The organism is Mycolicibacter terrae (genome assembly GCF_010727125.1).
Taxonomy (GTDB): Bacteria; Actinomycetota; Actinomycetes; order Mycobacteriales; family Mycobacteriaceae; genus Mycobacterium; species Mycobacterium terrae.
Genome location: NZ_AP022564.1, coordinates 1,023,474 through 1,138,816, shown reverse-complemented (window position 1 = coordinate 1,138,816; position 115,343 = coordinate 1,023,474). Strand labels below are relative to the sequence as shown.

Here is a 115,343-nt window from a genome sequence, read left to right as displayed (position 1 = left end):
CGCTCATCCCGGCCAGCTCGAATTTCGTGTTCTGGAAACTGGCAACAGTTGTCCCGAAGACCTCGCGGCCGCGCACGTAGTCCAAGGTCAGCTCAACCGCGGCGCCGGCCTGCGCCATGGCACCGACCGCGATGGCCAGCCGCTCTTGAGCAAGGTTGTGCCCCAGGTAGCCGAATGCCCTGCCTTCCTCGCCGAGTAGGTTGGCCACCGGCACGCGGGTGTCGTGGAACGACAACTCGACGGTGTCCTGCACGTGCAAACCAAGTTTCGGCAGCCGGCGTCCCTTGGCGAATCCGGGCGTGTCCGCCTCGACGACGATCAGGCTGAGCCCGGCCCGGCGGTCGGCGTCGTCGACGGAGGTACGGGCCAGCACGATCACCAGGTCGGCCAGCCCGCCACCGGTGATGAAGGTCTTGGCGCCGTTGATGATGTAGTGGTCCCCGTCGCGGACCGCACGGGCGCTCACCCCGGCCAGGTCCGAACCCGTGCCCGGCTCGGTCATGGCGATGGCGGTGAGCAGCCGACCGGACGCGATGCCCGGAAACCATCTGTCGCGCTGTTCATCGTTGCTGTAGGTGAGGAAATACGGTGCGATCACGTCGGTCTGGGTGCGCAGCGTGCCCAGCGTCACGTGGGCGCGCGCGGCCTCCTCCTGCACCACCATGTTGTAGCGGTAGTCCGCGATCCCGGCTCCACCGTAGGCAGGGTCGAAAGCCATTCCCTGCACTCCGATCCCGGCGATCTCAGCGAAGAATTCGCGCGGCACCGACTCCTCGGCCAGCCAGCGGGGGTACTCCGGAACCACCTTGCGCGCCAGGAATTCCCGCACCACGGCCCGGAACTGGTCATGCTCGGACTCGAACAATGTCCGCCGCATCGCCTAGCCGATCAACTCGACGACGGTCGCGTTGGCGGTACCCCCGCCTTCGCACATGGTCTGCAGGCCGTAACGCAGGCCCCGGTCGCGCATGTGATGGATCAAACGGGTCATCAGGATTGCACCGGACGCCCCCAGCGGGTGGCCCACTGCGATCGCCCCGCCCAGGGGGTTGATACGCTCCGGCTCCACGCCAAGCTCCATCGCCCATGCCAGCGGCACCGACGCGAACGCCTCGTTGACCTCGAACACACCGATCTCATCGAGCCGGATCCCCGTGCGGCGCAACACGGCTTGGGTCGCCGGAATGGGCGCGGTGAGCATCAGCACGGGATCAGCCCCGGCGACGGCGCCACCGCGGTATCGCACCAACGGGACCAGGCCCAGTTCGTGGGCCTTCTGCGGAGTGGTCACCAATAACGCCGCGGCACCATCGGAGATCTGCGACGAGTTGCCGGCGTGGATCACCCCGTCGTCGGTGAACGACGGTTTGAGTTTGGCCAAGGATGCCGGGGTGGTACCGCGGCGCAGGCCTTCGTCGACGGAGAACACTCCCGCCGGCGTGGTGATCGCGACGGTCTGGCTGTCGAACGCCGCGGTATCGATGGCACGGGCGGCGTGCTCATGGGACTGCGAAGCAAAGCGATCCAGGTCTGTGCGGGTCAGGCCCCACTTGGCCGCCACGGCTTCGGCGCTGAGTCCTTGATTGAACGAGAAGTCGTCGAACCGTTTCATCACCCGCGGACCGTAGGGAAATCCGCTTTGTCGGGTCACGCCCAACGGCAGCCGGCTCATCGACTCCACCCCGCCGGCCACCACGACGTCGCAGGCACCGGCGGCGACGGAATGCGCGGCGAAGTCGAGAGCCTGCTGACTCGATCCGCAGGCCCGATTGACCGTAGTGCCGGGAATGCCGACGGGCCAGCCCGCCGCCAGTACGGCGAAGCGGGCGATATTGCTCGACTGGTCCCCGACCTGCGAAACGCAGCCCCAGATGACGTCGTCGACGAGTGCGGGATCGAGGCCGGTGCGGGTGGCCAACGCGGTCAGCACATCGGCGGAAAGATCCACCGGATGCACCTCGGCCAGTGCGCCGCCCCGCTTACCGATCGCGGTCCGCACCGCGTCGACGATCACTACTTCACGCATGACACCCTGTCTTAATCATTTAGTACTTGACTCCGCTTGCACCGCACTGACCATGTGGTTGACCGGGCGCAGCTTGCCATGTTCCTGACCATGCTATCTAATCGTACAAAACAGTATACGATTTGGAGCATCAGGTGATGGACTCAACAGCAGCCCGGGACGCGGTCATCGTCGGCGCGGTGCGGTCACCGATCGGCCGCCGCAACGGGGCGCTGGCGGCCATAGCCGCTGGTGAACTGTCCGCCCATGTACTGCGCGCGTTGGCCGACCGCACCGGCCTCGATCCCGCACTCGTCGACGACGTCATCTGGGGCTGCGTCGGCCAGGTCGGCGAACAGACCGGCAACATCGGCCGGCACGCCGTGCTGGCGGCCGGCTGGCCCGAGGCGGTTCCGGCCACCACGGTCGACCGCCAGTGCGGGTCGTCCCAACAGGCCGTGCACTTCGCCGCGGCCGGGCTCATATCAGGCCAGTACGACATGGCGGTGGCCGGCGGCGTAGAGATGATGAGCCGGGTGCCGATGGGGGCGTCGCGCGGCGTCGATGTCGGTGACCCGATGACCGAGTCGGAGCGCAAACGCTATCGCGTCGATCAGTTCCACCAGGGTCTCGGCGCCGAGATGATCGCGCAGCGGTGGTCGTTGGCCCGAGGCCGCCTCGATGAATTCGGGGCCGAGAGTCACCGCCGGGCCGCCCAGGCCATCGACGACGGGGCCTTCACCGACGAGATCGTTCCGGTCGTGCTGCCGGACGGGAGCCGGGCCGACACCGACGGTGGGGTGCGCCGCGACACCAGCGTGGCCAAACTCGGCACCCTGAAACCGGCGTTTCGCCCCGACGGCGTCATCACCGCGGGAACGTCGTCTCAGATCAGCGACGGCGCGGCAGCGCTGCTGCTGACCACCTCCGAGAAGGCCCGGCAGCTGGGCCTGCGACCCTGGGCGCGCATCCACACCGCGGTGGTCGCCGGTGACGATCCGGTGTCGATGCTCACGGCCCCGATCCCGGCAACCGCCAAAGCGCTGGCGCGTAGCGGCCTTTCACTTTCCGACATCGGCACCTTCGAGGTCAACGAGGCTTTCGCGTCGGTGGTGCTGGCATGGTTGACCGAGACCGGCGCGGCCGAGAAGCTGACCAACCCCGACGGCGGCGCGATCGCGCTGGGGCACCCGCTGGGCTGCTCCGGGGCCCGGCTGATGACCACGATGGTGCACCGGATGCGCCGCGACGGAACCAGATTCGGGCTGCAGACGATGTGTGAGGGCGGCGGAATGGCCAACGCGACGATACTCGAACTGCTGTGAGTCTCCAATCACGCGAGGTATTCGACGCCAGCCAAACCATGCCCACCACCGTCAATGAGGTGCTGCAGCTGAAACCCCTTCCGCACGACCGCTTTTCCGCGGAACCGGTCAGCAGCACCGGACGCCGCACCATCTACGGCGGGCAAGTCGCCGCCCAAGCGCTGCGGGCGGCAAGCCTCACCGTGGCAGACGGCCGGGTTGCTCACTCGATGCACGCCTACTTCCTGCGGGCCGGCGACGCCAGCCGGCCGATCGAACTGCGGGTCGAACGCGACCGCGACGGAGGCCGATACTCCGGTCGCCGGGTATCGGCGCTACAGGACGATGCGGTGATCCTGTCGCTGGCGTGTTCGTTCGCCCGTCCGAAGCAGGGCGCCGAATTCCAAGCGGTACAGCTGCCGAAGGTTCAGCCCCCCGGTGAGCTCACGACGTATCAGTTGAACGCCTCGCGCACCTTCGACCTGGAAGCCCGGGTCCCGCAGGATCCCGATCCGTGGTACCGCTGGCCGGCCCGGCTGTGGCTGCGGATCCGCAACACGTTGCCGGAGGACCCCAACGTGCGCGCCTGCGGCGTGGTGTTCCTGTCGGATCTGTGCACCGGGCTGTCCCGGGCCCCACAGGTGGAAAAGGCCGGACTGATGCCCAGCCTCGACCATGCGGTGTGGCTGCACCGCGCCGGAAATCCGAATGACTGGTTATTGGTGGACCTCAACCCGCTCGGCACCTCCGGGGGCCGTGGCATCTATTCCGGGCATATCTTCGACGAAGGTGGTGCGCTGCTGGCCAGCCTGACCCAGGAGTCGTTGTTCGACGTCCCCCACGACGCCTCCGATCAGCGTTGAATCATGGAAGCGCCACTGAAAGGCATTCGCACCGTGGAACTCTCGGGTATCGGCCCCAGCCGGTACTGCGGGATGCTACTGGCCGAGCTGGGCGCCGACGTCGTCCTGGTCACCCGGCCCGGTGAGGCCCCGCGCCGCGCCGATTCGGTCGTCGGGCGCGGCCGGCGGTCGGTCGTGGCCGATCTCAAGACCACCGAGGGACGCGAGGCCGTACTGGCTCTGATCGACGACGCCGATCTGCTCATCGAGCCATACCGGCCCGGTGTCGCCGAACGGCTCGGGATCGGACCGGACGTGTGCCTGGGGCGCAATCCCGGTCTCATCTACGGACGGATCACCGGGTGGGGCCAGGACGGGCCCCTGGCGGCCACCGCCGGCCACGACATCAACTACATCGCCATCACCGGGGTGCTGCACTCCATCGGACGCGCCGGCGGCCCGCCACAACCGCCGCTGAACCTGGTGGGCGATTTCGGCGCCGGCACCATGTTCCTGCTCACAGGGATGCTGGCCGCGCTGCACCAGCGGGATCGGACCGGCGCCGGCTCGGTGATCGACGCCTCGATCACCGACGGCACGCTGTCCCTGGCGGGATTCATCCTGGGGCTGCGCAACGAAGGCAAATGGTCCGACGACCGCGGGTCCAACCTGCTCGACACCGGTGCGCCGTACTACGACGTGTATCAGACGGCCGACGAGCTGTGGATGGCCGTCGGGGCGATCGAACCGCAGTTCTTCTCGGAACTCTTGCGGCTGCTGGCAATCGACGACGCGCCACCCCAGGATGATCGAGCACAGTGGCCTCGGCTGCGCACTCTGATCGCGGACAGGTTCCGGCAACGCACCCGCGACCAGTGGACCCTGGTCTTCGCCGGTACCAACGCCTGCGTCGCCCCGGTCCTCACGTTCGCCGAGGCCGCCGGGCACCCGCACATCCGCGCGCGGGGCTCGCTCATCGAATCGGACGGCCGGCTGTTTCCCGCGCCGACGCCACGCATCACCGGATGACCGCGCCCGTCCTGTTCCGACAACTCCCCAATTGAATCCCTAAATCAGTATCCTTTAGGATACGATCATGCGATGGGACGTAGCCCGAGCGCTCCGGCCATGACAGCGGATGTCACCGTGGACAGTCCGTTTCTGCCGGCTGATGACAACTTCCACGACCCGCCCGACGCCGACCCGTATTGGGCCGAGACGACCTGGTGGTCCTTCAACATCCCCGAGCGCGCACTCGGGGGCTGGCTGCACGCGACGTTCAACACCAACCGCGGCACCGTGACCTGGCGGGTGTACGTGTGGGATCCCACCGGTGCGCGCCCCGAGGACCTGCGTTACTTCCGGATGGCCACCGAGGTACCGATGAGCGATCCGGCTCCCGACCTCCGCGACATCACCATTCCCGACGGCGGTTTCAGCGTCCGGGTGCTGCGCCCGATGCGCGACTACCGGATCGAATACGCCGATCCGACGGCTGATTTCGCGGTCACCCTGACCTTCGAAGGCATCCACGATCCGCGGCGTTGCACTCCGGGCGAGCCACCGTTCATGGAACACACCCACTTCGACCAGGTCGGCCACGTCACCGGCGAGCTTGTCCTGGGCGGCGAGCCAGTGGCAATCGACTGTTACTCGGTCCGCGACCGCTCGTGGGCGCCGCGCGGCGGGCCACCACGGGCCAGACCGGCCAATGCTTCCGGCGACACCAGCCGGGTGCGTGATCCCGGAGGGCCGATGTGGCGTCAGATCGAGCGGGAAAAAGGGCGGGGCCGTATCCAATACATCTTCGGCCATGCCGATGACCAGACCGGCTTCCTGGCGTTCGTCCGGGTCCCGGACGGCGACGCCGCCGGCTGGTCACCGCTCAACCACGGGTGGTTGCTGCGGGATGGACGGTTCGAATTGCTCGACAAGACCGCCAGCCGGATGAGGAACTACCGGGATCCGGTCACCGGCTGGAGCGCGCAGATGGACGTACAGCTCACCGATACGGCAGGTCGCACCATGACCGCCGAGGGTTTCTCGGTCAGTCACATCTGTGAGCGCGGCGGCGGCAGCACAGCGCTGATGCGCTGGGAGTTCGACGGCCGGATCGGCTGGGGGGAAGACCAGGACATCTGGAACCCCAAACATTTCGCCCGAATGCTCGCAGCGCTGCACGCTGTGCGCTGAGGGTCTGAGATCCCCAGGAGAGGCACGTGACTGGACCATTCGACGGTGTTCGCGTCATCGAGGTCGCCTCGTGGACATTCGTGCCGGGCGCGGGTGCCATCATGGCCGACCTGGGTGCCGACGTGATCAAGGTCGAGCCGCCCACCGGCGATCCACAACGTGGACTGCGCAACGGACTCAACGCCGACGAGTCCGCCCCGAACCCATTCCTGCAGGTGCCCAATCGCGGCAAGCGCAGCATCACACTCGACCTCAGCGCCCCGGCGGGGCTGGCCATACTGCGGCGGCTGACCAAATCCTCCGACGTGCTGCTCACCAGCTATCTGCCCAAGGTTCGCGCCAAACTCGGTATCGACATCGCGGATCTGCGTCCGCTCAACCCCCGGCTGATCTATGTCTGCGGATCCGGTTGGGGCAGCGGCGGTCCGCTGGCTGACACCGGTGGATTCGATTCCGCCGCAGCGTGGTCGGCCGCCGGGATCCAGTACAAGCTCACCCCGCCCGGCGCCGACGAGCCGGTCCCGCAACCGGCCGCGTTCTTCGATCTGCAGGGATCCAGCGCGATCGCCGGGGCGGTCGCGATGGCCCTGTTCCGCCGCGAACGCACCGGAACAGGCGGAACCGTCGACGTCTCGTTGCTTGCCACCGGAATGTGGACCATGAGCCCCGATCTGACAGCTAGCGCCGCCGGGTCGGGCGAGCTGCCCCGGCCGAACCGGCGTGACGCACCCAACCCGATAGTGAACACCTATCGCACTCAAGACGACCGGTGGATCAACCTGGTGTGCCTGCAGGCGGACCGGTTCTGGCCCGAGCTGTGCGAACTGCTGAACCGGCCGGAACTGGCTGTCGATCCCCGATTCCGTGACACCCCTGCCCGGTTCGCCAATCGGGTGGCATGCATCGCCGAGCTGGATCGCGCCTTTTTCGCCCGACCGCTCGCCGAATGGCGAGGCGTGCTCGCCGGCTTCTCCGGGGTATGGTCAGCGGCAGCGACCTTCGAGGAGGTCTGCCAGAGCGAGCAAGTCGCCGACAACGGGTACCTGCCGGAGATCACCGGCGCCGACGGTCGCCCCTTCCGCGTGGTAGCCCCGCCCTATCAATTCGACGGTGTGCCGACGGCGCCGGCCGGCCCGGCACCCGAAATCGGCCAGCACACTGAGGAAGTGCTGCTCGAATTCGGCATGGACTGGGATGAGATCAGCGACCTCCGCGACGGCGGAGCGCTGGGTTGACGGCCATGTCAGACAAAGAGGTCGATCACCGTCTCCCGGGCGAGGTCGCCCCACAGCATCTTGCGGCCGGCGCGGTCCATATGAGCGCTCCAGAACGTCCGCGCCTGGGCGGCCTCGCCGGCCTCGATCAGATTGGTCAACTTGGTGAACACCCGAATCGTCTGCTTGAACTGCTTTTCGATCTCAGCGGCGTCGGTCGACGTCGTCACCGCACGCGCCATGTGGCGGGTGATCACCTCGCGCAGCACCGCACCGAACAACGCCAGCGTGGTGTTTCCGGACCGCTCCAGGATGAGGTCGTGAAACCGGAATGCGGCCGCCGACCACTCATTGAAGTCGGCCTGTTCCACCCCGTCGTTGACCAGCACCGCCAGCGCTCCGGCGGCTGTCCGCAGATCGTTCACGTCAGCCGGGGTCGCACGGGCGGCGAGCATTTCCACCGCCGCCGGTTCGAGCACTTTCCGCGCGTCGTACACATCGGCCAGCGTGGTGCCTGACATCTGCAGCAGCAGACCGAAATCGCGCGCCGCCACCGAGATGTCCGGCGAGGACACCAGGACGCCGCCGCGCGATCCGCGCCGCACCACGATCAACGATTCGCTCTCCAGGATGCGGAACGCTTCGCGCAGGGTCGGCCGAGAAACCCCGAACTGCTTGACCAATTCGACCTCGGTAGGCAGCGCGTCGCCTTTTTTCAGGACACCACGAACGATCCGGCTGCGCAGTTCGTCGGCGATGAGCTCGGCGGTTTTGGGAACCCGCACCAGCTTCTTCGCCTCGCCGTTCGCACCGATACCTGCAACCATTGCGCCACCGCCCACCCATCAGCCGTTATATCTAAATGATTTTACTCAATCGCTGAACAAGGAGCACCGATGACATCGACACCACTGGCAACCCGCGGGCTCTACATCGACGGCGGGTGGACCGACGGCACCGGCGACGACCCCATCACGGTGCTCAACCCGGCGACCGAAGAAGCCATCGCCGAAGTCCCCCAGGCGACCGTCGAGGACATCGACGCCGCGGTGGGTGCCGCCCGCCGAGCGTTTGACGAAGGTCCCTGGCCGGCAATGACGCCCACCGAACGCGCCCGCATCCTTGCCAAGATGGCCGACGAGCTGCAGCGCCGGCGAGCCGAACTCGTCGAGCTGAACATCACCGAAGCCGGGTGCACCCGTCTCATCTCGGAGTACCTTCAGGTCGGCACGCCGATCGACCACTTCAGCGACCTGGCCACCCGGGTGCTGCCGCAGTTCACCTTCGAAGAGCCGGTGCGCCCCATCATCGGGCATGGCATCGGTCAGGGCGTGGTGGTCCGCGAACCCTACGGAGTGGCCGGTCTCATCACCGCGTTCAACTTCCCCTTCCTGCTGAACCTCGCCAAGCTGGGCCCGGCCCTGGCCGCCGGCTGCACGGCGGTGCTGAAGTGCTCGCCCTACACCCCGTTGGAGGCGCTGATTCTCGGTGAGATCGCCGATGCCGCCGGGTTACCCCCGGGCACAGTGAATATCGTCACCGGTGATGTGGCCGCAGGCGAGGCGCTGACGCGGCATCCGGGGGTCGACATCCTCAGCTTCACCGGTTCGGACACGGTGGGGCGCAAGGTCTACGCGCAGGGGGCGGAGACCGTCAAGAAGGTGGTACTGGAGCTGGGCGGCAAGTCGGCCAACATCATTCTCGACGACACCGACCTGGACAAGGTGATGGAGAGCGTCCTCGGCGGGTTCATCACCCACGCGGGACAGGGCTGCGCGCTGCAGACCCGGATCCTGGTGCACCAGTCACTGCACGACGAGCTGGTCGCACGCATCGTGGGCGGGCTCGGCTTCATCAGCGTCGGCGATCCCGCCGATCCGGCCAATTTGATGGGCCCGCTGATCCGTGACGTTCAGCGCCGCCGTGTCGAGGAACTGATCGCCACCGGGGTTCAGGAGGGTGCCCAGATCGCCTACGGCGGCGGCCGTCCCGCGCACCTGGACCGCGGATACTTTCTCGAGCCGACCTTGTTCGTCGGCGTCGACAACGGCATGCGGATCGCCCAGGAGGAATTTTTCGGCCCGGTCGGTGTGGTGATCCCGTTCCGCGACGACGACGAGGCGGTACGGATCGCCAACGACAGTCGGTTCGGCCTGTCGGGCGGGGTGTGGTCCGCCGACCCGGTCCGCGCCGTCGGCGTTGCACGCCGGCTGCGGACCGGGATGGTCGTCATCAACGGCGGCGGCGGCGGCCTCAACCCGAACTCGCCTTTCGGCGGTTACAAGTACAGCGGCATCGGCCGCGAGTTCGGTGGACACGGCCTCTCGGAGTACCTGCAGCACAAGGCTCTTCAATGGCCGATCGGTTAGCGGTTCGACTGCGCGCGGTCGTGGTCCACCGGCGCGCCGCTGGGCACGGCCGGTGCCTAGCGACGGCACTGTCGACGGTGCCGCTCGCCATCGGGATGCTCGCTGCGGCCCCGGTTCACGCCAGGCCTCCCGATGCCCCGCAGTACATCGACCACACCGTGTGGGAGTATCACGGCGACCGGGCGACACTTCGTATCTATCCGACCCCGTGGGGGTGGTGGGCCGCCGGCATGTTCACCAATGGCGCCCAGAGTTACGACGCCTGGGCCGAATTGTTGGAGAACGCGCCCGACGCCAACACCTTGACCATGCAGAATCAGTTCTTCTGCTACTGGCAGTCGGCCACGTTCACCAATCCCGGCAAGGTCGGCACCTGGAACCTCGAGCCGTGGCGACCGGTGGTCTCCAACTCGATCATGCTGAACTCCGGGTGCAACCCGGGCGGCCCGGACGACGTGTTCAACTGGTGATCGCGGCGAACGCGGGGGCGATCAGATCGCTCACCGCCGACCACGGGATGGTGATGACGCGCAGCCCGCGACCGAATTGCCGGTCGGTGAAGTGCAATTCGATGCCGCCGTCGGTGGGGATCCAGAACTTGTAGTTGCGCTCCAGCGGTGCCAGCGACGCCCCGTACTCCGCCCACCCGCCCAGCGGCGGTGTCGGATAGGTCGCCGGGAGAATCTTCGCGGTCAGGTCCGACAACCTGGCCAGACCCGCCTGCTTGTCGACGAACAGGTTGTCCCAGACGATCTGAATGCCGCTGCGGGAATCGAACACCCGGGTGGCCACCGCGTCGACCGGCATGTTGGGAAGGTCGACGGCGTTGTACTGCCCGGTGAACAGCGCAGAGACGGTCATCGGCCGAAACAACAGCGTCCCGCGCGTGTGAAACGTCCACGGTGAGGTCTTGCTGGCACTGGCCGCATACAGCCACACCTGGCCGTTGGCCTCGTCATCGAGAATCCGATTGACCGCATCGGCGACCGCCGGATCGCCCCCGGCCAGCTTCTGGTAATCCACTGTCCATTCACCCAGCCCGTTCGGACTGCTGCCGCCCACCAGATCGGGCACGACGGCATAGGCCACTCCATTGGACACGGTGTCGGCGGTGGATACCGGCGCCATGCAGGTCGCTCCCAGTACCAGAGCGGCGCAGGCCGCAGCCAGCCACCCGAGAAATCCGTCCTTCACCGCGGGTCCTCCCCTCGTGGCCGTTCGACCTTGCCGGTGTCGGCGGCCTCCGATGTCACCCCTGCGACAGCGGTCGCAAACATCTAAGGACCGCTCGGCGGTGGCGGCAGCGGCAGATCCGGACCCCCATAGGGCAGCAAAATGCTCAGCGGCCCCCGCGGAGTCGGATCGGCGCGGCGCAGTGGATCCGCACCGGGCGGCGGCCCCGCGGTGTCGTCGTCGGGGGGACGTGGCGCATTGCGGGCGCCTCGCACCAGGTACTTCGGGTCGGGATTGGAACAGTAGGTGTACAAGTACGGTTCGGGATGGTCAGCCAGCGCCGGCGGAGTGTGCGGCACGTTGTTATCACACGAATACCGTTGGTAGAGACTGACCGCGCCCCACACACCGCCGTCACGAAAGGTGCTCGCGGCGGCGTCGAGTGCGGATCCGGCGCGATACTCGGGGAAGAAGAACTCCTCCAGGGCCGGAACTCTCAAGTAGGTCAGCTGGGAGATGGTGGCCAGGTTGCCGAGCAACTGGACCATGGTCGGCGAGTTGTCGTCGATCAGTGTGTCGATCCCCCCCATGGCAGCGGGTCCTCGATCCAGCAGCGTGCGGTAACCGGCGTCCATTCTCTGCACGCCGCTCAGGATCGACGACATGTCGGACGACGTCACTTCCATACCGGGGCTCACGTCGCGCACGGTCGAGAGCACCACCTTGCTGGTGTTGAGCAGGCTGACCGTGTGCGGCAGCACGGAATCCAGTGTCGAGACCAGGAAGGCACCGCCGTCGAGGATGGCCGCAAGTTTCTGTGGCCCCTGCGGCCCTACCCGCAGCTCGCCGAGAACGGCGCTGAGCTTGTCCGGGTCCACCTGGCGCAGCGTGCCATCCATGTCGCCTAGCATCGTCGCCAACGTGACCGGCGTTCGCGTTCTGCTGGAATCGATTTCGGCGCCATCGGTCAGGTAGGGTCCGTCGTTGCGACCGGCCCGGAAGTCTAGATACTGCTCGCCGGCCGGCGACAGGGCCGACACCCGTACCTCACTGTCGGCGGGGATCTGCGCATCGGGACGGATCGCGGCGACGGCCACCGTGCCGTCGGCAGACAAGTCGATCGAACGGACTCTTCCGACCGGCACGCCACGCAGGGTGACATCCTGCCCCGCCAGTAGGCCGCCCGTTTCGGCGAGGTGCACCCGTACGAGTTTGTCGGAGGTGGTCGGGTCGAACCGCAGCGTACCGAAAATCAGGTAGGTGACCCCCGCGACGAGCATCACCGCAAGTCCGCAGGCAGACAAGCCCAGGCGCCTGTCCCGCAGATACTCGAACTGGCGGGTGAGCCAACCGAACACGCTGGTCACGGTGTACCCCCTCCCGGGGGCGGCGGCACCGGTGTCAGCGAACCCGGCGCCGGGCCCACCAGGTTCGGCGGGGGTACCGTGCCCGGCGGCGGGGTCGGTGGGCCCCAGAACTTGTTGCGCACCTGGAGCAGCTGATAAGTGATGCTGCCCACCATGTTACGGAAGTCCTCCCTGGTGGGTCCATGGCTGCCGAGGTCACCGGGATGGTGCAGGTCTGCGAATGCTCCGACGGCCATGTCCGCCAGATCGATGTCGACGTGGGCCGAGCTTCCGTTGGTCAGCTTCAACACCGGCCCGAACAGCTGGTTGAACGAAGCCAAGGACGCGTCCGGCGCCGTCGAGGCGGCATTGAGCCCGTCCGACAATCGATTGAGGTCGGCCATCATACTGCGCGACTTCTCTCCCCGGACCGAGGGAAACTTGATCAGTTGCAGCATTATTCGATCGACGTCACCGACCAGCCCCACCACGCTGTCGGTTTGGCCGGCCAGCGTCCCCAGGGCCGGGCCGGCAGCGACGATCGCCTCGTCGATGGACTGCTGACGGGCGGACAGGATGGCGGCCACATCACCGGTCTGGGTCAACGCCTGTTTGATCGCCAGCGACCGGTCGGACAGGCTGCGAACCAGGTCGGTGGACTCATCGAGGAACCGGCCCAGATCCTCCCCCTTGCCGCCGACCGCACGACCCATTCCGTTGAGCACCTTGGTCAGGTTGCGGACCGCACCCCCGTTGACGAGCAGGGACGCCGCACTGAGCACCTCCTCGACCGAGGCCGCCGATGCGGTGGCATCCAACGGAATCACGTCGCCCGGGTTGAGCATCGGCGAGCCGCTGGCCGCCCCCGGCGGCGGCGCCAGTGCGACAAACACATCGCCCAGCGGCGTAGCCGAACGCAATTCGGCCGTGGTGCCGTGCGGGATCGCAACATCGGAGGCGATCTGCATGGTCACCACGGCCGTATAGTCGCGGACGGCCATGGTCTCCACCTCGCCGACGTCGGCGCCGGACAGCCGCACCTTGGCCTTGCCCGGAAGGTTCAGTGCATCGACGAATTCCGCGCTGATCGGGTAGGTCCGCTTCCCCTGTGACGGCGCCGGCAGCGGAAGCTCGGCCAGCCCCACCGAGCAGGAACTCAGCAATGCCACCGAGATTGCCTGCGCCAGCACCGTGACAAGCACCGAGCGGGTTCTCCTCGTCGTCATCGCTTCCCCAACTCGGCCAGATCCTCCAGCATGCTGGTCAATCCGAAATCGGGTCCGTAGTCCTCGATGGTCCCGGTCGCACAGCCCAGTTGGCGCATCCCCAGCAAGTTGCACAGCTCCTTAGTGGCCTGTCCGTTGACTTCGACCTTGTCCAGCAGCGGATGGGCCCGGATGGCCTGCTTTACCGGATCGATCATGTTGTAGACGTTGTCCGCCAGCAGCGGAATCAAGTCCAGTACCTCGGCCATTTCGCGCCGGTAGTCGGCGATCGCCCGGGTGACGGTCTGGGTTTGGCCCGCGGTGGACTTCAGCGTGTCGCGGTGGGCTTCCAGCAGATCGGCCGTGCCGGAGAGGACCTGGTTCATGCGGGTGCCGGTGGACCCGCTGCCGAGGCGCTCATTGGCCACCACCGAACTCAGTTGTCGCACCGCCGAACCGAATCCACGGATGGTCTGATCGTTGTCCGCGGCGGCCTTCGTCAAACTGTCGAGGCTGGTCACGATGGTCGTGATGGCGTCAGCGGTGGGCGCGCCACGTTCCTGGCTCATCTTCAAAGCGGTGGACAGCTCACCGAGAGCCGACCGGATCTTGCCGCCGTTCCCGTCGGTCATCGCCGCACCGATGCTGAGCAGGTCTGCGATGGGTCCGGATCCCTCGCCGTTGCCCTGCAGCTGCACGGACAGCTTGTCGACCATTGCCAATACCCGGTCGAATTCGACCGGGGTTCTGGTACGCAACAGACCGAGGGTGTCGTGGTCGGCCAGGGTCGGCCCGGATCTGTACACCGGGGTGAACTCGATATGGCGGTCGGTGAGAATCGATTTCGACACCGTCACCGCCTGGGCGTCGGCGGGAATCTTGACGCCCGCGTCGATGTGCATGATGACTTCGACGTACTGCCCCTTGGGGCTGATCTTCTCGACCTTGCCGACCGGCATCCCCAGCACGGCCACCGCGTTGCCAACGTATAGTCCGCTGGCATTGTCGAACAGCGCGGTGACGGTCATGCTCCGCCCCGCTCCGGGCAGCGGGCCTCCCGAGCAGCTGCACGCCGCCAGCACCAGGGCCACGATGCTGATCATCTTGGCGATCGCCCGGGCGGTCATTTACAGTCCTCGAAGTACTCGGGCAGGTTGAACTGCCGCGCTCGCCCACTGATTGCGCACATCCAGCTGTCGATCATGGTGCCGCCGGTCGAGGTGAAATCGAACTCGTTGCCGTTGCCGGTGGCATTGGTGAAATTCCGTAGCGGAATCGGCATGATCTGCAAGGTATTGCGCAACAGCGCATCATTGTTGCCGACCGCGGACAACAACCCGTTGAGATTGGCCAGCAGCTCGTCGATCTGAGGCCGACTGCCGATCAGAACGGGCTGCAACTGACTGACGAGCTTGGTAGTGGCGTCGATGAGCCGGATGACCAGTTCCTTGCGCGCCGCCAGGTCTCCCAAGACTTCGCGCCCCTGAGTCATCAACAGGCCCAGGCTGTGTTGCTGGTCGCCCAGCAATGCGGCTATCCGTTGAGTGCTGCGCAGTAGGGCACCGATCTCATCGCGCCGTGACGCGATCACGCCGGACAGCTGCGAGATGTTGTCCAGCGCCTGCGGCAGAATTTCCGGGCTCCCTTTCAGCTGCTGCGACAGCGTTGTCATAGACTGCGCCACTTTCTCGGCGTCGACCGCCTCGAATGTGGTGGTGGCGTCCTGCAACGCGTCCTGCAGGTCGTAGGGGACTTCGGTGTTGGACAGCGGGATTCGCCGGTTGGTCAGCGCTTGGGATCCGCCGGGTCGCAAGTCGATGTAGCGGGCGCCGAGCAGAGTGGTCAGTTTCACCGCCGCACGGGTGGCCGATCCGAGATGCAGCCCTTTCTCGATCTCCATCGTCACGACGACCCGGTCGCCGTCGAGTCGCATGCCCCTGACCGCTCCGACCCGGACTCCGGCGACGGTGACCTGATCGCCGGCGCTGAGGCCGGCCGCCTGGGCGAATTCGGCGGCGTAGGTGATCCTGCCCACCCCGAGCCGGCCCAGTCCGATCGCCCCGCCCAGCACCACCCCGATGACCAGCACGGTGATCACTCCCAGGCGCAGCTTGGCATGGGATTCGATCGGCCGTCTCAGCAGGCCTTTCAGCTTGGTCATCGCGCTCACCGGCATTTCGCACTGCGCTGGATAGCGTTGCCCGGCATAGCATTCCGGACTATCGCGTCGATCAGGCTGTCGATGCGCGGAAGCTGACTGACCGTGAGATTGCACGCATAGATGTCGAGATAGGAGCCGCTCTGGCTGAGCCGGGCCATGCCCTTGAGCAACAGCGGAACATTGAATGCCATGTAGGCGAACCCCTGCTTGTCCTCCATGAAGTGCTTGGCGAATCCCGGCTCTCGCGCCAGCCATTCCTGCAGATCGGGTTGGACGTCGGCGATCACGTTGGCCACCCGCTGCCCCACGATCGAGGCCTGGTCCAGGGAGTCGACGAACTCCGCTCGGCGCGCGGCCAGCCCACCGAACATGGTCTTGGCCGAGGCAATGGTGGAATCCAAATCGTCGCGGCGCTGTGCCAGCGAATCCATCACGGCATTGAGGTTGTCCAGCACCCCGTCGAGGATCCGGTCGGTGCCCGAATAGGCGTCCGCCAACGTGGTGGTGTCGGAGATCAAGGTGGTGATGGCGCCGGAGTCGCCCTGCATGGCCCGAACGATCGCGGTGGTGATGTTGTTCACCTGGTCGGGATCCAGCAACGCGAACAGCGGCTCGAATCCATTGAGCAGCCTGGAGATATCGAAGGAGGGTTCGGTGCGCTCCACGGGTATCACCGCGCCGGCCGGCAGTTTCTTCGGATCACCGAACTCGACCAGCGACAGGCCCAGATAGCGCTGACCGATGATGTTCTGGTAGTCGATCGACGCCTTGGTGTTCCCGTACACCTTCTGATCGGACTGGACTCGGAACCCGACCCGGGCGTGGTCGCCGTTCAGCGCGATGCTGTCGACCCGGCCGACCAGCACCCCGGCCATCCGTACCTCGTCGCCGACTTTGAGTCCCGACACGTCGGTGAATTCCGCCGAGTACGGGGTGGTCGGCCCGCTGACGTTGCGTTGCAGGGTGACGAAGACGGTCCAGGTCAGCGCGAAGCAGACCATCAAGAACGCCCCCAGCCAGACCAGCCTGCGGCGGTAGCCGATCACGGCCCGACCCCCGGGGGCAGCGTAAGGTTCCGGTCCGCACTGCCGGGCGCCGGCGGCGGATCCGGCGGGAGGGGCACCACCTGCACGGTGTTGCCCCGGGCCACGGGCCCGAGCAGCAACTCGAAGGCCGGGTTGCCCTCGGGCCCCAGGATCTCGGACAGCTGCTCGCGTTCCTGGGGGCTGGCCAGCGGGCCCGCGTGGCCTCCCGCCGCGGGGAGCGGGTAGTTGCGGGGATCCAGCATCGGCGATAGCGCCGGCGGGTCGGCGGTCAACGGCGCGGTCTGGCAGCTGGGACCCGCCATGTGGCGGTAGCGCGGGCAGTCCTGCCGGGTGTACATCCGGTTCGGTGTGATCACCAACAGGAACTTGCCCACCGCGGTGTTGCGCTCCGGCTTCCACACTTCGGTCAGGAATCGGTTTCCGACATTGTTGATTCGAGTGACCATCGGCGCGAATTCCCCTCCCCCGTCGGCTATCACGCCGAGCACCGGCGACAGTTGGGTGGTGATCACGGTCAGCTGGTCGGTGTTGTTCTCGAATGCCTCTGCCATGCTGCCGAACGTGGTTTGACCCGCGGAGAGGAAGGTCGCCAATTCCCGGCGCTTTTCGGCCACGGTGCGCATCGGCACCACCGCCCGATGTACCGCCTCGAGCAGCTCCGGCGACGAGGACTGTAGTCCCTGCAGCGCATCGGAGAGCACCCCGATCGTCGATTGGTTGTCGCCGGGGGCCATTATCGCGTTGAGTTCCTTGACGATACGGTTGGCTCCTCCCCCGGCGCGGGCCAGGGTGTCGCCGCGTCCGCTGGTCGCCTCGGCCACCGCGGCGAGAACTCCCAGCGCGTTGCCGGACCCGGGTCGGCCTGCTGCCCGCATCACATCGCGCAGCTTGGTCAACGCGGTCTGGAACTGGACGGTGGCCAGGCTCTGGTCCTGGACGATCCGGGAACCCGGCCGCAGCCCCGGTGCCGGTCCGTTGTCCACCAGCTGAATGGACGAGACCGCGAACACATTGCTGGGCACCACCCGCGCGGTCACTGTTGACGGAATGGCATGCGCGAAGTGGTGGTCCATGCGCAGCGCGATCTGGTTCGGACGACCGTCCAGTGCGGGGGTCACGCCAACGACCGTTCCCACCAGAGCACCGCGGAATTTGACGTCGGAACCGGTGGGCAGACCGTCGCCGACATCGTCGAGCACGGCCAGCACCTGGACGTGGCCGGAGAAGACGCCCTCGGATCTGGCGACCGCTACGCCCGCCAGCAGCACGGTACCGATCAGCAACGCCAGCCCACGCAACAGCAGCTGCGTCGATGACACCGCCTTGGACGCCGATTCGATTCTCTGCACGGTGATCAACCACCCAGCCTTGCAACCGATCCCATTCCCCACAGACCGATGGTGAGCAATAGGTTCGCGATGATCATCACCGAGATGGCGGCCCGCATGGCCCGGCCCGCCGCGATCCCGACGCCTTGGGGGCCGCCGCTGGCGAAATACCCGTAATAGCACTGGATGGTCGAGGTGAGGATGATGAAGACGATGACCTTGCCGACCGAGTACACGATGTCCGAACCGGTCAGTACCAGCCGGAAGTAGTGCTCGAAGGATCCCCCGGACAAGCCGCCGGCGACGGTGACGATGGTCTGCACGGCGGCGTAGTTGATCACCAGACACAAGATGTAGAGCGGGATGATCGCCACCACCGATGCCAGCAGCCGGGTGGTGACCAGATACGGAATCGGCCGGATCGCAAGAGATTCCATGGCGTCGATCTCCTCGGAGATCCGCATCGAACCCAGCTGTGCGGTGAACCGGCACCCCGCCTGGGCGGCGAAGGCCAAGGCCGCCATGATCGGCGCCAGCTCCCGGGTGGACACCGTTGAGGACAGCAGGCCCGCAGCGGGCTCCATGCCGAGCAGGTGCAGTGCTTGATACCCCTCGATGCCGACGATCGCCCCAGCGGTGGCGCCCAGCACGATGATCACCCATGCCGTGCCGCCGCCCACCACGATGGAGCCGTTGCCCCAGGTGACGTCGGACAAGACGGTGAGAAACGCTGTTCGGTAGCGAGTCAACGTCACGGGTATTCCGGCCGCCGCGTGGGCGAAGAAGGTCAGCATGTGCCCCAAGGTCATACCGGCCCGGCCTATCGAGGTCAGGGCCCGCACAATGGGCAGTACGCCCCTGGGGTAGTACGGTGTCGCCGCCATTACAGCGACGCCCTTGGGAACAGCAGCACATACATCTCGGTGAAAACCACATTGGTCACCATGAGCAACAGGATGGAGGCGACCACGGTGGCGTTGACCGAGTTGGCCACACCGGCCGGCCCACCCTTGGTGGTCAAACCCTTGTCACAGGCAACGATGACGACGATGGCGGCGAACACCACCGCCTTGATCAAGGTCAAGATCATGTCCCCGACCGTCGCAAATGACGCGAAAGTGGTGACGAAGCTGCCCGGAGCACCGTTTTGCACGAATGTGTTGAACAGATAGCCGGCCAGAAAGCCGATGAAGCACACCAGCCCGGTCAGCGCGAGACCGACCACGATCGCCGCCGCCAGCCGTGGTACCACCAGCCGGCGCACCGGCGAGATCCCCAGCACCTCAAGGGCATCCACCTCCTCGCGGATGGTCCGTGAACCCAGGTCGGCGCAGACCGCCGAACCCACCGCAGAGGCCATCAACAGTGCCGCCACCAGCGGGGCGCCTTGCCTGATGACCGCGAGACCGCTGGCGGCACCCGCCAGCGACGTAGCCCCCACCTGTCCGGCGAGCAGGGCGAACTGGATCTGCAGGGTCACCCCGATCGGGATCGCCACGCACATCGTCGGCAGCACCGCGGTGGATGCCATGAACGCGGCCTGATCGACGAATTCGCCGACCGGAAACCGCCGCTTCGCGATATCGATGACCAGGTACTGCAGCGCCCGCACCCCCAAGATGCACTGACTACCGACCGTTCGCAGCGCAGCGCCCGGGTGGCGCCGGGCGTAACCCTGACTCCATTGCGCCATGCTGCCGAGCGGGGAAATTGCTACCGCAGGCGGCGTTGTCATAGTGTCCACCGGTGCTCCGCGGCCGAGATCGATCAGGTCCACCGGGGCCGGGGATCGGCCGAGGGTCGGAGCAGGGAACCGAACCTGCGCGTGAAGGTTTCGTTGCTCCGTTCCTCGCGCCGGTAGCGGTCTTTGCTGGTCTGCAGAAGCTGGATCCGTTCCTCCAGGGCCCGGATCCGGTCCGGGTCCGCGGAGTCGCCGTTGCGGGCTCGCTCCAGCTCGGCGGCCGCACTCACCAACTCCTCGGAGAGCCGGGCCGCGACCTCGCCGAACGTCAACAGGTCATAGTCGTCGGAGTCGGGCCGCTGATCGGCCGTCTGGGCGCCGGTGGCGGCGGGCTCGGCGGCCGTCATCGTGTATCCCCGAAGTGCAGCAGTTCGCGAGCGTTGAGTTCCACGATGCGGTGCGCATCGGCGTCGCTGACCTCGACCAAGTTCTCGGCGATCCGCTTGCGGCTGTTGGGCCAGTTGGAATCGGAGTGCGGGTAGTCGACCTCGATGAGGATCCGGTCGATGCCGATCAGATCTCGCGAGTTCACGCCGTGGACGTCGTCGATAAAGCAGCCCCAGATGTGGCGCCGGAACAGGTCCGACGGACGGTCGTCGCGGCTGATCTTCTGGTACCAGCGGTGCCGCTCCCAGGTGTAGTCCAGACGCTCCAGCAGGTAGGGGATCCATCCGATGCCGCCCTCGGACAGCATGAATTTCAGCTTGGGGTGGCGTTGCAGCATGCCGGAGAACACCAGATCCGCGGTGGTCCACATCAGGTTCGTCGAAAAGGTGGCGATGGCCACCGCGAACGGCGCGGTGTCCTCCGCACTGGGGGGTGCGCCCACCGAGAAGCCGGGCACGTAGCCGCCGGAGCCGAAATGCAGGCACAGCGGCATGTCGGCCGCCTCGAGCGCATCCCAGAGCACTTCCCAGTGCGTCTTGTGGTGAAAAGACGGCAGCCCCAGCGGCACCGGACTGTCCGGGAAGGACACCGCCCGGGTTCCCCGCTCGGCGATCCGCTCGACTTCGGCGGCGGCCAGGTGCGGATCCCAGGTCGGCAGAATTCCCAACGGGATCAACCGGTCCGGCGCGGTGGCGCACCACTCGTCGATCTGAAAGTCGTTCCACGCCCGCACGCATGCCAGCGCCAGATCCTTGTCCTGGGCGCGTTGGAACACGCCACCGCCGAAGCCGGGAAACGACGGGAACGACAACGCGGCCTCGACGCCGTCGATGTCCATATCCTTGACCCGCTCAACCGGGTCGTAGCAGCCCGGGATCATCTGGTCGTAGCGCACCGGCTCCATGCCGTACTCCGACGGTGGCTTGCCTGCGACCGCGTTGAGCCCGATCTGCGGGTACAGCTGACCTTCGTAACGCCAGACGTGCTGACCCGTGTCGGTCTCGATGATCTGCGGTCCCTGCTCCCGGTGGCGCTCGGGCAACCGGTCGCACCATACCCGCGGGTGCTCGATCACGTGGTCGTCGACCGAGATGATCTTCATCCAGTCCTGTAGCGGCATCACTTTCCTCCGATTGGCGGGCGTGTCATCCCCGGGGGCAGGCCCAGGGCACGTTCGGCGATCAGGTTGCGCAGCACTTCATTGGTGCCGCCGGCGATGGTGAACGCCCGTCCGTAGAGGAATGCGTCCTGCCACCAACCCTGGTCGAATACGCGGTCGTCGCCCTCGACGCGCACCCCGTCGTGGCCTTGCAACTGCATGCCGAAGTCGTGCAGCGCGAGGTTGACCTCGCTGAACAGGATTTTGGATACCGGTGCGTCGCCGACGTCCCCCGAGCGGTGCAGAGCCCGGCTTTCACCGAACGCCGAAACCAGGGCATTGACGTGCACATCGGCGACGAAGCCGCCGATCTTCTGGCGGAGGTCGTCGTGCTCGATCGCCGGCCGGCCGTCACGGACGACGTCGCCGGCCAGGCGCGCCACTCGGTCCAGCGCGCCGAACAGTGCCGCGCCGCTGCCCGCACTGGACCGCTCGTGGGCCAGGCTGGCAGTGGTCACCGCCCAGCCGCGGTCGACCTCGCCGATCACATTTGCTGCGGGGATGCGGACACCGTCGAGAAAGACCTCGTTGAAGTCGGCCGTACCCGTGATCTCCCGCAGCGGCCGCACCGATACGCCCGCCGTGGTCATGTCGAGGGCGAACGCCGTGATACCGGCATGCTTGGGTGCATCCGGATCGGTTCGTGCCAGTAGATATCCCCAGTCGGCGTGCTGGCCGTTGGTCGTCCAGACCTTCTGGCCGTCGACCACGAACTCGTCGCCGTCGCGGCGCGCACGAGTCCGCAGGCCGGCCAGGTCGCTGCCGGCCTCCGGCTCGCTGAACAGCTGGCACCAGATGTGTTCGCCGGATCGGATCCGGGGAAGGAAGAAGTCCTGCTGCGCGGCGGTGCCCGAGGCGATGATCGCCGCAGCGGCCAGCAATCCGCCGCCGACCGGTCCGGAGGCGCCGACTCGTACCAACTCGTCGGCGACCACCGATTCATGCAGAGGATGCGGATCGGGCAGTCCACCGTAGGCGACCGGCCAGTTCACCCCCAACAACTGCTCGGAGAACAGCCGTGCCGTCCAGGCGCGCAGTGCGGGGACCTCGTGGTCTTCGGGTGCCCGAACCCCGGCCCGGCCATGTCGCGCCGGCGCCTCGCGGGCTGCCAGCTCCCGGACACGGCCGCGTAACGCCTCGAGTTCAGTGTCTTGCCCGAGATGCACGCCACCCCTCCCTCTGCCATCCGCTGGCGTCTGACACTCCCGCGATTTAGCTTAATCAGTATCCTGTACCTTGAGGTGGGATTTCGCAACTCTTCCGACCCGCGCATCCGCTCAGCTAAGGAGCAGCCGATGGACTTCGAACTGACCGAGGAGCAAGCAGGGCTCGTCGACTCGACCCGGTCGCTGCTGACCGGCAAGGCGACATCGGAAGCGACCCGCCGCCTCATCGACAGCTCCGACGGGTTCGACGGCGACCTGTGGCGTCGCGGCGCCGAACTGGGCTGGCCGGCGCTGGCCATCCCCGAGAGCGACGGCGGGCTGGGCCAGCAGTCGATCGACCTGGCCCTGGTGGCCGTCGAACTGGGGCGGAGCCTGGCCGCCACGCCGTTCGTCCCGACCGTGGTGGTGGCCGACGCCGTGGCCCGGTCGGACACCGCCGAGAAGTCCAAGCTGCTGCGCGCGATGGCCGAGGGCACCCTGGTCGCGGGATGGGCCTTCGCCGAGTACGGGCAGCCCTGGTCGACGGCGGGCATCACCACCACCGCCCGCCGCCACGGCGGCGACTACGTGCTGAACGGCGCGAAAGTGTCGGTACAGGACGCCGATTCGGCGCACCTGCTGCTGGTGGACGCCGTGCTCGACGGTGCCGTCGCACGGTTTCTGGTGCCGACGGACACCGCCGGCGTGCAGATCAGGCGGCAACACACCATCGATGTCGCCCGCAGCTACTGCGACGTGATGTTGCAGGAGGTGGTGGTTCCGGCCACCGCCGTGTGTTCCGGCGCCGGACCCGCAACCGATTCCGTCGCCCGGTCGGCGCAGCTGAGCACGGTGCTGATCTGCGCTGAGATGGTCGGCATCGGGATGCGCCTACAGGACATGACCGTCGACTACGTCAAACAGCGGGTCCAGTTCGGGCGCCCGGTGGGCAGTTTCCAGGCCGTCAAACACAAATGCGCCGATATGCGCATCCGGGTGCAGGCCAGCACGGCCGCAACGTATTTCGCAGCCCTGGCGATCGACAGCCCGCACCACGACGGCTCGCACGCCGCCAGCGTCGCCAAGGCCTACGTCTCCACTGCCATCGACGAGGTGGCCGGCGAGGCCCTGCAGCTGCACGGCGGTATCGGGTTCACCTGGGAGCACGATCTGCACCTGTACCTGCGGCGCGCCCGGGCCGACGCCCTGCTGCACGGCGACGCGGTCTTTCACCGCGAGCAGCTGTGCCGGGCGCTGCAGGCGGCGAACGCCTAGCGGGCCTCGCGAAACCGCGGGCGGATCAGGCCTTGCGCGGTGTCTTGGGCTGCCGGGGCCCGCGGCCTTCGCGGCGAGCCGCCTCGCGGCGCTCACGCCGTGATGTAGAACCCGCCGGCTGCAGGTCGCGGGTGCGGCGCACCTGCGCGGAGCCGTCCTCGTCTGGACCGGTGTAGGTCAGCCCGGACGCACCGTCGGCACCGTTGGCGCCGTCGATCCCCTTGGCGCGCAATCCCATTTCCGCCAGTCCCTCGGGCGCGTCCATCGGTGCCACCGACGGCGCCGGGGCGGCCTCGACCGCGACGTTGAACAGGAAGCCCACCGATTCCTCTTTGAGCCCCTCGAGCATGCCGCTGAACATGTCGAAGCCCTCGCGCTGGTACTCCACCAGTGGGTCGCGCTGAGCCATCGCCCGCAGACCGATGCCCTCCTTGAGGTAGTCCATCTCGTAGAGGTGTTCGCGCCACTTGCGGTCCAGGACCGACAACAGCACGCCGCGTTCCAGCTCCCGCATGGCCCCGGCACCCGCCTTGCCGTCGACCTCAGCCTCGCGTGCGGCGTAGGCGTTCTCGGCGTCGGCGATCAGCGCCTCCAGCAGTTCCTCGCGGGTCAGGTCGTCGGCCTCGCCGACGTCGGCGGCGTGCAGCAGCTCGTGATAGTCGATGCCCACCGGGTACAGCGTCTTCAGCGCGGTCCACAACTGCTCCAGGTCCCAGTCCTCGGCGTAGCCCTCACCGGTGGCGCCGTTGACGTAGGCGGTGATCACGTCGACGAGCATGTCGTGGGCTTGCTCGGCCAGGTTCTCGCCGTCGAGGATGCGCCGGCGCTCTGCGTAGATCACCTTGCGCTGCTGGTTCATCACCTCGTCGTACTTCAGCACGTTCTTGCGGATCTCGAAGTTCTGCTGCTCGACTTGGGTCTGGGCGCTCTTGATCGCCCGGTTGACCATCTTGGCCTCGATCGGCACATCGTCGGGCAGGTTCAACCGGGTCAACAGTGACTCCAGCGCGGCACCGTTGAACCGTCGCATCAGCTCGTCGCCCAGCGACAGGTAGAACCGCGACTCCCCCGGGTCGCCCTGCCGGCCGGATCGGCCGCGCAGCTGGTTGTCGATGCGCCGCGACTCGTGCCGCTCGGTGCCCAGCACGTAGAGACCACCGGCCTCGATCACTTCCTTGGCCTCGGCGGCCGCCTCCGCCTTGATCGCGGTCAGCGTCTCGTCCCAGGCGGCTTCGTACTCCTCGGGGGTTTCCACCGGGTCCAGGCCCTGGCTGCGCAGCTTCTGGTCGGCCAGGAAGTCGACGTTGCCGCCGAGCACGATGTCGGTGCCGCGACCGGCCATGTTGGTCGCCACGGTGATCGCGCCGCGCCGGCCGGCCTCGGCGATGATGTGCGCCTCGCGCTCGTGCTGCTTGGCGTTGAGGACGTTGTGCGGAATGCGCCGCTTGATCAGCTGCTTGGACAGGTACTCCGAGCGCTCCACGCTGGTGGTGCCGATCAGCACCGGCTGGCCCTTCTCGTAGCGTTCGGTGATGTCGTCGACGACCGCGGCGAACTTGGCCTCCTCGGTCTTGTAGATGAGGTCGATCTGGTCGGTGCGGGCCATCGGCATGTTGGTGGGGATCGCCACCACGCCCAGCTTGTAGATCTCGTGCAGTTCGGCGGCTTCGGTCTCGGCGGTGCCGGTCATCCCGGCGAGCTTGTCGTAGAGCCGGAAGTAGTTCTGCAGGGTGATGGTGGCCAGCGTCTGGTTCTCGGCCTTGATCTCCACCTGCTCCTTGGCCTCGATGGCCTGGTGCATGCCCTCGTTGTAGCGCCGCCCGACCAGCACCCGGCCGGTGAACTCGTCGACGATGAAGACTTCGCCGTTGCGGACGATGTAGTCCTTGTCGCGGTTGAACAGCTCCTTGGCCTTCAGGGCGTTGTTGAGGTAGCTGACCAGCGGCGAGTTGGCCGCCTCGTAGAGGTTGTCGATGCCGAGCTGGTCCTCGACGAACTCGACCCCGGCCTCGTGCACCCCGATGGTGCGCTTGCGCAGGTCGACTTCGTAGTGGACGTCCTTCTCCATCATCGGCACGATCCGGGCGAACTCGGTGTACCAGTTCGAGCTGCCGTCGGCCGGCCCGGAGATGATCAGCGGGGTGCGCGCCTCGTCGATCAGGATGGAGTCCACCTCATCGACGATGGCGTAGTGGTGTGGGCGCTGCACCAGCTGTTCCAGCGAATGCGCCATGTTGTCACGCAGGTAGTCGAAGCCGAACTCGTTGTTGGTGCCGTAGGTGACGTCGGCGTTGTAGGCGACCCGCCGCTCGTCGGGGGTCATCTGGGACAGGATCACCCCGACCTCCAGGCCCAGGAAGCGGTGCACGCGCCCCATCCACTCGCTGTCGCGCTTGGCCAGGTAGTCGTTGACGGTGACGACGTGCACGCCCTTGCCGGCGATCGCGTTGAGATAGGCCGGCAGCACACAGGTCAGGGTCTTGCCCTCACCGGTCTTCATCTCGGCGACGTTGCCGTAGTGCAGCGCCGCGCCACCCATCAGCTGCACGTGGAAGGGCCGTTGGGTCAGCACCCGCCAGGCCGCCTCGCGGGCCACCGCGAACGCCTCGGGCAGCAGGTCGTCGAGGGATTCGCCGTCGGCGTGGCGGGAGCGGAACTCGTCGGTCTTGGCGCGCAGTTCGGCGTCGGTCAGACTTTCCGTGTCCCCGGCGAGGGTGTCGACGTAGTCGGCGACCTTCCTGAGCCGTTTGACCATGCGGCCTTCACCAAAACGCAGCAACTTGGACAGCACGGCTATGTCCCCTACTCAGTCTTCGGCATCACGGTCTTCGGCATTACGAGCGTCACCCATGGTAGGCGACACCGCCGAGCAGCCCGGCTTTGCCGCGGCCGAACAGCATCGGGGCGGCCCTCGGCCGCCCGGCTCAGACCAACCGGATCAGGCCGTAGTCATAGGCGTGCCGGCGATAGACCACCGACGGCTGGTCGGTCTCCTTGTCATGGAACAAGAAGAAGTCGTGGCCGACGAGCTCCATCTCATACAGCGCGTCGTCGACGGATGTCGGCGTGGCGGGATGCTCCTTGATGCGTACGATGCGACCCGGCTCGTGGTCGTGGTCGCCGGATAGCCCGCCTTCGCCGGGTCCGGCCCCGGCGCGGCGGTCCGGCTCGGCGGTGCCGTCCCGCTCGAACGCGTCGGCGAGGAACGCTGGGTCCGGCGCGGTGGCCCCGGTCGCCTCGGCCACCGAAACCGGGGTCTTGTCGCCGTAGGAGACGTTGCGGCGGCCTTTGTCGCGACGCAACCGGCTCTCCAGACGGTCGATCGCGGCCTCGAACGCGGCGTAGAAACTGTCGGCGCGGGCCTCGCCGCGGACCACCGGCCCGCGGCCGTGCGCGGTGATGTCGATCTGCTGGCAGGACTTTCGCTGCCGGCGGTTGTTGGCGTGCTTGAGCTCGACGTCGAACAGTCGAATGGAGCGGTCCAGTCGCTCCAGGCGGGCCAGTTTCTGCGCGACATAAACGCGGAAATGGTCCGGGATCTCGACGTTGCGGCCCTTGACCACGATCTCGGCGCCCCCCGGCTGATCGGGGCTCTCGTCGGCGTCGACCTGCGTACGGCTGGTTTCCACGAATTGACTTACCATGCTCGACACTCTTCTTCCGTCGTCTCGACCACGTACTCCCACGGTTCCCGTCCTTGATGACGACCGTAGCCATGCCGCCGGATACGTGCCACCGGTTTGACACACCCGTTGCCAGTTGGTGGCCGCCCCGGCATCAAGCGGCCGCGATCACCAGCGCGGCGAGCACCGGAACCCCGCCGCAACGCAGGACTCGCACCGATTCGGCCAGGGTGGCGCCGGTGGTGACGACGTCGTCGACGATCACAACGTCACCGCGGCGAGCGGCGGCGGGCAGCCGGCGCCGGTTCAGCAACACCCGGCCGGCGATGTTGCGTTCGCGGGCGCCGCTGCCCAACCCGACCGAGTCTCGGGTCAGTGCCCGCATCCGCAGCGCCGGCGCCACCGACATGCCCCGATGGCGCGCCGACGCCGCGACCGCAATCCGCCCGATCGGGTCACCGCCGCGCCGGCGGGCGGCGCTGCGCCGGGTGGGCGCGGGGATGATCGTCAGGGGCGGGTCGAGCATCCGCCAGCTAAGCAGCCGCTCCAGCGCGACGGCCAGTGTCGATGCCAGCGGCGCGATGAGGTCGGTGCGGCCACGCTCCTTCACCGCGATGATCGCCTGCCGGCGGGCCCCGGCGTAGCGGCCCAGCGCGAACACCGGCACCTGGGGGTCGAGCCGGGGACTTGCCAGGCGGGGCTCACCGGGGCCGACGGCGAGCTGCGCCGCGCAGCCGGCGCACCATCGCGTCGCCGGGGCGCCGCAGCCGCCGCACTGCCGGGGAAGCATCAGATCCAACCCAGCGTCGAGCATGCCGCCGAGACTGCCACCACCCACCGACAGCGGCTCCGAAAATTCCTACTACGCCATGTCGTATTCCCATGTCAAGGGGTATTTGGTCCGCGATGACGCTGACGCCGGACCCCAAAACCGTGAGCTCCCTAACAGATCTACGAATTTTGTTCCTCGACGCTGTTAGCGTCCCCGACCATGACCACAGAAGCGACACAGATGGGCACGCCCACCAGCGATTCCGGCCGCGCCGAATCGCTGGTCGGCAAGGGCTGGGCGCAGGGCGTGGCCCTGGTGATGATCTTCGGATTCCTGGTGATGGGGATCCTGGCCTACCGCACCTACACCGCGTCGATGCCGATGCCGGACAGGGTCGTCACCGAGTCGGGCCGGCAACTGTTCACCGGCGACGACATCACCCGAGGTCAGGAGTTGTTCCAGGCCCGCGGACTGATGCAGTACGGGTCGGTGCTGGGCCACGGCGCCTACCTGGGCCCGGACTACACCGCCGAGTACCTGCGGCTGGCCACCGAGAACGTGGCCGGCCAGTTCGAGGCACAGGGCGTGGCCAATCCGCATGACGAGGTGGTCGCCGAGTTCCGGACCAACCGCTACAACGCCGACACCGGCACCCTGGTCCTCACCGACAAGCAGGCCCGGGCGTTCGCCGACATCCAACGCCACTACGCCGAGTACTTCGGTGAGGACTCCACCAAGTACGGCCTGTTGCCGCGCATGATCACCGACTCCGGTGAGATCCGCGACCTGACCGCCTTCTTCGCTTGGACCGCCTGGGCGTCGGCGGCCGACCGGCCCGGCCACGCCTACAGCTACACCAACAACTGGCCATCGGAGCCGCGCGTCGACAACGGTCCCACCGGATCGGTCGTGGTGTGGTCGGTACTGTCGCTGATCGCACTACTCGGCGGCATCGGGATCATGTTCACCGTCTACGGCCGCTGGAGCCAGAACATCGGCTGGCACGGCACCGAGATGACCAAGCTCGAGTTCCGCCAGCCCGGCGACGTGCCGCTGACTCGCTCGCAGCGCGCCGCGATCTGGATCTTCGCCGTCGTCGCGGTGCTATTTCTGGCCCAGACGCTGTTGGGCGGCGCCGTCGAGCACTACCGCGCGGACCTCTCGGCGTTCTACGGAATCGACCTGGCCAAGATCCTGCCCTACAACCTGGCCCGGACCTGGCACCTGCAGTTGTCGCTGTTCTGGACCGCGGCGGCGTTCCTGGCCGGCGGCATCTTCCTGGTGCCGTTCATCACCCGCCGCGAGCCCGGCAGGCAATCGGTGCTGGTCTACGGCCTGCTCGGCGCGCTCGCCGTCGTGGTCTTCGGTTCCATGGCGTTCGAGGCGCTGTCGATCTTCGGGGCGATCAAGCCCGGCACCGTGCTCTCCCAGCAGTGGGAGTTCCTGGACCTGCCGCGGCTGTTCCAGCTGCTGCTGATCGTCGGGTTGTTCCTGTGGATCTTCATCATCTGGCGCGGCATGCGCGCGAAGCTGGCGACGACCTCGAAGATGAACCTGCCCTGGCTGTTCTTCTTCACCGGCCTGGCCATCCCGTCCTTTTACGCGGTCAGCGTGCTCGCCGGCAGCGATACACACTTCTCGGTCGCCGACTTCTGGCGGTTCTGGATGGTGCACCTGTGGGTGGAGGACTTCCTGGAGCTGTTCACCACGGCGATGGTGGCCTACATGTTCGTCCAGCTCGGTGTGGTGCGCGAACGCGTCGCGGTGCTGGTGATCCTGCTCGACATCATCTTGTACTCCGCCGGCGGCGTGATCGGCACCATGCACCACCTGTACTTCTCCGGCACCCCGGTCGAGCACATGGCGCTGGGCGCGTTCTTCTCGGCCGCCGAGGTGATCCCGCTGACCTTCCTGACCGTGGAGGCCTGGGCATTCCTGCAGCTGGGCGCCCGCCAGGAGGCCGGTGGCCAGCACAACTTCCCGGCGCGCTGGGCGGTGATGTTCCTGGTCGCGGTCGGCTTCTGGAACTTCCTGGGCGCGGGCATCTTCGGCTTCCTGGTGAACCTTCCGGTGGTGTCCTACTACGAAATCGGCACCGCGCTCACCGCCAACCACGCCCACGCGGCGATGTTCGGGGTCTACGGCATGCTCGCGGTGGCCCTGGCGATGTTCGCCTTCCGGTACGTGATCCCGGCGGACAAGTGGCCCAACAAGTTGGCCCGAATCTCCTTCTGGGGCATGAACATCGGCTTGGCCTGGATGGTGTTCGTCACGCTGCTCCCGCTGGGTGTGCTGCAGTTGTTCCACTCGGTCAACGCCGGATACTTCGAGGCGCGGTCACTGGGCTACATCACCAAGCCGGGCAACACGCTGCTGGAGTGGCTGCGGCTACCGGGCGATGTGATCCTGATCGTCGGCGGGGTGGTCCCGTTCTGCTGGATCGCCTGGACCGCGCTGCGCAACTTCCGCTCCGGTCAGACGGTCGAGGAGTTGCCGGAGCACCCGCTCTACACCACGGTGGCGTCCGATACCGAGCCCGCCGAGACGCAGAGCTGACGACGATGGCGATGCCGGGAGCATGGGTGTGGCTGATGTCCGGCTACGCCCTGCTCCTGCTCGTCTTCGCCTGGGGCTTCGACAACATGGCCAAGCGGACCTCCGAGCGCGCGGCCCAGTGGCGCACCGGAAAGTTCGTCTACCACGAAGATCACGACGCCTGGAAGTGCCCGCAGGACCAGTGGCTCTGGCCGACCTCGTTCGACCGGGCCGACCGGGTGATGCGCTACCGGGCCACGCCGTCAATATGCAACTCCTGCCCGGTCAAGGCCACCTGCACCACCTCGAATCACGGTCGGGAGATCAGCCGGCCGGTGGACCCGTGGCCGCACTCGGAGGCCGGCCGCTTCCACCGGGGGATCGCCTGTGCGGTAGCCGGATTCGGAGTGGTCATGCCGCTGGCGACACTGATCGCCAACCACCGGCCCGCCGATGTGGCGGTGCTGGGGGCCACGATCCTGATGGTGCTGGCCGGCGGGTCCCCGCTGGTGCGCCATCTGTGGAACACTCCGTCGAACGCTCCCCTGGACACGCCCTCAGGCGCACCGCATCCGGCCGACGCGCGCACGCAGGCCGAGCAGGTCGAAGCGGCCATCGACCGCTACTCCACCCGGTGGGGCGGGTTTTCGAAACAGCTCTTCGACAAGGAAGGCAGCACTTAAGTGAGTGAAGGGCTTATCACCGTATCGGTGATCGTGATCGCGGTGCTGGCCGTGCTGGCCTACTTCTCCATCCATGTATTGCCGGAATACCAACGGGGCGTCGTGTTCCGGGTGGGCCATGCCCGTCCCCTCTACCAACCCGGACTGCGGTTACTCATCCCGTTGGTGGACAGAATGATTCGCGTCGATGAGCGGGTCGTGACGCTCACCATTCCCCCGCAGGAGGTGATCACCCGAGACAACGTCCCGGCCCGGGTGAACGCGGTGGTGATGTTCCAGGTGGTCGACCCGCTCAAAGCGATTCTGGCGGTGGAGAACTACGCCGTGGCCACATCCCAGATCGCCCAGACCACACTGCGCTCGCTGCTGGGCCGGGCCGACCTGGACACCCTGCTGGCGCACCGTGACGACCTCAACGCCGACCTGCGCACCATCATCGACAAGCAGACCGAACCGTGGGGCGTGCAGGTCCGGGTGGTCGAGATCAAGGACGTGGAGATCCCGGAGTCGATGCAGCGCGCCATGGCCCGGGAGGCCGAGGCCGAGCGCGAGCGCCGGGCCAAGGTGATCAACGCCCGCGGCGAACTGCAGGCCTCCGAGGAACTGAGCCAGGCCGCCGAGACGCTGTCGCGCAATCCCGCATCGCTACAACTGCGTTACCTGCAAACCCTTTTGGAGCTCGGCGCCGACCAGAACTCGACCGTGGTCTTCCCGCTGCCGGTGGACATCATCACCCCGTTTCTGGGCGGTGCGGCCGCGGCTCTCCGCGATGCGGGGCGGAGCAAGTAGGAGTACCGGTCGCCGCAGTCATCGACCGTCACCGTCGATGGCGGCCACGATAAGCCGCTCGACGCAGGATCGGGAATTGCAGACCTGAAGCACCGGGCGCCCAGATCGCAACAACCACCGCGGCGGCCAGGGCGACACCGCCGAGCATCACCAGCGACGAGTCCATCGCCTCGACGAATGCGTACTTGGCGTCGGTCCGTAAGCGTTCTCCAGTCGGCCCGAGCCGATCCGCGATGGCGAATGCCTGGGCAAGTGAGCCCAGGGACAACTCCTGGACCTCATCGGGGTAGACACTGACGGCCGGGGCAAGCGCCTTGGTGTAACCGGCCGCAAGCGTCGAACCGGCGAGTGCGATGCCCAGCGCGCCGCCGACTTCCCTGGTGGCGTCGTTGACAGCCGAAGCCACGCCCTGTTTGTTGGGCGGGACAGCGCCGGTGATAGCGGTGGTCGAAGGCGCGTTGCACAGGCCCATCCCGGAACTCAGGACGACCAGGGGCCAAGCCAGGTCGACGTAGCTGGAATCGACGTGGACCAAACGCATACAGAACAGTCCGGTCGCCAAGATGCCCAGTCCGCCTGCAACCGAGATCCGCAGCCCCAGACGTGGTAGATACCACGGGGTCAGTGAAGCCAAGGCCATTAGCGGTACCGCCAACGGGCACAACGCGATCGCCGTCTGCATGGCGCTGTATCCCACGACAAGTTGCAGGTACTGCATGACCAGGAAGAAGAAGCCGAAGATCGCGAAGAACATGGTGGTGATGCCGAGGGAACCGGTGAGCATATCGGGGCGCCGAAACACCCGGACGTCCAACAGTGGGTGAGTCAGGCGTAGTTCAACCCATCCGAACAACAGTCCAAGCGCCGTTCCCGTGACCAGGCCGCCCATCACCAAGCCATCACTCCAACCTCGCAGTGGAGCTTCGATCACGCTGTAGACGAATACCGCCACGGCCGCGGCGATCAGCAGCGCGCCCCACCAGTCGATCGGGGTGGCGTCGGGATCTTTCGATGACGGGATGCTGAGCGCCAGGATATACAGCAGTATTGCGGCGACGGCGAATGCCCAGAATATTGTTGTCCAGTACCCGAATTGGGTGAGAAGTGCGGTACCCGCAAAACCGACCAGCGCGCTCGATGCGCACACGCCCGCCCAGATACCGACCGCCTTGTTGCGCTCATCTTCGGGAAATGCGGTGGTCAGCAATGACAGGGTGGCGGGCAGGACGGCGGCGGCACCGATGCCGGCGATCATCCGGGCCACGATCAGCCCCATGGGGCTGCTGCTGATCAATACCGGCGCAAGCGAAGCGTCGGCGAAGATGGCCAACCCCACCAGCAGGGCGCCGCGGCGTCCGTAACGATCACCCAACGCGCCCGCGGGCAACAACAGGCAGGCCATCACCAAGGTGTAGCCGTCGACTATCCACGTCAGCTGGGATTGCGTGGCGCCGGTATCAACCGCGATAGCGCCCAGCGCGGCGTTGAGCGACACCACCGACGAGATCACCAGCAGGACCCCCAGCGAGCACACGACCAGCAGCCAGCGCCGCGACCCAGCACTCAATAGCGGCGACGGCGCGGGGGCACCCCGGTCGGTGACCGAGTCGGCGTCGGGAGCGGGTGGCGCGGCGAGAGGCTGGTCCTCACCGACCGCCGGCGCGGCCGATTCCACGTCCAGCAATACCGTTGACGCGCTCACGCAATCACCGGGATCAGCGTGCGGATGTCCTGTAACACCTTGACGGCGAAACCCCCTCCCCGAGTCAGCTCCACCGAGACGACCCGGCCCGGTTAACATACAAGTTGTATGTGACATCCAGACTGTATGTTGACGGTTTCAGGTATGCAATACCCTGGCAGCATGGGCGCGGAGGCGATGGACACCAAGGCCCGTCGCGCTGCCCAGGCCGAATCCACCCGCCATGCGTTGGTGGACGCCGCGCGCCGGTTGTTCGTGGAGAAGGGCTACCACCACACCGGCACCGAGGAGATCGTCGCCGCGGCCGGAGTCGGAACCCGCGGCGCGCTCTACCACCACTTCACCGACAAGCAAGCGCTGTTCGAGGCGGTGTTCCACAGCGTGGAGGTCGATCTGGTCACGGCCGCCGCGCAGAATCTCGCCGATCCGGCTGACGGCGCCTTAAACCAGCTGCGGCAGGGCCTGATCGGATTTCTGGACGCTTCGCTCACGCCACACGTACAGCGCGTGCTGCTTGTCGACGGCCCCGCCGTCCTCGGCTGGACCCGCTGGCGCGAACTCGAAAATCTCTACGGGCTCGGCGCGATCCGTGCGATGCTCGAACGCGCCGTCGAAGAGGGCGACCTCGGGCCCCATCTGCCCGTTGACGTCTTGGCGCATCTGCTGCTGGCGGTGGCCGACGAAGCGGCGCTGTTCATCGCCAACGCCCCCGACCAGCACGCAGCGCGCGACCGAGGCGTGCATGCTCTCAACGCCCTACTCGACGGCCTTCGCACCCGGTAGGGACCGGTGTAATCGGCGAGGACTTAGTCCCCTGTGAAAGTGCAGTTCACGCCGATATCCTGGGCTGTGCCGGGCACGGTCGGCGCCCGGCCGGCCATTCAGGAGCCAGCATGGGTGATCGGAAGTCAACACACGCCGTCGTCGTCGGCATCGACGGATCACCGGCGGCACGCAGCGCCGCGATCTGGGCTGCCGGCGAAGCGGCCGATCGGAACCTGCCGCTGAAGCTCGTCTACGTCATCCACCACGCCGGCGATCCGGCCGATCCCCCCGACCCGCAGGCCGCCGCCTCCAGCGCACTCTCGCAGGCCCGCCAGGCGGTGCAGACCAGCACCGGCGTGCAGGCCGAAACCGAGTCGCTGCACGGAAACCCGCTCGCCACCCTGATCGAACTGTCCCATTCGGCGGCGATGGTCGCCGTGGGATCGGTCGGGGTCGCCCACACCTGTCATCGCGCCGGTTCGACCGCGGCCGCGCTGGCCGGCTCGGCCGGCTGCCCGGTGGCCGTGATCCGCAGTCCCGACGCCCGCGGACCCGGCGGGGCGATAGTTGCCGAAGTGGATGCCTCACCGGACAATAGGGCCGTGCTGGGATGGGCCATGGCCGAAGCGAAGCTGCGCCGCGCACCCCTGCGGATGGTCACCTCCGATGAGCAGGTGCGGCGCCGGCTCGATGACTGGGCTCAGCGCCACCCCGACCTGGCGATCGATGCCATCACCGCCGGCGACGTCGCCGGTTACCTGGCCGCCTGTCTGGCCGAGGAGGCCGAGTCCATCCAGTTGTTCGTCTCGGGCACCCGTGACCGGCGGAGCCTGGGCTGGGCCGGCGGCACCGGCGGTTGTTCGGTGCTCACCGTGGGCGGGTCACAGCGATGACGGCCGCGGCGAAAGGGCACGGCACGGTCAAGGTCTTTCTGGTGGACGATCACGAGGTGGTGCGCCGCGGCCTGATCGACCTGCTCGGCGCCGACCCGGAGCTCGACGTGGTCGGCGAGGCCGGCTCGGTCGCCGAGGCGATGGCGCGCATCCCGGCCCTGCGGCCCGACGTGGCGGTGCTCGACGTCCGGCTGCCGGACGGCAACGGCATCGAGCTCTGCCGTGATCTGCTGTCCCGGATGCCGGAGCTGCGCTGCCTGATCCTGACCTCGTTCACCTCCGACGAGGCGATGCTCGATGCCATCCTGGCCGGCGCCAGCGGCTACATCGTCAAGGACATCAAGGGCATGGAGCTGGCCCGCGCCGTCAAGGACGTCGGCGCCGGGCGCTCCCTGCTCGACAACCGCGCCGCCGCCGCACTGATGGCCAAACTGCGCGGCGCCGCCGCCAAGCCCGACCCGCTGTCGGGGCTGTCCGAACAGGAACGCACCCTGCTGAGCCTGCTGGCCGAGGGCCTGACCAACAAGCAGATCGCCGACCGGATGTTCCTGGCGGAGAAGACCGTCAAGAACTACGTGTCACGGCTGCTGGCCAAGCTGGGGATGGAACGCCGAACGCAGGCCGCGGTGTTCGCCACCAAACTCGAGCGCTCCCGGAATGACTGACGACCCACCCGCGGACGGCCCGAACCCCCTGCGCGACACGCTTTCCCAGTTACGGCTGCGCGAACTGCTGGTCGGCGTTCAGGACCGGGTCGAGCAGATCGTCGAGGGACGTGACCGCCTCGACGGTCTGCTGGCGGCGATGCTGGTGGTCACCTCCGGACTGGAACTCGACGCCACGCTGCGCACCATCGTGCAGACCGCCACCAACCTGGTCGAGGCCAAATACGGTGCGCTGGAAGTGCACGATCACGACCGCCGAATGCTGGAGTTCGTCTACGAAGGTATCGACGACGACACCTTCGCACGGATCGGGCGGCTCCCCGAAGGGCTCGGCGTGGTCGGCCTGCTGATCGACGAACCCCACCCCCTGCGACTAGATGATCTCACCAAACACCCTGCCTCGGTGGGGTTTCCGGCTTACCACCCGACGATGCGCACCTTCCTCGGCGTGCCGGTGGGTGTGCAGGACGAGGTCTTCGGCAATCTGTATCTCACCGAGAAGGCCAACGGGCAGCCGTTCAGTGAGGACGACGAGGTACTGGTGCAGGCGCTGGCGGCGGCCGCCGGGATCGCCATCGCCAACGCCCGGTTGTACGCGCAGGCCAAGGCGCGGCAATCCTGGATCGAATCCACCCGAGACATCGCCACCGAATTGTTGTCCGGAACCGATCCCACCACGGTGTTCCGGCTGATCGCCGAGGAGGCCAGTAAGCTCACCGGCGCCGAGTCGGCGCTGGTGGCCATCCCGATGGAAGAAGACACCCCCGAAGCCGAGGTCAAGGAGCTTCTGGCCGTCGAAACCTTGGGCGTGGCAATGGATTCAATCGCCGGTGAGACCATCCCGGTCGCCGGCACCCCGGTCGGCGAGGCATTCTCCCAGCGCATGCCGCGCAAGGTGGACCGACTCCGGTTGACCGGTGTCGACGCGAACGGTCCGGCGCTGATCCTGCCGTTGCGCGCCGCGGACGCGGTGGCCGGCGTCGTCGTGGTGGTGCGCCACGGCAACGCGAACCCGTTCAGCGTCGAACAACTCGACATGATGGCCGCGTTCGCCGATCAGGCCGCGTTGGCCTGGCAGTCGGCCGCCTCCCAGCGCCGCATGCACGAACTCGACGTACTCACCGACCGGGACCGGATCGCACGTGACCTGCACGACCATGTGATCCAGCGGCTGTTCGCCGTCGGGTTGTCGCTGCAGGGCACCATTCCGCGAGCGCGGTCCGCCACGGTGCAGCGCCGGCTGAGCGACGCGGTCGACGACCTGCAGGAGATCATCGGCGAGATCCGCACCACCATCTTCGACCTGCACGGCACCTCCTCGGCGGTGACCCGACTGCGGCAGCGGCTGGACAACGCGGTCGCCCAGTTCTCCGGTTCGGGACTGCACACCACGGTTCAGTTCGTCGGCCCGCTGTCGGTGGTCGAACCGACGCTGGCCGATCACGCCGAGGCGGTGGTCTCCGAGGCGGTCAGCAACGCGGTCCGACATGCCGGGGCCACCGCGCTGAACGTGCAGATCAAGGTCGAGGACGATCTGGCCATCGAGGTGACCGACGACGGCTGCGGAATGCCGGAGGTCATCACCCCCAGCGGGCTGGACAGCCTGCGGCAGCGTGCGGCACAGGCCGGTGGCGCCTTCAGCGTCGAATCCGCCCCGGGCGGGGGCACCGTGCTGCGCTGGTCCGCCCCGTTGATGACGCAGTAGGCGGCGCGGGGCGATCAGACGCACACCGCCCGGCTCTCGGCACCCGCCACGGGTTCCCGCCCGCCGGCGGCGGGCAGCCATTCCACGGTGTCGTCGAGGAACCGTCGCGGGGTGGCCGGCAGCGGGTCGGCGTTGATCGGGGCCCAGCCCACCCGCAGCAGCATCTGCGGATAGCCGCTGGTGCCGAAGACGTCGCGGCGCACCGCGGCGCGGGTTTCAGCGATCTCGAGCGGCTCGGTGACCGGACAGCTGGCCAGCCCCAGTGCCGTGGCGGTCAGCAGTACCACGCTGGTGGCCTCACCGGCACGCAGTTGGGCCAGACGGTCGTCGTCTTCGGTGCCGAGCGCCAGCATCACCGCGCGCTCCTCGGCCGGGACGGCGCCGGGCGGCTGGACCAGGGCCGGGTCGGCGAAGAGCCGGCCCGGAATCGGCGCGCCGGCCTCCGGCGCCGGAACACTGCGGGCCGGCACACCGGCGACCGACCGGTACCGACCGCTCCACCTCGACAGCTCGGCCAGGTACTCGTAATCGGTGCGGTGCTCGAAGACGGCTTGGGCCACCACCGCGTTGAGCCGGTCCAGGGCATCGATGCGGCGCAGCATCACCCCGGCGCGGGCGGCCCGGGCACCCATCAGCGCGATGTCGGCGGCCGCCACCGGCCACCCGCTGAAGATGCGGCGGTCGGTGCGCCGGCGCGGAATCGCCGCGGCCAGAGCGACGTCGAGTTGCTCGGGCAGTCCGTCCGGGTCGGGCCCGCACAGCTCGACCGACGCCAGGTGGTCGGGCCGGGCCGGATCGGGTAGCCGGTGGACCTTACAGCGCCAACCCATCGCGGCCAGCGCGACCACGCAATGGTGCAGTGCCGCACCGCAACTCAGGATCAGACCGCGGCCGTCGGGATCCACCCTGTCCAGGTGCAGGTCGGGGTCGGCGAACAGCTCCAGTCGAGGCTGCTGTGTCGCCGTCTGCACCCGCCAGTGCCACGGCTGGGAATTGTGCACCGACGGTGCACGGGTCGCCAGCTGCAGCACAGTGCGGACGGTCTCCCTGACGGCCGCGGTGTCCGGGTAGCCAGCAGGCTGTTCATCCACGGTCCGGCCCCCTTTCTTCCGTCCCGGTCCTGCGCCGATCTCGCGGCCCAAAGGCCCGTGACTTCTTCACCATGCCTCCGGCCGATCAGCCCGGACAGGGCAGGAAGGCCCGAGCTGAAAGGGACTTTGGGCCACCGGGGGCGTACGTCAGATTTCCCTGGACTCGGGACTTCCGGCCCTGCCGACGGCACCCGCCGCGGGCGGATCATAGGAGCGGGCGCAGGCAGGAGGTCCGCATCATGGAGCAACTGACCACACTGGACGCGGGTTTTTTGGAGGCCGAGGACTCCGACCGTCACGTCAGCCTGGCCATCGGCGGGCTGGTCATCTTGGCCGGGCCGCCGCCGGATCACGCCGCGCTGGTCGCCACACTGGGCGCACGGATCAGCGCCTGCCGGCGGTTCGGCCAGAAGCTGCAGGTGCACCCCTTCGACCTGGTGCCGCCCCGATGGGTCGACGACCCCGACTTCGACATCGGCCATCACGTACGGCGCGTCGCCCTGCCGCGTCCCGGCGGCGACGCCGAACTGTTCGGCTTCGTCGCCGACTCGATGGCGCGCCGGCTGGACCGGGACCGTCCGCTGTGGCAGATCTGGGTGATCGAAGGGCTGAGCGACGACCGGTGGGCGATGCTGGTCAAGGTTCACCACTGTGTCGGCGACGGCATCGCGACCTCGCAGCTGTTCACCGGGCTGTGCGATGAAAGCGGCGGCTTCGGCGACGGGGGTGACGGGATAGCCAGTTTCGCCGGCCATATCCGGAGTTCCCGCGAGACCCGTTCGGGCGTACCGCATTTCGGTTTGCCAACGGTGAATCTCAAGCCGGCGGCCTGGGCGGCGGAGCTGTGGAACGCCTCGGCTGCGATCAGCGCCGCCGCGGTGCGGGCCGCCCGCGGCACGGTCGAGCTGTCGGCCGGGCTGTTACGCCCGGGCACCCCCACCTCCTTGAACGGACCGGTGAGCGCGATGCGCCGGTACAGCGCGGCCAAGGTGTCCCTCGCCGACGTCGACCAGATCTGCCAGGCGTTCGGCGTGACCCTCAACGATGTCGCGCTGGCCGCCCTGACCGAGGGCTACCGGGGCATGCTGGACCGCCGGGGCGAACGCCCGCTGCCCGAGACACTGCGCACCCTGGTGCCGGTGTCCACCCGCGGCGGCGACGCCATCGGCGCGACCGACAACCGGGTCTCGGTGATGTTGCCCTACCTACCGGTGGAGGAGGAGAACCCGGTGCGACGGCTGAGGCTGGTGCACTCGCGGCTGAACAGGACCAAGAACACCGGGCAGCACCAGGCCGGCAGTGCCTTCGTCTCGGCGGCCAACCACCTGCCGTTCCCGCTCACCGCCTGGGCGGTGCGGCTGTTGACGCGGCTTCCTCAGCAGGGCGTCACCACCCTCGCCACCAATGTGCCGGGCCCGTCGCAGATCCTGCACATCATGGGCCGCAACGTGCTCGACGTACTCCCGGTGCCGCCGATCGCGCTGCAGTTGCGTACCGGGGTGGCAATGCTGAGCTACGCCGAGAGCCTGTTCTTCGGAGTGCTGGCCGACTACGACACCATGCCCGACGTCGACGAGTTCGCCCGCAGCATCGAGGCCGCGGTGGCCCGCCTGGTGGCCGCCGCCAAGCGGCGCAAGACCGTGGCCGAGCACGCCGAACGCCGGCGGCTGTCGCTGGTCACGACCGGGTGAGCGATGACTAGCCCGGCAGCACCGGAACCGCTCCACCGACCATGAACGGGCTCACCGGCGACCAGCTCTGCTCGTCCTCGGCCCGCGACGATGACAAGGCCAGCACCCCGCGCGGGTCGGCCACATAGACCGTGGACGGGTCGGCGACGATCGTCGACACCGGCAGCTGCAGATTGCCGTTGGGCGCATCGGAGTTCACCCCGTCGATGTTGACGTAGGACACCGGGTGCTTGGGGTCGGACCGGCTGACCACGATGTCATCGCCGGTACGCCAGCTCAGCGACACCACCGAGGAACCGAGCCCGAAGCCCAGCCGGCGCGGATAGTTCAGCACGAACTGGCCGGCCGAGGTCTGCTCGACGCCGGCCAGGATCACCTGCCCGCCGATCACCATGGCGGCCCGGGTGCCGTCACGCGACAGCTGCAGCTCGCTGATCGGCCCGGGGAACCTCGCGTTGATCGCCCCGGAGTCCACCGGGATACGGGCCGGGCGGCCCGAAGCCACCTCTTGGATCGCGCGCAGCACGTTGTTGCCGTCGACAACGACCCACACCGCTTCGTCCAGCGACCAGCTCGGCCGCGACAGGGTGTGTCCCTCGGCCGCCTGTACCGCCTCGCCACCGAGGTCCCCGATCCACAGTGTCGCCGGCGGGTCGGGCGCACCCGGGTGTACCACCACCGACGCCACCTGACGTCCGTTGCGGGACAACGCCGCCGACTCCTGGTCGGGCTCCCGCCCAAACGCCCCGGGCACCCGGTTGGCCTGCTGGCCGTCCAGGACGAGCAGTGAGCCGCCGATCAGCGCGTGTATCCCGGCCCCGGCACCGTCGGAGGCGCCCGGGTCGGTGGTGGCCACATCGGATGTCGTCCATCCTTCCGGGAACCGGTCGTCGAGCGCCGCGCCGTCGGCATCGATCACATAGGGGCCTTTGATATCGGCCCGCGCCAGTGTCCAGATCAGTTGCGCGGCAAGCAATTGTCTACTGTTCGGGTCGGTCGTCGACAGGCTGTCCAGGTCGATCTTCGCCCCGCCGTAGCCCCGGCCCACCCCACTCTTGCCGCCATCGGCACGGGTCACCGGCCCGCGCAGCCGCAACGGAGCCGCCAGCAGGTTGCGCACCCCGGCCATCTCCGGGCGGGGGCCGGCGATCAGCTTGGAGACCAGCTCGGTGGGCAACTGGTCGGGGTCGGACACCGCTACATAGCGGGGGTCGGGAACCACTGTCTTGCCGGTGGGGTCGACGAAATACAGCGTGTTGCGCTTGTAGGTGGCCTGGAACTGCTGCCAATCCAGGAAGACCCCATTGGGCAACCGGTCGATGCGCCAGCCGTCGGTGGTCTTGAGCAGTTCGATCGGCTCGGGGGCCGGCAGCGCGCCCTCGGCGGTTTCGAACACTCCCATGTCCGACAGCGAACCCAGCATGTCGGCGCGCATGGTGACCGCAACCCGATCGGCGCTGCGGGTTTCGACGAAGACCACGTTGTCGATCAGCAACGCGCTGCCGGCGTCGTCCCAGGCATCGGACGCCGACTGGGTGAGGAACTGCCGTGCAGCACGGTGCCGGTTGGCCGGATCGGCGGTGGCCTTGAGGAATTCGCGCAGCAACACATCGGGGTCCATCCCCGGGGTGGGCTTTGGCAGCACCGACGGCGGCGGCGCCTGCACGGTGCCGATCGCCTGCGGGGCCGACGTGCTGGGCACTCCGGCGCAGCCCGCCAGCGCGAGGGTGCCGGCCAGCATCAGCGCCACCGGACGGAGCCGGCGCATCACCCGCTCCTCTCGGCGTGTTCACGCGCTCGCTGCCGGCGCTCCCGGCGCTCGGCGGCGCTCACCGGTTTCATCGGAAGCGGGCTGGTGGTGACCTTGTGGCCGCGCACCAGTGGCAAGGTGAGCCGGAAGCAGGCGCCCTTGCCGGGCTGGCCCCAGGCCTCCAGCCTGCCCTGGTGCAGCCGCGCGTCCTCGACGCTGATCGCCAGTCCCAGCCCGGTGCCCCCGGAGCGCCGCACCCGCGACGGGTCGGCGCGCCAGAAGCGGCTGAATACCAGCTTCTCCTCCCCCGGACGCAGGCCCACCCCGTGGTCGCGGACCGTGACGGCCACCGTGTCTGCGTCGGCACCCATCCGGATCACCACCGGCTTGTGCTCGGCGTGGTCGATGGCATTGGCGATCAGGTTGCGCAGGATGCGTTCCACCCGGCGCGGATCGACCTCGGCGATCACGCCTTCGCCCGGCATGTCCACCTTGAGCTCGACGCCGGCGTCGGCGGCCAGATGGCCCACGTTGTCCAGCGCGCTGTTGACCGTCGAGCGCAGGTCCACCGACTCCACCGACAGTTCGGCCACACCCGCGTCGTGCCGGGAGATCTCCAGCAGGTCGTTGAGCAGTGACTCGAACCGGTCGAGTTCGCTGACCAGCAGCTCGGTGGAGCGCCGCAGCGAGGGCTCCAGATCTTCGCTGTGGTCGTGGATGAGGTCCGCCGCCATCCGCACCGTGGTCAGCGGGGTGCGCAGCTCATGGCTGACGTCGGAGGTGAACCGGCGCTGCAGATTGCCGAACTCCTCGAGCTGGGTGATCTGCCGCGACAGGCTCTCGGCCATGTCGTTGAACGACACCGCCAGCCGGGCCATGTCGTCTTCGCCGCGTACCGGCATCCGTTCGGACAGGTGCCCCTCGGCGAACCGTTCGGCGATCCGCGACGCTGAGCGCACCGGCAGCACCACCTGCCGGGACACCAGTAGCGCGATGCCGGCCAGCAGCCCCAGCAGCACCAGCCCGCCGGTGGCGATGGTGCCCCGCACCATGCTGATCGTGTTGCGCTCGGTTCCCAGCGGATAGATCAGGTAGAGCTCCAGGTTGGTGATCCGTGACGCCGTCGGCGTCCCGATCACCAGCGCCGGGCCGGAGAACCCCTCGACGTGCACGGTGGCGTACTGGTAGCTGACCTGACCGGCCTTGACGAATTCGCGCAGCCCGGCCGGCACCTGCTCGACCGGCCCCGCGGTGGTCGCCGCGCGCGGGCCCTCGCCGAGCACCACCAGCACCGCGTCGAACGCGCCCGCGGTCCCGCTGCCGGCGGCCGGGTCGGTCTTGCTCATCAGCGTGTTGCGGGCCAGCTGCAGGCTCGAGGTCAGCGAACGGGCTTCCTCACCGCCGACGATGCCGCCGGCCGTGACGCGGGCCCGCTCGATCTGCTCGGTGGCCGCCCGGACCTTGACGTCGAGCACCCGGTCGGTGATCTGGCTGGTCAAGACGAATCCGAGCGCCAGGATGACCGCAGCCGACAGCCCCATCGTCAGCGCCACCACCCGCAACTGCAGCGAACGGCGCCAGGCGAGCTGCACCGCGCGGCGCAGCGTGTTCACGCCGAGCAGCAGCGGCCCCGACCGACGCGGGCGCCGTCTGGAACTGAAGATCACCGACGCTTCCCCTCATGGCCGTCGGCGCGCTGCCTCGTCGGAGACGCGGTACTCACCGCAGCCGCTCCCCCGTGGGGATCACGGAGGTCCGGCCTTGTAACCCACTCCTCGAACGGTCAGCACCACGGTCGGGTTCTCCGGGTCTTGCTCCACTTTGGCCCGCAGGCGCTGAACGTGCACGTTCACCAGCCGGGTGTCGGCCGGGTGCCGGTACCCCCAGACCTGTTCGAGCAGCACTTCACGAGTAAACACCTGGCGGGGCTTGCGTGCCAGGGCGACCAGCAGGTCGAACTCCAACGGGGTCAGGGAGATCTGCTCACCGGCGCGGCTCACCTTGTGCGCCGGCACGTCGATGTCGATGTCGGCGATCGAGAGCATCTCGGCCGGCTCGTCGTCGTTGCGGCGCAGCCGGGCCCGCACCCGGGCCACCAGTTCCTTGGGCTTGAACGGTTTCATGATGTAGTCGTCGGCGCCGGACTCCAGCCCGAGCACCACGTCGACGGTGTCGGTCTTGGCGGTGAGCATCACGATCGGCACACCGGAGTCCTTGCGCAGCACCCGGCAGACATCGATGCCGTTCATGCCGGGCAGCATCAGGTCCAGCAGCACCAGATCGGGCCGCAGCTCGTGCACCGCGGTGAGCGCCTGGGTGCCGTCACCGACGACCGCGGTGTCGAAACCCTCCCCACGCAGCACGATGGTGAGCATCTCGGCCAGCGAAGCGTCGTCGTCGACGACGAGAATCCTTTGCCTCATGGCGTACATGGTGTCATCAGATCGAGACAAAATCCTGCTACCACACGCGCGTTTCGCAGGTTAACCCCGCAGAACGCCTGCCAGCTCGTCCGCCGAGACCGCCGGACCGGCCAGCTGCCACCGTCCCGCGAAGCCGGCGCGGGCCAGCCCGCGGTACACCTCGCCGGTCCGGCGCTGCAGCCCGTCGTCGCGCTCGTAGCTGTCCCGGGCCCGGGCGGTGTCGCGCGCCTCGCGGTTCCGGGCGCGCTCAGCGGCCAGTTCGGCGGGGACATCCAGCAGCACCTGCCAGTCCGGCACGGGCAGCCCGAGCCGCTCGAATTCCAGCTGCCGCACCCAGGCGACCACCTCGCCGTCGGCGTCCTGATGCAGCCGGGCGGCACTGTAGGCGGCGTTGGAGGCCACATACCGGTCCAGGATCACCACGTCGTAGCGGTCTTGCAGGGCCGCGATCTCATCCTTGGCGCCGGCCCGGTCCAGCGCGAACAGCATCGCCATCGCGTACACCGAATCCGCCAGGTCGCCGTGCTGCCCACGCAGCGCCTCGGCGGCGACGTCGGCGGTCGCCGAGACCCCGTAGCGCGGGAACGCGCAGGTGGTCACCGACTTCCCGGCGGCCTCGAACGCCGCGCGCAACCCCTGGGTCAGGGTGTTCTTGCCGGCGCCGTCAACGCCTTCGATCGCGATCAGCACGCGCCGAGCCTAATCCGGCGAGCAGACACAGAGTCGCACGCATGGGCATCCCATGGTGCGACTCTGTGTCTGCTCGCGGAGAGAATCAGTACCGGTAGTGGTCCGGCTTGTAGGGACCCTCGACGTCCACGCCGATGTACTCGGCCTGGTCCTTGGTCAGCTTGGTCAGGGTGCCGCCCAGCGCCTCGACGTGGATGCGGGCCACCTTCTCATCGAGGTGCTTGGGCAGCCGGTAGACCTCGTTGTCGTACTCGTCGCCCTTGGTCCACAGCTCGATCTGGGCGATCACCTGGTTGGAGAAGCTGTTGCTCATCACGAACGACGGGTGCCCGGTGGCGTTGCCCAGGTTGAGCAGCCGGCCCTCGGACAGCACGATGATCGAGCGGCCGGTGTCCGGGAAGGTCCACACGTCGACCTGCGGCTTGACGTTGTCGCGGACTGCGCCGGAGGTCTCCAGGGCGGCCATGTCGATCTCGTTGTCGAAGTGGCCGATGTTGCCCAGGATGGCCTGGTTCTTCATCGCCTTCATGTGCTCGAGGGTGATGATGTCCTTGTTGCCGGTGGTGGTGATGACGATGTCGGCATCGCCGATGGCCTGCTCGACGGTCTGCACGTCGTAGCCCTCCATCAGTGCCTGCAGCGCGTTGATCGGGTCGATCTCGGTGACCGTCACCCGCGCGCCCTGGCCTTTGAGCGACTCCGCGGAGCCCTTGCCGACGTCACCGAAGCCGCAGACCAGCGCCTTCTTGCCGCCGATCAGTGCGTCGGTGCCGCGGTTGATGCCGTCGATGAGCGAGTGCCGGCAGCCGTACTTGTTGTCGAACTTGCTCTTGGTGACCGAGTCGTTGACGTTGATCGCCGGGAACACCAGCTCACCCGCGGCGGCCAGCTGGTAGAGACGCAGCACGCCGGTGGTGGTCTCCTCGGTGACGCCCTTGACCGAGTCGGCGATCTTGGTCCACTTGGTCTTGTCGGTCTCGTAGCGCTCGCGCAACCGCGCCAAGAAGACCTTCCATTCGTGGGAGTCACCGTCCTCGGCGGGCGGCACCACGCCGGCCTTCTCGTACTGGGCGCCGCGCAGCACCATCATGGTGGCGTCGCCGCCGTCGTCGAGGATCATGTTGGCCGGTTCGCCGTCCCAGGTCAGAGCTTCCTCGGCGCACCACCAGTACTCCTCCAGCGTCTCGCCCTTCCAGGCGAAGACCGGGGTGCCCTTGGGCTCCTCGACGGTGCCGTGCGGCCCGACGACGACCGCCGCGGCGGCGTGGTCCTGGGTGGAGAAGATGTTGCAGGAGGCCCAGCGGACCTCGGCGCCGAGGTCGACCAGGGTCTCGATGAGCACTGCGGTCTGAATCGTCATGTGCAGCGAGCCGGTGATGCGGGCGCCCTTGAGCGGGTTGACGCCGTGGTACTCGTGACGCAGCGCCATCAGTCCGGGCATCTCGTGCTCGGCCAGCCGGATCTCCTTGCGGCCGTACTCGGCCAGCGACAGGTCGGCGACCTTGTAGTCGATGCCGTTGCGGCTGTCCGCGGTCAAACTCATCAGTGCGCCCCCGTAAGGTTCGGTGAAAATCAGCTCCGCTACAAGCTACCGGCGAACGTCCGGGACGGCTCGAGCGGGTCAATCGACGTCTATGACCCCATAGGTCTCGGCCGTCGGGGTGAACAATCGGGCCAGGTCAGCGGCCACATCGTGGTCGGCTTCGGGGGGCATGGAGACGTAGCTCATGGCCAGCCGGACGATGGCCCGGGCCAGGATGCCGGCGTCTTCCTCGCTGGCCTTGACCCAGCTGTGCATGAACGACGACGTGAGCCGCTGCGAGCAGCGGGTGATGATCGGCCCGCTGTCGGTGGTGATGATCTGCAGCAGGTCCGGCTTGGCGGCACCGGTCAGCAGCGAGATCACCAGCGGGTCGGCCGCCGAGGAGGAGAAGAAGGACCGGAACCCTTCCAGGAACGCGGCGTGGACGTCGCCGACGTTGCCGTAGATGGCGCGCTCGACGGCGTCGACGAGCCGGTCGGCCAGGCGGATCGCGTAGCCCTGCGCCAGGCCCTGGCGCGAACCGAACTCGTTGTAGATGGTCTGCCGGCTGACCCCGGCCGCCCGGGCGACGTCGGCCAACGTGATCGACGACCAGTCCCGGCTGGTCAACAACTCCCGCATCGCCTCGAGCACCGAGTCGCGCAACAGCGCCCGGGATGCCTCGGCGTAGGGGATGCGTTTCACCACCGCGAGATTAGCGGGTGTCACGGCCGGACGACTTCCACCATCTCGAAATCCGCCTTGGCCGCGCCGCAGTCCGGGCAGCTCCAGTCCTCACCGATATCGGCCCAGCGGGTACCGGGTGCGATCCCGTCCTCAGGCCAGCCCACCGCCTCGTCGTACTCGAAGCCGCACTGCAGACACCGGAACAGTTTGTAGTCGCTCACGTCGCCACCTCGCGTTCGAAATCCGGCTTCTCGCGGACCGCACAGTCCGGGCAGCTCCAGTCGTCGGGAATCTGCTGCCAGGGCGTGCCGGCCGGGAATCCTTCGCGTGGCGCGCCGAGCGCCTCGTCGTAGACGTAGTCGCAGCCCGGGCAGCGGTAGGTCGCCATCACGCCGCCACCTGCCCGGGGACGGTGGTGGCGTAGCGGCGCAGGATCTTCGCTCGCCGGCGCGGCTCGATGTTGACCCGGGTGATGTCGCCGCCGTAGTGCGCCAGCACCCGGTGGTCCATCAGCCTGCGCCACAGCGGCGGGAAGTAGGTCAGCCCGATCAGCGAGGCGTACCCGCTGGGCAGGTTCGGCGCCTGCTCCATGCTGCGCAGCGTCTGGTAACGCCGGGTGGGGTTGGCGTGGTGATCGCTGTGCCGCTGCAGGTGGTAGAGGAACAGGTTGGTCACCAAGTGGTCGGAGTTCCAGCTGTGCTCGGGTGTACAGCGTTCGTAGCGGCCGTTGGCGCGGGTCTGGCGCAGTAAGCCGTAATGCTCGATGTAGTTCACCGACTCCAGCAGGGAGAAGCCGTAGACGGCCTGGATGACGACGAACGGGATCAGCGCCGGGCCGAACACCGCGATCAGCACGCCCCACAGCACCACCGACATCAACCATGAGTTGAGCACGTCGTTGGACAGTCGCCAGGGCCCTTTGTCCAGCCGGCGCAGCCGCGCGGCCTCCAGCTCCCAGGCCGAGCGCAGGCCACCGAAGACACTGCGCGGCAGGAACTCCCAGAACGTCTCGCCGAACCGGCCCGACGCCGGGTCCTCGGGGGTGGCCACCCGCACGTGGTGGCCCCGGTTGTGCTCGATATAGAAGTGCCCGTAGCAGCTCTGCGCCAGGGTGATCTTCGACAGCCAGCGCTCCAGGCTCGCCTTCTTGTGCCCCAGTTCGTGGGCGGTGTTGATGCCGACACCGCCCAGGGCGCCCACCGACAGCGCGAGCCCGATCTTGGCGAACCAGCTGAGCGACCCCTCGACGCCCAGCCAGCTCAGATCGGTTGCGGTGAACAGGTAGGCGCCCAGCACGACGCTGGCGTACTGGCACGGGATGTAGGCGTAGATGCAGTAGCGGTAGTACCGGTCGTTCTCCAGCGCGGTCATCACCTCGTCGGGCGGGTTCTGCCCGTCGGCGCCGAAGCGCAGATCCAGCGCCGGCAGCAGCACGTAGATCAGGATCGGCCCGATCCAGAACGGCACCTGCGCGGCCACCTGCCAGCCGAACCGGTTCATCGCCCACACGAACGGCAGCATGGCGAGAATCAGCGTCGGGGCGATCAGGCCCATCAGCCACAGGTAGCGCTTCTTGTCGCGCCACGCTTCCGTCGCCGCAGTGCCCGTCTGCGCCAATCCAGCCATCCGCGCCTCTCCTTGTGAGTTTCGACCCCCCGCATGGATGGACATTACATCCGGATACGTCCGTTGTCTAGACATTTGATGGCGTTTTGTACACGAGATGGGCCCGGTGTGGGCCATGCCGTGAACGAGGCGTGCAACACAGCACCCGGGCGCTGACGGGTCTTGGCACGGTCGGCCAACCGCGCCCGTGATGTCGAGGCCGACGACCGAACCGACTTCTGGGCCGGCCACCGGGGTGTGACCCAGCTCCCAGGACCGTGCCACACTCAGGGCATGGTTTACGCGATCGCCCGCCCCCAGATCGAGGGCAACATAGCCGTCGGTGAGGACCGTCAGCTCGGCTTCGCCGAGTTCGGCGCGCCGCACGGCCGGCCGATGTTCTGGCTGCACGGCACCCCCGGTGCCCGCCGCCAGATCCCGGTCGAGGCGCGGATCTACGCCAAGGAGGCGAACATCCGCCTGATCGGGGTGGACCGGCCCGGTATCGGTTCCTCGACGCCCTACCAGTACGAGACCGTGTCGCAGTTCGCCGATGATCTGCGCACCATGGCCGACACGCTCGGCATCGACAAGATGGCGGTCATCGGACTGTCCGGCGGCGGCCCCTACACCCTGGCGTGCGCGGCGGCGATGCCCGGGCGGGTGGTGGCGGCCGGGATCCTGGGCGGCGTCGCACCGGCGGTGGGCCCCGACGCCATCGACAGCGGCCTGATGACGCTGGCCCGGATCGCCGAGCCGGTGCTGCAGCGCGCCGGGCGCCCGATCAGCATTGTGGCCACCGGGCTGATCCGGATGATCCGGCCGGTGGCCGAACCGGCGCTGGAGCTCTACGCGCTGGTCTCTCCCGAGGGCGACCGCCGGCTGCTGGGCCGGCCGGAGTTCAAGGCGATGTTCCTCGACGACCTGCTCAACGGGGCCCGCAAGCAGCTCGCCGCGCCCATCGCCGACGCCGTCCTGTTCGCCCGCTACTGGGGCTTCCGGCTCGACGAGGTGAAGGTGCCGGTGCACTGGTGGCATGGCGACGCCGACCACATCGTCCCCTTCGCCCACGGGGAACACGCCGTCTCCCTGCTGCCCGACGCCCGGCTGTACCCGATCCCCGGGGAAAGCCACCTGGCCGGACTCGGGCGCGCCGAGGAGATTCTGCGCACCATGTGTGAGGCCTGGGACCGCGCCGAGGCGCGCTGACCACACCATGACCGCACCCCAATCGATCAGGGAGCTGTTCGCCCAACTCGGCCTGCTGGAGGTGCCGTCGGCCGACGGCACCCTGACCATGGAGATGCCCGTCGATGAGCGGGTGGTCAACACCGCAGGCGGACTGCAGGGCGGGTTGATCGCCACCATGGCCGATGTGGCGGCCGGCCAGCTCGCCGCCCGCAGCACGGCGTTCGGCAACGGCATCGCCACCACCGATCTGTTCATCCGCTACCTGCGACCGATCAAGATCGGACCGGCCCGCGCCGTCGCGGCGATCCTCCGCACCGGCAGGCGCTCGGTGGTGGTCCAGGTCGACATCTACCGGGGCGACGACGACCAACTCGCCGCCACCGCGACGGTGAACTTCGCCGCCATCGACCTGCCGGGGTGAGCTCCGGGCACCGCCGATCAACCGCGGACGGCGGCGAGAAAGGTTTCGAGCTCGCGGTCGATGTCCGGCCCCGACGGCTCGTACATGATCTCGGTGGCACCGGCTCGGGCCAGAGCGGTGACGGCGGAACGGACCGTGGCGGCGTTCCCGGTGAGCGTGACCGACGCAACCGAGGCGTGACCCCCGGCGCGCCAGGCCGCCAGGTCGGCGTCGTTCATCTCCATCATGTGGCCCTGGTGGATCTGTAGGTGCCGCAGGGAATGCGGGGCGTTCTCGATCACGTCGAGCCAGGCGGGGCCGCCCGGCATCTCGCGTACCGTCTCGGCGCCGCGGACGGTATAGGTGTAGTGATACGCCGCCGCCCAGGAAGGCCCGCAGGCCGCGCGAACCCGCTCACCGGCGGGGTCTTCGTCGTCGTCGATGACCGTGCCCATCGTCGCGACCACCGCACGCGGGAAATCGCGTTGCGCGGGAACGACATCGAACATCGAGATAAGCCCGTCGGCACCGAGGCGCTTCGCGACGCCGGCACCCTTGGGGCCGGTCGCGGCCAGCAGTAACGGGATTCGCAGCGGCAGCATGTCCGCATCCGCGGCGGTGAGCATCAGCTTGATGGCTACGCCTTCCCACTCGACGGTCTCGCCGGCCAGCAGCGCCTGGTAGGCCCGGATGTAGGACTCCATGTAGGCCCACCGGATCGGCGGTTGGCCCATGGCGGCCCGGCTGGAGAACCCGGTACCGAAGGCACTGACGATGCGGCCTGGAGCCTGTCGACACAGCGACACGGTCTGAGCGGCGTTTACCAAGGGGTGGCGAAGCGTCGGGATCAGGACCGCGGGACCCAACTCGATCGTCGTGGTCGACTCGGCGGCACGGTACAAGTCCAGCCAGACATCGCCGCCTTCGAAGGGCGTGTCGTAGAGGTAAGCCCGGCGATAGCCCAGTTTCTCCGCCGTCGCGAAATGCCGTGCCGACTCGAACGACGGTGGTATCGCGACGCTCAGATCGATATCGGTCACGTCGAGGTTCCTCCGACCAGGGCGGCGCGGTTGGCTTCCAACCACTGTTCTTCCTCCCCGGGCTCGGGCAGGATCGCCCCGGCCTCCATCGCATTCGCGGGATCTGCCTCGGTCAGCACAACCAGGATCTCGGCCTCCGACTGCCCGGTGGCCTGTGCCCACATCCTGGAGAGTTCACCCAGCATCGCCTGCCGTTTCGGCAGGTCACGTCCGTGGCGGATGAGACCGAAGATGTAGGAGTAGGCGGCCGGCTTGCCCGCAACGAAGCAGTCACCGTCCGGGATCTCGTGGAACAGCACGTTGACGTAGAGCCCGGGCGCCCCGGTCGTGCGCGTGTGAATGTCGGTGATCCCTTCGGCAACACTGGTTTTCGTTGACTTGCTCAACAGACCTGCGGGGCTGAAGCACCGGTAGACGGGCATGGTGTTCTCCGATCGGAAGGGTGCCGGTGGAAGTCGCCTAGACCTGTGGAAAGCGTTCGCTGAGTTGTTGCAGGGTGAGTCGTTGGCGGCCCTGGTCGTCGAGGTAGGGGATGCCGATGCCGTATTCGGTCCAGCGGGCGGCGATTCGGGCTTCCAGTTCGGGGCTGAGCCGGTCGGTGGGTGGGAACCGGCGACCTCCCCATGCCGGTCTCGGGTCGATGTCCCAGCTGCGGGTGGCGTCGATGAGCACTCGGGTCCATTCGCCGGTGCCGTATTTGTTGGTGTCGTTGCGTTCTGGTGGGGTCGAGGGGTCCAGTGAGGATCCCAGGCCCGGCCCGAAGAAGGCGATATCACCACGGCCGGCATTGACCCGGTAGGACAGTGCCCAGTCCAGGGCGACGGGGTCGTGGATGTCGATGTCTTCCTCGACGACGACGACGTTTTTGTGAAACCACATCGAGCCCCCGGTGCCCCACAGCGCCGAGGCGATCTGTTGGGCGTGGCCGCGGTAGCGTTTCTGGATCTGCACCACGGTGTTCTGGCCGTTGGTGACCTCGCTCATCCACAGGTCGGTGATGCCGCCGATGCCCAGATCGTCGAGGACATTCCAGGTGATGGCCGAGCGGGCGAAGTTGACGATGCTGTCCTCGTTGAGCACCCCCGGGCGGATTCCCTCCAGGGTGCCGCGCAGCACCGGATCATCGCGGTGGGTGATACGGGTGACACGCAGCACCGGTGCCGGCGCGGCGTCGCCGATGAAGCCGGGGTATTCGGCGAACGGGCCCTCCATGGCAAAGCTCGCCGGGTCGGGGTCGATGAACCCCTCGACGACGATCTCGGCGGTCGCCGGCACATGCAGTGGCACGGTCTTGCAGGCCACCAGGTCGACCGGGCGGCCCAGCAGGGCACCCATCATGTCCCATTCGCAGATGTTCTTCGGGAATGGGCTGCCGGCGCAGAACGGCAGCACATCGTGCCATCCGTACACGATGGCAACCGGCATCGGCTCCGGTTTGTACTCGGCCATGTGCCCGCCCCAACCTTGGCTGGGGACCAGCAGTTTGGCGATCTTGTCGCGGTCGACGATCATGCCCCGGTACAGGCCGATGTTGTCACGGCCGGTCACTTTGTCCTGGGTGATGACACCGCAGAAGGTGTCGAGATAGCGGCCGCCGTCCTCGGCGTGCCATTTGGGGACCGGCAACTCGTTCAAGTCGATGTCGGCGCCGTCGATGACGTTGCGCTGGACCGGGCCGGTCTCGACGATGCGCGGCGCGAGGGGATTCTTGAAGGCCTCGCGAAGGTGCGCCACGATCGCCGAATCACCGGTGTCCTCGGGCAGGCCCAGCATCAACTGGACCTGGCGTCGGCTGCCGATCGCTGACGTCAACAGCTTGGTGCACCAAGTGTTCTCATGGCCGATGATGTTTTCGAACAGCAACGCCGGCCCGCCCAGGCACAGGTTCGCGCGGGTGATCGCCCCGATCTCCTCATCCCAGTCCACCGGGACGCTGATACGACTCAACTGCCCGGCGGCCTCCAGGGTGGCCAGCCAACTGCGCAGATCGGGACCCGGGTACTGCTCGATCGACCCGCTGTCAGACCCGGTGGCGGTGGGGTGTGTGGTGGTGGTCATTTCGTGGCCCTCACAATCGCCAAGTCGGCTTCGCCGGTGCTGCTCGGATGCCGCGCGCCTTTCCACCGGTTGATCAGCGAATGTTCGATCCCGAGCTGATCGACGACCCGGCCGACCACATGGTCGGTCACCTCCTGGACCGAGCGCGGTCGGGAGTAATAGGCCACCGTCGGGGGAAAGATCACCGCACCGGCTCGGGCCAGGTAATGCATGTTGTCCAAATGGATCTCGCTCAGCGGCGCCTCGCGGGCCACCAGGACCAGCTTGCGGTGCTCCTTGAGCGTCACATCGGCTGCCCGGGTGATCAAATTGTCGCTGAAGCCGATCCGGATCGCACTCAACGTCTTCATGCTGCACGGACACACGACCATCCCATCGGTGCCAAACGAGCCACTGGAAACAGCCGCCGCGAGATCACGAGCACTGTAGGCCTGGGTAGCAAGATCTCGGACCTGCTGAACACTGAAATCGGTTTCGATCTTGATCGTCGCCCGCGCCCACTCACTGAGCACCAGATGCGTCTCGACACCAAGCTGCCCCAATACCTCCAACAGACGAATGCCCAGCACCGCACCGGTCGCCCCGGTCATCGCAACTACCAAGCGCATCATCGACCTCCTCTCCCTGTCCGCTGCTGACCAGCGTGTTGCACACCAAACAGGGCTCGCATCCGCCGGTGGCCAGTCATTGCGATCGCCGGCGGGTGGCGGTGAGGTAGTCGATGGCACCCTGCCCGCCGGGACCGGTGTCCATATCTCCGGCGGGAACTGTGGCCGCGGCGAGCAGATCGGTGAGCCGGTAGCTGACGGTCTGCCATCCACGAGCCTGCAGCGAGGATTCGACGTCACCGGGGGCATGGGCGTAGGTGAGGTCGCCGAAGTCGACGGCGTAACCGCGGAGCCTCCAGTCTTCGGCGGTGCGCAAGATCATCGATCCCACCGAGGTGGAGTCGCTACGCAGGTAGTCGGCGGCCAGCCGGCTGCCCGGTGCGCTCAACGCGGTGATCTGCTCCAGCATGCGGTCCTGGGCATCGCCGGGAAGGTATCCGATCATCAGCCCCTCGGCCAACCAGGCGGCGGGCTCAGCCGGGTCGAAGCCTGCCGCGCGCAACGCCGCGGGCCAGTCCTGACGCAGATCGATGCCGACCGGGCGCACCTCGGTCTTCGGGTCGGCACCCAGGCGACCCAGCGTCACGTTCTTGAACGCGATCACCTCGGGCTGGTCGATCTCGTAGACGACCGTGCCCGATGCCCACTCCAATCGGTACGCCCGTGAATCCAGGCCGGATCCCACGATCACCGCCTGCCGTATGCCGGCGCTGGACGCAGCGGGGAAGAAGGCGTCGAAGAACCGGGTGCGAGCCCCGAAGTAGTCCGGCATCCACGAGGATCCGATATCGGCGTACTCCAGCTCGCCGCTTGCCAGTCGCGCGAACAGCTCGACACCGGCAGCGCGGACCAACGGTTCGGCGAACTCGTCGCTGACGATCGGATCTGGTCGTCTGCTGGCCGCCGCCCTGGCCGCGGCGACCATGGTCGCCGTGGCGCCGACGCTACTGGCCAGATCCCAGGTGTCGTTGTCGCTGCGATTCATCGTCATGCCTGCCTGCGGATCTCGTGAGACATTGCGGCGACGTGAACCGTCGGACCGGGAGCTGTGGAAGCGATCACCGATCGAGCTTCGCGCGTTTGGCCGGCGCGGGGATGGGCTGGATGCGACAGATCTCCCACAACCTGCGCCAGCCGACGGCAGCGGTCGACGACGCTGGTCGCCCCGAACTGCTCTGGCCACGGCCCTAGTCGGTCGCAACGTGCGGTGGATCGTAGATGACCAGGAAAATCAGGTCCTCTCCGCCGGTGTTGGTCAGGCTGTGCTCCTGGTTCGCGGGGATCTTGACGAACGAACCCGGTGCGGTCTGCCAGCTCTGATCGCCGATCCGGACACGGCAGCTTCCGGTCAGGAAGTAGAACGCGTGGTTGTAATCGTGGCGATGCGGTGATGACCCACCGCCCGGTCCGAATTTGGTCAATTGGGCACTGAACAGGGTCGAGTACTCGGCGCCCACCAGTTCGTCACTGATCCAGAACTTTTCGCCCAAGGCAGTGCGCTGCCACACGATGTCCTCCAGCGCGATCACATTCGCCATGGCGGTGTCACGGTCACTCATTGCCCCTCCCCTCGTAGGCCCAGCGGTGGCTGCTGCTGATTCACCGCCCGGCACGGAATTTCTCCGGCCCAGCCCGGCCGATATCTGTGATGTTCCGCCGGCCACGACGTATTTCGCATCGGCCGGTGGCCAGTCACCATCGCCGAGCTCAGGCCGGGGGCAGGACGTACTCGAGCTGGCCCCGGGAGGTGATGTCGAGCTTGATGAATACCTTGCGCAGGTGGTACTGAACGGTCTTGGCGCTGATGAAGAGCCGGGTACCGATCTCGGGATTGGAGAGCCCGCCGCGGGCCAGCCGGGCGATCTGGATCTCCTGAGCGGTGAGTTCGACGGTGCGACTCGGCGCCGAGCGCTTGCGGGCGGTTTCGCCCGTCGCCGCAAGCTCCCGCCATGCGCGGTCGGCGAACGCCGACATGCCCATCGACTCCAGCATGTCGTGCGCGGTGCGCAGTTGTTCGCGGGCATCCACGCGGCGCCGCTCCCGCCGAAGCCATTCGCCATAGAGGAGGCGCGCGCGGGCCAGGTCGGTCCGCACCCGGCTCGCCTCCAGACGTCCGATCGCCTCGCTGTAGAGATGCTCGGCCTCGTCGCCCTGCGCCAGCAGCGCCCGCGAGCGGGCACCCACGCCCAGCGCCCAGTTGGTGCCGCTGGCAGCGGTCATCACGGTCATCCACTCGCTGGCTTCGGTTGCCGTGTCGGTTATTCCGGTGCGGACGGCGGCTTCGATCAGCTCCGGCACGGCCCAGTTCGCAATCCCAGGATAATGCAGATCGGGGAACTTCTGATGGTGCAGGGAGCGCTGCGCCGCGGCCATCGCCTCCGGATAGTCGCCCGTGCCGTTCAACAACAGGGCCTTCGTCCACTCGGCGATCGCCATGCCGATGCCCTCCCCGCGCAGGGGCACCGTCGCGAGGATTGTGTCGACCAAATCCGTTGTCTCCGCGTATCGGCCGCGTATCGCGGCGATGTGCGCGGCGGCGTAGGGACCCAGATTGATACCGGTGGCCTCGGTGGCCGCTGTCTGCTCGGCGATGAGTGCACTCGCGGCGGACAAGTCACCGGTGAACACCAGCATGATGGCTCGGGTGCTCAACGCCAGGGGCAGCTCCATGAGCGCACCGACGCCACGTGCCAGGCGAAGGTAGCGCTCCGACAGCGCGTTCCAGCGTTCGTCGTCCCACAGGTGCAATGCGGCCTCGTTGAGCAGCCACATCCACCGCAGCTCCTCGGCGGCCGACATTCCGCCGGGAAGGCCGGCCAGCGCCGCGCGAAGGTGAGGTACGGCCGATGGGTATCCGTCGACGATGTTCGTGACCATCCCCTCCAACAGGTGATCGGTCGCTCGCGAAGCTCCCCGGGGGGCCGGAGCCGACATGGCGGCACGGGACAAATCGAGGACATCTCCGCCCGGGCTTGCGAGCCGCCCGGCGAACGCGGCGGCGGAGATGCCTTCCAGGTAGGTCTCCCTGGCCAGTTGCGGATCGATGGACTCGAACCGCCGCGCGGCCCGCAACAGCAGTAACGGTGCCTCCCCGCCCCGGCTGGTCGCGAATGCGAGCTGAGCGCGGAGCAGGTCTATCTGCGCGCGCCGAAGCTGGTCAACCGGCTCGGATTCGGCGGTGGTCAGCAGGACGGTCGCCGCGTCGAGCCGCCCAGCCTGCACGCTGACCTGCGCGGCCTTCAGGGCGCGTTCCCCGCGCCGGGAGGCGTCGAGCGTCAGCAGTGCCGACCGCTCCAGGAACGCCGCCGCGGCCACCAGCCCACCACGCCTGAGGGCCTGGTCGGCGGCAGATTCCAGCTCATCGGCCAGATCCGCGTCCGGCCCGGCGGCGGCTTGGGCGAAGTGCCAGATGCGCCTGTCCGGGTCATGCGTCGCGTCGGTCGCCTCCCCGAGCGCGCGGTGCACCGACTGCCGCTCGGCTACCGGCGCCGACCAGTACGTCGCCGAACGCACCAGTGGGTGCCGGAACCGCACCCGGGTGCCGATCTCCGCCAGGCCCGCATCGGCGGCATCCACCGCGGCGCCGTCGTCGATACCGAGGGCCTGGGCGGCCCGCCACACCAGCGCGGCATCGCCGGTGGGATCGGTGGCCGCGACCAGCAGCAGCTTCCGGGTGTCCGGGCGAAGGGCCGAATAGCGGAGACGAAACGTTTCCTCCAGTGCACCGGTGAGCGACCCCGCACGAGGCAGCGCGAAGCCGCCGATCAACGCGGCCGTCGGCACTGCGCGCGGAAACTCCAGCAAGGCAAGCGGATTCCCGCGCGATTCGGCGACGATCTGGTCGCGGACGCGTTCATCGAGCGGTCCGGTGAGCACCCCGTCGAGCAGACGGCGCGCGTCGGCCTCTGCGAGTTCGGCAACGGGAAGATCCGGCAGGCCCGCGACCTCGATCCGCCGTTCCCGAGTCGCGAAGACCATCCCGACCGATTCCTCGCCGAGCCTGCGGGCGACGAACGCCAGCGACGTCGCCGAGGCTCGGTCCAGCCACTGCTGATCGTCCACCAGACAGATGAGCGGTCGTTCCTCGGCCAGGTGCGACAGCAGGCTCAGCAAGGCGAGGCCGAACACGAACTCGTCAGGGGGCGGGCCGGAGCTGAGACCGAAGGCGATCTGCATGGCCTGGCGTTGCGGCGCAGGAAGGTGATCGAGCCGATCGAGGAAGGGGATACATAGCTGGTGCACTCCGGCGTAGGCCAGTTCCATCTCCGACTCGACACCTGCTGCCCGAAGCACCCGGATACCGGTCGCTCGCGCGGCGACGTAGTGCAGCAGGGCCGTCTTACCGATACCGGCCTCACCGTGGATCACCAGGGCGCGGCTGCGGCCCGCCCGCAACGCCTCCAGAAGCTGGTCGAGCACGTGGCGTTCCGCGGCGCGGCCCGTCAAGTCCGGGACGCCGCCCTGCAGCGGTACCGACACCCCATGACGTTATAACGCCCGCCCACAGCAGCGCCCGGGAAATCCGTGCCGGTACCGGCGCCGCATCAGCGTGCCGCGCCTCGACTCGCGCTCGCATCGGCCAATGGCCAGTCCGTTGATGCGCGCCGGTCGCCGGCTCAGTGCGCGGTGGTCCGCCGAGCCTCAATGAAGTGCGGCAGCCGGAAGCGCCGCGGCTCGTAGGCGACCGGCGCCTGTTCTACTCCCCCGTTCTGGGCGGCGGCGTAGGCCCCGGCATTTCCGGTGACGTGCAGCACCTGGCCGCGCCAGGTGATGTCGGCCTCCCGGTAGGCCTCGATCAGCGCGCGCTCCAGCAGTTCGTCGGCCTGCTCGATCGACAGCGCCGCCAGCTCGATGAATTCGCCGTCGCGGGCGTCGAGCTTCAACGTCGTCGGGCCGGTCTCGACCAGGTCGCAATTGGCCCGGATGCTCAACTCGGCGTTCGAGCGCGCCAGCCCGGCCAGCGCGTAGGCGCCCAACAATGCCCGGCACGCCTCGTCGCCGGCGGGCCCGCAGTCGAACCGCAGTTGCCGCAGCGCGGCGAAACTGAGCACCTGGGTGCGAATGATGCGGCTGCAGCAGACGCTGTCGGCGCCGGCGCGCGAATCAGTCGGCGCACCCTCGACGAGCACGCCGATGATCTCACCGGACAACACGCCGCGAAAGCGGCTCTGGCCGGTGCCGCGGGCGGCGTCGATCGCACCGAAAACCAGGCTGCCAGGGCTTAATTCCAATACCGGGCGGGCATTTTCCGGGTTACTCTCACGAGCGGCCCGGTAGACCGGGTGGGCGATCGCCGGAAGGGCGTCGATCGAGCCGGTCAGGAAATGACCATCGAAGATCCGTTGCGGCAGTTCAAGATCGGTGTAAACCGACCGGCCGCCCTCATAGGACACCTGTAGGTGCGGCACCCGGCTCAGCAACGGGTGCTGATCGCGGATAGCTTGCAGGATCGCGGCTTCGACGCGCTGAATCTGGCTCTGATTGTCGTCGACGACCACCGTCGGCGTGGGATTGCCGTCGATCAGACGGATCTCGTGGGCGATGGCCGACGGCCCGCGTCCGGGGCGGTGGGCCGGGGCGATCGCCGCGTGGGGCCCGCCCGCCGGGGCCAACTCGGTGGCCACGCTCAGGGTGCTGGCACCGCCGGCCTGGCAGGCGGCGGTCAGCTGTTGGTAGGAGAAGCTGGACAAAACGGTCAACCTTTCTGCTCCAGCGAGTCTGGCACAGGCGTGCGGTCCAGGTCAGGTTCGAGATAGATGACCCGGGCTGCGGGCACGGCAGCGCGGATATTGGCTTCGGCGGCATCGATGGTGGCCGCGATTGCGGACAGGTCCAGCCGGGGAACCACCGCGATCTTGGCCCCCACCAGCATCTCGTCGGGACCCAGGTACTGGGTGCGGATGTGGATCAGCCGGGTGACGTTGGCGGTCCCTTCCAGCGCCGCCCGGATGGCCCGGTCCTCGGCGACGGTGGCGCCCTCACCGATCAGCAGACTGTGCATCTCGACCATCAGGAACACCGCTATCACCCCCAGCAGCGCGCCGATGCCCAAGGTTGCCACGCCGTCCCAGACCGGGTTGTCGGTGAGCATGCTCAGGCCCACCCCCGCCAGCGCCAGCAACAGGCCGATCAGCGCGCCGGTGTCCTCCAGCAACACCACCGGAAGCTCCGGGTTGCGCGAAGTGCGCAGGAACCGCAACCAGCTGCCATCGCCTTTGAGCGGGCGCGACTCGCGCACCGCGGTGCGAAAGCTGAAGGCCTCCAACAGGATCGCCACGACAAGAATCGTCACTGCGACCACCGGCGAGCTCAACTCGACGGGGTGGCGGACCTTTTCGTAGCCCTCGAACATCGCGAACATCGAGCCCAGGCTGAACAGCACCAGCGCCACCACAAATGACCAGAAGTAGCGACTGCGCCCGTACCCGAACGGATGCAACGCATCCGGCGCCTTGGCAGCGGCCCGCTGGCCGAACAGCAGCAGCGCCTGGTTGGAGGTGTCGACCACCGAGTGCACCGCTTCGGCGAGCATGGCCGCGCTGCCGGTGATCGCGTATCCGACGAACTTCGCCACCGCGATCCCGGCATTGGCGGCCAGCGCCGCGATGATCGCCCTGGTACTACCGGACGAGGACACTCACAGGCCTATCGTCGCCCGGAACAGTGCCGAATTCTGCTGGGCCAGTAGCCGGATCGGTCCGTCGTCGCTGGGCACCCAGGCCGACTCGCCCCGGTGCAGCGTCAACGTCCCCGACTTGGCGTGCACCGTGACCGCGCCCTCGGTGCACAGCAGGATCTGCGGTCCGTCATGGTGCGCCGGGGCGTCCACCTCGTGGCCGAGGTAGGCGCCGTCCAGTGTCAGCCGTGACACCGCGAACTCCTCGGCCGGGGTCTGGTAGATCACCTCCGGCCCCTCGGTGTGCACCGCCGGCCGCAGCGCCTCCTCGGTCGTGGGTGTGAAGTCCAGCACCCGCAGCAGTTCGGGCACGTCGACGTGCTTGGGCGTCAGACCGCCGCGAAGCACGTTGTCCGAGTTGGCCATCACCTCCAGGCCGACACCCTGAAGGTAGGTGTGCAGGTTGCCGGCCGCCAGGAAGATCGCCTCACCCGGGGCCAGGCTGACCCGGTTGAGCAACAGCGCGGCCAGCACACCGGCGTCGCCCGGGTAGCGCTCGCCGAGTTCGAGCACCGTCTTGGCCTCCGCGGCGAATTCGCCGGCGTCGGAACTGAGGTATTGAATGGCGCCCTCGAGGACCGCCGGCACCAGAACGTCGAGATCGGGCTGCGGCGCGGTGATCCAGGTGGTGAACAGTGCCCGCAGGCCGTCGGCGTCGGACTGGTCGACTTCTGTAGGGCCACCGTCGGGAGAGCCACCGAGCAGATCGATGAACGGGTCGAGGTCCGACACCGCCAGCGCCCGCAACAGCTCCGTGGTGCGCGCCGCGGGCCGGAAGCCGGCCAGCGCTTCGAACGGCTGCAGGGCCACCAGCAGTTCGGGTTTGTGGCTGGTGTCGCGGTAGTTGCGGATCGGCGAGGACACCGGAACCCCGAGGCGTTCCTCACGTTCGTAGCCCTCGATGGCCTGCATGGTGCTGGGGTGGGCCTGCAGGGACAGCGGCTCGTCGGCGGCCAGCACCTTGACCAGGAACGGCAGTCGGTCACCGAAGCGGGCATGAGCCACCGGGCCGAGCTGACCCTCCCAGTCGGCGGTCAAGACCTCCAGCAGCGACACCTCGCCGTCGGGAGTCTCCAGCCAGGCCGGGTCACCGGGGTGCGCGCCCAGCCACAGCTCGGCTTCCGGGTGCGCCGCCGGGACCGGCCGCCCGGTGAACTCGGCGATCGCGGTCCTCGAGCCCCAGGCGTAGGTCCGTATCGCGCCGCGTAGTGGTTCCACTGTTCTCGTCAACCCCGCAAAAGTCGCACATAGGCGGCGGCCATCTCCAACCGCACAGCCAACACCGCAAGCTGTTGTTCGGCCGGGCCCGCACCGGCCTGGACCGGCACCCCCGACGGCTCCGCCGGCCCCGCGGACTCCTCGGGCGCCCCCGGTGTCAGCGGTACATCCCCCGCGCCGATCAGGTCGACATCGGTCAGACCGCTGATCCGGGCGGCCACCACGGTACGGTCGGCGGCCAGCGCCAGGGCCAGCACCCGCAGCCGGTCACCGACCGGGCCGTCGATCTGTTCATCGTGAAAAATATCGGCCGATCCCGCGGCGCCTTCAGCGGCCCGGGCCCGCAGCGCGCTCACCGCATCGGCCAGCCCGGTCGCCGCCACCGTCGTCCGCCCGATCCGCAGCATCGCCACCGAACCGTGCCGGGCCAGCGCCAGCGTCGCCGGGCAGTCACCGGCCAGCGCCACGTCGCGGCCAGCGATGCGGTCCGCCAGCATCTTCGCCGGGTTGGTGAAGAGCTCGCGACCGGCGCTGTTGCGCAGCGCCTCGGCGTCCAGTTCGTCGGCCAGCGCGCCCAGGTCGGTCTGCGGACCGGCGGGCCCGGCGTCCACGGCGTCGAGCACGGCCAGCCCGGCAGCCAGGTAGCGCGGCAGGCCGAACTCGTCCGGCACACCGATCCGCGGCTCCAGCACCGCGGCCCGCCCGGCGGTGGCATCGCGCAGCGGGCCCTCGTAGGGAGCGGCCACCACCACCCGCGCCCCGCGCCGCACCCCGGCCGCGGCCGCGGCGACCAGCGCCGGATCCCCCGGGTCGTCGCCGGCGACGACCAGCACGTCCAGTGACCCGATCCACGCCGGGGCCTCGGCGGCCGGCACCAGCGGTTCGCGAGCCGAATCCCCGCGGGCCGCGGACAACAGGCTTCCCGCCGTCGCCGCCGTTCCACGGGTAGCCACCCAGATCAGTGTGCGCGGCGGATAGTCCCGGCTGTCGCTGCGCACCGTGTCCAGGGCGCCCTCGGCGACCGCGGCGGCGGTGGCGCGCACCTGAGCCCCGGCCATCGAGGCGGCCCGCAACGCCCCGTCATGGTCGGCGGCCAGCACTGCCTCGGTGTCGTCGAGATCGACGGTGGAAGAAAAGGATCCGGAGAACGCGTTCACGACCGTGACTTCTCGGCGGTGTTGACGGCCTCGATCTGCTCGGCGACCCTGGCCACCACGGCGTCGACCGCGGCGGCGTCGGGCGCCTCCACGTTGAGCCGCAGCAGCGGTTCGGTGTTGGAGCTGCGCAGGTTGAACCAGCTGCCTCCACCCAGGTCGACGGTCACCCCGTCCAGGCGGTCGACGGAGACCTGGTCGCCGAACGAGGCGACCACCGCGTCGGCGTAAGCATTGGCGTCGCCGCCCTCCGCCAGGGTGTAGTTGATCTCGCCGGATGCCGCGTACCGCTGGTAGTCGGCGGTCAGCTCGGACAGCGGCCGCCGCTGTTCACCGAGTGCGGCCAGCACGTGCAGGGCGGCCAGCATGCCCGAGTCGGCGCCCCAGAAGTCCCGGAAGTAGTAGTGCGCCGAGTGCTCCCCGCCGAAGATGGCGCCGGTCTCGGCCATCAGCCCCTTGATGTAGGAGTGCCCGACCCGCGACCGCAACGGCGTGCCGCCGCGCTCTGCCACCAGTTCGGCCACCGCCCGGGAGGTGATCAGGTTGTGGATCACCGACGCGCCGGGCTCGCGGGCCAGTTCGCGGGCGGCGACCAGGCCGGTCACCGCCGACGGGGACACCGGCTCACCGCGCTCGTCGACGACGAAGCACCGGTCGGCATCGCCGTCGAAGGCCAGCCCGATATCAGCGCCGCTGTCCCGGACGAAGGCCTGCAGGTCGACGAGGTTGGCCGGGTCCAACGGGTTGGCCTCGTGGTTGGGAAAGTTCCCGTCCAACTCGAAATACAACGGCAGCAGCGTGATCGCCTCGATCGAGCCGAACACCGCCGGGGCGGTGTGGCCGGCCATGCCGTTTCCGGCGTCGACGGCCACGCGCAGCGGGCGCGAGCCGCTGATGTCGACCAGGGAGTGCAGGAACGTCGCGTAGTCACTCAGCACGTCGCGATCGGTGATGTTGCCGCGCTCCCCGGACCGGCCGGCGACGGCGTCCACGCCGGCGATCAGCTCGTCGCGGATCCGGCCCAGGCCGGTGTCTGCGCCCACGGGCTTGGCGCCCGCCCGGCACAGCTTGATGCCGTTGTAGGCGGCCGGATTATGGCTGGCGGTGAACATCGCCCCCGGGCAGTCCAGCGAGCCGGACGCGAAATAGAGCTGGTCGGTCGAGGCCAGACCGATCCGGATCACGTCGAGGCCCTGGGCGACCACTCCTTCGGCGAACGCGGCCGACAGCGGTGGCGAACTCTCCCGCATGTCGTGGCCGATCACCACCTGGCTGGCGCCCTCGTCGCTCATCAGCCGGGCGAAGACGGCTCCGACCTCGGTAACCAGGGATTCATCGATCTCCGAACCGACCAGGCCACGTACGTCGTACGCCTTGATCACACGGTGGACAGCCGCAGCGGGCCGAGACATGGACAGGGCTCCTGACGAAGTGGACTCTTGACGCTCAAGCCTAGCCCGGAACCCGCGATCAGTCTGACGGGTCGGGCAACACACGCAGGTGACCCCGGCGCCGGCCGTTGCTCTTGCCGCTGGGACCCGGCGGCGCCAGCACGCCGCCGCCGGGGGCGGTGGCCGGTGCACTGCGGGCACCGGAATCCGTCGGCCCGGCCTGCGGGTACCACCCGTTGGCGGGCGCGGCTTGCCCGGTCTGGCCCTCGCGCACCGCTTCGGCGAGGGCGATCAGGTCGTCCTCCTCGGGGGAGACCCAGGGGCCGGGGTGGCGGACCAGTTCCCAGCCGCGCGGGGCGGTGATCCGGCCGGCGTGGTTGAAGCACAGATCCCACGAATGCGGCTCGGCGGCGGTCGCCAGCGGTCCGACCACGGCGGTGGAGTCCGAGTAGACGAACGTCAGCGTCGCCACCGCGTAGTGCGGACACCCTGGCCGACAGCAGCGGCGGGGAACGTTCACGCTCGTGAGGCTATCGTGGCCGCGTACTGCCGCGGCGCCGGACACGCGCAACGGGCGGGCACGCTATGCGCAACCGTTACCATCGTCTGCGTGATCGCCACGCGTCGGCATTGGCGCGGCCGCGAGCCCCGCGGGCCGCTGCTGCCGTCGACCGTGCCGGGTTGGCGCACCCGTGCCGAGCGGTTCGACATGGCGGTGCTGGAGGCCTACGAGCCCATCGAACAACGCTGGAAACAACGGCTATCGGCGCTCGACGTCGCGGTCGATGAGATTCCGCGCATCGCCGCCAGGGATCCCGACAGTGTGCAGTGGCCCCCGGAAGTGGTCGCCGACGGGCCGATTCCGCTGGCACGCTTGATTCCCGCCGGGGTCGATGTTCGGGGCAACCCGACGCGGGCGCGAATCCTGCTGTTCCGCAAGCCGATCGAGCAACGGGCGAACGACAGCACCGAACTCGGGGATTTATTGCACGAAATTCTGGTGGCCCAGGTCGCCACCTACCTGGATGTCGAACCCACCGTCATCGATCCGACGATCGACGACTAGCGCCGGGCACCGGTAACGCGAAAACTCTCAGATGATGCCGCGCTTGAGGCGGCGGCGCTCACGCTCGGACAGGCCACCCCAGATACCGAACCGCTCGTCGTGGGCCAGTGCGTATTCCAGGCACTCGGTGCGTACCGAGCACCGCGTGCAGATCTTCTTGGCCTCGCGGGTGGAGCCGCCCTTCTCCGGGAAGAACGCCTCGGGGTCGGTCTGGGCGCACAGGGCGCGGTCCTGCCATTGCTCGTTGGTGGCCGAGGCGGGATCGAACGGGTCGAATTCGTCGTAATCCTCGGGTTCGGGAACCAGACTCAGATGCGGCCGGCTCGGCGCCGACTCGGTCTGCGCTGGCGTCATTTCGGCCTGGGCATGCGGTGTCCCCCCCATTACGCCCCAAAGGTGCTCATAGGACATCCTCTGCCTCCTCACCTGGTCGCCCGATCCTGATATGTCGCCCGCAATTGCGGTGTTGTCCGTAGCAATTCGAACATGTGATCGAATCTCGGTCTGCGACACCGGAATCGGCTGGCCAACCGGGAAATGACACTGATGTGATTAGACACGGGTTAGCTGGTCCGGTCAAGCCGAATGGCCAAATTCCTTACCATCCCGTGACCGATTTCGGACGTGTCCGAGACCGGCGAGTCCCTGTCATGTAGGCCACACCGCTGTTTCGGCGTGTCTTACCGGGGCCGTTGCACGGCCGCTGGAACACACCGCCACACCGGCCGCATCCTCACCAAAGGTACTGTCGTGCGCTGTGAAGGTCACGGTTCTGGTCGGCGGGGTCGGCGGTGCCCGTTTCCTGCTCGGCGTCCAGAAGCTGCTGGGTCTGGGCCGGTTCGGGGGTGCGGATGACGGCGCCGCGCATGAACTGACCGCGGTCGTCAACGTCGGCGACGACGCGTGGATGCACGGGGTGCGGATCTGCCCGGACCTGGACACCTGCATGTACACCCTGGGCGGCGGCGTGGACCCGGAGCGCGGCTGGGGTCACCGCGACGAAACCTGGCACGCGATGGAGGAGTTGGCCCGCTACGGGGTGCAGCCGGACTGGTTCGGTCTCGGCGATCGCGACCTGGCCACTCACCTGGTCCGCACCCAGGCGCTACGCGCCGGCTATTCGCTGACGGAAGTGACCGCGGCACTGTGTGATCGCTGGCAACCGGGTGCCAGGCTGTTGCCGGTGACCAACGACAGCTGCGAAACCCATGTCGTCATCACCGATCCCGCCGACGACTCTCAGCGTGCGATCCACTTCCAGGAGTGGTGGGTGCGCTACCGGGCCGAGGTGCCCACCCACGGGTTCGGCTTCGTCGGCAGCGAGAAGGCGAGCGCGACAGCGGAAGTCGTCGAGGCCATCGCCGAAGCCGACGTGGTGCTGCTGGCCCCGTCCAATCCGGTAGTGAGCATCGGCGCCATTCTCGCCGTCCCCGGCATCCGGGCGGCCCTGCGATCGACGCCGGCCTCGATCGTCGGCTACTCACCGATCGTCGCCGGAAAGCCATTGCGCGGCATGGCCGACACCTGCCTGAGCGTGATCGGCCTGGATTCCACCTCGCAGGCGGTGGGCGCTCACTACGGGGCCCGTAGCGGGACCGGGATCCTGGACTGCTGGCTGGTGCACGAGGGCGAGCACGCGCAGGTGGACGGCGTGACGGTGCGCTCCGCCCCGCTGTTGATGACCGATCCGGCTGCGACGGCCGAGATGGTGCGCACCGGGCTGGATCTCGCGGGCGTGTCGCTATGACGGGGCGGCGCGAACACGGCAGCGCCGCCAAGGTCGAGATCCTGCCGGTCACCGGCCTGGGCGAATTCCGGCCCGGCGATGACCTGGCGGTCGCGCTGGCGCAGGCCGCACCGTGGCTGGCCGACGGCGACATCGTGGTGGTCACCAGCAAGGTGGTGTCCAAGTGCGAGGGCCGTATCGTTCCGGCGCCGCATGACGCCGAGGCGCGAGACGCACTGCGCCGCCAGCTGGTCGAGGCCGAGGCGGTGCGCGTACTGGCCCGTAAGGGCCGCACCTGGATCACCGAGAATCGGCTCGGCCTGGTGCAGGCCGCCGCGGGCGTGGACGGTTCCAACGTCGGCTCCGACGAACTCGCGCTGCTGCCGGTCGACCCCGACGGAAGTGCCGCCGCGCTGCGGACCAGCCTGGCGACCCGGCTCGGTGTCGACGTGGCGGTGCTGATCACCGACACGATGGGCCGCGCCTGGCGCAACGGACAGATCGATGTCGCGATCGGGGCATCGGGCCTGACGGTCCTCAACGGCTACGCCGGTGCCGTCGACCGGCACGGCAACGAGTTGTTCGTCACCGAAGTGGCGGTCGCCGACGAACTGGCCGCGGCTGCCGACCTGGTCAAGGGCAAGCTCACCGATGTTCCGGTAGCGGTGGTGCGCGGCGTGTCCAGCCCCGACGACGGTTCCACCGCGGCCGCACTGGTGCGCTCCGGTTCCGAGGACCTGTTCTGGCTGGGCACCGCCGAGGCCATCGAGACCGGGCGGCGCCAAGCCCAGCTGCTGCGCCGCTCGGTGCGCGTGTTCGCGGGCGAACCCGTGCCGGCAGAGACGATCACCGACGCCATATCCGAAGCCCTGACCGCCCCGGCACCGCACCACACCCGGCCGACGCGGTTCGTCTGGTTGCAGACCCCGAGTGTGCGCTCCCGGCTCCTGGACGCGATGGCCCAGCGCTGGCGTGCCGACCTGGCCGGCGACGGCAAGTCCCCCGAGGCGATCGAGGCCCGGGTGGCGCGCGGCCGGATCCTCTACGACGCACCCGAAGTCGTCATCCCGGTCATGGTTCCCGACGGGGCGCATGACTACCCCGACCCGGATCGCACCGCCGCCGAGCACACCATGTTCACCGTGGCGGTCGGCGCAGCCGTTCAGGCGCTGCTGGTGGCGCTGGCGGTGCGCGGCGTAGGCAGTTGCTGGATCGGGTCGACGATCTTCACTCCCGAGCTGGTGCGCGCCGAACTCGACCTGCCGGCGGACTGGGAGCCGTTGGGCGCCATCGCGATCGGCTACGCCATCGAGCCGCCCGAGCCCCGCCCGCCGGCCGCCGTCGACGACCTGCTGGTCCGCCGGTGAGCACGCACGCCTCCGCGGTCGCAACGCTGACGGCGTGGGCGGCACCGGATTCCGCACAGGACGCGCTCCGCCACGCGGTGCTGGCGTTCCTGGCCGCCCGTACCGATGCCTGCGCGCGCGAATGCGTACCCGGGCACATCACCGCCTCGGCGGCGGTGCTCGACCACACCGGTGAGCGGGTGCTGCTGACACTGCACCCGCGGGTCGGGCGCTGGGTGCAACTGGGCGGGCACTGCGAGGACGCCGACACCGACATCGTCAACGCCGCACTGCGCGAGGCCACCGAGGAATCCGGTATCAACGGGCTGCGGCTCGACCCGCGGCTGGCGGCCGTGCACGTGCACCCGGTGACGTGCTCGCTGGGGGTGCCGACCCGGCATCTGGACCTGCAGTTCGTGGCGCACGCCCCGGCCGGCGCGCAGATCGGCATCAGCGATGAATCAGTCGACCTGCGATGGTGGCCGGTGGACGCGCTACCGCCGGACGCCGACGACGCCCTGGCGCACCTGGTGGCGCGGGCCGTCGGGTAGCCCGGCCCGCGGTCTCACGGGGAGTCGGTGACCCGCGTCCAGGGCTGACAGTTCTGCGACTCGAAGGCCTTGACCGTGACGGGAATGTTCGCGTACATCGGACCGATAGACGTGTTCGTCTGGACCACATGGTCCTTGGCCGCATCGGGTGTGCTGTAGGTGAACCACGAACACATCGACTCTTGCGTCGGCACGTTGTTGATCCACACGCCGAAGGCCGAACCCGACCCGCCGGTGTGGTACAGGCCCGGTGCGATATCGCTGCCGACCTGAAAGACACCGTTGCCGGGAATCGGGTCAAGCGGATCAGCGGCAGCCGGCGTCGCCATGGCGACTGTGGCCAGGCACGCGACGAAGACCCTGATGAACATGGCTATGACTATCCACCGTTGACTCTGCGTCTATGGCGGAAAAGCGCGAGAAGGGTGCGCCCTGAGCGCAGAGTCAGCCGGAAACCTGCTCAGACGTCGCTGGAGTAGCGGATCCCGCAGTCCGGGATCGACACCCCCGGCCACACCCGCGCCCCACGCAGCAGCTCGCAGCGGGCACCGATGTCGGCGCCGTCGCCGATCACCCCGTCGCGGATCAACGCCCGCGGCCCGATCCGGGCGCCGAACCCGACGATCGAACGTTCGATCACGCAGCCGGCCTCGACGCGCACCCCGTCGAAGATCACCGCGCCGTCCAGCCGGGCGCCCGGGCCGATCTCGGCGCCGCGGCCGACGACCGTGCCGCCGATCAGCACCGCACCCGGCGCCACCGCGGCACCGTCGTGCACCAATGACTCGCCGCGCCGGCCGCCCAGCGCCGGCGACGGCGCGATGCCTCGCACCAGATCCGCCGAGCCGCGCACGAAGTCCTCCGGGGTGCCCATGTCACGCCAGTAGCTGGTGTCGACGTAGCCGCAGACCTTCACGCCGTCGGACAGCAGCGCCGGGAACACCTCGCGCTCCACCGAGACCGCCCGGCCCCGCGGAATACGGTCGATCACGTTGCGGGACAGCACATAACAGCCGGCGTTGATCTGGTCGGTCGGCGGGTCCTCGGTCTTCTCCAGGAATGCCGTGACCCGGCCGTCGTCGGTGGGAACACAGCCGAACGCGCGCGGGTCACCGACCCGCACCAGGTGCAGGGTGGCCTCGGCGGCATGCTCGCGGTGATAGGCGTACAGCTCGGCCAGGTCGGCCCCGGAGAGCACGTCGCCGTTGAACACCATCGTGGTGTCGTGACGCAGCTTGGCCGCGACGTTGGCGATGCCGCCGCCGGTGCCCAGCGGCTCGTCCTCGGTCACGTAGTCGATCTGCAGCCCCAGCGCCGAGCCGTCGCCGAACTCTTGCGAGAACACCTCCGGCTTGTAGGAGGTGCTCAAGATGACGTGCTCGATGCCGGCGGCGGCGATCCGCGACAGCAGGTGGGTGAGGAACGGCAGACCCGCGGTCGGCAGCATCGGCTTGGGCGCCGACAACGTCAATGGCCGCAGCCGGGTGCCCTTGCCGCCGACCAGCACCACGGCATCGACTTGCTGAAGTGTCACGGGCGTCCCTTCGTCGGCTTGCGGCGGGCGCTGCGCACCACCAGGCGCGAGCGCATCGCCAGCGCGCCGCGCATGGTCGCGCGCAGCGGCGCTCGCCACCAACCGGTGTGCCGGTCGGCGAGGTAGGTGTAGGTGCTGCGGTGGTGCGCCGCCAGGTTGGCCGCCGGGTCCTTGCCGGTGGCGTGTCCCTTCTGGTGCAGCACTTCCGCGGACGGAACGTAGACGTTGAGCCAGCCGGCCTTGCCGAACCGGTCGCCCAGGTCGACGTCCTCCATGTAGAGGAAGTAGCGCTCGTCGAAACCGCCGATCTGATCGAACGCGGCGCGGCGCACCAGCAGACAGGCCCCGGACAGCCACCCCACCGGGCGTTCGCTGGGTTCCTGGTGCTCTTGCCGGTAGGCCCGCGACCACGGGTTGTTGCGCCACAGCGGGCCGACCACGGCGTGCATGCCGCCGCGGATCAGGCTCGGCAGCTGGCGCGCCGAGGGGTACACCGAGCCGTCGGGGTCCCGGATCAGCGGACCCAACGTCGCCGCGTGCGGCCACCGGGCGGCGGCCTCCAGCAGGGCGTCGATGCTGCCCGGGCCCCACTGCACGTCGGGGTTGGCCACGATCAGAAACTCGCTTGAGGCGCCCAGCTGCTCCACCGCGCTGTTGACCGCGCCGCCGTAGCCGAGGTTGGACCCGGTCTCGAACAACTGCACGTTGGGGTAGCGCTGCACGGCTTCCTGCGGCGCGCCGTCGGTCGAACCGTTGTCGGCCATCACCACCTGCACGGGGCGATCGGTGGCCAGCGCCAGCGATGCCAGGAAGCGGTCCAGATGCCAACCCGGCGAATACGTCACCGTCACCACCGGTAGGGCCTCACTCACGGCGTAGAGGTTATCTGGCCAGTGCCGCGGCCAGCGCAGCGCTCCATGGGCGCAGCGGCGCCAGGCCGGCTCGCGCCGATTCGACGCCCGACAACGCCGAGTAGGCGGGCCGGGCCGCCGGGCGGGGCCGGGCGGCGCTGCTGACCGGCAGCACCCGGTGCGGGTCGGCGCCGAGCGCGGCGAACACCGCACGGGCCTGCTCGTAGCGGCTCGCCGCACCGCCGTTGGCGGCGTGCAGCAGCCGGGCGGCGGGCCAGGCACCGGCCAGGGCCAGTAGTGCGTCGACCAGGTCGCCGACATAGGTCGGTGAGCCGATCTGGTCGTCGACCACCTCCACCGTCGAATCGCCTGCGGCCCGCTCACGCATCACCGCGACGAAGTCCGACCCGCCGGCGGCGCCGGTGTAGACCCAGGCGGTACGCACCACCAGAGCATCCGGACACGCCGTCAGCACCGCGTCCTCGCCGGCCAGTTTGGTGCTGCCGTAGACACTGAGGGGCCTGGTCGCATCCCCCGGTTCGTACGGGCGTGGCGCCGCGCCGCCGAAGTCGCCGCCGAAGACGTAGTCGGTGGAGATGTGAATCAGTCGTGCACCGGCCCGCGCGCAGGCGGTGGCCACATGGCCCGGCCCGGCCGCGTTGACCGCGTGCGCGCGGTCGGCGTCGGTCTCGGCGGAGTCCACGTCGGTGTAGGCGGCACAGTTGACCAGCACATCGCCGGGCCGCAGGTCGACGGCGCCGACGGCGGCCGGATCGGTGATGTCGCACTGCGCCGAGGACAGCGCGAGCACGTCATGGCCGGTCTCGGCGGCCCGCACCGCCAGGAAGCTGCCGACCTGCCCGCCGGCCCCGGTGATCACGATCCGCTGCCCAGAAGTCATAACCGCCGAGCTTATGCGGCAGCTCCAGCTTCGCCTCTCCTTCGTCGAGGCTTGCTAAGCCGCCGAGCTTATGCGGCAGCTCCAGCTTCGCCTCTCCTTCGTCGAGGCTCGCTAAGCCGCCGAGCTTATGCGGCAGCTCCCGCCGATCTGGCACGCCGATCGCGGCTACCGCAGATACAGCCGTGACGCAAGTAGCCTCAAGTGATGCCTGCGCAACGTGTGATTCGTGTGATCGCTACCGTGGCAGCCGTCGCCGTCGTCCTCGGTACCGGGGTGGCCTGGAGCCGCGTCCGGTCCTTCGAGGACGGCATCTTCCACGTGGCGTCGCTGGCGCTGGGCAACGGCGGAGCCGACGGCGCGGTCGACATTCTTCTGGTCGGGATGGACAGCCGCACCGACGCCCACGGCAACCCGCTGACCCCCGAGGAGTTGGCCGAGCTGCGGGTCGGCGACGACGACGCCACCAACACCGACACGATCATCCTGGTCCGCATCCCCAACAACGGGCGCTCGGCCACCGCGATCTCGATCCCCCGCGACTCCTATGTGGCGCCGCCCGGGCTGGACAAGACCAAGATCAACGGCGTCTACGGCGCCACCAGGCTCGAGACCGCCGACGCGCTGGTCGAAGCCGGGATGGATCCGGTGCAGGCCCAGGCCCGCGGCACCCAGGCCGGCCGGGAGGCCCTGATCAAGACGGTGGCCGACCTGACCGGGGTCACCGTCGACCACTACGCCGAGGTCGGGCTGCTGGGTTTCTCGCTGATCACCGACGCGCTGGGCGGCGTGGACGTCTGCCTCAAAGAGCCGGTGTACGAAGAACTCTCCGGCGCAGATTTCCCGGCCGGCTGGCAGCGCCTCGGCGGCGCGCAGGCACTGAGCTTCGTGCGGCAGCGCCACGAGCTGCCGCACGGCGACCTGGACCGGGTCCGCCGCCAACAGGCGGTGATGGCGGCACTGGCTCACCAGGTGATCTCCGGTAAGACGCTGTCCAGCCCGGGCACCATGTCGCGACTGCAGGCGGCGGTACAACGCTCGGTGGTGCTGTCGGAAGGTTGGGACGTCATCGATTTCATCACCAAGCTGCAGGATCTGGCGGCGGGCAAGGTCGCCTTCGCCACCATCCCGGTACTCGAGGAATCCGGCTGGAGCGACGACGGCATGCAGAGCGTGGTGCGCGTCGACCCGACCCAGGTCGCCGACTGGGTGGCCGGCCTGCTGCATGACACGGACGAGGGCAAGACCGACCAACGGGCCTACGACCCGGAACACACCACCGCCAGCGTCTACAACGACACCGACATCAACGGGTTGGCCGCGGCGGTCTCAGGTGTGCTGAACGCCAAGGGATTCGGTACCGGGTCGGTCGGCAACAACGAGGCCGGTCACGTGGCGACCAGCCAGGTCCAGGCCGCCGACACCGACGACCCCGGCGCGCAAGCGGTGGCCAGGGACCTCGGCGGATTGCCGGTGGTGTCCAACGAGTCGGTGCCGGCCGGCGCGGTACGGGTGGTGCTGGCAGGCGACTACACCGGCCCCGGATCGGGCCTGGGCGCAGGTGATCGCGCCGAGGCGACCGGCTTCGCCAGCGTCGAAGACGGCGAGCTGCCCCAAATCCCCGCTCCGTCACCGATTCTGACCGCGGGTTCCAATGACCCGCAGTGCGTGAACTAACGTCGGGGGGTGACCAACCTCAGCTCGGCGATCCTTGATCCGATCATGCGCGCCGACCCGGTGGGACCACGGATCACCTATTACGACGACGCCACCGGCGAGCGCATCGAGTTGTCCGCGGCGACATTGGCCAACTGGGCCGCCAAGACCGGCAACCTGCTGCGCGACGAGCTCGGCGCCGGGGCCGGCAGTCGGGTGGCGGTGTTGCTGCCGGCACACTGGCAGACCGCGGCGGTGCTGTTCGGGGCGTGGTGGATCGGCGCCGAGGTGCTGCTCGAATCGAACGCAGTCGGGGTCGAAGGGTCTGCCGACATCGCCCTGTGCACCGCGGATCGGCTCGCCGAGGCGGACGCGGCGGTGGCCGCCGGCGGCGGCGAGGTGGTGGTGTTGTCCCTGGACCCGTTCGGCCGGCCGGTCCCCGATCTGCCGGTGGGTGTCACCGACTACGCGACCGCGGTGCGGGTGCACGGTGACCAGATCACCCCGGAAACCAGGCCCGGCGCAGCGCTGGCCGGATCGTCTCCCGACGAGGTATTGGCGCTGTGCGAGAAGTCCGCGGCGGCAACGGGTTTGACGCCTTCGGATCGGGTGTGGTCGGCCAACGACTGGCGCAACCCGGCCGAGCTGGTCGACAACATGCTGGCGGTCTTCGCGGTCGGCGCCTCCCTGGTGCAGGTCGGCAATCCGGATCCGGGCGCCCAGCAGCGCCGCCGGGACAGCGAGAAGGTCACCCGGACGCTGGACTGAACGGCCCAGCCGTCGAGTGTGCGGTCCGGTAGGCCTGAGCGCGGTGTCGCGTGCCAAACCGCACACTCGGCACATTCTCCACGGCGAACCCACCTCGATATATGCAGAAATGCTTATATGATGATAGCCTCGCTGATCAAGACGGACGAGCCACGAAGGGGACTACTCATGGCGGTACAGGGACTGCTGGTGAAGGCGGCCGGAACGGTGTTCACCGGGCTGGTCGGGGTGAGCGCCTACGAGCTGGCACGCAAGGCGCTGGAGAAGGCCCCGCTGCACGAGGCCGCGGTGACCGCCACCGAATGGGGCCTGCGCGGGACCCGACGGGCCGAAGAAGTCGCCGAGTCGGCGCGGCTGAAGGTGGCTGATGTGGTCGCCGAGGCGCGCGAACGTGTCGGCGAGGAGGCGACACCGCCGGCGGTGGCCGTCGCACACGACCACGACCACTGATCGCAGCGACGTGAGCGCCGTCAACAGCGCAGACCTGATCGTCGTCTCCGACGCGGCGGGCCGGATGCGGGTGCGCGTCGGGTGGGTCCGCGGTGACTCGCGGCGGGCGGTGGCGGTCGAGGAGACGGCCGGCCGGGTCAACGGGGTGCGCACCGTGCACGCCTACCCGCGCACCGGCGCGGTGGTGATCTGGTACTCCCCCAAACGATGCGACACCGCAGAGATCCTGGCGGCGATTCGCGACGCCGCCGGCGTCGCCGCCGAGCTGATCCCGGCCCGCTCCCCACGCTCGGCGGACATCCGCAACACCGACGTGCTGCGCATGGTGATCGGCGGGACGGCACTGGCGCTGCTGGGCATGCGCCGCTACGTATTCGCCCGGCCGCCGCTGCTCGGACCGAGCGGCCAGCTGGTCGCCACCGGAGCGACGGTCTTCATGGGCTACCCGTTCCTGCGGGGCGCGCTGCGCTCGATCCGTTCAGGCAAGGCCGGCACCGACGCACTGGTGACCGCCGCGACCATCGCCAGCCTGGTACTGCGGGAGAACGTGGTCGCGCTCACCGTGCTGTGGCTGCTCAACATCGGCGAGTATCTGCAGGACCTGACGCTGCGCCGCACCCGCCGCGCGATTTCGGATCTGCTGCGCGGTAGTCAGGACACCGCCTGGGTGCGGCTTGCCGGCGGAACTGAGGTGCAGGTGCCGATCGACACCGTGCAGATCGGCGATGAGGTGATCGTCCACGACCACGTCGCGATCCCGGTCGACGGCGAGATCATCGACGGCGAGGCCATCGTCGACCAGTCCGCGATCACCGGCGAGACCCTGCCCGTCAGCGTGATCGCCGGGGCCGGCGTGCACGCCGGTTCGGTGGTGGTGCGCGGCCGGGTGGTGGTGCGCGCCACCGCGGTCGGCAGCCAGACCGTGATCGGGCGGATCATCAGCCGCGTCGAGGAGGCACAACACGACCGCGCCCCGATCCAGACCGTCGGTGAGAACTTCTCCCGCCGATTCGTCCCGGCGTCGTTCATCCTGTCGGCGTTTACCCTGCTGGTCACCGGCGACGTCCGCCGCGCGATGACCATGCTGCTGATCGCCTGCCCGTGCGCGGTCGGACTGGCCACGCCGACGGCGATCAGCGCCGCGATCGGCAATGGCGCCCGGCGCGGCATCCTGATCAAGGGCGGATCCCATCTCGAGCAAGCCGGCCGGGTTGACGCCATCGTGTTCGACAAGACCGGGACGCTCACCGTGGGCCGCCCGGTGGTGACCAATATCGTTGCCGTCCATAAAGATTGGCAGCCCGAGCAGGTGCTCGCATACGCCGCCAGCTCGGAACTGCACTCGCGGCATCCGCTGGCCGAGGCGGTGATCCGCTCCACCGAGGAACGCCACATCGTGATCCCGCCGCACGAGGAGTGCGAGGTTCTGGTCGGGCTGGGCATCCGCACCTGGGCCGACGGGCGCACCCTGCTGCTGGGCAGCCCGAACCTGCTACGCGCCGAGAAGGTGCGCATCTCGAAGAAGGCGGCGGACTGGGTCACCAAGTTGCGCGCCCAGGCCGAGACCCCGTTGCTGCTGGCGGTCGACGGCACCCTGGTGGGCTTGATCAGCCTGCGTGACGAGGTGCGTCCGGAGGCGCACGACGTACTCGAGCAGTTGCGCGCCAAGGGCATTCGCCGCATCGTGATGCTCACCGGCGATCACCCGGAGACCGCAGCGGCGGTGGCCGCCGAACTCGGCATCGCCGAATGGCGCGCCGAGGTGCTCCCCGAAGACAAACTGCAGGTGGTCCGGGACCTTCAGGACGAGGGCTACGTGGTCGGCATGGTCGGCGACGGCGTCAATGACGCTCCTGCGCTGGCCGCCGCCGACATCGGCATCGCGATGGGCCTGGCGGGCACCGATGTGGCGGTCGAGACCGCCGATGTCGCCCTGGCCAACGACGACCTGCGGCGGCTGCTGGACGTCCGTGACCTGGGCGGCCGGGCCGTCGAGGTGATCCGGCAGAACTACGGCATGTCGATCGCGGTCAACGCCGCCGGTCTGCTGATCGGCGCCGGCGGTGCGCTCTCACCGGTGCTGGCGGCGATTCTGCACAACGCGTCATCGGTGGCCGTGGTCGCCAACAGTTCGCGGCTGATTCGCTACAAACTGGCCTCCGAACCGATGGCGTCCGCCCCCGCCGGGGCGTAATCTGTCTCCGTCCCGGCTGTCCCTGTCGAGCAACACCACCAGCTCCAGGGCAGCCGGGACTCTGCTCGCCAGCCGTTCAGCGGCGGTCAGCAGCCACAGCCCTCGCCGCGCCAGGACCGGAAGCCCTGCCACACCGACACGGCTGCCACCCCCAGCCCGATCAGCGGGTCCAGCCACCATCCCCCCGCCCACTGCGCGGTGAGCGTCAACCCGGCCAGCACCGCGGCGGCCTGGATCGCGCACAGATAGTTCTGCACGCCCTCACCCACGGTGGCCGCCGAGCCCAGCCGGGTGCCGAGCCGTCGCTGTGCGCGGCCCAGGATCGGCATCACCAGCACCGCCCCGGCGGTGATCGCGATCCCGATGACACTGCTCTCGGTGCGCTGATCGCCGAACAGGTGGCGCACCGATTCGGCGGCGATGTAGGGGGCGTTGATCCAGAACGACACCGCCACCCCGATCTGGGCGCGCCGCTCGGCCGTCTCCGAGAGCGTGCGGGCGCCGGTGAACCGCCAGATCACGACGGCCCCGGCCATCGCTTCGGGAATGGCGCCCAGCGCCCACCCGGTCAAGGCGATCGAACCGGCCGCCAGGCCCTGCCACAAGCCCAACACGCCTTCGAACCCGACCACCACCAGGCTGACCCAGGCGAGCCGGCGGGCCCATCCGGCGGCGCGGTGCCAGCCGGCGTCGAGCACCGGACGAGCAGGATGGCGGTGCCCCGCGTGATCGTGGTGCTGGACAGCGGTGGCGTCGGTATCGGTCAGGCCGACATCAGGGCCCGCCACACGACTGTCCACAATGAAAATGCTACCGCCGATCGGCGATACCCCGCGTCCGGCGCCCCCGGGCCACCGCCATCGAAGACCGGCTCAGCCTGCGGCGAGCCGCACCACCCGGTTGTTGCCGCGGTCGGCGACGAAGACCGTTCCGTCCCTGTCCACCGCGAGGTCCAACGGGGTGTTGAGACTGGTGAACGCCAGCGTCGTCGGGGCCGTCGCTCCGGCTGCCAACTTGAGCACCCGGTTACCGTCGTGCTCGGTGACGTAGACATTCGCCCCGGAGTCGACCGAGATGCCCCACGGCACCGCCACCCCGGTGAACGGCAGCACCACCTGGTTGCTGGACCCGGCGGCGAGCTTGAGCACCCGGTTGTTGTCGGTGTCGGTGACGTAGACGGTGCCCGAACCGTCCACCGCCACCCCGTCGGGGTTGTTGAGGCCGCTGAACGGCAGCACGGTCTGGGTGTTGGACCCGGCCGCCAACTCCAGCACCCGGTCGTTGCCACGGTCGGCGACGTAGAGGTTGCCACCGGCGTCCACGGCAAGCCCCTCCGGATAGTTCAGGCCATTGAACGGCAGCACCACCTGGTTGTTGGACCCGGCAGCCAGCTTGACGACCCGGTTGTTGAAGTCCGAGACGTAGACGGTGCCGTTGGTGTCGACCGCCACCCCCTGCGGCTGGTAAAGCCCGCTGAACGGCAGCACGGTCGGGGCGTTGGACCCGGCCGGCAGCTTGACCACCCGCCCGTACATGCCCTGGCTGGCGACATAGACGTCGCCGTCGGAGTCCAGCGCCACCCCGCTCGGGGAGAGCCGGAAGTTGATGCCGCTGAACTGCAATTCGCTCTGGCCGGTCGGAGTCCTGGCCGCCGATGGGTGCGACGGCCGCGCCACCAGGTAGCCGACGACGCCCAGCACCGACACCAGCGCCACGATGGCGGCGCCCAGAATCATCCAACGTCGGCCGCCGGCGGCGGGTGCGGGACGAAACGCCGGCGGTGCCGGCGCGGAGTACCCCACCGGCCGATGTACCGGGCGGGGCCGCTGTACCGGCTGGTCCCGCCACCCGGTGGGCGCGGAGGACGACGGCACCGCCGCGATCGCGGAGGAGCCGAAGGTCGCCTCTTCGCCGAGGCGCAGAATGGTGGCCGCCTGATCCTGCTGCGGGCCGGTGAGCGCATCGTTGGCGGCGGCGGCCAGTTCGCCGGCGCTGCGGTAGCGGTCCTCGGGCCGTTTGGCCATCCCCCGGGCGATCACCTGGTCGAAGGCGGGCGGAACACTGCCCGGGCGCTGCGCGCTGGGACGGGGGGCGGGCTCGGTCAGGTGCGCGGCGATCATCCGCTCGATGCTGTCGGCCCGGTACGGCGGCGTGCCGGTCAGACACTCACCGAGCACGCACGCCAGCGAGTAGATGTCGGCCCGGTAGGTCACGTCGCCGCCGGTGAACCGCTCCGGGGCCATGTAGTTGTAGGTGCCCACCGCGGTGCCGATCTGGGTCAGCCCCGGGTCGGTGGCCACGCGGGCGATGCCGAAATCCACCAGGTAGACGAAGTCTTCCCCGGTCACCAGGATGTTCTCGGGTTTGACGTCGCGGTGCATGATCTGCGCGGCGTGCGCGGCGTCCAGCGCGGCGGCGACCTGGCGTATCACCGCCACCGAGCGGGCCGGGCTGAGCGGGCCGTGGCGGTTCAGCAGGGTGCGCAGCGAGTTGCCCTCGATCAGGCGCATCTCCACGTAGAACTGTCCATCGATCTCGCCGTAGTCGTGGATGGGCACCACGTGCGGTTCGGTGAGCCGCCCGGCGGTGTCGGCCTCGCGTTGGAGCCTGGCGTGCAGAACCGGGTCGTCGGAGAGTTGCGGCGAAATCAGCTTCAGCGCCACCAGTCGGTGCTTGCGGGTGTCCTCGGCCTCGTAGACCTCGCCCATCCCGCCGTTGCCCAGCAGCCGGACCAGCCGGTAGTGCCCGAACTGGGAACCGGCTCGCGAACCAGGGCCGCCGTTAGGCACCGGTCCTCATCGGTTCGCGTCCACCATGACCACCCGGTCGTTGCCGCGGTCGGCGACGTAGACGTTGCCATGCTTGTCGACGGCCACGTCCAGCGGGGCGTTGAGGCCGGTGAACGGCAACACCTCCGGAATCGCGGCCCCGGCGGCCAGTTTCACGACCTTGTTGCGGTTGTGCTCGGTGACGTAGACGTCGCCGGCCTCGTCCACCGCGACGCCCCGCGGTGAGACGATCCCGGTGAACGGCAACAGGACCTGCTCGTGGGAGGTCGCCAACACCTTGAGCACCCGGTTGTTGCCGGTGTCGGCGACGTAGACGTTGCCGGCGGAATCCACCGCCACCCCGCCGGGCTTGTTGAGGCCGACGAACGGCAGCACGGTCTGGATGTTCGTGCCGGGTTCCAGCCGCAACACCATGTCGGCGCCGCGGTCGGCGACGTAGACATTGCCGTCGGAATCCACCGCCACCCCGGCGGGGTCGTCCAGGCCGGCGAACGGCAGCACGGTGTGCGCGTCGGAACCGGCCGCGAGCTTGACCACCCGGTCGCCGAGGTCGGAGAAGTACACGTTGCCGACGCCATCGACCGCCAGGCCGCGAGGCTGGTACAGGTCACTGAACGGCAGCACCGCAGTGGAATCCGAGCCGGCCGTCAGTTTCACCACCCGCCCGTGCATACCTTCGCTGGTGACGTAGACGTTGCCGTCGCCGTCCAGCGCGACCGCGCCCGGGGAGAGCCGGTAATCCAGGTCGGTGAACGGCAACACCTCCTGCGCGGGCGACGCCACCGCTGACGCCGAGGAGGGACGGCTCACCAGATGCCCGACGCCGGCCACGACCGTGACCGCGGCGAGCACGGCGGCCGCCGCCAGGACCGGCTTGCGCGGCAGCCGACGCCGGGAGGAGGTGGGCATCGCCGGGGCCTCGGTGCGCTGCAACGGGGCCACCGGGAACGGCGCCGGAAGTGGCCCGCCCGGACCGGTGCCGAAATCGGCGTCGGGCGAAGCCCATTCCGGCCCGGCCGGCACCGGCCGCAGCGCGGCTTCGCCCCGGACCGCGGTTCGGGCGTCGGCCCGGACCTCTGCTTCCAGGCCGCCGGGCAGATGCATCGCGGGCTCGCCTCGCCGCAGGATCCGGACCACCTGGTGGCGTTCGGGCTCGGTCAGCGCCTCGTAGGCGGCCGCGGCCAGCTCACCGGCGCTGCTGTAGCGGTCCTCGGGTTTGGTGCCCAGCCCGCGGGCCAGCACGTCGTCGATGGCGGTCGGGACGCGCCCGGGGCGCAGTTTGCTGGGTCGCGGGGGCGCCATCGTGCGGCGTTGTTCGACCGCGTCGTCGACGGTGTCGGCCGGGAACGGCAGGACTCCGCTCAGGCACTCGGCCAGCACACAGGCCAGCGAGTAGATGTCGGCGAGGTGGGTGACCTGCTCGCCGGTCAGGCGCTCGGGAGCCATGTAATGCACGGTGCCGGTCGCCGGGTCCGCTCGCGTCCCCGGATCCGCGATGGCCGCAGCCACCCCGAAGTCCATCAGATGGGCCAGGTCGTCGTCGGTGACCAGGATGTTGTCGGGTTTGACGTCACGGTGGGTGACGTCGGCGTTGTGCGCCGCGTCCAGCGCCGCGGCGATCTGCCGCACGATGGCCACCGCGCGTGGCGGGCTCAACGGTCCGCCGTCCGCCAACAGGGTGGCCAGGTCGGTGCCGTCGATCAGGCCGGTCTCGAGATAGAGCACGTCGTCGATCTCGCCGTAGGCCCGGATCGGCACCACATGGGGTTCGGTCAGCTGACCGGCGGCCTCGGCCTCGTCCTCGAGTCGGCTGCGGAACGCCTCGTCGCCGGAGAACGACTCCGAGATCAGTTTCAGCGCCACCATCTCGTCACTGCGGGTGTCCTCAGCCCGGTAGACCTCACCCACGACGCCGTGACCCAACAAGCGCTCCAGCCGGTAGGGGCCGAACCGCGCCCCGGCCCGCGAACCCGGCTCGGTGTTGTTCACCGACGACGCTCCCTTCGCCTCACCAGCACCCCAGTGCCGCGAACCCGCGGCGAAAGCCTGCTCACCAGCCTAACCGGCGCCACCCCCATAAACGGTCACGAGATGGCGTTCACCGCCGCCAGGAGCTTCGATTTGAAGGAATCCGGCAACGGAATGGAACCGTACTGATCCAGCCCCTCCTGGCCGGGGCCGATGGCAGCCTGCATGAACGCCTTGACGGCCGCGCCGGTGGCGGCGTCGGGGTACTTCGAGCAGACGATCTCGTACGTCGCCAGCACGATCGGATAGGCGCCCGCCTCGGTCGGCTTGTAGAACGACGACGTGTCGAGTACCAAGTCGTTGCTCTGGCCTGAGTTCGACACGAACTTGGCCCCGGCGATCGTCTTGCCGACCGAGTCCGCGGATATCGACACCGGGTGCGGGCCCGCCGAGGTGATGACCTGCACCATCGGCAGTTGCTTGCCGACCGCGAACGACCACTCGTTGTAGGTGATCGAACCGTCGGTGTCCTGCAGCGCCGCGGACGTGCCGTTGTTCCCGGCGGCTCCTTCGCCGACACCGCCGTTGAACATCTCGCCGGTTCCCCCGCTCCATGCGCCGTCGGAGGCGACATCGAGATACTTCTGGAAATTGGCGGTGGTCCCGGACTTGTCGCTGCGGTAGACCACATGGATGGGCGTCGAGGGCAGCGGCACGCCCGCATTGAGCGCCTTGACCGCGGGATTGTCCCAGGTGCCGATTGTGCCGTTGAAGATCTTGGCCAGGGTGGGGCCGTCCAGGCTCAAGGAGTTGACCCCGCTGATGTGATAGGTGACCGCGATCGGGCCGAACACGATCGGCAGATCCCACGCCGGCGAACCGCACCGCTCCGACGCGCGTTCGGGTTGGCCCTTGGAGGCGTCGAGTGCCACGTCTGATCCGGCCAGATCGGTTTCGTTGGCGATGAAGTCGTCCACCCCGGCTCCGGAGCCGTTGGCGTTGTAGTCCAGGGTGTGGCCCGGACACGCCCGGATGTAGGCGTAGACGAACTGCTCGATCGCGTTCTCCTGCGCGGTGGAGCCGCTGGCGTGCAGTTCCTGCTTGCCGCCGCAGTCCACCGACGACTGCGGGCCTTCGGCCGAACCGGAGTCACCGGAGTTGCCGCCGCATGCCGAAACCGTAAGCACACCCACAACGAGGAAGGCCAGCAACACAGTCCATCGGCCGCGTCTCACAGCACAAAACCTTACCGTTGCTGCCAGCGGGCGGACGTAGCATTGCCCGATGCGGTCTCGCCGGATTCGCCTTGCCGAATTGCTCACCGCCACGGTGATCCTGAGCACGGCGGCGTGCGGATCCGCCACCACCGGCGATACCGACGCGACGCCGGCGCCGGTGGCGCTGTCGGAGACCGGCAGCACGCTGCTCTATCCGTTGTTCAGCGAATGGGGCGCTGCCTATCAACAGAAGTACCCCCACGTCACCGTCACCACCCAGGACGGCGGGTCGGGTGCGGGTATCGCCCAGGTCGCCGCGGGGGCGGTCGACATCGGCGCCTCCGACGCCTACCTGTCCGAAGGCGACCGGGCCGCCCACCCCGGCCTGATGAACATCGCGCTGGCCATCTCCGCCCAACAGATCAACTACAACCTGCCCGGGTTGACCGACCCGATCAAGCTCGACGGCAAGGTACTGGCCGCCATGTACTCCGGCACCGTCAAAACCTGGAACGACCCGCAGATCGCCGCACTCAACCCCGGCCTGAACCTGCCCGACACCCCGGTGGTGCCGCTGCACCGCTCCGACGGCTCCGGCGACACCTTCCTGTTCACCCAATACCTGTCCAAACAGGACCCCGACGGCTGGGGCAAAACCCCCGGCTTCGGCACCACCGTGGACTTCCCCGCGGTGCCGGGGGCCCTCGGGGAGAACAGCAACGGGGCCATGGTGACCGGCTGCGCCGCCAACCCCGGGTGCGTCGCCTATGTCAGCGCCAGCCAGAGCGAAGAGGCGCGTGATCGTCAGCTGGGCACGGCGCAGCTGGCCAACGCCGCCGGCCACTACCGCCAGCCCGACGCCAAGAGCATCCAGGCCGCCGCGGCCGGTTTCGCCGACCAAACCCCCGACAATCAGGCCGTCTCCCTGATCAACGCCCCCGCCCCCGACGCCTACCCGATCGTCAACTACGAGTACGCGATCGTCGACAGCAGGCCCAAGGCCGACCGGGACAACGCCACCGCCCAGACCCTGCAGGCGTTCCTGCACTGGGCCATCACCGACGGCAACGCCCCCTCCTTCCTCGACAAATTGCACCTGCAACCGCTGCCCGACGCCGTCGCCAAACAGTCGCAGGCCCAGATCGCCAAGATCAGCGCTGTTCGGTGAAGCGTTGACAACCGATCCGCAGGAAGCGGACGTAGCATGGCGCCGATGCCACCCGAAAGGCTCGACAGCGAGACCGGGAATGTCAGCGCTCCGGCCATGAGCGCTGTGGATCTGACCTTGGGTTTCGCAACGAAAACCGTGCTGAACAAGGTGAGTTTGGCATTTCCCGCCCGGGCGATCACGGCACTGCTCGGCCCCACCGGTTCGGGCAAGACGACATTTCTGCGCACCCTGAACCGGATGAACGACAAGGTCACCGGCTACCGCTACAGCGGCGACGTCCTGCTCCGTGGTGCAAGCATCTTCGGTGACCGGGATCTGATGGAGCTACGGCGCAGTGTCGGCATGCTGTTCCAGCGTCCCAACCCGTTCCCGATGTCGATCGTGGACAACGTCGTCGCCGGCGTCCGCGCCCATAAGATGGTGCCGCGCAAGGAGTTCCGCCGTGTCGCCGAAGAGAAGCTGCGACTGGTCGGGCTGTGGGACGCCGTCAAGGACCGGCTGGGCGATTCCCCGTTCCGGCTCTCCGGCGGCCAGCAGCAACTGTTGTGCACCGCCCGGGCGCTGGCGGTCAACCCCGACGTGCTGTTGCTCGACGAGCCCACGTCGTCGCTGGACCCGACCACGACCGACAAGATCGAACAGCTCATCTCGTCGCTGACCGGTCGTTTGACGGTGATCATGGTGACCCACGATCTGGCCCAGGCCGCCCGGATCGCGGACCGCACGGCCTTCTTCTTCGAGGGCAGGCTCGTCGAGGAAGGTCCCACCGCACAACTCTTCTCGTCTCCGCAGCACGAAGAGACCGTCCGCTACGTATCCCGGGGGCAGTTGACCGCCGAGAACGCCTAGGTAATCGCAAGGTACGACGAAAGGGTGTCACCGTGAAAACTCGCCTACGTAGCATGCTGGCCCTGTCAGCCGCCGCACCGCTGATCCTGGCCGGGGCGGCCTGCGGTGGGAAAACCTCCACCGCGCCATCGGATTCGGAGCATCCCGGTGGCGTGGCCACGACGCCGGCGTCATCGGACGTGTCGCTGTCGGAGACCGGCAGCACGTTGCTCTATCCGCTGTTCAACCAGTGGGGCCCGGCGTATCACGAGAAGTACGCCAACGTCACCATCACCACCCAGGGCACCGGTTCGGGCACCGGCATCTCGCAGGCCGCCGCGGGGGCGGTCGACATCGGCGCCTCCGACGCCTACCTGTCCGAAGGCGACATGAAGGAACACCAAGGCCTGATGAACATCGCGCTGGCCATCTCCGCCCAGCAGATCAACTACAACCTGCCCGGGTTGACCGACCCGGTCAAGCTCGACGGCAAGGTACTGGCCGCCATGTACTCCGGCACCGTCAAAACCTGGAACGACCCGCAGATCGCCGCACTCAACCCCGGCCTGAACCTGCCCGACACCCCGGTGGTGCCGCTGCACCGCTCCGACGGCTCCGGCGACACCTTCCTGTTCACCCAATACCTGTCCAAACAGGACCCCGACGGCTGGGGCAAAACCCCCGGTTTCGGCACCACCGTGGACTTCCCCGCGGTGCCGGGGGCCCTCGGGGAGAACGGCAACGGCGGAATGGTGACCGGCTGCGCCGAAACCCCGGGGTGCGTCGCCTACATCGGTATCAGTTTCCTCGACCAGGCGCGCGACAAGGGCCTGGGTGAGGCGCAGCTGGCCAACGCCGCCGGCAACTACCTGCAGCCCGACGCCAAGAGCATCCAGGCCGCCGCGGCCGGTTTCGCCGACCAAACCCCCGACAATCAAGCCGTCTCCCTGATCAACGCGCCCGCCCCCGACGCCTACCCGATCGTCAACTACGAGTACGCGATCGTCAACGGCAGGCCCAAGGCCGACCGGGACAACGCCACCGCCCAGACCCTGCAGGCGTTCCTGCACTGGGCCATCACCGACGGCAACGCCCCCTCCTTCCTCGACAAGGTGCACTTCCAGCCGCTGCCCGACGCTGTCGCCAAACAGTCGCAGGCCCAGATCGCCAAGATCAGCGCCGAGTAAGGCTGCCGTGCGCCGCACCGGCCGGCCTTCCGGTGCCCGGCAGGGCCGTGCCATCGCCGTGCTGGGCGCGGCGGGCGCCGCGGTGCCGCTGCTGGCGCTGATGTTCGTGCTTGCGACGCTGCTCATCGAGGCGCTGCCCGCGATCACCGTCAACGGGCTGCACTTCTTCACCGGCACCGACTGGAATCCGGGCAACACCTACGGTTCGGCGACGGTCACCCGCGGCGTCGAGCATCCGACCGGCGCCTACTACGGGGCGCTGCCGCTGATCGTCGGCACACTGGCGACGTCGGCGATCGCGCTGGTGATCGCCGTACCGGTGTCGGTCGGGGCCGCCCTGCTGATCGTGGAGCGGCTGCCGAAAGGGCTCGCCTCGACGGTGGGGATGGTCCTCGAGCTGCTGGCCGGTATCCCCAGCGTCATCGTCGGACTCTGGGGCGCCATGACGTTCGGACCGTTCATCGCTCACCACATCGCGCCGGTGATCGCCCACAATGCCCCGGATGTGCCGGTGCTGCGCTACTTTCGCGGCGATCCGGGGCACGGGGAGGGGCTGCTGGTTTCGGGTCTGGTGTTGGCGGTGATGGTCATTCCGATCATCGCCAGCACCAGCCGCGACCTGATCCGGCAGGTGCCTCTGTTGCCTCGCGAGGGCGCTATCGCACTGGGGATGACCGAGTTCGAATGCGCCCGGCGGGTCACGTTGCCGTGGGTGTCCAGCGGTATCGTCGGGGCGATCGTGCTGGGGCTCGGGCGGGCGCTCGGCGAGACGATGGCGGTGGCGATGGTCTCCGGCGCGGTGCTGGGCACCATGCCCACGACCATCTACTCCACCATGACCACCATCGCCGCGACCGTTGTGTCCCAGCTGGACTCGGCGATGACGGACTTCACCGATTTCGCGGTGAAGACCCTGGCCGAGGCGAGCCTGGTGCTGATGGTGATCACCCTGCTGACCAACATCGCCGCCCGCATACTGGTGCGCCGGGTGTCGGGGACCGCGCTGCCGGTGGGACGCGGAGTCTGAGGGCGCCGAGGTGAACCGCCGCAAGATCGTCAACGCCGCGTTCTGGTCGGGCTGCGTGCTGTGCCTTGCCGTGGTGGTGGTCCCGACGCTGTGGATGCTGATCGAGGTCGTCGGGCGCGCCCTGCCGGTGTTCGACTGGCATGTGCTGACCGACAACACCCGGGGCAACGGCGGCGGTCTACGCAACGCGATCATCGGCACCGCGGTGCTTGGTCTCGGGGTGCTGCTGGTGGGCGGCACCGTGAGTGTGCTCACGGGTCTGTACCTGTCCGAATTCGCCACGGGCAGAACACGCTCTATCCTGCGCGGCGCCTACGAAGTGCTGGCCGGGATCCCGTCGATCGTGCTGGGCTACGTCGGCTACCTCGCGCTGGTGGTGTTCTTCGGCTGGGGATTCTCGCTGGCCGCCGGGGTGCTGACGCTGTCGGTGCTGTCCATCCCCTATATCGCCAAGGCCACGGAGTCCGCGCTGGGCCAGGTCCCGACGTCCTACCGGGAGGGCGCCGACGCGCTCGGCCTGCCGGCAGGGTGGACACTGCGCAAAATCGTGCTGAAATCGGCGACACCGGGGATCGTCACGGGAATGCTGGTGGCGCTCGCCCTGGCGATCGGCGAGACTGCACCGATGCTCTACACCGCGGGCTGGTCCAACACCGCGCCCACCGGCGAACTCACCCACTCCCCGGTCGGCTACCTGACCTATCCGATCTGGACGTTCTACAATCTGCCGTCGAAGTCCGCCCGCGACCTGTCCTACAACGCAGCCTTTCTGCTGATCATCTTCGTGTTGTTGCTCATCGTGGTCGGGCGCCTGATCAGCTGGCTATCCCGCCGGCATTCGGAGGGCTGAGCACGATGACTGACGATTCGGCACCCAAGCCGCTGGACGGCTTGCGGGTCCTGGACTTCACCCAGAATGTGGCCGGCCCGTTGGCCGGCCAAGTGCTGGCCGACCTGGGCGCCGAGGTCATCAAGGTGGAGGCGCCCGGCGGTGAGGCCAGCCGGCACATCACCTCGGTGCTGCCCGGCCGTCCGCCGCTGGCCGTCTACTTTCTGCCCAACAACCGCGGCAAGAAGTCGGTGACCGCCGATCTGCGCACCGCACAGGCCCGCCGGCAGATCCTGTCGTTGACCGACACCGCCGACGTCGTGCTGGAGGCTTTCCGGCCCGGCGTGATGGAAAGGCTCGGGTTGGGGCCGGACGAACTGCGTTCCCGCAACCCCAAACTCATCTACGCGCGACTGTCGGCCTATGGCGGCAACGGCCCGAACGGCGACCGGCCGGGGGTCGACCTGATGGTGGCGGCCGAAGCCGGAATGACCTCGGGCATGCGCACTCCCGACGGCAAGCCGCAGATCATCCCGTTCCAGCTGGTCGACAACGCCAGCGGGCATGTGTTGGCCCAGGCGGTGCTGGCGGCGCTGCTCAACCGGGAGCGCCACGGTGTCGCCGACGTGGTCGAAGTGGCGATGTACGACGTGGCGGTGGCCCTGCAGGCCAACCAGCTCACCGTGCACCTGAACCGCCCGGACACGCTCCCTGCCGGCGCACCGGCCAAGCGGCGCAAGGGAGTCGGGTTCGCCACCCAGCCGTCGGACGCCTTCCGCACCGCCGACGGCTACGTCGTGATCAGCGCCTACACGCCCAAGCACTGGGATACGCTCTGCCACACCATCGGCCGGCCGGAGCTGGTCGCGGATCCGCGGTTCGCCGACCAGCGCTCCCGGTCGATCAACTACGCCGAGCTCACCGATGAACTGGAATCCACGCTGGTCTCGGCGACGGCGGCCGAATGGGTGGATCGGTTGCAGCGCAGCGGTTTGATGGCGTGTCTGGCCAACACCTGGAAGCAGGTGGTCGACACCGCGCTGTTCGCCGAGAACCGGTTGGCGTTGCGGGTCGGCGACGGCGACGACGCGGTCACCGTGGTACGCACGCCGGCCCGCTACAGCTCGTTCGACGCCACCACGACCGACCCTCCCCCGACTCCGGGTCAGCACAACGACGTTTTCTTGGCCGACGAACCGCTGGGTTGAGCGGCCAGCGCACGCGCACCCGCCAGTGCAGCCAGTAGTACCGCCACGCAGATCAGCCCGGCGTCCTTGAGTCCCCACTTGATCGCCAGCAGCGTCGCCGCGGCCGGCATGCCCAGGACCGGGATGCGACCAGCTCAGTGGACAGCATCAGCGCCACGACAACGAGCAGTTCGGCCACCGCGAACACTCGGTAGCTACACGAATTCCCAGGCGGCGCGGGCGATCGCCAGCTCCTCGTTGGTGGGAACCACCAGGACGGTGGTGCGTGAGTCGTCGGCGGAGATGATCCGCGCGCCCTTGCCGGTCCGGTTGCGTGCAGGGTCGACGACGATGCCCAGCCCCTCCAAGCCCGTCAGCGCGTCCTCGCGTACCGCGGCGACGTTCTCCCCCACCCCCGCGGTGAAGGCGATCGCGTCGACGCGGCCGAGCACCGCCAGGTAGGCGCCGACGTACTTGCGCAACCGGTGGACGTAGACGTCGTAGGCCAGCTTCGCGGGCGCCGAACCGTCGGCGATGTGTTCGAGCAGCTCCCGGAAGTCGTTGATCCCGCACATCCCCTTGAGTCCGGAGCGCCGGTTGAGCAGTTCGTCGAGTTGTTCGACTCCCATGTCGGCGGTGCGCCGCAGGTGCATCAGTACGCCTGGGTCGATATCTCCGCAGCGGGTTCCCATCACCAGCCCCTCCAGCGGGGTCAGCCCCATGGAGGTCTCCACCGCGACCCCGCCCTGCACCGCCGACGCCGACGCCCCGTTGCCCAGGTGCAGCACGATGGTGTTGAGCTCGGCGAGGTCGGCGTCCAGCAGCACCGCAACCTGGGCCGAGACGTACTCGTGCGAGGTGCCGTGAAACCCGTACCGGCGGATGCCGTAATCGCTTGCCACGTCGCGGTCTATCGCATAGGTCGCGGCCGCCTGCGGCAGCGAGTGGAAGAAGCCGGTGTCGAAGACCGCCACGTGCGGCACGTCCGGGAAGTCGGCGCGCGCCACCTCGATGCCGATCGCGTTGGGCGGGTTATGCAGCGGCGCCAGCTCGGCGAGCCGCTCGATCTCGTCCAGCACCGCGTCGGTGATCAGCGTCGGCGAATAAAACATCGTGCCGCCGTGCACAACCCGATGTCCGACTGCCCGGATCGCAGCGAGGTCGATCCCGGAATCGAGGAGCCGCCGGTGAATCCAGCGCAGACCGGCCGCGTGATCGGGAATCCTTCCCTCCGGCTCGCCGATCTGTTCGACCAGCCCCGAGACCACCGCAGTGCCGGCCACCGGGTCGACCACCTGGAATTTGATCGACGACGAGCCGGAGTTGAGCACCAGCACCAGCCCGGCGTCGCCGACGGTCACCGAGCCGCCTCCTGCGCCTGGATCGCGGTGATCGCCACCGTGTAGACGATGTCGTCGACCAACGCTCCCCGGGACAGGTCGTTGACCGGCTTGGCCAATCCCTGCAGCACCGGCCCGATCGCGACCGCACCGGCGCTGCGCTGCACCGCCTTGTAGGTGTTGTTGCCGGTGTTCAGGTCCGGGAACACCAGTACGGTGGCCCGGCCGGCCACCGCCGAGTCCGGCATCTTGGCCGCCGCCACCGTCTCGTCGACCGCGGCGTCGTATTGGATCGGTCCGTCGGCGAGCAGGTCGGGCCGACGCTGGTGCACCAATTGTGTTGCGGCACGGACCTTGTCCACACCCGCCCCGGCGCCGGATTCACCGGTCGAATACGACAGCAGCGCCACCCTGGGATCGATGCCGAACGAGGCGGCGGTGGCGGCCGAGGAGATCGCGATATCGGCGAGTTGCTCGACGGTCGGGTCGGGCACCACCGCGCAGTCGCCGAACGCCAGGACCCGGTCGGCCAGGCACATCAGAAAGACACTGGACACCGTCGAGACCCCGGGCGCGGTCCGGATGATCTCGAACGCCGGGCGGATGGTGTGCGCCGTGGTGTGCGCGGCACCCGACACCATGCCGTCGGCGATCCCCAGTTGCACCATCATGGTGCCGAAATAGGAGATGTCGCGCATGATCTCGCGGGCGCGTTCCTCGGCGATCCCCTTGTGCGCGCGCAGTCGGGCGTATTCGGCGCCGAAGGATTCCAGCAGGCCGCTGCTCGCGGGGTCGACGACCTGCGCCGCGTCCAGGTCGACCCCGAGTTCGGCGCCGCGCCCGCGCACCGCGTCCTCCACGCCGAGCAGGGTCAGGTCGACGATACCGCGGGACAGTAATCGGCCGGCCGCCAACAGAATCCGGTCATCGGTGGCTTCGGGTAGCACGATGTGGCGCCGGTCGGACCGGGCGCGCTCCAGCAGCTGGTACTCGAACATCTGGGGCGTCACCACCGTCGACGCCGGCACCCGGATCCGCTCGGTCAGTTCGGCGCCGTCGATGTGGGCGGCCATCACCGCGAGCGCGGTGTCGATCTTGCGCAGCGCGTCGACGGTGATCCGCGAGCCGGTGTTCGACACCTGTTCGGCGGTGTCGTAGGTACGGTGGCCGGTGGCGATCAGCGGCAGGGTGGGCCGCAACCCCTTGACCAGTTTGTCGATCGCCGGGTGCGGCAGCAGTCCGCCGTTGAGGATGATTCCGGCCAGCGACGGGAACCCTTGTGCCTCATGGGCGTTCACCAGTGCTAGCAGCACGTCGGAGCGATCGGCCGGCACGATCACCACCTGGCCCTCGGTCAACCGCTCCAGAATATTCTCGGCGGTCATCCCGCCGACCATCACACTGAGCGCCTCGCGGCGCAGCAGCTCCGGGTCGCCGCTGTAGACGGTGCCGTCCAGCGCCGTGCACAGTTCGGCCATCGTGGGGGCGGACAGCAGCGCCACCTCGGGAACCGCAAACGCCGGGATGTCCAGGGAGCCGGGGTCGCCCAGATGTTCCGAGATCGCCGCGGTGACGTCCGCCAGCCGGTCCGGGTCGCAGCGGTTGGCGATCACCGCGGCTGTGCGGGCGTGTACCGCTTCCGCTTCGGCCAGGCAGCGCGCGGTGATCTCGCCGATGGCCTGCGCATCACGCTGGTGACCGTTGATGGCCAGCACCAGCGGCGCCCCCAGGTTCACCGCGACGCGGGCGTTGAAGCTCAGCTCGCTCGGATTGACCACGTCGGTGTAGTCACTGCCGACCACCAAGACGGTTTCGCACTGGCGCGCGACGTCGTGGAACCGTGCGACGATCTCACCCAGCGCGGCTTCCCGGTCGGAGTAGACCTGCTGGTAGGTCACGCCCCGGCAGCGGGTGTGATCGTCGATCTTTGCGGTGGCGTGCGCGAGCAGCAGCTCGAGTTGCGCGTCGGGCTCGTCGAGTGAGCGCACGATCGGGCGGAACACGCCGACCCGTGCCGACGAGGCGGCCAGCAGGTGCAGCAGGCCCAGCGCGATGGCGGACTTGCCGGTGCCACCCTCGACGGCGGCCAGGTAGATGCTCGACGTGCGAGCCGGTTCGGCTTCGGTCATGGTGCCCTCAACCTAATTGAGGCGGCCGCCTTGGGCCTCGATCACCGCGAGATTGAAGCCATGCAGGTGATTGCGCGCAAATGCCTGCATGGCTGCAATCTCGCGGAATGTCGGGTGGCTCAGCGCAGCAGGTGCCGGCTCATCACCACACGCTGGATCTGGTTGGTGCCCTCATAGATCTGGGTGATCTTGGCATCGCGCATCATCCGCTCGACAGGGAAATCGGTGGTGTAGCCCGCCCCGCCGAACAACTGCACCGCATCGGTGGTGACCTCCATGGCCACATCGGAGGCGAAGCACTTCGACGCCGCCGAGATGAAACCCAGACCGGTCTCACCGCGTTCGGCACGCGCGGCGGCGCTGTAGACCATCAGCCGGGCCGCCTCCAGCTTCATCGCCATGTCGGCGAGCATGAACTGCACCCCCTGGAAGGTGCTGATGTTCTTGCCGAACTGCTTGCGGTCCTTGGTGTATTCGATCGCCGCGTCCAATGCCCCCTGGGCGATACCGACGGCCTGGGCGCCGATGGTCGGGCGGGTGTGATCCAACGTCCGCAGTGCGGTTTTGAATCCCGTCCCGGGCTCACCGATGATCCGGTCCCCGGGGATGCGGCAGTTCTCGAAGTACAGCTCGGTGGTCGGCGACCCCTTGATACCCAGCTTGTGCTCCTTGGGCCCGATGGTGAAGCCCTCGTCGTCGATGTGCACCATGAACGCCGAGATACCGTTGGCGTCCAGGTCGGGGTCGGTCACCGCCATCACCGTGTACCAACTGGACTTGCCGCCGTTGGTGATCCAGCACTTGGAGCCGTTGAGGATCCAGTCGTCGCCGTCGGCCTTGGCCCGGGTACGCATCGCCGCGGCATCACTGCCGGCCTCCCGCTCACTCAAGGCATACGAAGCCATCACCTCACCCGTTGCCAGGCCCGGCAGCACCTGCCGCTTCAGCTCGTCGGAGCCGGCCAGGATCAGCCCCATGGTGCCCAGCTTGTTCACCGCGGGAATCAGCGAGGACGAGGCGCAGACGCGGGCCACCTCCTCGATCACGATGCATGCCGCCACCGAGTCCGCACCCTGCCCGCCGTACTCCTCGGGCACATGCACGGCATTAAAGCCCGAGGCGTTCAACGCCGCCAGCGCCTCCTCGGGGAAACGCGCCTGCTCATCGACCTCCTTGGCGTAAGGAGCGATCTCCTTCTCGGCCAACGCCCGAATCGCCGCCCGCAGCTCATCGTGCTCTTCGGGGAGTTGGAACAGATCAAACGACGGATTCCCGGCCCACCCAGCCATCACAGCCTCCTAAGCTACTCACCGGTAACTTTATCTTGTAGTTTCGCGTCCTTCGCAAGCACGGTGTCCGCCAGGTGCTGTTGGAAAGTCTCCATCCGGGCCCGTAATGCCGCATCGGCGGAGGCCAGAATACGCACCGCCAGCAACCCCGCGTTGCGCGCGCCGCCGATGGAAACGGTGGCCACCGGCACCCCGGCCGGCATCTGCACGATCGACAGCAACGAGTCCAGCCCGTCGAGACGGGCCAGCGGAACTGGCACCCCGATCACCGGCAGCGGTGTGGCGGAGGCCACCATCCCGGGCAGGTGTGCGGCCCCGCCCGCCCCGGCGATGATCACCTCGATGCCGCGGCCGGCGGCGTCGCGGGCGTAGTCGAACATTCGCTGCGGGGTGCGGTGCGCCGAGACCACCCCCACCTCGAAGGGGATGTCGAACTCGGCCAGCGCGTGGGCCGCTTCTTCCATCACCGGCCAGTCGCTGTCGCTGCCCATGATCACGCCTACCCGGGGACCGGGCTTGTGCTCACTCATGCGGATCCCATCCATCGCTCCATTCCCCGTGCGACAACCAGTGTGCCGCGCTTTCGGCCCGCTCACGCAGCTTGGCCGACGCCGTCGCGTCATCACCGAGCAGGTTGACGTGCCCGATCTTGCGGCCCGGCCGCTCGTCCTTGCCGTACAGGTGCACGCGCGCGTCGGGATAGCGGGCGAACAGGTGGTGCAGCCGCTCGTCCATCGTCATCGCCGGCGGTTCGGGAGCCCCGAGCACATTGGCCATCACGGTGACCGGCACCACCGGGGAGGTGGCGCCGAGCGGATAGTCCAGCACCGCGCGCAGATGCTGCTCGAACTGGCTGGTGGCCGCGCCGTCCATCGTCCAGTGCCCGGAGTTGTGCGGCCGCATCGCCAGCTCGTTGACCAGCAGCTCGCCGCTCGTGGTCTCGAACAGTTCGACGGCCAGCACCCCGACCACACCCAGCTCGTCGGCCAGGCGCAGCCCCAATTGCTGTGCGGCGGCGGCAGATTCAGCAGGCAGATCGGGGGCCGGCGCGATCACCGTCACACAGATCCCGTCTTCCTGCACCGTCTCCACCACCGGCCACGCCGCACCCTGACCGAACGGCGACCGGGCGACCAGCGCCGAGAGCTCACGGCGCATCGCCACCCGCTCCTCGGCCAGCACCGGCACCCCGGAGGCCAGGTACTCCGCGGCGGCGGCCCGGGCCTGGGCCACGTCGTCGACGATCGTCACCCCGCGCCCGTCGTACCCGCCCCGGACGGTCTTGACCACCATCGGGCCGCCGGTCAGCTCGGCGAACTCGTCGACCGCCTGCAGAGACTCGATAGCGGCGAACCGCGGTACCGGCGCCCCCAGGGCGGCCAGCTTGCGCCGCATCACCAGCTTGTCCTGGGCGTGTAGCAGCGCAGCCGGCGGCGGCGCCACGTTGACGCCCTCGGCGACCAGCTTGTCCAGCAGCTTGCCCGGAACGTGCTCGTGGTCGAAGGTGAGCACGGTGGCTCCGGTCGCGGCCCGGCGCAGGTCGTCGAGGTCGGTGTGCGAGCCGATCACCACGTCCGGGGTGACCTGCGCCGCCGGCTCATCGGCCGCGGCGGCCAGCACCCGCAACCGCTGGCCGAGTGCGATCGCGGCCTGGTGGGTCATCCGCGCCAGCTGACCGCCGCCGACCATGGCGACCAGGGGGCTGCGGCCACCTGCCGACGGCGGCGCGGCGGTTGGGGGTTTCGGCACGGGCAATATCGTGTCACGTCGGCCCGTCCGCGTCGTTATCCAGTCATTAGGCGCAGATCAGGCAAAGTCCGTACACTGGCGACTTGTGTCTTTTACCGACGCCACGATCGCTCGCCTGCCACGGGTGATCCGGCCGCTGGCCGAGCGCCACCATGAGTTGATCAAGTTCGCCATCGTGGGCGCGACCACCTTCGTCATCGACTCGGCGCTGTTCTACACGCTCAAGCTGACGATTCTGGAGCCCAAGCCCGTCACCGCCAAGGTCATCTCCGGCATCGTCGCGGTGATCGCGTCCTACATCCTCAACCGTGAGTGGAGCTTCAAGGACCGCGGTGGCCGGGAGCGCCACCATGAGGCACTGCTGTTCTTCGGCGTTAGCGGCGTCGGCGTACTGCTGTCGATGGCGCCGTTGTGGTTCTCCAGCTATGTGTTGCAGCTGCGGGCGCCGATGGTCTCGCTGACCATCGAGAACATCGCCGACTTCATCTCGGCCTACATCATCGGCAATCTGCTGCAGATGGCGTTCCGGTTCTGGGCATTCCGGCGCTGGGTCTTCCCCGACGAGTTCGCACGCAGCGCGGACCTGGCACTGGATGCGACGATCGAGACCGGCGCACTCGCCGAGGCGATCGAGGACTCCCTGGAGGGAGGCCCGGACACCGGTGTGGTGACCCTGTTCCGGCGTCCGGCGCGGCGTCAGCCCGCACCGGACGGGTTGTCGAAGACTTCGTGATAGAGCAGCGCGTGGACCTGTTCCACGCGCGGGATGTCGTAGAACTCCAGCGGTTCCTGTGACGCCGACTCGATGATCAGCGTCCCGGTGCGCAGCATCCGGTCAACGAGCCCGTGGACGAACTCCACACTGTTGACCCGCGCCAGCGCGATGTCGATTCCGCTGCGGGTCAGCAACCCGTGCCGGTACATTACGCGCCGGTCGGTGACGACGAAATGCGTGGTCAGCCAGGTCAAAAACGGCCAGATCGCCAGCCAGCCGACCACCACCAGCCAGATCGCCCAGATCACCCCGAACACCACGTTCTTGGCATTGGGGTCCCAGGCCCGGGGGTTGACGATCCCGGACGCGAACCCGGCGCAGGCCGTGGCCAACAGCAGGGCCACCAGTGGCAGGAGCAGGCGTTTGACGTGCGGATGCCGGTGCAGCACCACCTGTTCGTCTTCGGCCAGCACGTTCTCCGGATAACCCACGGCCGGTCCTAGTCGAGCCCTGCTGAACCGCCGGGCCGCAGCCGCGTGACGTCGCCGGCCGACACGGTCACCGTGTCATCGCCGGTGTTGATGACGAGCCGGCCGGTGTCGTCGATCGCCTCGGCGAGACCCTCGACCCGATGCCCGCCCGGGGTGTCAGCGCGCACCCGGGCGCCCAGCGTGCAGCTGTACCGCCGGTAGTCCGCCGCCAGCGCCTCATCTGCCCCGCCGGCCGCACGCCACGCCGCGATCCGGGCCGCAAGGTGCCGAAGAACCTTGTCCGCCCAGAGGTTTCGGTCGAGAACCGAAACGCCGAGCATGGCCAGCGAGACCGCCGCCGGATCCGGCGCCTGCTGCGCGGTCATGGTCACGTTGAGGCCCAGTCCGACCACGACGAGCGCCTTGGGCGCGGCCACCTCGGCGAGGATGCCGGCCAGCTTGCCTTGCTTGTCTGAGCCCACCAGGACGTCATTGGGCCACTTCAGGCCGACCTGCAGACCCGAGACCTCGGTGAGCGCATCGGCCACCGCGACCCCGGCCGCCAGGGTCAGCCAACCCCATCCCGAGGTCGGCACCATGTCCGCGGCGACCCCCACCGACAGTGCCAGTTGGCTACCTGCCGGGGACACCCAGCGCCGGCCGTGCCGACCGCGGCCGGCTGTCTGGTGTTCGGCCAGCAGCACCACACCGTCGATGTCCTCGCCCGCCGCGGAACGGGCCAGCAGATCGGCGTTGGTGGACCCGGTTTCGGTGACCACATCCAGAGCGCGCCACGGTTGACCCGACCCGGTCAACCCGTCACGCAGAACATTTGCGTCAAGCGGTGGCTGAACATCCATTTCCCCAGCCTAGTAGCCGGTGCCGTCGCCGCGCCGGTTGAAACGCCCGACCGCAGGGTACTCCGGCCCATGAAGGCGCCTGTGTCCTCAACATCGATTACCGAATGTTGCCGTCGCACCGGATATCCGACGCGATCGAGGACGGCCTGAGCGGGTTGCGCTGGCTGATGCGCCGCGGCTATGACCCCGAACATTTCGGTGGTCGCCGGCGACTCGGCGGGCGGATATCTGGCTTTCATGACGACCCTGGCCGCCCTGGCGGCTGGTCTGGCGAAACCTGCTGGCATTGCGGTGGTTTCACCCTTCACCGATGCCGACCCGACGGCGAAGATGCGGCACCGCAACGCCGACCGGTGTGCGATGTTCCCCCGCGGAGCACTGCCGGCCTTCACCCGCTATCTCCGTCGGGCCCAGGTCGTTTCGCCGGTGGATGCCGATCTGTCGGCACTGCCGCTGGTCACCATCCACGCCAGCTCCGACGAACTGCTGCTGCCCGACGCCGAGGTCATGGCGCAGCGATTGCAGGCCGCCGGTGTCCCCTGCGATCTGCACTTGTGGGACGGCCAGATTCACGATTTCCCGCTGGCGGCCGATGTGCTGCCCGAAGGCCGCCGGGCGATCCGCTACATCGGCGACTTCGTCAAGGAAGTCACTGAAAACGCCGAACCCGAACCCAACCCCGGTCCCGAACCCGGTACGGCCGCCGCCTGAGCTAGGCGCCCAGCTGCTCCAGGCGATGCCGGCGCGGCGCCAGAGCGCACGCGTGCCGATACATGCCGGCCCACGGATCACCGCGTTCGGCCATCCGCTTGGGCACGTCGCGCAGGGTGAACCCGTCCGGCCGCAAGCCCGGCACGTCGAGTTCGTCCCACTCCAGCGGAGTGGCCACCGGCGCACCCGAGCGAGCCCGGACCGCGTAAGGGGCCACCGCCGTCTGCCCATAGGCGTTACGCATCACGTCCACATACAACCGGCCACCACGACCGGACTTGCGCATTTCACAGGTGCGATGCCGCGGGTCGTCGTCGACGACCAGGCCGGCGACGGCCCGGGCGAACCCGCGAGCGGTGTCGAAATCGGCGCCGCCCCGCAGCGGCGCGACGACATGCAGTCCGCGGGAACCCGTCGTCTGCACGTAGGGCGTCATACCCAGCTCCTGAAGGACGTCGGCGACCGCACGGGCGGTGGCCCGGACCACGGCGAAGTCGTCGTCGGCCGGGTCCAGGTCGAACACCAGTCGATCCGGGGTGTCCAGGTGCGGCCGGCGCGACAACCAGGCGTGCAGGGTGACACAGTCCTGATTGGCCGCCCAGACCAGCGCCTCCTCCCGCCCGACCACCGGATGCACGACGGATCCCGCGCCGGACTTCTTGGCGACCTCGATCCGGTCCATCCACTCCGGCAGTGAGGTGGCGAAATTCTGCTGGATGAACCCTTCCTCGTCGATGCCGCCGGGGAACCGGGTCAGCGTGAGCGGACGGCCGTCCAGGTGCGGCACCATCACCGGTGCCAGTTGCCTGTAGTAGTCGATCAGGTCGCCCTTGGTGATCGCTTCGTGGGTGCCCGACGCCGGGAAGAGCACCCGGTCCGGATGAGTGATCGCGACGTTGGGCTTCATAGCAGCCGCGTACCCGCTGATGCCGAAGCGATAAACGTTTACCCCGTGAATCACTTGAACCCCTTGTGTCCCAGTAGTTTTGCTTGTGGATGGATTCGGATTCTTGTCGGGGGGCGTCGCTATGATTAGCACATGTGTTCGAACAGTCGGGACGAGGTCGTCGAGGTCTTCGACGCGCTGGCCGCCGGGCTGGACCGGGCGCTGGAACTGGACTTCGAGGCTTTGACGCCGCGGGAGTGCGTGGCGTTGTTGCGGCGCTGCGAGGTGCTGCGCCGCCGGCTGCCCGCCGTGGAACACCCCATGGTCAACCGGTTGGCCGCGGCCGATCGCGACGAGCTGGGTGGCAAGGCACGCTGGGTGCTCGCCGACGAACTGCACATCGCCCGCGGGGAGGCTGGGCGGCGCCTCACCGAAGCCGCCGAACTCGGGCCGCGACGCACCCTGACCGGCGAGCCCCTGGACCCGGTGCGCCCGGTGGTGGCCACCGCCCAACGCCAAGGACAGATCGGGGCCGCGCATATCGCGGTGATCCGCTCGTTTTTCACCTACCTACCCGACGACATCGACACCACCACCCTGGCGCGCGCCGAAGCAGAACTGGCCGAGCTGGCCGCCGGTTACCGGCCCGACCAACTGGCCACCCTGGCCCACCGCATGGCCGATCACCTACACCCCGACGGCAACTACACCGACGAGGAACGCGCCAAACGCCGCAGCCTGGTGTTGGGCCCCCAAGACCGCGACGGCATGAGCCCCATCAGCGGCTACCTCGACCCGCACGCCCGTGCCACCCTCGATGCGGTGCTGGCCCGCTGGGCCGCCCCGGGCATGTGCAACCCCGACGACCCCACCCCCTGCGTAGCCGGCACGCCGACCCAGACCCAGATCGACGCCGACACCCGCAGCGCACCGCAACGCAACCACGACGCCCTGACCGCCATGGCACGTACCCTGCTGGCCTCCGGGAATCTCGGCCAACACCATGGGCTGCCGGCCACCATCATCGTCTCGACCACTTTGGCTGATCTGCAGGCCGGTACCGGTAAAGCCCACACCGGCGGCGGCACCTGGCTACCCATACGCGACGTCATCGCGATGGCCTCCCACGCACATCACTACCTACGCATCTATGACGGCGCCACAGAACTCGCGTTGTTCCACACCAAACGCCTGGCCTCACCCGGGCAGCGCATCGTGCTGTATGCCAAAGAACGGGGTTGTAGCCACCCGGGCTGCCCCATCGGCGGCTACTACTGCGAAGTCCACCACGACATCGACTACGCCAAAACCGGGCGCACCGACATCCACGGGCTGAGCCTGCGCTGCGGCCCCCACCACCAACTCATCACCTCACACGGCTGGAAAACCCGCAAAACCCACAACGGCACCACCGAAACCCTGCCCCCACCCCACCTCGACCACGGCCAACCCCGCACCAACCACTACCACCACCCCGAAAAACTACTCCCGGACCGCGAAGACAACGGCGACGACGACATCCCCTAACCGGGTCCGGTCGGGAGAACCGATGGTCCGCGATTAAGATCGTTTCTTATGACCAGTGTTACTGAGCACTCTGGGGAGTCCGCCGTAGAGGCCCAGGGCGAGCACGTCGTCGACATCCACACCACCGCAGGCAAGCTGGCCGACCTCAAGCGTCGGACCGCGGAGACCCTGCACCCGGTCGGGGAAGCGGCGGTGGAGAAGGTGCACGCCAAGGGCAAGCTGACCGCCCGCGAGCGCATCCTCGCCCTGCTGGACGAGGGGTCGTTCGTCGAGCTCGACGCACTGGCCAAGCACCGCAGCACCAATTTCGGCCTGGCCGAGAAGCGTCCGCTGGGCGACGGGGTGGTCACCGGCTACGGCACCATCGACGGCCGCGAGGTCTGCATCTTCAGTCAGGACGCCACCGTGTTCGGCGGCAGTCTCGGTGAGGTCTACGGCGAGAAGATCGTCAAGGTCCAGGAGCTGGCCATGAAGACCGGCCGGCCGCTGATCGGGATCAACGACGGCGCCGGCGCCCGCATCCAGGAGGGTGTGGTCTCGCTGGGCCTCTACAGCAAGATCTTCCACAACAACATTCGCGCCTCCGGGGTGATCCCGCAGATCTCGCTGATCATGGGCGCTGCCGCCGGCGGTCACGTGTACTCCCCCGCCCTGACCGACTTCATCGTGATGGTCGACCAGACCAGCCAGATGTTCATCACCGGCCCCGACGTGATCAAGACCGTCACCGGCGAGGACGTCACCCAGGAGGAGCTGGGCGGGGCTCACACCCACATGGGCAAGTCCGGCACCGCGCACTACGTCGCCTCCGGCGAGCAGGATGCCTTCGAATACGTGCGCGACCTGCTGAGCTACCTGCCGCCGAACAACTACGCCGACCCGCCGCGCTACCCGGCACCGGCTCCCGAGGGCGCGATCGAGGAGAACCTCACCGCCGAGGACCTCGAGCTCGACACGCTGATCCCGGACTCGCCGAACCAGCCGTACGACATGCACGAGGTGATCACCCGGATCCTCGACGACGACGAGTTCCTCGAGGTGCAGTCCGGTTACGCGCAGAACATCATCGTCGGGTTCGGCCGCGTTGAGGGCCGCACGGTCGGCATCGTGGCCAACCAGCCCACCCAGTTCGCCGGCTGCCTGGACATCAACGCCTCGGAGAAGGCCGCCCGGTTCATCCGGACCTGCGACTGCTTCAACATCCCGATCGTGCTGCTGGTCGATGTGCCCGGCTTCCTGCCCGGCACCGAGCAGGAGTACAACGGCATCATCCGGCGCGGCGCCAAGCTGCTCTACGCCTACGGTGAGGCCACCGTCGCCAAGATCACCGTCATCACCCGCAAGGCCTATGGCGGCGCGTACTGCGTGATGGGCTCCAAGGAGATGGGCGCCGACGTCAACGTTGCCTGGCCGACCGCCCAGATCGCGGTGATGGGTGCCTCCGGTGCGGTCGGGTTCGTCTACCGCCAGCAGCTCTCCGAGGCCGCCCGCAACGGCGAGGACGTCGATGCACTGCGCCTGACGCTGCAGCAGGAATACGAGGACACGCTGGTGAACCCCTACGTCGCCGCCGAGCGCGGCTACGTCGACGCGGTGATCCCGCCGTCGCACACCCGCGGCTACATCGCGACGTCGCTGCGGCTGCTGGAACGCAAGATCGTTCAGCCGCTGCCCAAGAAGCACGGGAACATTCCCCTGTGAGCGACGCGAGCGACGAGAACGAGGCCACCGCCCCGGCGCCCGAGGCCCCCGCAGCCGCCGAGCCGCACATCCGGGTGCTCAAGGGCAACCCCACCGACGCGGAGATCGCGGCACTGGTCGCGGTCCTCGGCACCGCCGGCGGTGGCGCGGCCGAATCCGGCGTCCGGGAGCGCAACCTGTGGGGCCACCCGGTCGACAAACTCCGCTTTCCGGTGTTCAGCTGGCAACGGGTGACCCTGCTGGAGCGCACTCATATGCGCCGCTGACGTGACACGTCTGGTCCTGGGGTCCGCATCGTCAGGCCGGTTGGCCGTGCTGCGGGGTGCCGGAATCGACCCCCTGGTGGTGGTCTCCGGAGTGGACGAGGACGCCGTCGCGGCGAGCCTGGGCCCGCATGCCGACCCGGTCGACGTGGTGCGGTCACTGGCGCAAGCCAAGGCCGAAGACGTCGCGGCACGCCTGGAGCCGGCGGTTGCGACGGATTGCGTGGTGATCGGCTGCGATTCGATGCTCTACATCGACGGTCAGTTGGCGGGTAAGCCGCCGTCGGTGGACGAGGCCCGCCGACGATGGCAGTCGATGGCCGGGCGCACCGGGCAGCTCCACACCGGCCACAGCCTGATTTGGCTGCAAGACAACGAGATACGCCATCAGGCCGCTGAAACCGCGGTCACCACGGTGCGGTTCGGAACGCCCACCGCCGACGACCTGGAGGCCTACCTGGCCACCGGCGAGCCGCTGCGGGTGGCCGGTGGCTTCACCCTGGACGGTCTGGGCGGCTGGTTCATCGACGGCGTCGACGGCGATCCGTCCAGTGTCATCGGGATCAGCCTGCCGTTGGTGCGCTCCCTGCTCGCCGGGGCCGGCCTGTCCGTCGCGGCACTGTGGGCGGCCAACCCGGGGTAGGCGACGCCCCGTCTCGCCGCGACGCAGGAGACAGGGGTGGGTAGGCTCGACACCGTGCCAGTGCCTGCCGACCCCAGCCCCGCCCTGCAGTCCTACGCCCATCCCGAGAGGTTGGTGACCGCCGACTGGCTCGCCGGGAATCTGGGTACCCCCGGTCTCGTCGTGGTGGAGTCCGACGAGGACGTGCTGCTCTACGACGTCGGCCACATCCCGGGGGCGGTGAAGATCGATTGGGTCACCGATCTCAACGATGCGCCGGTCCGGGACTACATCACCGGGGAGCAGTTCGCCGACCTGATGAACCGCAAGGGCATCTCCCGCGACGACACCGTGGTGATCTACGGCGACAAGTCCAATTGGTGGGCCGCCTACGCGCTGTGGGTGTTCACTCTGTTCGGCCACGAAGACGTCCGGCTGCTCGACGGCGGGCGCGACCTGTGGGTGTCCTCGGGCCGCGAGACCACCCTGGATGTGCCGTCGAAGACCACGACCGGTTACCCGGTGGTGCAGCGCAACGACGCTCCGATCCGCGCCTACAAGGAAGACGTGCTGGAGATCATCGGCCGCGAGCCGCTGATCGACGTCCGCTCGCCGCAGGAGTACACCGGCGAACGGACCCACATGCCGGACTACCCCGAGGAGGGTGTGCTGCGAGGCGGCCACATCCCCACCGCGATATCCATCCCGTGGAGCAAGGCGGCCGACGACGCCGGCCGGTTCCGCAAGCGCGAGGAATTGGAACAGCTCTACGACTTTGTGAAGCCCGAGGACAAGCCGGTCGCCTACTGCCGCATCGGGGAACGCTCCAGCCACACCTGGTTCGTGCTGACGCACCTGCTCGGCATGCAGGGGGTCCGCAATTACGACGGCTCCTGGACCGAGTGGGGCAACACCGTGCGGGTGCCCATCGTCGACGGCCCGGAACCGGGCGCGGCGCCCGCGGCAGCGCAGGGCGCCACAGTCAGCTGATGAGCCTGCCGGAAGCATTGGCACAGGTGGTCTCCGACTTCGCTGAAGTCGAAGGACAGGACAAGTTGCGGCTGCTGCTGGAATTCGCCGACGAGCTCCCCGACCTGCCCGACGACCTGGCCGAATCGGCCATGGAGCCGGTGCCGGAGTGCCAGTCACCGCTGTTCTTACACGTCGACGCCGCCGACCCGCAGCGGGTGCGGTTGTACTTCAGCGCGCCCCCGGAGGCGCCGACCACCCGCGGGTTCGCGTCGATCTGGGCGACGGGCCTCGACGGCCAGCCGGCCGACGTCATCTTGGGGGTACCCGAGGATTTCGCCTCCAGCCTGGGCCTCGCGGCGCTGATCAGCCCGCTGCGACTGCGCGGGATGTCGGCCATGTTGACCCGGATCAAGCGCCGGCTTCGCTCCGCATAGGGGCACATAGTTCGGGTGCTGCGGTCGCGCCTTACACTGCGTGAAGCTAGATTCTTAAAGACCTTTCTTAAAGATGCCGTCAGGAGGGCAAGTGGCGAACCATGCCAGCACGAAGATCTCCAAGGTGCTCGTCGCCAACCGTGGGGAGATCGCAGTCCGGGTGATCCGCGCCGCGCGGGATGCCGGCTTGCCCAGTGTGGCCGTGTACGCCGAACCCGACGCCGAGGCGCCGCACGTCCGACTGGCCGATGAGGCTTTCGCCCTGGGCGGGCAGAGTTCCGCCGAGTCGTACCTGGTGTTCGAGAAGATCCTGGACGCCGCGGCCCAGTCGGGTGCCAACGCTATCCACCCCGGCTACGGATTCCTTTCCGAGAACGCCGATTTCGCCCAGGCCGTGATCGACGCCGGCCTGATCTGGATCGGGCCGAGCCCGCAGGCGATCCGCGATCTGGGCGACAAGGTCACCGCGCGGCACATCGCCGCCCGCGCCAAGGCGCCGCTGGTGCCCGGCACCCCGGACCCGGTCAAGGACGCCGACGAGGTCGTCGCCTTCGCCAAGGAGTACGGCGTCCCGGTGGCGATCAAGGCCGCGTTCGGCGGCGGCGGCCGCGGCATGAAGGTGGCCCGCACCCTCGAAGAGATTCCCGAGCTGTTCGAGTCGGCCACCCGCGAGGCGATCGCGGCATTCGGCCGCGGTGAGTGCTTCGTGGAGCGTTACCTGGACAAGCCGCGCCACGTCGAGGCCCAGGTCATCGCCGACCAGCACGGCAACGTCGTCGTCGCGGGCACCCGCGACTGCTCGCTGCAGCGCCGCTTTCAGAAGCTGGTCGAGGAGGCCCCGGCGCCGTTCCTGACCGATGCGCAGCGCAAGGAGATCCACGAGTCCGCCAAGCGGATCTGCAAAGAGGCCGGCTACTACGGCGCCGGCACGGTGGAGTACCTGGTCGGCCAGGACGGCCTGATCAGCTTCCTGGAGGTCAACACCCGTTTGCAGGTCGAGCACCCGGTCACCGAGGAGACCTCCGGAATCGACCTGGTGCGTGAGCAGTTCCGCATCGCCAACGGCGAGACCCTGGACCTCACCGAGGACCCGGAGCCGCGCGGGCACTCCATCGAGTTCCGGATCAACGGTGAGGACGCCGGTCGCGGCTTCCTGCCCGCCCCCGGCCCGGTCACCCGCTTCGACCCGCCGACCGGCCCCGGCATCCGGATGGACTCCGGCGTGGAGACCGGTTCGGTGATCGGCGGCCAGTTCGACTCGATGCTGGCCAAGCTGATCGTCACCGGGGCGAACCGCACCGAGGCTCTCGAGCGCGCCCGGCGTGCCCTGGACGAGTTCCACGTGGAGGGGCTGGCCACGGTCATCCCGTTCGACCGCGTGGTCGTCCGCGACCCGGCGTTCATCGGCGACGAGAACGGCTTCTCGGTGCACACCCGCTGGATCGAGACCGAGTTCGAGAACAACATCGAGCCGTTCACCGGTGGCGAGCCGCTCGACGAAGAGGACGCGCAGCCGCGGCAGAAAGTGGTCGTCGAGGTCGGCGGTCGCCGCTTGGAGGTCTCGCTGCCCGGGGACCTGGCGCTGGGCGGCGGTGGCGCGGCCGGCGGTGCCGCCGGAGCGATCCGCAAGAAGCCGAAGGCCCGCAAGCGCGGTGCGCACGGCGGCGCAGCGGCGTCCGGTGACGCCGTGACCGCGCCCATGCAGGGCACCGTGGTGAAGGTGGCCGTCGAAGAGGGCCAGGAGGTCGCCGCCGGTGACCTGGTCGTCGTCCTGGAGGCGATGAAGATGGAGAACCCGGTCACCGCGCACAAGGACGGTGTCATCACCGGCTTGGCGGCGGAGGCCGGATCGGCCATCACCCAGGGCACGGTGCTCTGCGAAATCAAGTAGCGGAGGCAGACCCGCCTCCGGCGACGATGCGGCGCGTTAGGTCTGGCGCCGGTGGTTGCCGGCGCGGAAGCTGCGGTTTCGTCCGATGAATATCCAGGCCACGCCGGCGACGGCCAACACGAGGACCAGGATCCCGAACGCCAGCGACCAGCCGGCCTGGTGCAGCGCCGCGGCGCTCATGAAACCCACCATCGCCAGCACCGCCATCAGCAGCATGGCCAGGCCCGGGGCCTCACGGCGGTCCTTGAAGATCATTCCGTCCCGCGGCCGGGTCGTGCGCGCCTCGTCGATCGGGTGCTCGGTCTCGCTCATGGGCTCCTGATACCCGCGGCAGCCCGGCCTGAAACCCTCAGGCCACCGCGTCGCGCAGCGCGCCCAGCAGCGGTTCCGCCGCCTCCTTGAGGAATGCCTCCTGCGTCTCGCCGCCGATCTGGATGAGTGCGATGTCGGTGAAACCGGCTTCGGCGTAGGCACGCACCGCCTCGACGATCGGGGCCAGGTCGGGCCCGCACGGAATGGCGTCGGCGACATCCTGCGGCGTGACGAACCGCGTGGCGGCAGCGAACGCGGTTGGCGTGGGCAGTTCCGCGTTGACCGGCCACCCGCCGCCGAACCAGCGGAACTGCCGGTGGGCGCGCTCGATCGCAGCGTCCCGGTCGGGGTCCCAGCACACCGGCAGCTGTCCGAAAACACGGCCGCCTTCGAGTCCGGAGGCCTGGCGCGCGGAATGCCAGGCCTGGACCAGGTCCGCGTCGGGCTGCACCGCGATCAGATCGTCCGCGGCGGTGGCGAACCGGTCCACGCCCTTCTCGCCCGACATCGCGACGGCTAACGCGACCGGGATCTCCGGAAGGTCCCACAGCCGGGCCCGGTCGACCTGGAAATGCTCGCCGCACAGGTTGACCGTCTCCCCCATCAGCAGCTCGCGGATGATCTTGATCGCTTCGCCGAGCATGGCCTGCCTCCGCCGGACGTTCGGCCAGCCTGCGCTGGTGACGATGTGCTCGTTGAGGTTCTCCCCGCTGCCCAGGCCCAGGGTGAACCGGCCGTCGGCAAGGATCTGCACGGTGGCCGCCTGCTGCGCCACCACCGCCGGGTGGTAGCGCATCGTCGGGCAGGTGACAAAGGAGCACAGCCCCACCCGCTCGGTGGCCTGCGCGACCGCCCCCAGCACTGCCCAGGCGTTCGGGGCGTGGCCTTGTGACGCCAGCCAGGGTGAGAAGTGGTCGCTGCACACCTCGAAGTCGAAACCTCGTTCTTCGGCGGAGACGGCATACCGGACAAGGTCTTGGGGCCCGCTCTGCTCGGTCATCAGGGTGTAGCCGAACCGTGTCATGGTCCCGGGGTACCCAACGGTCGACCACCGAAACGGAGCCGCGCCGGCCGGCATCGTTTGGCGGCCGCTGTGCACGGGGTACTCGCGAGCGTGACCAACGCACTTATCCGGACCGAGCCCGCCCTGCCTACCGCCTGCGGGCCGCTGTCGGCGGCGGTCTGTGAGCTGCTCCGCCGCCCCGCGGGCGCGACCGAGGGATTCACCGCCCCAACCGCCGGCGCGGACCCGTACGGCCGGGACCTGCAACTGGCCCTCTACGTCTGTTACGAGCTGCACTACCGCGGCTTCGACGAGGTGGACCCGGAGTGGGAATGGGACGCCACCTTATTGGAACTGCGGTCCCGGCTGGAGCGCGCATTCCTCGATAGTGTCCGGCAGGACGTCGGAACGATACCGGCGGACACCACCGCGAACGACGAAATGGCTGCAGCGGCAACCGAGCCCGTGCGCGGCAGCGGCCCATCGTGGCACCTGCGCGATCAGGGCACCTGGGAGCAGGCCCGCGAGTATTTCGTGCACAGGTCGCTGTACCACCTCAAGGAGGGCGATCCACACGCCTGGGCCATCCCGCGCCTGACCGGCCAGGCCAAGGCGTCCTTCGTCGCGGTCGAGTTCGACGAGTACGGCGCCGGCCGCGGGCCCCGGGTACACCAGCAGCTCTTCGCCGACCTGCTCACCGCCGCCGGGCTGAACGCCGATTACCTCGCCTACCTCGACGTTGTTCCCGCCGAGTCGCTCGCAGTGGTGAACCTGATGTCGCTGTTCGGGTTACATCGCCGGTGGCGGGGTGCGGCCGTCGGCCACTTCGCCTCGACGGAGATCACCTCGCCTCCCGGGTCCGGCCGCCTGGTCGCCGCGCTGCGGCGGCTGGGCGCCCCGGAGCCGTGCGTGGCGTTCTACGCCGAGCACGTCGAGGCGGACGCGGTACACGAGCAGGTGGTGCGCGCCGATGTGGTCGAGGACCTGATCCGCCACGCACCGCACCTGGAAGCCGACGTGGTGTTCGGCATGCGCGCCCGCGACGTGGTGGAGAACCGGCTGGCCGATCTCATGATGGCGGCCTGGTCCGCGGGGCGCTCCTCGCTCTGCTCGATGTGAAACTTAAGGTTTCACTGGGATTTTGCGGAAATTGTCGGGCATCCCTTTGCAAGCCGGAGCGGCTCTGGGTAACGTCTGGTTCCTCCGGTTGAGTTCACAGCCGGTAGTTGTACGTCACGGTGTATAAGCGCTCGCGAGAGTTTACGCTGACGTAATCCAACAGCACGATTCGTCGACTGATGGAGCCACAAATGACTACCAGCCGAATGACCGAGACCGCTTTCGCCACTCCCGCAACGGAAGCCACTCAGGCATGGCGGAATCACACCGCCAAATTCACTGTGCACTGGGGCCGTGCCGGAGCGGTGGTGGCCGCGGACGGGGAGATCGACGCCGCCAACGCCGGTCCCTTCGCGGATTACGCACGCCGCTGCGCCGACTGCTGCGAATGGCTGATCCTGGACTTGTCCGAGCTGACATTCATTGCCACGGTCGGGTTTACGGCCCTTCAGTCGATCAGTGCCCGGTGCGCCACCGCGCGGACCCGGCTGGTGGTGATACCGAGTCCGGCGGTGTCCCGCGTGCTGCGGATCTGTGACCCGCAGTCGCGCCTTCCGCTGGGGGCGTCGCTGGCGGACGCCCTGGCCGACGTGCAGAAGTCCGGCCGGCCACTGCGCGCGGTGACCTGAAATCTAGGCAGGCACCGCGTCGGCGGCCCGCTCCCAGGCGCGGTGCTTGGCCAACTCAGCGGCGAATGCGCCGAAGAACTCGTCGTTCAGGTCGTCGGCCGCTGCTGTCGTGGTGACCACCCCGGTCGAGACGGTGACCGTGGTGTCCTCCGCCAGCCGTTCGGCGATCCCGGCTTTGGGTAGCAGCTCGACGCCGGCGCCGAACGCACCGACGGGCTTGAGATGCTTGTAGGCCTCGGTGATGAAATGCATCGCGTAGCCGTCGGCCGCCAGGGTCCGCACCGCGTCCGGACCGCACGGCACCACCACCGCGTCGTAGAGCACCGAGGCCATGGTCGTGATCGCCCGGTCGACGCTCAGCTGCCCGCCCGAACCGCCGGCCAGCTCTCCACCGGCGATCGGCGCCAGCACCTCGGCGACGGCGCCGCGCTGCCGCATCGCCTCGACGAAGCGTTCGACACCCGCCACGTCGACACCGTCGGCGGCCAGCACCGCGATCTTGCGGCTTTCGATGGTGGGGACACCCCGCGCGTCGGGGGGAAGGGTGGCGCTGTGCAGCTGCGAAAGCGCCGGCGAGACGCCGACCCTCTCGACCGCCTCGTCGAGCGGCTGCTCCTTCGGCGCGGGCAGGCCCAGCTGGGCGGCGACCTGGCTGGCCAGGTCGTGGTCGACGCGGTTGAGTTGTTCGACGACGCGCTGCCGGATCTCGATGGTTTCGCATTTGCCCAGTTCGAAGGCGTACGCGGCGACGACATGCTTCGCCTCCGTCTCGGACATGCTCTTGTAGAACATCCGCGCCTGGCTGTAGTGGTTCTCGAAACTGGCGGCACGTTTGCGGATCTTCTCACCGTCCACCTTCTGGGTGTAGTGCCGGAACACGTCGGCGTCCGCCCCGGATCCCGCTAACGCCGGGCAGCCGCCACCCAGCGAGTTCTTGTAGTAGCTGGTCTTGCCCTTCGGGATCGCGTGCTGGCCATAGCCGTCGTGCTGGTTGGTGTGCACCGGCGCCACCGGCCGGTTGACCGGCAGCTGCACGAAGTTGGGTCCGCCCAGCCGGATCAACTGGGTATCCAGGTAGGAGAAATTGCGGAACTGCAGCAGCGGGTCGTTGGTGAAGTCGATTCCCGGCACGACGTTGGCGGTGCAGAAGGCCACCTGCTCGGTTTCGGAGAAAAAGTTGTCCGGATTGCGGTTGAGCACCATTCTGCCCACCGGGCGCACCGGAACCTGTTCTTCGGGAATGATTTTCGTGGCGTCCAGCAGGTCGAAATCGAAGCTGAACTCGTCGCTTTCGGGTACCAGCTGCACGCCGAGCTCCCACTCCGGGTACTGGCCGGCCTCGATCGCGTCCCACAGGTCCCGGCGGTTGAAGTCCGGGTCTTTGCCGGCGATCTTCTGGCATTCGTCCCAGACCAGCGAATGCACGCCGAGCTTGGGCTTCCAGTGGAACTTCACGAAGGTGCCCTGGCCCTTGGCATTGACGAAACGGAAGGTGTGCACGCCGAAGCCCTGCATCATCCGGTAGCTGCGCGGCAACGCGCGGTCCGACATCAGCCACATGATGGTGTGCAGCGTCTCCGGCTGCAGCGACACGAAGTCCCACAGCGTGTCGTGGGCGGACTGGGCCTGTGGAATCTCGCTGTCCGGTTCGGGCTTCACCGCGTGCACGAAGTCCGGGAACTTGATCCCGTCCTGGATGAAGAACACCGGGAAGTTGTTGCCGACCAGGTCGTAGTTGCCCTGATCGGTGTAGAACTTGGTGGCGAACCCGCGCACGTCGCGCACGGTGTCGGCCGAACCGCGGGATCCCGCCACGGTGGAGAACCGCACAAACACCGGGGTCCTGGTGCCCGGCGTGGTCAAAAACCGTGCCGCGGTGTACTCGGCGAGCGAGTCGTCATAGGGCTCGAAGTAGCCGTAGGCGCCCGACCCGCGAGCGTGCACCACCCGCTCGGGGATCCGCTCGTGGTCGAAGTGGGTGAGCTTCTCCCGGGCATGGAAATCCTCCAGCAGCGTCGGGCCGCGCTCGCCGACCGTCAGCGAGTCATCGGTGTGGTCGACCTGCACCCCCTGCTGGGTGGTCAGGTATCCGGACTGCCGGTCGATCCGGTAGTCGTCGAGTTGTTCCTGCTTGGCATCACGGTCGTCGGTGGCCACCGCTTGTCCTCTCGTCCGTATGGGGAATTCTCTTCGTGGGTATCCCAGCCGGGACATCCGCAAACGGAGAGGGAGAGCCGTGACCACCCAATCGGCTGTGCTTTTCGACGTCGACGGCACTTTGGTCGATTCCAACTACCTGCATGTGCACGCCTGGCGGCGCGCGTTCGCCGAGTTGCGCATCGAGGTGGAATCCTGGCGCATTCACCGCGCCATCGGAATGGACGGATCCGCGCTGGTGCGGTTGCTGTCCGACCAATCCCCCGACCAAGCGCCCGACGATGTCCGCCGGCGGCTCAAAGACCTGCACTCCCGCTACTACCTCCAGACGGCGGAGTTGCTGACGCCGCTTCCGGGCGCCCGGCGGCTGCTGGAACGTATCGCCGGGCTCGACCTGTCGGTGGTGCTGGCCACCTCGGCGCCCGACGACGAGCTGGCGGTCTTGCGCAAGGCGCTCGACTGCGACGACCTGGTCGCCGCGGTCACCTCGTCGGCCGATGTCGACGTCGCCAAACCGGAGCCGGACATCGTCGGGATCGCCCTGGACCGGGCCGGCGCAACGGCCGACCGGGCGGTTTTCGTGGGCGACGCGGTCTGGGACGCGCAGGCGTGCGTGCGCGCCGGAGTGCCGAGCATCGGCGTGCTCAGCGGCGGGGTGTCGCGCGCCGAATTGGAAACTGCGGGCGCCGTGGGTGTTTTCGACAACGCCGAGGATCTGCTGCTCCATCTCGATCAGTCACCGATCGCGGCGTTGGCCGACGGGCGAGCCGGACCTGGATGAGGCAGCGTTCGGCTCGGATCCGGGCCGTCGTTCACGTCGACGGCAGGCCCACCGCGGCGGCGAGCGCCGCCAGCGCGGCGAACATCCAAGCCAGGTAGTCGCCGATGTGGCCGGAATGCGCCGCGCGCAACGCGCTGAGCACCGGCGCGGCCAGGGCGCCGACCGTGCGGCGGGCCACCGGAGGCCAGCGGTGCAACCCGGCGGCCGCCACCCCCGCCGCCACGATGCAACCCAAGACGCCCAACCCGGCGCCGAGCACCGACCAGCCGGGCGCTGCGGTGGCGGCGCCGGCCTCGACGAAACGACGGGCGGCGGTGTCGGCGCCGCGCGCGACCGCGGGTAGCGCCCCGGCGGCCAGACAACCGGCCAGCAGCAGCCCGATCGCGGTGTACATGCTCGGCGGTGTCCGCCGCAACCAGGTGTCGGGCTGCTCGTCACCTCGGGTCGTCTGTCCGGCGGCCGCATCATCGGGCGGCTCGGTGCGGCCGCCGAGACCGGTGAAGCAGCGGATGCCGGCCCGCAGCACCGCACCACCGGTGCACGCCGAAACACCCAGGAACAGTGCCGATCCCCAACCGCTGCCCACGGCCTCCTCACACAGGGATTTGCCCAGCGCGGTACCGAATGGCGGCAGCCCGCCCAGTGCCGCCGCCGCGACGGCGTAACAGGCCGCCAGCACCGGCTGGCCCCGCCCGCGCCCCACCAACTCCCATTCGTCGACGCTGTGGTGGCGGTCGAGCAGGATCCCGACGATCAGGAACAGCGCCGACTTGGCTCCGGCGTGGCCGATCAGGTACACCGCCGCGCCGCCCACCCCGTGCGGGGTCAGCGTCGCGGTGGCCACCAGCAGCAATCCCATGTGGCCGACCGTCGAATAGGCCAGCATTCGCTTGAGGTGTCGTTGCAGCACGCACATGACCGAGCCGACGACCGCGGTCAGCACACCTGCGGCCACGAAGACGCGACTGATCACGGCCGGTGGCAGCGCGCCGGCGAACACCGCCCAGTACACCCGCCACAGCCCGTAGAGCCCGAGTTCCACCATGACGCCGGAGAACAGCACACACACCCCAGCGGGCGCGACGGCGTGCGCGTCGGCCAGCCAGAAGTGCAGCGGCACGATCGCGGCCTTGACCAGCAGTGCCGCCGAGACCAGCACGAAGGCCGCCACCACCAGCGCATCGCTTCGGCCGTCCCCGGCGGCCGAGCGCAACGCCGTGCCCAGCTGAGCCATATCCAACTGGCCGACGCGGGCGTAGAGCACGCTGATGCCCATCAGTGTCAGGCAGGCGCTGAGCGACTGGATGACCCCGAAGTTGA

107 protein-coding genes and 1 pseudogene (2 of these 108 cut by a window edge) are annotated in these 115,343 nt (G+C 68.4%); 44 read left to right on the top strand and 64 right to left on the bottom strand.

Annotated features, from left to right (window positions below; translation table 11 throughout):
* Positions 1-877, bottom strand: the 5' portion of a protein-coding gene (locus G6N23_RS05525) for an acyl-CoA dehydrogenase family protein (protein ID WP_085259057.1). The gene continues 272 nt to the left of window position 1, outside the view; 877 of the gene's 1,149 nt are visible here — the first part of the coding sequence; its start codon is at positions 875-877; the stop codon falls past the left edge of the window.
* 3 nt (positions 878-880) lie between these two features.
* Positions 881-2,026, bottom strand: a complete 1,146-nt coding sequence (locus G6N23_RS05520) for a thiolase family protein (RefSeq protein ID WP_085259058.1) — start codon at positions 2,024-2,026, stop codon at positions 881-883.
* A 137-nt stretch (positions 2,027-2,163) separates the two neighbouring features.
* On the opposite strand from G6N23_RS05520, the gene G6N23_RS05515 reads away from it, so the two are divergent.
* From G6N23_RS05515 to G6N23_RS05495, 5 genes are all read left to right on the top strand, one after another.
* A complete protein-coding gene (locus tag G6N23_RS05515; RefSeq protein ID WP_085259059.1) occupies positions 2,164-3,330 on the top strand; it encodes a thiolase family protein in 1,167 nt (388 codons plus the stop codon).
* Positions 3,327-4,172 (top strand): acyl-CoA thioesterase, encoded by an 846-nt coding sequence (locus G6N23_RS05510; RefSeq protein WP_234808462.1) that lies wholly within the window; start codon positions 3,327-3,329, stop codon positions 4,170-4,172. The genes G6N23_RS05515 and G6N23_RS05510 overlap by 4 nt, the downstream gene beginning before the upstream one ends.
* A gap of 3 nt (positions 4,173-4,175) precedes the next feature.
* The gene (locus G6N23_RS05505; RefSeq protein ID WP_085259061.1) at positions 4,176-5,180 is read left to right on the top strand and encodes a CaiB/BaiF CoA transferase family protein; all 1,005 of its coding nucleotides are present in this window, start codon (positions 4,176-4,178) and stop codon (positions 5,178-5,180) included.
* 72 nt (positions 5,181-5,252) lie between these two features.
* The gene (locus G6N23_RS05500) at positions 5,253-6,344 is read left to right on the top strand and encodes a DUF7064 domain-containing protein (protein ID WP_085259062.1); all 1,092 of its coding nucleotides are present in this window, start codon (positions 5,253-5,255) and stop codon (positions 6,342-6,344) included.
* A 26-nt stretch (positions 6,345-6,370) separates the two neighbouring features.
* Entirely contained in the window at positions 6,371-7,579 is a 1,209-nt protein-coding gene (locus tag G6N23_RS05495) for a CaiB/BaiF CoA transferase family protein (protein WP_085259063.1), read from the top strand.
* 8 nt (positions 7,580-7,587) lie between these two features.
* Here the strand turns inward: G6N23_RS05495 and G6N23_RS05490 are convergent, their stop codons facing one another.
* Positions 7,588-8,385 carry a FadR/GntR family transcriptional regulator gene (locus G6N23_RS05490; RefSeq protein WP_085259064.1) on the bottom strand — a complete coding sequence of 266 codons (798 nt, stop codon included), beginning with the start codon at positions 8,383-8,385 and terminating at the stop codon, positions 7,588-7,590.
* Positions 8,386-8,454: 69 nt separating this feature from the next.
* On the opposite strand from G6N23_RS05490, the gene G6N23_RS05485 reads away from it, so the two are divergent.
* Both G6N23_RS05485 and G6N23_RS05480 read left to right on the top strand, forming a co-directional pair.
* Complete coding sequence (locus G6N23_RS05485; RefSeq protein WP_085259065.1) at positions 8,455-9,927, top strand: aldehyde dehydrogenase family protein; 1,473 nt, start codon at positions 8,455-8,457, stop codon at positions 9,925-9,927.
* Positions 9,912-10,397, top strand: a complete 486-nt coding sequence (locus G6N23_RS05480) for a DUF2599 domain-containing protein (RefSeq protein ID WP_085259066.1) — start codon at positions 9,912-9,914, stop codon at positions 10,395-10,397. The genes G6N23_RS05485 and G6N23_RS05480 overlap by 16 nt, the downstream gene beginning before the upstream one ends.
* Here the strand turns inward: G6N23_RS05480 and G6N23_RS05475 are convergent.
* The 12 genes from G6N23_RS05475 to G6N23_RS05420 form a co-directional block, all read right to left on the bottom strand.
* Positions 10,387-11,121, bottom strand: a complete 735-nt coding sequence (locus tag G6N23_RS05475) for a DUF3298 domain-containing protein (protein ID WP_234808463.1) — start codon at positions 11,119-11,121, stop codon at positions 10,387-10,389. The genes G6N23_RS05480 and G6N23_RS05475 overlap by 11 nt on opposite strands.
* An 83-nt stretch (positions 11,122-11,204) precedes the next feature.
* On the bottom strand, positions 11,205-12,467 hold the full coding sequence (locus G6N23_RS05470) for an MlaD family protein (protein ID WP_234808464.1): 1,263 nt from the start codon (positions 12,465-12,467) through the stop codon (positions 11,205-11,207).
* Positions 12,464-13,672 carry an MCE family protein gene (locus G6N23_RS05465; RefSeq protein WP_085259067.1) on the bottom strand — a complete coding sequence of 403 codons (1,209 nt, stop codon included), beginning with the start codon at positions 13,670-13,672 and terminating at the stop codon, positions 12,464-12,466. Before G6N23_RS05465 ends, G6N23_RS05470 begins: the two co-directional genes overlap by 4 nt.
* Positions 13,669-14,778 carry an MCE family protein gene (locus G6N23_RS05460; protein ID WP_085259068.1) on the bottom strand — a complete coding sequence of 370 codons (1,110 nt, stop codon included), beginning with the start codon at positions 14,776-14,778 and terminating at the stop codon, positions 13,669-13,671. Before G6N23_RS05460 ends, G6N23_RS05465 begins: the two co-directional genes overlap by 4 nt.
* Positions 14,775-15,812: an MCE family protein gene (locus G6N23_RS05455; RefSeq protein WP_234808465.1), complete on the bottom strand. Its 1,038-nt coding sequence runs from the start codon at positions 15,810-15,812 to the stop codon at positions 14,775-14,777. Before G6N23_RS05455 ends, G6N23_RS05460 begins: the two co-directional genes overlap by 4 nt.
* A 5-nt stretch (positions 15,813-15,817) precedes the next feature.
* Complete coding sequence (locus G6N23_RS05450; protein ID WP_308214925.1) at positions 15,818-16,858, bottom strand: MCE family protein; 1,041 nt, start codon at positions 16,856-16,858, stop codon at positions 15,818-15,820.
* Positions 16,855-18,207: an MlaD family protein gene (locus G6N23_RS05445; RefSeq protein ID WP_085259139.1), complete on the bottom strand. Its 1,353-nt coding sequence runs from the start codon at positions 18,205-18,207 to the stop codon at positions 16,855-16,857. Before G6N23_RS05445 ends, G6N23_RS05450 begins: the two co-directional genes overlap by 4 nt.
* 5 nt (positions 18,208-18,212) lie before the next feature.
* Positions 18,213-19,070 carry an ABC transporter permease gene (locus G6N23_RS05440; protein WP_085259069.1) on the bottom strand — a complete coding sequence of 286 codons (858 nt, stop codon included), beginning with the start codon at positions 19,068-19,070 and terminating at the stop codon, positions 18,213-18,215.
* Positions 19,070-19,879 (bottom strand): MlaE family ABC transporter permease, encoded by an 810-nt coding sequence (locus G6N23_RS05435; protein ID WP_372508906.1) that lies wholly within the window; start codon positions 19,877-19,879, stop codon positions 19,070-19,072. The genes G6N23_RS05440 and G6N23_RS05435 overlap by 1 nt, the downstream gene beginning before the upstream one ends.
* Before the next feature lie 74 nt (positions 19,880-19,953).
* Complete coding sequence (locus G6N23_RS05430; RefSeq protein ID WP_085259070.1) at positions 19,954-20,274, bottom strand: hypothetical protein; 321 nt, start codon at positions 20,272-20,274, stop codon at positions 19,954-19,956.
* The gene (locus G6N23_RS05425; RefSeq protein ID WP_085259071.1) at positions 20,271-21,434 is read right to left on the bottom strand and encodes an amidohydrolase family protein; all 1,164 of its coding nucleotides are present in this window, start codon (positions 21,432-21,434) and stop codon (positions 20,271-20,273) included. The genes G6N23_RS05430 and G6N23_RS05425 overlap by 4 nt, the downstream gene beginning before the upstream one ends.
* Positions 21,434-22,639: an acyl-CoA dehydrogenase family protein gene (locus G6N23_RS05420; protein ID WP_085259072.1), complete on the bottom strand. Its 1,206-nt coding sequence runs from the start codon at positions 22,637-22,639 to the stop codon at positions 21,434-21,436. The genes G6N23_RS05425 and G6N23_RS05420 overlap by 1 nt, the downstream gene beginning before the upstream one ends.
* A gap of 129 nt (positions 22,640-22,768) precedes the next feature.
* Between G6N23_RS05420 and G6N23_RS05415 the strand changes: the two genes are divergently transcribed.
* A complete protein-coding gene (locus G6N23_RS05415; protein ID WP_085259073.1) occupies positions 22,769-23,893 on the top strand; it encodes an acyl-CoA dehydrogenase family protein in 1,125 nt (374 codons plus the stop codon).
* 25 nt (positions 23,894-23,918) lie between these two features.
* On the opposite strand, the gene secA is transcribed toward G6N23_RS05415, so the two are convergent.
* The 3 genes from secA to G6N23_RS05400 form a co-directional block, all read right to left on the bottom strand.
* Positions 23,919-26,684 carry a preprotein translocase subunit SecA gene (gene secA / locus G6N23_RS05410; RefSeq protein ID WP_085259074.1) on the bottom strand — a complete coding sequence of 922 codons (2,766 nt, stop codon included), beginning with the start codon at positions 26,682-26,684 and terminating at the stop codon, positions 23,919-23,921.
* 133 nt (positions 26,685-26,817) lie between these two features.
* Positions 26,818-27,537, bottom strand: a complete 720-nt coding sequence (gene hpf / locus G6N23_RS05405) for a ribosome hibernation-promoting factor, HPF/YfiA family (protein WP_085259075.1) — start codon at positions 27,535-27,537, stop codon at positions 26,818-26,820.
* 133 nt (positions 27,538-27,670) lie between these two features.
* Positions 27,671-28,330 (bottom strand): ComF family protein, encoded by a 660-nt coding sequence (locus G6N23_RS05400; protein WP_085259076.1) that lies wholly within the window; start codon positions 28,328-28,330, stop codon positions 27,671-27,673.
* A gap of 198 nt (positions 28,331-28,528) precedes the next feature.
* Between G6N23_RS05400 and G6N23_RS05395 the strand changes: the two genes are divergently transcribed.
* The 3 genes from G6N23_RS05395 to G6N23_RS05385 are packed head-to-tail and all read left to right on the top strand — an operon-like array spanning position 28,529 to position 32,295.
* Positions 28,529-30,844, top strand: coding sequence for a nitric-oxide reductase large subunit (locus tag G6N23_RS05395; RefSeq protein WP_095173958.1), 2,316 nt, complete (start codon positions 28,529-28,531; stop codon positions 30,842-30,844).
* 5 nt (positions 30,845-30,849) lie between these two features.
* Positions 30,850-31,506, top strand: coding sequence for a hypothetical protein (locus G6N23_RS05390; protein ID WP_085259078.1), 657 nt, complete (start codon positions 30,850-30,852; stop codon positions 31,504-31,506).
* A complete protein-coding gene (locus G6N23_RS05385; protein WP_085259079.1) occupies positions 31,507-32,295 on the top strand; it encodes a slipin family protein in 789 nt (262 codons plus the stop codon).
* A 28-nt stretch (positions 32,296-32,323) separates the two neighbouring features.
* Here G6N23_RS05385 and G6N23_RS05380 read toward each other — a convergent pair whose 3' ends face one another.
* Positions 32,324-33,805 (bottom strand): MFS transporter, encoded by a 1,482-nt coding sequence (locus G6N23_RS05380; RefSeq protein ID WP_234808466.1) that lies wholly within the window; start codon positions 33,803-33,805, stop codon positions 32,324-32,326.
* Positions 33,806-34,159: 354 nt separating this feature from the next.
* Between G6N23_RS05380 and G6N23_RS05375 the strand changes: the two genes are divergently transcribed.
* The 4 genes from G6N23_RS05375 to G6N23_RS05360 all read left to right on the top strand — a co-directional run bounded on the left by G6N23_RS05375 (position 34,160) and on the right by G6N23_RS05360 (position 38,025).
* Complete coding sequence (locus tag G6N23_RS05375) at positions 34,160-34,780, top strand: TetR/AcrR family transcriptional regulator (RefSeq protein ID WP_095173961.1); 621 nt, start codon at positions 34,160-34,162, stop codon at positions 34,778-34,780.
* Positions 34,781-34,890: 110 nt separating this feature from the next.
* On the top strand, positions 34,891-35,655 hold the full coding sequence (locus tag G6N23_RS05370; RefSeq protein ID WP_085259080.1) for a universal stress protein: 765 nt from the start codon (positions 34,891-34,893) through the stop codon (positions 35,653-35,655).
* On the top strand, positions 35,652-36,320 hold the full coding sequence (gene dosR / locus G6N23_RS05365) for a hypoxia response regulator transcription factor DosR/DevR (protein ID WP_085259081.1): 669 nt from the start codon (positions 35,652-35,654) through the stop codon (positions 36,318-36,320). The genes G6N23_RS05370 and dosR overlap by 4 nt, the downstream gene beginning before the upstream one ends.
* Positions 36,313-38,025 (top strand): GAF domain-containing sensor histidine kinase, encoded by a 1,713-nt coding sequence (locus G6N23_RS05360; protein ID WP_085259082.1) that lies wholly within the window; start codon positions 36,313-36,315, stop codon positions 38,023-38,025. The genes dosR and G6N23_RS05360 overlap by 8 nt, the downstream gene beginning before the upstream one ends.
* A 14-nt stretch (positions 38,026-38,039) precedes the next feature.
* On the opposite strand, the gene G6N23_RS05355 is transcribed toward G6N23_RS05360, so the two are convergent.
* Complete coding sequence (locus G6N23_RS05355) at positions 38,040-39,116, bottom strand: Acg family FMN-binding oxidoreductase (RefSeq protein WP_085259083.1); 1,077 nt, start codon at positions 39,114-39,116, stop codon at positions 38,040-38,042.
* Between the two features lie 239 nt (positions 39,117-39,355).
* On the opposite strand from G6N23_RS05355, the gene G6N23_RS05350 reads away from it, so the two are divergent.
* A complete protein-coding gene (locus G6N23_RS05350; RefSeq protein WP_085259084.1) occupies positions 39,356-40,807 on the top strand; it encodes a WS/DGAT/MGAT family O-acyltransferase in 1,452 nt (483 codons plus the stop codon).
* A 7-nt stretch (positions 40,808-40,814) separates the two neighbouring features.
* Here G6N23_RS05350 and lpqB read toward each other — a convergent pair whose 3' ends face one another.
* The 9 genes from lpqB to G6N23_RS05305 form a co-directional block, all read right to left on the bottom strand.
* Positions 40,815-42,548, bottom strand: coding sequence for an MtrAB system accessory lipoprotein LpqB (gene lpqB, locus G6N23_RS05345; protein WP_234808470.1), 1,734 nt, complete (start codon positions 42,546-42,548; stop codon positions 40,815-40,817).
* A 26-nt stretch (positions 42,549-42,574) separates the two neighbouring features.
* On the bottom strand, positions 42,575-44,224 hold the full coding sequence (gene mtrB, locus G6N23_RS05340; RefSeq protein WP_085259086.1) for an MtrAB system histidine kinase MtrB: 1,650 nt from the start codon (positions 44,222-44,224) through the stop codon (positions 42,575-42,577).
* 78 nt (positions 44,225-44,302) lie between these two features.
* On the bottom strand, positions 44,303-44,989 hold the full coding sequence (gene mtrA, locus G6N23_RS05335; RefSeq protein ID WP_019737852.1) for a two-component system response regulator MtrA: 687 nt from the start codon (positions 44,987-44,989) through the stop codon (positions 44,303-44,305).
* Positions 44,990-45,040: 51 nt separating this feature from the next.
* Positions 45,041-45,670, bottom strand: coding sequence for a dTMP kinase (locus G6N23_RS05330; protein ID WP_085259087.1), 630 nt, complete (start codon positions 45,668-45,670; stop codon positions 45,041-45,043).
* Positions 45,671-45,755: 85 nt separating this feature from the next.
* Positions 45,756-47,216, bottom strand: coding sequence for an adenosylhomocysteinase (gene ahcY / locus G6N23_RS05325; protein WP_095173963.1), 1,461 nt, complete (start codon positions 47,214-47,216; stop codon positions 45,756-45,758).
* 75 nt (positions 47,217-47,291) lie between these two features.
* On the bottom strand, positions 47,292-47,921 hold the full coding sequence (gene alkX / locus G6N23_RS05320; RefSeq protein WP_372508905.1) for a TetR family transcriptional regulator AlkX: 630 nt from the start codon (positions 47,919-47,921) through the stop codon (positions 47,292-47,294).
* Positions 47,918-48,100, bottom strand: coding sequence for a rubredoxin (locus tag G6N23_RS05315; protein ID WP_085259089.1), 183 nt, complete (start codon positions 48,098-48,100; stop codon positions 47,918-47,920). Before G6N23_RS05315 ends, alkX begins: the two co-directional genes overlap by 4 nt.
* A complete protein-coding gene (locus G6N23_RS05310; RefSeq protein ID WP_085259090.1) occupies positions 48,097-48,267 on the bottom strand; it encodes a rubredoxin in 171 nt (56 codons plus the stop codon). The genes G6N23_RS05315 and G6N23_RS05310 overlap by 4 nt, the downstream gene beginning before the upstream one ends.
* Positions 48,267-49,505: an alkane 1-monooxygenase gene (locus G6N23_RS05305; protein WP_085259091.1), complete on the bottom strand. Its 1,239-nt coding sequence runs from the start codon at positions 49,503-49,505 to the stop codon at positions 48,267-48,269. Before G6N23_RS05305 ends, G6N23_RS05310 begins: the two co-directional genes overlap by 1 nt.
* Positions 49,506-49,778: 273 nt before the next feature.
* Between G6N23_RS05305 and G6N23_RS05300 the strand changes: the two genes are divergently transcribed.
* Positions 49,779-50,693, top strand: coding sequence for an alpha/beta fold hydrolase (locus G6N23_RS05300; RefSeq protein WP_085259144.1), 915 nt, complete (start codon positions 49,779-49,781; stop codon positions 50,691-50,693).
* 7 nt (positions 50,694-50,700) lie between these two features.
* Positions 50,701-51,096, top strand: coding sequence for a PaaI family thioesterase (locus tag G6N23_RS05295; RefSeq protein ID WP_085259092.1), 396 nt, complete (start codon positions 50,701-50,703; stop codon positions 51,094-51,096).
* 17 nt (positions 51,097-51,113) lie between these two features.
* On the opposite strand, the gene G6N23_RS05290 is transcribed toward G6N23_RS05295, so the two are convergent.
* The 13 genes from G6N23_RS05290 to G6N23_RS05230 form a co-directional block, all read right to left on the bottom strand.
* The gene (locus G6N23_RS05290; RefSeq protein WP_085259093.1) at positions 51,114-52,115 is read right to left on the bottom strand and encodes an LLM class flavin-dependent oxidoreductase; all 1,002 of its coding nucleotides are present in this window, start codon (positions 52,113-52,115) and stop codon (positions 51,114-51,116) included.
* A complete protein-coding gene (locus G6N23_RS05285) occupies positions 52,112-52,537 on the bottom strand; it encodes a tautomerase family protein (RefSeq protein ID WP_085259094.1) in 426 nt (141 codons plus the stop codon). The genes G6N23_RS05290 and G6N23_RS05285 overlap by 4 nt, the downstream gene beginning before the upstream one ends.
* A 37-nt stretch (positions 52,538-52,574) precedes the next feature.
* Positions 52,575-54,173: a UbiD family decarboxylase gene (locus G6N23_RS05280; RefSeq protein ID WP_085259095.1), complete on the bottom strand. Its 1,599-nt coding sequence runs from the start codon at positions 54,171-54,173 to the stop codon at positions 52,575-52,577.
* Positions 54,170-54,781: a UbiX family flavin prenyltransferase gene (locus tag G6N23_RS05275; protein WP_085259096.1), complete on the bottom strand. Its 612-nt coding sequence runs from the start codon at positions 54,779-54,781 to the stop codon at positions 54,170-54,172. The genes G6N23_RS05280 and G6N23_RS05275 overlap by 4 nt, the downstream gene beginning before the upstream one ends.
* A 76-nt stretch (positions 54,782-54,857) precedes the next feature.
* Entirely contained in the window at positions 54,858-55,766 is a 909-nt protein-coding gene (locus G6N23_RS05270; RefSeq protein WP_234808467.1) for an SAM-dependent methyltransferase, read from the bottom strand.
* A 202-nt stretch (positions 55,767-55,968) separates the two neighbouring features.
* Positions 55,969-56,340 carry a cupin domain-containing protein gene (locus G6N23_RS05265; RefSeq protein ID WP_085259098.1) on the bottom strand — a complete coding sequence of 124 codons (372 nt, stop codon included), beginning with the start codon at positions 56,338-56,340 and terminating at the stop codon, positions 55,969-55,971.
* Positions 56,341-56,488: 148 nt separating this feature from the next.
* Positions 56,489-59,260, bottom strand: coding sequence for a helix-turn-helix transcriptional regulator (locus tag G6N23_RS05260; RefSeq protein WP_085259099.1), 2,772 nt, complete (start codon positions 59,258-59,260; stop codon positions 56,489-56,491).
* Between the two features lie 137 nt (positions 59,261-59,397).
* A complete protein-coding gene (locus G6N23_RS05255) occupies positions 59,398-60,480 on the bottom strand; it encodes a type I-U CRISPR-associated protein Cas7 (RefSeq protein WP_234808468.1) in 1,083 nt (360 codons plus the stop codon).
* Complete coding sequence (locus G6N23_RS05250; RefSeq protein WP_085259101.1) at positions 60,477-61,418, bottom strand: cation diffusion facilitator family transporter; 942 nt, start codon at positions 61,416-61,418, stop codon at positions 60,477-60,479. The genes G6N23_RS05255 and G6N23_RS05250 overlap by 4 nt, the downstream gene beginning before the upstream one ends.
* Complete coding sequence (manA, locus tag G6N23_RS05245; RefSeq protein ID WP_085259102.1) at positions 61,419-62,675, bottom strand: mannose-6-phosphate isomerase, class I; 1,257 nt, start codon at positions 62,673-62,675, stop codon at positions 61,419-61,421.
* 8 nt (positions 62,676-62,683) lie between these two features.
* Positions 62,684-63,832, bottom strand: coding sequence for a TobH protein (locus tag G6N23_RS05240; protein ID WP_085259103.1), 1,149 nt, complete (start codon positions 63,830-63,832; stop codon positions 62,684-62,686).
* Positions 63,829-65,241, bottom strand: coding sequence for a phosphomannomutase/phosphoglucomutase (locus G6N23_RS05235; protein WP_085259104.1), 1,413 nt, complete (start codon positions 65,239-65,241; stop codon positions 63,829-63,831). The genes G6N23_RS05240 and G6N23_RS05235 overlap by 4 nt, the downstream gene beginning before the upstream one ends.
* Positions 65,242-65,299: 58 nt before the next feature.
* Complete coding sequence (locus tag G6N23_RS05230) at positions 65,300-65,740, bottom strand: DUF3499 domain-containing protein (RefSeq protein WP_085259105.1); 441 nt, start codon at positions 65,738-65,740, stop codon at positions 65,300-65,302.
* Between the two features lie 90 nt (positions 65,741-65,830).
* Here G6N23_RS05230 and G6N23_RS05225 point away from each other — a divergent pair, with 90 nt between their 5' ends.
* The gene (locus G6N23_RS05225; RefSeq protein WP_085259106.1) at positions 65,831-66,286 is read left to right on the top strand and encodes a metallopeptidase family protein; all 456 of its coding nucleotides are present in this window, start codon (positions 65,831-65,833) and stop codon (positions 66,284-66,286) included.
* 27 nt (positions 66,287-66,313) lie between these two features.
* Here G6N23_RS05225 and G6N23_RS05220 read toward each other — a convergent pair whose 3' ends face one another.
* Positions 66,314-66,670 carry a WhiB family transcriptional regulator gene (locus G6N23_RS05220; protein WP_272937783.1) on the bottom strand — a complete coding sequence of 119 codons (357 nt, stop codon included), beginning with the start codon at positions 66,668-66,670 and terminating at the stop codon, positions 66,314-66,316.
* Between the two features lie 373 nt (positions 66,671-67,043).
* Here G6N23_RS05220 and cofD point away from each other — a divergent pair, with 373 nt between their 5' ends.
* Genes cofD through G6N23_RS05205 form a run of 3 tightly spaced genes read left to right on the top strand, consistent with a single transcriptional unit; the run spans position 67,044 to position 69,909 of the window.
* Positions 67,044-68,033, top strand: coding sequence for a 2-phospho-L-lactate transferase (gene cofD, locus G6N23_RS05215; protein WP_085259108.1), 990 nt, complete (start codon positions 67,044-67,046; stop codon positions 68,031-68,033).
* Positions 68,030-69,379 (top strand): coenzyme F420-0:L-glutamate ligase, encoded by a 1,350-nt coding sequence (locus G6N23_RS05210; protein WP_085259109.1) that lies wholly within the window; start codon positions 68,030-68,032, stop codon positions 69,377-69,379. The genes cofD and G6N23_RS05210 overlap by 4 nt, the downstream gene beginning before the upstream one ends.
* Positions 69,376-69,909 (top strand): NUDIX hydrolase, encoded by a 534-nt coding sequence (locus tag G6N23_RS05205; RefSeq protein ID WP_085259110.1) that lies wholly within the window; start codon positions 69,376-69,378, stop codon positions 69,907-69,909. Before G6N23_RS05210 ends, G6N23_RS05205 begins: the two co-directional genes overlap by 4 nt.
* Before the next feature lie 14 nt (positions 69,910-69,923).
* Here G6N23_RS05205 and G6N23_RS05200 read toward each other — a convergent pair whose 3' ends face one another.
* The 4 genes from G6N23_RS05200 to rfbD form a co-directional block, all read right to left on the bottom strand.
* Positions 69,924-70,280 carry an Rv1352/Rv1906c domain-containing protein gene (locus G6N23_RS05200; RefSeq protein WP_085259111.1) on the bottom strand — a complete coding sequence of 119 codons (357 nt, stop codon included), beginning with the start codon at positions 70,278-70,280 and terminating at the stop codon, positions 69,924-69,926.
* Between the two features lie 89 nt (positions 70,281-70,369).
* Positions 70,370-71,443, bottom strand: a complete 1,074-nt coding sequence (gene manB, locus G6N23_RS05195) for a mannose-1-phosphate guanylyltransferase ManB (protein ID WP_085259112.1) — start codon at positions 71,441-71,443, stop codon at positions 70,370-70,372.
* Positions 71,440-72,315 carry a glycosyltransferase family 2 protein gene (locus tag G6N23_RS05190; RefSeq protein WP_085259113.1) on the bottom strand — a complete coding sequence of 292 codons (876 nt, stop codon included), beginning with the start codon at positions 72,313-72,315 and terminating at the stop codon, positions 71,440-71,442. Before G6N23_RS05190 ends, manB begins: the two co-directional genes overlap by 4 nt.
* Before the next feature lie 10 nt (positions 72,316-72,325).
* Complete coding sequence (rfbD, locus tag G6N23_RS05185) at positions 72,326-73,195, bottom strand: dTDP-4-dehydrorhamnose reductase (protein ID WP_085259114.1); 870 nt, start codon at positions 73,193-73,195, stop codon at positions 72,326-72,328.
* A 204-nt stretch (positions 73,196-73,399) separates the two neighbouring features.
* On the opposite strand from rfbD, the gene G6N23_RS05180 reads away from it, so the two are divergent.
* The 4 genes from G6N23_RS05180 (at position 73,400) to ctpC (ending at position 78,260) form a co-directional block, all read left to right on the top strand.
* Positions 73,400-74,869, top strand: a complete 1,470-nt coding sequence (locus G6N23_RS05180; protein ID WP_173675036.1) for an LCP family protein — start codon at positions 73,400-73,402, stop codon at positions 74,867-74,869.
* A 9-nt stretch (positions 74,870-74,878) separates the two neighbouring features.
* On the top strand, positions 74,879-75,616 hold the full coding sequence (locus G6N23_RS05175; RefSeq protein WP_264069239.1) for a TIGR03089 family protein: 738 nt from the start codon (positions 74,879-74,881) through the stop codon (positions 75,614-75,616).
* Positions 75,617-75,784: 168 nt separating this feature from the next.
* Positions 75,785-76,066, top strand: a complete 282-nt coding sequence (locus tag G6N23_RS05170; RefSeq protein WP_085259116.1) for a DUF1490 family protein — start codon at positions 75,785-75,787, stop codon at positions 76,064-76,066.
* A gap of 64 nt (positions 76,067-76,130) precedes the next feature.
* Complete coding sequence (gene ctpC / locus G6N23_RS05165) at positions 76,131-78,260, top strand: manganese-exporting P-type ATPase CtpC (protein WP_173675078.1); 2,130 nt, start codon at positions 76,131-76,133, stop codon at positions 78,258-78,260.
* An 86-nt stretch (positions 78,261-78,346) separates the two neighbouring features.
* Here the strand turns inward: ctpC and G6N23_RS05160 are convergent, their stop codons facing one another.
* The 4 genes from G6N23_RS05160 to pstS (G6N23_RS05145) all read right to left on the bottom strand — a co-directional run bounded on the left by G6N23_RS05160 (position 78,347) and on the right by pstS (G6N23_RS05145) (position 84,252).
* Entirely contained in the window at positions 78,347-78,958 is a 612-nt protein-coding gene (locus tag G6N23_RS05160) for a cation diffusion facilitator family transporter (RefSeq protein WP_085259146.1), read from the bottom strand.
* 174 nt (positions 78,959-79,132) lie between these two features.
* Entirely contained in the window at positions 79,133-81,049 is a 1,917-nt protein-coding gene (locus G6N23_RS05155; protein ID WP_085259118.1) for a serine/threonine-protein kinase PknD, read from the bottom strand.
* Between the two features lie 6 nt (positions 81,050-81,055).
* Positions 81,056-83,038: a serine/threonine-protein kinase PknD gene (locus tag G6N23_RS05150; protein WP_085259119.1), complete on the bottom strand. Its 1,983-nt coding sequence runs from the start codon at positions 83,036-83,038 to the stop codon at positions 81,056-81,058.
* 95 nt (positions 83,039-83,133) lie between these two features.
* Complete coding sequence (gene pstS, locus G6N23_RS05145) at positions 83,134-84,252, bottom strand: phosphate ABC transporter substrate-binding protein PstS (RefSeq protein WP_085259120.1); 1,119 nt, start codon at positions 84,250-84,252, stop codon at positions 83,134-83,136.
* A 49-nt stretch (positions 84,253-84,301) separates the two neighbouring features.
* Between pstS (G6N23_RS05145) and pstS (G6N23_RS05140) the strand changes: the two genes are divergently transcribed.
* From pstS (G6N23_RS05140) to G6N23_RS05115, 6 genes are read left to right on the top strand one after another with little or no spacing between them, the layout of a single operon-like run.
* Complete coding sequence (pstS, locus tag G6N23_RS05140; RefSeq protein WP_085259121.1) at positions 84,302-85,402, top strand: phosphate ABC transporter substrate-binding protein PstS; 1,101 nt, start codon at positions 84,302-84,304, stop codon at positions 85,400-85,402.
* 45 nt (positions 85,403-85,447) lie between these two features.
* The gene (locus G6N23_RS05135; RefSeq protein ID WP_109560175.1) at positions 85,448-86,254 is read left to right on the top strand and encodes an ATP-binding cassette domain-containing protein; all 807 of its coding nucleotides are present in this window, start codon (positions 85,448-85,450) and stop codon (positions 86,252-86,254) included.
* Positions 86,255-86,286: 32 nt separating this feature from the next.
* Positions 86,287-87,420 (top strand): phosphate ABC transporter substrate-binding protein PstS, encoded by a 1,134-nt coding sequence (gene pstS, locus G6N23_RS05130; RefSeq protein WP_095173966.1) that lies wholly within the window; start codon positions 86,287-86,289, stop codon positions 87,418-87,420.
* 7 nt (positions 87,421-87,427) lie between these two features.
* Positions 87,428-88,447: a phosphate ABC transporter permease subunit PstC gene (pstC, locus tag G6N23_RS05125; protein WP_085261400.1), complete on the top strand. Its 1,020-nt coding sequence runs from the start codon at positions 87,428-87,430 to the stop codon at positions 88,445-88,447.
* A gap of 10 nt (positions 88,448-88,457) precedes the next feature.
* Positions 88,458-89,297 carry a phosphate ABC transporter permease PstA gene (gene pstA / locus G6N23_RS05120; protein ID WP_085261399.1) on the top strand — a complete coding sequence of 280 codons (840 nt, stop codon included), beginning with the start codon at positions 88,458-88,460 and terminating at the stop codon, positions 89,295-89,297.
* Positions 89,298-89,302: 5 nt separating this feature from the next.
* On the top strand, positions 89,303-90,484 hold the full coding sequence (locus G6N23_RS05115; protein ID WP_085261398.1) for a CoA transferase: 1,182 nt from the start codon (positions 89,303-89,305) through the stop codon (positions 90,482-90,484).
* Here the strand turns inward: G6N23_RS05115 and G6N23_RS05110 are convergent.
* The 6 genes from G6N23_RS05110 to G6N23_RS05085 form a co-directional block, all read right to left on the bottom strand.
* Positions 90,442-90,594 (bottom strand): hypothetical protein, encoded by a 153-nt coding sequence (locus tag G6N23_RS05110; protein ID WP_308214922.1) that lies wholly within the window; start codon positions 90,592-90,594, stop codon positions 90,442-90,444. The two genes, G6N23_RS05115 and G6N23_RS05110, sit on opposite strands and share 43 nt — an antisense overlap.
* A gap of 84 nt (positions 90,595-90,678) precedes the next feature.
* On the bottom strand, positions 90,679-91,824 hold the full coding sequence (locus G6N23_RS05105) for an acetate kinase (RefSeq protein WP_085261397.1): 1,146 nt from the start codon (positions 91,822-91,824) through the stop codon (positions 90,679-90,681).
* Positions 91,821-93,932, bottom strand: a complete 2,112-nt coding sequence (gene pta, locus G6N23_RS05100; protein WP_085261396.1) for a phosphate acetyltransferase — start codon at positions 93,930-93,932, stop codon at positions 91,821-91,823. The genes G6N23_RS05105 and pta overlap by 4 nt, the downstream gene beginning before the upstream one ends.
* A gap of 119 nt (positions 93,933-94,051) precedes the next feature.
* Positions 94,052-95,221, bottom strand: a complete 1,170-nt coding sequence (locus G6N23_RS05095) for an acyl-CoA dehydrogenase (RefSeq protein WP_085261395.1) — start codon at positions 95,219-95,221, stop codon at positions 94,052-94,054.
* A gap of 14 nt (positions 95,222-95,235) precedes the next feature.
* Positions 95,236-95,751, bottom strand: coding sequence for a 5-(carboxyamino)imidazole ribonucleotide mutase (purE, locus tag G6N23_RS05090; protein WP_085261394.1), 516 nt, complete (start codon positions 95,749-95,751; stop codon positions 95,236-95,238).
* Entirely contained in the window at positions 95,744-96,910 is a 1,167-nt protein-coding gene (locus G6N23_RS05085) for a 5-(carboxyamino)imidazole ribonucleotide synthase (RefSeq protein ID WP_234808648.1), read from the bottom strand. Before G6N23_RS05085 ends, purE begins: the two co-directional genes overlap by 8 nt.
* A gap of 145 nt (positions 96,911-97,055) precedes the next feature.
* Here G6N23_RS05085 and G6N23_RS05080 point away from each other — a divergent pair, with 145 nt between their 5' ends.
* Positions 97,056-97,703 carry a GtrA family protein gene (locus tag G6N23_RS05080; RefSeq protein ID WP_085261392.1) on the top strand — a complete coding sequence of 216 codons (648 nt, stop codon included), beginning with the start codon at positions 97,056-97,058 and terminating at the stop codon, positions 97,701-97,703.
* On the opposite strand, the gene G6N23_RS05075 is transcribed toward G6N23_RS05080, so the two are convergent.
* On the bottom strand, positions 97,667-98,176 hold the full coding sequence (locus tag G6N23_RS05075) for a PH domain-containing protein (RefSeq protein ID WP_085261391.1): 510 nt from the start codon (positions 98,174-98,176) through the stop codon (positions 97,667-97,669). The two genes, G6N23_RS05080 and G6N23_RS05075, sit on opposite strands and share 37 nt — an antisense overlap.
* Before the next feature lie 8 nt (positions 98,177-98,184).
* Positions 98,185-99,015, bottom strand: a complete 831-nt coding sequence (locus tag G6N23_RS05070) for a biotin--[acetyl-CoA-carboxylase] ligase (protein WP_085261390.1) — start codon at positions 99,013-99,015, stop codon at positions 98,185-98,187.
* Positions 99,016-99,092: 77 nt separating this feature from the next.
* On the opposite strand from G6N23_RS05070, the pseudogene G6N23_RS05065 reads away from it, so the two are divergent.
* Positions 99,093-99,726: pseudogene (locus G6N23_RS05065) on the top strand (alpha/beta hydrolase); the annotation flags it as partial.
* A gap of 1 nt (position 99,727) precedes the next feature.
* Here G6N23_RS05065 and ligD read toward each other — a convergent pair.
* Positions 99,728-100,633, bottom strand: a complete 906-nt coding sequence (ligD, locus tag G6N23_RS05060) for a non-homologous end-joining DNA ligase (RefSeq protein WP_085261389.1) — start codon at positions 100,631-100,633, stop codon at positions 99,728-99,730.
* Positions 100,634-100,765: 132 nt separating this feature from the next.
* Between ligD and G6N23_RS05055 the strand changes: the two genes are divergently transcribed.
* From G6N23_RS05055 to G6N23_RS05025, 7 genes are all read left to right on the top strand, one after another.
* A complete protein-coding gene (locus tag G6N23_RS05055; RefSeq protein WP_095173968.1) occupies positions 100,766-102,139 on the top strand; it encodes an HNH endonuclease signature motif containing protein in 1,374 nt (457 codons plus the stop codon).
* A 48-nt stretch (positions 102,140-102,187) separates the two neighbouring features.
* Entirely contained in the window at positions 102,188-103,840 is a 1,653-nt protein-coding gene (locus tag G6N23_RS05050) for an acyl-CoA carboxylase subunit beta (protein WP_085260967.1), read from the top strand.
* A complete protein-coding gene (locus G6N23_RS05045) occupies positions 103,837-104,106 on the top strand; it encodes an acyl-CoA carboxylase subunit epsilon (RefSeq protein ID WP_085260966.1) in 270 nt (89 codons plus the stop codon). The genes G6N23_RS05050 and G6N23_RS05045 overlap by 4 nt, the downstream gene beginning before the upstream one ends.
* 1 nt (position 104,107) lies before the next feature.
* Positions 104,108-104,746 (top strand): Maf family protein, encoded by a 639-nt coding sequence (locus tag G6N23_RS05040; protein ID WP_085260965.1) that lies wholly within the window; start codon positions 104,108-104,110, stop codon positions 104,744-104,746.
* A 54-nt stretch (positions 104,747-104,800) separates the two neighbouring features.
* Positions 104,801-105,715, top strand: a complete 915-nt coding sequence (locus tag G6N23_RS05035; protein ID WP_085260964.1) for a sulfurtransferase — start codon at positions 104,801-104,803, stop codon at positions 105,713-105,715.
* On the top strand, positions 105,715-106,131 hold the full coding sequence (locus tag G6N23_RS05030) for a SufE family protein (RefSeq protein WP_085260963.1): 417 nt from the start codon (positions 105,715-105,717) through the stop codon (positions 106,129-106,131). The genes G6N23_RS05035 and G6N23_RS05030 overlap by 1 nt, the downstream gene beginning before the upstream one ends.
* 91 nt (positions 106,132-106,222) lie before the next feature.
* Positions 106,223-108,022: an acetyl/propionyl/methylcrotonyl-CoA carboxylase subunit alpha gene (locus G6N23_RS05025; RefSeq protein ID WP_085260962.1), complete on the top strand. Its 1,800-nt coding sequence runs from the start codon at positions 106,223-106,225 to the stop codon at positions 108,020-108,022.
* 36 nt (positions 108,023-108,058) lie between these two features.
* Here the strand turns inward: G6N23_RS05025 and G6N23_RS05020 are convergent, their stop codons facing one another.
* Positions 108,059-108,334 (bottom strand): hypothetical protein, encoded by a 276-nt coding sequence (locus G6N23_RS05020; protein WP_085260961.1) that lies wholly within the window; start codon positions 108,332-108,334, stop codon positions 108,059-108,061.
* Between the two features lie 37 nt (positions 108,335-108,371).
* Positions 108,372-109,358, bottom strand: a complete 987-nt coding sequence (locus G6N23_RS05015; RefSeq protein WP_085260960.1) for a TIGR03557 family F420-dependent LLM class oxidoreductase — start codon at positions 109,356-109,358, stop codon at positions 108,372-108,374.
* A 90-nt stretch (positions 109,359-109,448) separates the two neighbouring features.
* Between G6N23_RS05015 and G6N23_RS05010 the strand changes: the two genes are divergently transcribed.
* Both G6N23_RS05010 and G6N23_RS05005 read left to right on the top strand, forming a co-directional pair.
* Positions 109,449-110,456, top strand: a complete 1,008-nt coding sequence (locus G6N23_RS05010) for an iron-containing redox enzyme family protein (RefSeq protein WP_085260959.1) — start codon at positions 109,449-109,451, stop codon at positions 110,454-110,456.
* Positions 110,457-110,647: 191 nt separating this feature from the next.
* On the top strand, positions 110,648-111,085 hold the full coding sequence (locus G6N23_RS05005; protein WP_234808612.1) for an STAS domain-containing protein: 438 nt from the start codon (positions 110,648-110,650) through the stop codon (positions 111,083-111,085).
* Between the two features lie 3 nt (positions 111,086-111,088).
* Here the strand turns inward: G6N23_RS05005 and G6N23_RS05000 are convergent, their stop codons facing one another.
* Entirely contained in the window at positions 111,089-113,299 is a 2,211-nt protein-coding gene (locus G6N23_RS05000) for a catalase (protein ID WP_372508974.1), read from the bottom strand.
* 22 nt (positions 113,300-113,321) lie between these two features.
* On the opposite strand from G6N23_RS05000, the gene G6N23_RS04995 reads away from it, so the two are divergent.
* Positions 113,322-114,023 (top strand): HAD family hydrolase, encoded by a 702-nt coding sequence (locus tag G6N23_RS04995; RefSeq protein WP_234808611.1) that lies wholly within the window; start codon positions 113,322-113,324, stop codon positions 114,021-114,023.
* Between the two features lie 31 nt (positions 114,024-114,054).
* Here the strand turns inward: G6N23_RS04995 and G6N23_RS04990 are convergent, their stop codons facing one another.
* A protein-coding gene (locus tag G6N23_RS04990; protein WP_197701530.1) for a complex I subunit 5 family protein crosses the window boundary here: on the bottom strand, positions 114,055-115,343 show its 3' portion. It continues 499 nt past the right edge of the window; the window shows 1,289 of its 1,788 coding nt (coding positions 500-1,788); its start codon lies off the right edge, out of view — the gene reads right to left on this strand; the stop codon is at positions 114,055-114,057.

Bases quoted from the DNA above. Each gene is read 5' to 3' on its own strand.
- G6N23_RS05490 (WP_085259064.1), bottom strand. From the start codon at position 8,385: ATGGTTGCAGGTATCGGTGCGAACGGCGAGGCGAAGAAGCTGGTGCGG.
- G6N23_RS05395 (WP_095173958.1), top strand. From the start codon at position 28,529: ATGGGCACGCCCACCAGCGATTCCGGCCGCGCCGAATCGCTGGTCGGC.
- G6N23_RS05455 (WP_234808465.1), bottom strand. From the start codon at position 15,812: ATGACCAAGCTGAAAGGCCTGCTGAGACGGCCGATCGAATCCCATGCC.
- G6N23_RS05285 (WP_085259094.1), bottom strand. From the start codon at position 52,537: ATGCCCGTCTACCGGTGCTTCAGCCCCGCAGGTCTGTTGAGCAAGTCA.
- G6N23_RS05465 (WP_085259067.1), bottom strand. From the start codon at position 13,672: ATGACGACGAGGAGAACCCGCTCGGTGCTTGTCACGGTGCTGGCGCAG.
- G6N23_RS05180 (WP_173675036.1), top strand. From the start codon at position 73,400: ATGCCTGCGCAACGTGTGATTCGTGTGATCGCTACCGTGGCAGCCGTC.
- G6N23_RS05370 (WP_085259080.1), top strand. From the start codon at position 34,891: ATGGGTGATCGGAAGTCAACACACGCCGTCGTCGTCGGCATCGACGGA.
- G6N23_RS05210 (WP_085259109.1), top strand. From the start codon at position 68,030: ATGACGGGGCGGCGCGAACACGGCAGCGCCGCCAAGGTCGAGATCCTG.
- G6N23_RS05390 (WP_085259078.1), top strand. From the start codon at position 30,850: ATGGCGATGCCGGGAGCATGGGTGTGGCTGATGTCCGGCTACGCCCTG.
- G6N23_RS05305 (WP_085259091.1), bottom strand. From the start codon at position 49,505: ATGGCTGGATTGGCGCAGACGGGCACTGCGGCGACGGAAGCGTGGCGC.
- G6N23_RS05430 (WP_085259070.1), bottom strand. From the start codon at position 20,274: ATGACGGCCGCCGAGCCCGCCGCCACCGGCGCCCAGACGGCCGATCAG.
- G6N23_RS05030 (WP_085260963.1), top strand. From the start codon at position 105,715: ATGAGCCTGCCGGAAGCATTGGCACAGGTGGTCTCCGACTTCGCTGAA.
- rfbD (WP_085259114.1), bottom strand. From the start codon at position 73,195: ATGACTTCTGGGCAGCGGATCGTGATCACCGGGGCCGGCGGGCAGGTC.
- G6N23_RS05500 (WP_085259062.1), top strand. From the start codon at position 5,253: ATGGGACGTAGCCCGAGCGCTCCGGCCATGACAGCGGATGTCACCGTG.
- G6N23_RS05275 (WP_085259096.1), bottom strand. From the start codon at position 54,781: ATGCGCTTGGTAGTTGCGATGACCGGGGCGACCGGTGCGGTGCTGGGC.
- G6N23_RS05085 (WP_234808648.1), bottom strand. From the start codon at position 96,910: ATGGTCGGCGGCGGTCAGCTGGCGCGGATGACCCACCAGGCCGCGATC.
- G6N23_RS05400 (WP_085259076.1), bottom strand. From the start codon at position 28,330: ATGCTCGACGCTGGGTTGGATCTGATGCTTCCCCGGCAGTGCGGCGGC.
- G6N23_RS05015 (WP_085260960.1), bottom strand. From the start codon at position 109,358: ATGACACGGTTCGGCTACACCCTGATGACCGAGCAGAGCGGGCCCCAA.
- G6N23_RS05460 (WP_085259068.1), bottom strand. From the start codon at position 14,778: ATGACCGCCCGGGCGATCGCCAAGATGATCAGCATCGTGGCCCTGGTG.
- G6N23_RS05270 (WP_234808467.1), bottom strand. From the start codon at position 55,766: ATGAATCGCAGCGACAACGACACCTGGGATCTGGCCAGTAGCGTCGGC.
- G6N23_RS05055 (WP_095173968.1), top strand. From the start codon at position 100,766: ATGTGTTCGAACAGTCGGGACGAGGTCGTCGAGGTCTTCGACGCGCTG.
- pta (WP_085261396.1), bottom strand. From the start codon at position 93,932: ATGACCGAAGCCGAACCGGCTCGCACGTCGAGCATCTACCTGGCCGCC.
- G6N23_RS05515 (WP_085259059.1), top strand. From the start codon at position 2,164: ATGGACTCAACAGCAGCCCGGGACGCGGTCATCGTCGGCGCGGTGCGG.
- G6N23_RS05440 (WP_085259069.1), bottom strand. From the start codon at position 19,070: ATGGCGGCGACACCGTACTACCCCAGGGGCGTACTGCCCATTGTGCGG.
- ctpC (WP_173675078.1), top strand. From the start codon at position 76,131: ATGCGGGTGCGCGTCGGGTGGGTCCGCGGTGACTCGCGGCGGGCGGTG.
- G6N23_RS05000 (WP_372508974.1), bottom strand. From the start codon at position 113,299: ATGTCCCGGCTGGGATACCCACGAAGAGAATTCCCCATACGGACGAGA.
- G6N23_RS05170 (WP_085259116.1), top strand. From the start codon at position 75,785: ATGGCGGTACAGGGACTGCTGGTGAAGGCGGCCGGAACGGTGTTCACC.
- mtrA (WP_019737852.1), bottom strand. From the start codon at position 44,989: ATGTACGCCATGAGGCAAAGGATTCTCGTCGTCGACGACGACGCTTCG.
- G6N23_RS05295 (WP_085259092.1), top strand. From the start codon at position 50,701: ATGACCGCACCCCAATCGATCAGGGAGCTGTTCGCCCAACTCGGCCTG.
- G6N23_RS05435 (WP_372508906.1), bottom strand. From the start codon at position 19,879: ATGGCGCAATGGAGTCAGGGTTACGCCCGGCGCCACCCGGGCGCTGCG.
- G6N23_RS05095 (WP_085261395.1), bottom strand. From the start codon at position 95,221: ATGGCTGGGTGGGCCGGGAATCCGTCGTTTGATCTGTTCCAACTCCCC.
- G6N23_RS05350 (WP_085259084.1), top strand. From the start codon at position 39,356: ATGGAGCAACTGACCACACTGGACGCGGGTTTTTTGGAGGCCGAGGAC.
- G6N23_RS05020 (WP_085260961.1), bottom strand. From the start codon at position 108,334: ATGAGCGAGACCGAGCACCCGATCGACGAGGCGCGCACGACCCGGCCG.
- G6N23_RS05005 (WP_234808612.1), top strand. From the start codon at position 110,648: ATGACTACCAGCCGAATGACCGAGACCGCTTTCGCCACTCCCGCAACG.
- G6N23_RS05050 (WP_085260967.1), top strand. From the start codon at position 102,188: ATGACCAGTGTTACTGAGCACTCTGGGGAGTCCGCCGTAGAGGCCCAG.
- G6N23_RS05360 (WP_085259082.1), top strand. From the start codon at position 36,313: ATGACTGACGACCCACCCGCGGACGGCCCGAACCCCCTGCGCGACACG.
- G6N23_RS05485 (WP_085259065.1), top strand. From the start codon at position 8,455: ATGACATCGACACCACTGGCAACCCGCGGGCTCTACATCGACGGCGGG.
- hpf (WP_085259075.1), bottom strand. From the start codon at position 27,537: ATGGTAAGTCAATTCGTGGAAACCAGCCGTACGCAGGTCGACGCCGAC.
- G6N23_RS05070 (WP_085261390.1), bottom strand. From the start codon at position 99,015: ATGGATGTTCAGCCACCGCTTGACGCAAATGTTCTGCGTGACGGGTTG.
- G6N23_RS05415 (WP_085259073.1), top strand. From the start codon at position 22,769: ATGGACTTCGAACTGACCGAGGAGCAAGCAGGGCTCGTCGACTCGACC.
- G6N23_RS05425 (WP_085259071.1), bottom strand. From the start codon at position 21,434: ATGCCGCTACAGGACTGGATGAAGATCATCTCGGTCGACGACCACGTG.
- G6N23_RS05375 (WP_095173961.1), top strand. From the start codon at position 34,160: ATGGGCGCGGAGGCGATGGACACCAAGGCCCGTCGCGCTGCCCAGGCC.
- G6N23_RS05115 (WP_085261398.1), top strand. From the start codon at position 89,303: ATGACTGACGATTCGGCACCCAAGCCGCTGGACGGCTTGCGGGTCCTG.
- G6N23_RS05480 (WP_085259066.1), top strand. From the start codon at position 9,912: ATGGCCGATCGGTTAGCGGTTCGACTGCGCGCGGTCGTGGTCCACCGG.
- lpqB (WP_234808470.1), bottom strand. From the start codon at position 42,548: ATGCTGGCCGGCACCCTCGCGCTGGCGGGCTGCGCCGGAGTGCCCAGC.
- G6N23_RS05110 (WP_308214922.1), bottom strand. From the start codon at position 90,594: ATGCCGGCCGCGGCGACGCTGCTGGCGATCAAGTGGGGACTCAAGGAC.
- G6N23_RS05220 (WP_272937783.1), bottom strand. From the start codon at position 66,670: ATGGGGGGGACACCGCATGCCCAGGCCGAAATGACGCCAGCGCAGACC.
- dosR (WP_085259081.1), top strand. From the start codon at position 35,652: ATGACGGCCGCGGCGAAAGGGCACGGCACGGTCAAGGTCTTTCTGGTG.
- G6N23_RS05505 (WP_085259061.1), top strand. From the start codon at position 4,176: ATGGAAGCGCCACTGAAAGGCATTCGCACCGTGGAACTCTCGGGTATC.
- pstS (WP_085259121.1), top strand. From the start codon at position 84,302: ATGCGGTCTCGCCGGATTCGCCTTGCCGAATTGCTCACCGCCACGGTG.
- G6N23_RS05520 (WP_085259058.1), bottom strand. From the start codon at position 2,026: ATGCGTGAAGTAGTGATCGTCGACGCGGTGCGGACCGCGATCGGTAAG.
- G6N23_RS05265 (WP_085259098.1), bottom strand. From the start codon at position 56,340: ATGAGTGACCGTGACACCGCCATGGCGAATGTGATCGCGCTGGAGGAC.
- G6N23_RS05280 (WP_085259095.1), bottom strand. From the start codon at position 54,173: ATGACCACCACCACACACCCCACCGCCACCGGGTCTGACAGCGGGTCG.
- G6N23_RS05200 (WP_085259111.1), bottom strand. From the start codon at position 70,280: ATGTTCATCAGGGTCTTCGTCGCGTGCCTGGCCACAGTCGCCATGGCG.
- purE (WP_085261394.1), bottom strand. From the start codon at position 95,751: ATGAGTGAGCACAAGCCCGGTCCCCGGGTAGGCGTGATCATGGGCAGC.
- G6N23_RS05300 (WP_085259144.1), top strand. From the start codon at position 49,779: ATGGTTTACGCGATCGCCCGCCCCCAGATCGAGGGCAACATAGCCGTC.
- G6N23_RS05135 (WP_109560175.1), top strand. From the start codon at position 85,448: ATGCCACCCGAAAGGCTCGACAGCGAGACCGGGAATGTCAGCGCTCCG.
- ligD (WP_085261389.1), bottom strand. From the start codon at position 100,633: ATGAAGCCCAACGTCGCGATCACTCATCCGGACCGGGTGCTCTTCCCG.
- G6N23_RS05235 (WP_085259104.1), bottom strand. From the start codon at position 65,241: ATGTCTCGGCCCGCTGCGGCTGTCCACCGTGTGATCAAGGCGTACGAC.
- G6N23_RS05310 (WP_085259090.1), bottom strand. From the start codon at position 48,267: ATGGCGACCTACCGCTGCCCGGGCTGCGACTACGTCTACGACGAGGCG.